At 41.2% G+C, this 115,343-nt stretch carries 97 protein-coding genes, 3 rRNA genes and 3 pseudogenes (2 of these 103 running past the window's edge); 42 read left to right on the top strand and 61 right to left on the bottom strand.

The window, feature by feature from the left end:
* A protein-coding gene (metB, locus tag CIK86_RS15070; RefSeq protein ID WP_011329367.1) for a cystathionine gamma-synthase crosses the window boundary here: on the bottom strand, positions 1-166 show its start. 1,073 nt of this gene lie to the left of the window's left edge; 166 of the gene's 1,239 nt are visible here — the first part of the coding sequence; it begins with the start codon at positions 164-166; the stop codon falls past the left edge of the window.
* 199 nt (positions 167-365) lie between these two features.
* On the opposite strand from metB, the gene metJ reads away from it, so the two are divergent.
* On the top strand, positions 366-686 hold the full coding sequence (gene metJ / locus CIK86_RS15065) for a met regulon transcriptional regulator MetJ (RefSeq protein WP_006793094.1): 321 nt from the start codon (positions 366-368) through the stop codon (positions 684-686).
* A gap of 98 nt (positions 687-784) precedes the next feature.
* Here the strand turns inward: metJ and CIK86_RS15060 are convergent, their stop codons facing one another.
* Positions 785-2,026, bottom strand: coding sequence for a malic enzyme-like NAD(P)-binding protein (locus tag CIK86_RS15060; protein ID WP_011329368.1), 1,242 nt, complete (start codon positions 2,024-2,026; stop codon positions 785-787).
* A gap of 544 nt (positions 2,027-2,570) precedes the next feature.
* Positions 2,571-2,786, bottom strand: a complete 216-nt coding sequence (rpmE, locus tag CIK86_RS15055) for a 50S ribosomal protein L31 (protein WP_011329369.1) — start codon at positions 2,784-2,786, stop codon at positions 2,571-2,573.
* 256 nt (positions 2,787-3,042) lie between these two features.
* Here rpmE and priA point away from each other — a divergent pair, with 256 nt between their 5' ends.
* The 5 genes from priA (at position 3,043) to CIK86_RS15030 (ending at position 8,157) form a co-directional block, all read left to right on the top strand.
* Positions 3,043-5,229, top strand: coding sequence for a primosomal protein N' (priA, locus tag CIK86_RS15050; RefSeq protein ID WP_086997285.1), 2,187 nt, complete (start codon positions 3,043-3,045; stop codon positions 5,227-5,229).
* Between the two features lie 20 nt (positions 5,230-5,249).
* Positions 5,250-5,777 carry an SPOR domain-containing protein gene (locus tag CIK86_RS15045; protein WP_011329372.1) on the top strand — a complete coding sequence of 176 codons (528 nt, stop codon included), beginning with the start codon at positions 5,250-5,252 and terminating at the stop codon, positions 5,775-5,777.
* Positions 5,778-5,856: 79 nt separating this feature from the next.
* Complete coding sequence (hslV, locus tag CIK86_RS15040) at positions 5,857-6,375, top strand: ATP-dependent protease subunit HslV (protein ID WP_011329373.1); 519 nt, start codon at positions 5,857-5,859, stop codon at positions 6,373-6,375.
* An 11-nt stretch (positions 6,376-6,386) separates the two neighbouring features.
* Positions 6,387-7,715, top strand: a complete 1,329-nt coding sequence (gene hslU, locus CIK86_RS15035; RefSeq protein ID WP_011329374.1) for an HslU--HslV peptidase ATPase subunit — start codon at positions 6,387-6,389, stop codon at positions 7,713-7,715.
* A gap of 67 nt (positions 7,716-7,782) precedes the next feature.
* A complete protein-coding gene (locus CIK86_RS15030; protein WP_011329375.1) occupies positions 7,783-8,157 on the top strand; it encodes a gamma-butyrobetaine hydroxylase-like domain-containing protein in 375 nt (124 codons plus the stop codon).
* A 27-nt stretch (positions 8,158-8,184) separates the two neighbouring features.
* On the opposite strand, the gene CIK86_RS15025 is transcribed toward CIK86_RS15030, so the two are convergent.
* A complete protein-coding gene (locus tag CIK86_RS15025) occupies positions 8,185-10,065 on the bottom strand; it encodes a methyl-accepting chemotaxis protein (protein ID WP_086997282.1) in 1,881 nt (626 codons plus the stop codon).
* 334 nt (positions 10,066-10,399) lie between these two features.
* Between CIK86_RS15025 and rraA the strand changes: the two genes are divergently transcribed.
* Both rraA and CIK86_RS15015 read left to right on the top strand, forming a co-directional pair.
* Complete coding sequence (gene rraA / locus CIK86_RS15020) at positions 10,400-10,897, top strand: ribonuclease E activity regulator RraA (RefSeq protein WP_086997279.1); 498 nt, start codon at positions 10,400-10,402, stop codon at positions 10,895-10,897.
* A gap of 1 nt (position 10,898) precedes the next feature.
* A complete protein-coding gene (locus CIK86_RS15015; RefSeq protein ID WP_086997276.1) occupies positions 10,899-11,948 on the top strand; it encodes a formimidoylglutamase in 1,050 nt (349 codons plus the stop codon).
* Here CIK86_RS15015 and CIK86_RS15010 read toward each other — a convergent pair.
* On the bottom strand, positions 11,945-13,618 hold the full coding sequence (locus CIK86_RS15010; protein ID WP_086997327.1) for a GGDEF domain-containing phosphodiesterase: 1,674 nt from the start codon (positions 13,616-13,618) through the stop codon (positions 11,945-11,947). The two genes, CIK86_RS15015 and CIK86_RS15010, sit on opposite strands and share 4 nt — an antisense overlap.
* A gap of 137 nt (positions 13,619-13,755) precedes the next feature.
* Positions 13,756-15,003 carry an imidazolonepropionase gene (gene hutI, locus CIK86_RS15005; RefSeq protein WP_086997273.1) on the bottom strand — a complete coding sequence of 416 codons (1,248 nt, stop codon included), beginning with the start codon at positions 15,001-15,003 and terminating at the stop codon, positions 13,756-13,758.
* Between the two features lie 120 nt (positions 15,004-15,123).
* Here hutI and hutC point away from each other — a divergent pair, with 120 nt between their 5' ends.
* Genes hutC through hutH form a run of 3 tightly spaced genes read left to right on the top strand, consistent with a single transcriptional unit; the run spans position 15,124 to position 19,066 of the window.
* The gene (gene hutC / locus CIK86_RS15000) at positions 15,124-15,837 is read left to right on the top strand and encodes a histidine utilization repressor (RefSeq protein WP_086997269.1); all 714 of its coding nucleotides are present in this window, start codon (positions 15,124-15,126) and stop codon (positions 15,835-15,837) included.
* Positions 15,838-15,857: 20 nt separating this feature from the next.
* Positions 15,858-17,531, top strand: a complete 1,674-nt coding sequence (gene hutU / locus CIK86_RS14995) for a urocanate hydratase (RefSeq protein ID WP_086997266.1) — start codon at positions 15,858-15,860, stop codon at positions 17,529-17,531.
* 2 nt (positions 17,532-17,533) lie between these two features.
* Positions 17,534-19,066 carry a histidine ammonia-lyase gene (gene hutH, locus CIK86_RS14990; RefSeq protein WP_086997263.1) on the top strand — a complete coding sequence of 511 codons (1,533 nt, stop codon included), beginning with the start codon at positions 17,534-17,536 and terminating at the stop codon, positions 19,064-19,066.
* On the opposite strand, the gene CIK86_RS14985 is transcribed toward hutH, so the two are convergent.
* Positions 19,063-19,833: an NAD-dependent epimerase/dehydratase family protein gene (locus CIK86_RS14985; RefSeq protein WP_086997261.1), complete on the bottom strand. Its 771-nt coding sequence runs from the start codon at positions 19,831-19,833 to the stop codon at positions 19,063-19,065. The genes hutH and CIK86_RS14985 overlap by 4 nt on opposite strands.
* A gap of 110 nt (positions 19,834-19,943) precedes the next feature.
* Between CIK86_RS14985 and CIK86_RS14980 the strand changes: the two are divergent.
* The 3 genes and pseudogenes from CIK86_RS14980 to mutT all read left to right on the top strand — a co-directional run bounded on the left by CIK86_RS14980 (position 19,944) and on the right by mutT (position 25,272).
* A pseudogene (locus CIK86_RS14980) lies at positions 19,944-21,673 on the top strand (methyl-accepting chemotaxis protein).
* 419 nt (positions 21,674-22,092) lie between these two features.
* Positions 22,093-24,801, top strand: coding sequence for a preprotein translocase subunit SecA (secA, locus tag CIK86_RS14975; RefSeq protein WP_086997259.1), 2,709 nt, complete (start codon positions 22,093-22,095; stop codon positions 24,799-24,801).
* 72 nt (positions 24,802-24,873) lie between these two features.
* Positions 24,874-25,272 (top strand): 8-oxo-dGTP diphosphatase MutT, encoded by a 399-nt coding sequence (gene mutT, locus CIK86_RS14970; RefSeq protein ID WP_011329387.1) that lies wholly within the window; start codon positions 24,874-24,876, stop codon positions 25,270-25,272.
* A gap of 151 nt (positions 25,273-25,423) precedes the next feature.
* Here mutT and CIK86_RS14965 read toward each other — a convergent pair whose 3' ends face one another.
* The 3 genes from CIK86_RS14965 to pmbA all read right to left on the bottom strand — a co-directional run bounded on the left by CIK86_RS14965 (position 25,424) and on the right by pmbA (position 29,673).
* Positions 25,424-27,496: a M13 family metallopeptidase gene (locus CIK86_RS14965; RefSeq protein WP_011329388.1), complete on the bottom strand. Its 2,073-nt coding sequence runs from the start codon at positions 27,494-27,496 to the stop codon at positions 25,424-25,426.
* Between the two features lie 267 nt (positions 27,497-27,763).
* A complete protein-coding gene (locus tag CIK86_RS14960; RefSeq protein ID WP_011329389.1) occupies positions 27,764-28,243 on the bottom strand; it encodes a DUF721 domain-containing protein in 480 nt (159 codons plus the stop codon).
* Positions 28,244-28,323: 80 nt separating this feature from the next.
* Positions 28,324-29,673: a metalloprotease PmbA gene (pmbA, locus tag CIK86_RS14955; protein WP_086997256.1), complete on the bottom strand. Its 1,350-nt coding sequence runs from the start codon at positions 29,671-29,673 to the stop codon at positions 28,324-28,326.
* 145 nt (positions 29,674-29,818) lie between these two features.
* Here pmbA and yjgA point away from each other — a divergent pair, with 145 nt between their 5' ends.
* Both yjgA and hemN read left to right on the top strand, forming a co-directional pair.
* Complete coding sequence (gene yjgA / locus CIK86_RS14950) at positions 29,819-30,352, top strand: ribosome biogenesis factor YjgA (protein ID WP_011329391.1); 534 nt, start codon at positions 29,819-29,821, stop codon at positions 30,350-30,352.
* Between the two features lie 118 nt (positions 30,353-30,470).
* The gene (gene hemN / locus CIK86_RS14945; RefSeq protein WP_086997253.1) at positions 30,471-31,844 is read left to right on the top strand and encodes an oxygen-independent coproporphyrinogen III oxidase; all 1,374 of its coding nucleotides are present in this window, start codon (positions 30,471-30,473) and stop codon (positions 31,842-31,844) included.
* 87 nt (positions 31,845-31,931) lie between these two features.
* On the opposite strand, the gene CIK86_RS14940 is transcribed toward hemN, so the two are convergent.
* From CIK86_RS14940 to CIK86_RS14930, 3 genes are all read right to left on the bottom strand, one after another.
* On the bottom strand, positions 31,932-32,447 hold the full coding sequence (locus tag CIK86_RS14940) for a DUF2489 domain-containing protein (RefSeq protein ID WP_011329393.1): 516 nt from the start codon (positions 32,445-32,447) through the stop codon (positions 31,932-31,934).
* A gap of 13 nt (positions 32,448-32,460) precedes the next feature.
* The gene (gene yihI, locus CIK86_RS14935) at positions 32,461-33,045 is read right to left on the bottom strand and encodes a Der GTPase-activating protein YihI (protein WP_011329394.1); all 585 of its coding nucleotides are present in this window, start codon (positions 33,043-33,045) and stop codon (positions 32,461-32,463) included.
* A gap of 750 nt (positions 33,046-33,795) precedes the next feature.
* A complete protein-coding gene (locus CIK86_RS14930) occupies positions 33,796-34,428 on the bottom strand; it encodes a c-type cytochrome (RefSeq protein WP_011329395.1) in 633 nt (210 codons plus the stop codon).
* A 267-nt stretch (positions 34,429-34,695) separates the two neighbouring features.
* On the opposite strand from CIK86_RS14930, the gene yihA reads away from it, so the two are divergent.
* Positions 34,696-35,364, top strand: coding sequence for a ribosome biogenesis GTP-binding protein YihA/YsxC (gene yihA / locus CIK86_RS14925; RefSeq protein ID WP_086997251.1), 669 nt, complete (start codon positions 34,696-34,698; stop codon positions 35,362-35,364).
* Positions 35,365-35,663: 299 nt separating this feature from the next.
* Here the strand turns inward: yihA and CIK86_RS19500 are convergent.
* From CIK86_RS19500 to polA, 4 genes and pseudogenes are all read right to left on the bottom strand, one after another.
* A pseudogene (locus CIK86_RS19500) lies at positions 35,664-35,770 on the bottom strand (DUF1285 domain-containing protein); the annotation flags it as partial.
* A 194-nt stretch (positions 35,771-35,964) separates the two neighbouring features.
* A complete protein-coding gene (locus tag CIK86_RS14920; protein WP_041454598.1) occupies positions 35,965-36,483 on the bottom strand; it encodes a DUF1285 domain-containing protein in 519 nt (172 codons plus the stop codon).
* Positions 36,480-37,067 (bottom strand): YceI family protein, encoded by a 588-nt coding sequence (locus CIK86_RS14915; RefSeq protein ID WP_011329398.1) that lies wholly within the window; start codon positions 37,065-37,067, stop codon positions 36,480-36,482. Before CIK86_RS14915 ends, CIK86_RS14920 begins: the two co-directional genes overlap by 4 nt.
* 468 nt (positions 37,068-37,535) lie before the next feature.
* A complete protein-coding gene (polA, locus tag CIK86_RS14910) occupies positions 37,536-40,271 on the bottom strand; it encodes a DNA polymerase I (RefSeq protein ID WP_086994718.1) in 2,736 nt (911 codons plus the stop codon).
* An 871-nt stretch (positions 40,272-41,142) separates the two neighbouring features.
* On the opposite strand from polA, the gene elbB reads away from it, so the two are divergent.
* The 3 genes from elbB to CIK86_RS14895 all read left to right on the top strand — a co-directional run bounded on the left by elbB (position 41,143) and on the right by CIK86_RS14895 (position 45,165).
* A complete protein-coding gene (gene elbB, locus CIK86_RS14905; protein ID WP_086994721.1) occupies positions 41,143-41,790 on the top strand; it encodes an isoprenoid biosynthesis glyoxalase ElbB in 648 nt (215 codons plus the stop codon).
* Between the two features lie 230 nt (positions 41,791-42,020).
* Positions 42,021-42,416 (top strand): cytochrome c5 family protein, encoded by a 396-nt coding sequence (locus tag CIK86_RS14900; RefSeq protein ID WP_041454600.1) that lies wholly within the window; start codon positions 42,021-42,023, stop codon positions 42,414-42,416.
* 169 nt (positions 42,417-42,585) lie between these two features.
* Positions 42,586-45,165 (top strand): diguanylate cyclase, encoded by a 2,580-nt coding sequence (locus CIK86_RS14895; RefSeq protein WP_086994724.1) that lies wholly within the window; start codon positions 42,586-42,588, stop codon positions 45,163-45,165.
* Between the two features lie 5 nt (positions 45,166-45,170).
* Here CIK86_RS14895 and rep read toward each other — a convergent pair whose 3' ends face one another.
* Positions 45,171-47,189, bottom strand: a complete 2,019-nt coding sequence (gene rep / locus CIK86_RS14890) for a DNA helicase Rep (protein ID WP_086994727.1) — start codon at positions 47,187-47,189, stop codon at positions 45,171-45,173.
* A 163-nt stretch (positions 47,190-47,352) separates the two neighbouring features.
* On the opposite strand from rep, the gene CIK86_RS14885 reads away from it, so the two are divergent.
* Entirely contained in the window at positions 47,353-47,616 is a 264-nt protein-coding gene (locus tag CIK86_RS14885) for an accessory factor UbiK family protein (RefSeq protein ID WP_086994730.1), read from the top strand.
* A gap of 241 nt (positions 47,617-47,857) precedes the next feature.
* On the opposite strand, the gene CIK86_RS14880 is transcribed toward CIK86_RS14885, so the two are convergent.
* From CIK86_RS14880 to ilvG, 8 genes and pseudogenes are all read right to left on the bottom strand, one after another.
* Positions 47,858-48,514, bottom strand: a complete 657-nt coding sequence (locus CIK86_RS14880) for an NAD(P)H-binding protein (RefSeq protein WP_086994733.1) — start codon at positions 48,512-48,514, stop codon at positions 47,858-47,860.
* Positions 48,515-48,522: 8 nt separating this feature from the next.
* Positions 48,523-49,182 carry a carbonate dehydratase gene (gene can / locus CIK86_RS14875; RefSeq protein ID WP_086994736.1) on the bottom strand — a complete coding sequence of 220 codons (660 nt, stop codon included), beginning with the start codon at positions 49,180-49,182 and terminating at the stop codon, positions 48,523-48,525.
* Between the two features lie 11 nt (positions 49,183-49,193).
* On the bottom strand, positions 49,194-50,378 hold the full coding sequence (locus CIK86_RS14870; protein ID WP_086994739.1) for a methyltransferase: 1,185 nt from the start codon (positions 50,376-50,378) through the stop codon (positions 49,194-49,196).
* A 61-nt stretch (positions 50,379-50,439) separates the two neighbouring features.
* Positions 50,440-51,467, bottom strand: a pseudogene (locus tag CIK86_RS14865) (ABC transporter substrate-binding protein).
* A gap of 97 nt (positions 51,468-51,564) precedes the next feature.
* Positions 51,565-53,118: a threonine ammonia-lyase, biosynthetic gene (gene ilvA, locus CIK86_RS14860; protein WP_086994742.1), complete on the bottom strand. Its 1,554-nt coding sequence runs from the start codon at positions 53,116-53,118 to the stop codon at positions 51,565-51,567.
* Between the two features lie 2 nt (positions 53,119-53,120).
* On the bottom strand, positions 53,121-54,977 hold the full coding sequence (gene ilvD / locus CIK86_RS14855) for a dihydroxy-acid dehydratase (protein ID WP_086994745.1): 1,857 nt from the start codon (positions 54,975-54,977) through the stop codon (positions 53,121-53,123).
* A gap of 99 nt (positions 54,978-55,076) precedes the next feature.
* A complete protein-coding gene (gene ilvM / locus CIK86_RS14850; protein WP_058374304.1) occupies positions 55,077-55,319 on the bottom strand; it encodes an acetolactate synthase 2 small subunit in 243 nt (80 codons plus the stop codon).
* Positions 55,316-56,965 carry an acetolactate synthase 2 catalytic subunit gene (ilvG, locus tag CIK86_RS14845; protein WP_086994748.1) on the bottom strand — a complete coding sequence of 550 codons (1,650 nt, stop codon included), beginning with the start codon at positions 56,963-56,965 and terminating at the stop codon, positions 55,316-55,318. Before ilvG ends, ilvM begins: the two co-directional genes overlap by 4 nt.
* Positions 56,966-57,505: 540 nt before the next feature.
* Between ilvG and CIK86_RS14840 the strand changes: the two genes are divergently transcribed.
* The 6 genes from CIK86_RS14840 to CIK86_RS14815 all read left to right on the top strand — a co-directional run bounded on the left by CIK86_RS14840 (position 57,506) and on the right by CIK86_RS14815 (position 64,595).
* Entirely contained in the window at positions 57,506-59,176 is a 1,671-nt protein-coding gene (locus CIK86_RS14840) for a phosphoethanolamine--lipid A transferase (RefSeq protein ID WP_086994751.1), read from the top strand.
* Entirely contained in the window at positions 59,173-59,544 is a 372-nt protein-coding gene (locus CIK86_RS14835) for a diacylglycerol kinase (RefSeq protein WP_086994754.1), read from the top strand. Before CIK86_RS14840 ends, CIK86_RS14835 begins: the two co-directional genes overlap by 4 nt.
* Positions 59,535-61,514: an LTA synthase family protein gene (locus CIK86_RS14830; RefSeq protein WP_086994757.1), complete on the top strand. Its 1,980-nt coding sequence runs from the start codon at positions 59,535-59,537 to the stop codon at positions 61,512-61,514. Before CIK86_RS14835 ends, CIK86_RS14830 begins: the two co-directional genes overlap by 10 nt.
* Before the next feature lie 63 nt (positions 61,515-61,577).
* On the top strand, positions 61,578-62,252 hold the full coding sequence (locus CIK86_RS14825; protein ID WP_011329418.1) for a response regulator transcription factor: 675 nt from the start codon (positions 61,578-61,580) through the stop codon (positions 62,250-62,252).
* Positions 62,233-63,666, top strand: a complete 1,434-nt coding sequence (locus CIK86_RS14820) for a HAMP domain-containing sensor histidine kinase (protein ID WP_011329419.1) — start codon at positions 62,233-62,235, stop codon at positions 63,664-63,666. The genes CIK86_RS14825 and CIK86_RS14820 overlap by 20 nt, the downstream gene beginning before the upstream one ends.
* Positions 63,667-63,716: 50 nt before the next feature.
* Positions 63,717-64,595, top strand: coding sequence for a TraB/GumN family protein (locus CIK86_RS14815; RefSeq protein WP_086994760.1), 879 nt, complete (start codon positions 63,717-63,719; stop codon positions 64,593-64,595).
* Between the two features lie 47 nt (positions 64,596-64,642).
* On the opposite strand, the gene CIK86_RS14810 is transcribed toward CIK86_RS14815, so the two are convergent.
* The 25 genes from CIK86_RS14810 to CIK86_RS14690 form a co-directional block, all read right to left on the bottom strand.
* Entirely contained in the window at positions 64,643-66,052 is a 1,410-nt protein-coding gene (locus CIK86_RS14810; RefSeq protein ID WP_086994763.1) for an ATP-binding cassette domain-containing protein, read from the bottom strand.
* 160 nt (positions 66,053-66,212) lie between these two features.
* Positions 66,213-68,549: a fatty acid cis/trans isomerase gene (locus CIK86_RS14805; protein ID WP_086994766.1), complete on the bottom strand. Its 2,337-nt coding sequence runs from the start codon at positions 68,547-68,549 to the stop codon at positions 66,213-66,215.
* Positions 68,549-68,911, bottom strand: a complete 363-nt coding sequence (locus tag CIK86_RS14800) for a hypothetical protein (protein ID WP_011329423.1) — start codon at positions 68,909-68,911, stop codon at positions 68,549-68,551. Before CIK86_RS14800 ends, CIK86_RS14805 begins: the two co-directional genes overlap by 1 nt.
* 340 nt (positions 68,912-69,251) lie before the next feature.
* Positions 69,252-69,366, bottom strand: a 5S ribosomal RNA gene (gene rrf, locus CIK86_RS14795).
* A 205-nt stretch (positions 69,367-69,571) separates the two neighbouring features.
* Positions 69,572-72,460, bottom strand: a 23S ribosomal RNA gene (locus CIK86_RS14790).
* 300 nt (positions 72,461-72,760) lie between these two features.
* Positions 72,761-74,296 (bottom strand): 16S ribosomal RNA (locus CIK86_RS14785).
* The 16S, 23S and 5S rRNA genes sit together here, the layout of an rRNA operon.
* Positions 74,297-75,320: 1,024 nt before the next feature.
* On the bottom strand, positions 75,321-76,424 hold the full coding sequence (locus CIK86_RS14780) for an RNA-guided endonuclease TnpB family protein (RefSeq protein ID WP_096317104.1): 1,104 nt from the start codon (positions 76,422-76,424) through the stop codon (positions 75,321-75,323).
* A 428-nt stretch (positions 76,425-76,852) separates the two neighbouring features.
* Positions 76,853-77,254 carry a 50S ribosomal protein L17 gene (rplQ, locus tag CIK86_RS14775; protein WP_002959450.1) on the bottom strand — a complete coding sequence of 134 codons (402 nt, stop codon included), beginning with the start codon at positions 77,252-77,254 and terminating at the stop codon, positions 76,853-76,855.
* A gap of 39 nt (positions 77,255-77,293) precedes the next feature.
* Positions 77,294-78,280, bottom strand: coding sequence for a DNA-directed RNA polymerase subunit alpha (gene rpoA / locus CIK86_RS14770; protein ID WP_011329437.1), 987 nt, complete (start codon positions 78,278-78,280; stop codon positions 77,294-77,296).
* Between the two features lie 24 nt (positions 78,281-78,304).
* Positions 78,305-78,925, bottom strand: a complete 621-nt coding sequence (gene rpsD, locus CIK86_RS14765) for a 30S ribosomal protein S4 (RefSeq protein WP_011329438.1) — start codon at positions 78,923-78,925, stop codon at positions 78,305-78,307.
* Positions 78,926-78,946: 21 nt separating this feature from the next.
* Entirely contained in the window at positions 78,947-79,333 is a 387-nt protein-coding gene (gene rpsK / locus CIK86_RS14760; protein WP_002959471.1) for a 30S ribosomal protein S11, read from the bottom strand.
* Between the two features lie 12 nt (positions 79,334-79,345).
* Complete coding sequence (gene rpsM, locus CIK86_RS14755; protein ID WP_006794252.1) at positions 79,346-79,702, bottom strand: 30S ribosomal protein S13; 357 nt, start codon at positions 79,700-79,702, stop codon at positions 79,346-79,348.
* Between the two features lie 124 nt (positions 79,703-79,826).
* Positions 79,827-79,940, bottom strand: coding sequence for a 50S ribosomal protein L36 (gene rpmJ, locus CIK86_RS14750; protein ID WP_002959476.1), 114 nt, complete (start codon positions 79,938-79,940; stop codon positions 79,827-79,829).
* A gap of 22 nt (positions 79,941-79,962) precedes the next feature.
* Complete coding sequence (secY, locus tag CIK86_RS14745) at positions 79,963-81,291, bottom strand: preprotein translocase subunit SecY (protein WP_011329439.1); 1,329 nt, start codon at positions 81,289-81,291, stop codon at positions 79,963-79,965.
* Between the two features lie 10 nt (positions 81,292-81,301).
* Positions 81,302-81,736, bottom strand: a complete 435-nt coding sequence (gene rplO / locus CIK86_RS14740; RefSeq protein WP_011329440.1) for a 50S ribosomal protein L15 — start codon at positions 81,734-81,736, stop codon at positions 81,302-81,304.
* Between the two features lie 4 nt (positions 81,737-81,740).
* Positions 81,741-81,923 carry a 50S ribosomal protein L30 gene (gene rpmD / locus CIK86_RS14735; protein ID WP_011329441.1) on the bottom strand — a complete coding sequence of 61 codons (183 nt, stop codon included), beginning with the start codon at positions 81,921-81,923 and terminating at the stop codon, positions 81,741-81,743.
* Positions 81,924-81,925: 2 nt separating this feature from the next.
* Positions 81,926-82,432 (bottom strand): 30S ribosomal protein S5, encoded by a 507-nt coding sequence (gene rpsE / locus CIK86_RS14730; protein WP_011329442.1) that lies wholly within the window; start codon positions 82,430-82,432, stop codon positions 81,926-81,928.
* Between the two features lie 9 nt (positions 82,433-82,441).
* On the bottom strand, positions 82,442-82,792 hold the full coding sequence (rplR, locus tag CIK86_RS14725) for a 50S ribosomal protein L18 (protein ID WP_011329443.1): 351 nt from the start codon (positions 82,790-82,792) through the stop codon (positions 82,442-82,444).
* 9 nt (positions 82,793-82,801) lie between these two features.
* A complete protein-coding gene (gene rplF, locus CIK86_RS14720; protein WP_011329444.1) occupies positions 82,802-83,335 on the bottom strand; it encodes a 50S ribosomal protein L6 in 534 nt (177 codons plus the stop codon).
* Between the two features lie 13 nt (positions 83,336-83,348).
* Positions 83,349-83,741 (bottom strand): 30S ribosomal protein S8, encoded by a 393-nt coding sequence (gene rpsH, locus CIK86_RS14715; protein WP_011329445.1) that lies wholly within the window; start codon positions 83,739-83,741, stop codon positions 83,349-83,351.
* 21 nt (positions 83,742-83,762) lie between these two features.
* Positions 83,763-84,068, bottom strand: coding sequence for a 30S ribosomal protein S14 (rpsN, locus tag CIK86_RS14710; RefSeq protein WP_011329446.1), 306 nt, complete (start codon positions 84,066-84,068; stop codon positions 83,763-83,765).
* A 10-nt stretch (positions 84,069-84,078) separates the two neighbouring features.
* Positions 84,079-84,618, bottom strand: a complete 540-nt coding sequence (rplE, locus tag CIK86_RS14705; protein ID WP_011329447.1) for a 50S ribosomal protein L5 — start codon at positions 84,616-84,618, stop codon at positions 84,079-84,081.
* A 16-nt stretch (positions 84,619-84,634) separates the two neighbouring features.
* The gene (gene rplX / locus CIK86_RS14700; protein ID WP_011329448.1) at positions 84,635-84,949 is read right to left on the bottom strand and encodes a 50S ribosomal protein L24; all 315 of its coding nucleotides are present in this window, start codon (positions 84,947-84,949) and stop codon (positions 84,635-84,637) included.
* Positions 84,950-84,959: 10 nt separating this feature from the next.
* Positions 84,960-85,328, bottom strand: coding sequence for a 50S ribosomal protein L14 (gene rplN / locus CIK86_RS14695; RefSeq protein ID WP_011329449.1), 369 nt, complete (start codon positions 85,326-85,328; stop codon positions 84,960-84,962).
* A gap of 272 nt (positions 85,329-85,600) precedes the next feature.
* Positions 85,601-87,550, bottom strand: a complete 1,950-nt coding sequence (locus tag CIK86_RS14690) for an AsmA family protein (RefSeq protein ID WP_086998966.1) — start codon at positions 87,548-87,550, stop codon at positions 85,601-85,603.
* A gap of 424 nt (positions 87,551-87,974) precedes the next feature.
* Between CIK86_RS14690 and CIK86_RS14685 the strand changes: the two genes are divergently transcribed.
* The 8 genes from CIK86_RS14685 (at position 87,975) to CIK86_RS14650 (ending at position 95,583) form a co-directional block, all read left to right on the top strand.
* Positions 87,975-89,138 (top strand): hypothetical protein, encoded by a 1,164-nt coding sequence (locus tag CIK86_RS14685; RefSeq protein ID WP_086998963.1) that lies wholly within the window; start codon positions 87,975-87,977, stop codon positions 89,136-89,138.
* A 265-nt stretch (positions 89,139-89,403) separates the two neighbouring features.
* Entirely contained in the window at positions 89,404-90,081 is a 678-nt protein-coding gene (locus CIK86_RS14680; RefSeq protein ID WP_086998960.1) for a TorF family putative porin, read from the top strand.
* A 186-nt stretch (positions 90,082-90,267) separates the two neighbouring features.
* Positions 90,268-90,981 (top strand): YIP1 family protein, encoded by a 714-nt coding sequence (locus CIK86_RS14675; RefSeq protein WP_011329454.1) that lies wholly within the window; start codon positions 90,268-90,270, stop codon positions 90,979-90,981.
* 54 nt (positions 90,982-91,035) lie between these two features.
* Complete coding sequence (locus tag CIK86_RS14670; protein ID WP_086998957.1) at positions 91,036-92,199, top strand: efflux RND transporter periplasmic adaptor subunit; 1,164 nt, start codon at positions 91,036-91,038, stop codon at positions 92,197-92,199.
* Positions 92,199-92,906 carry an ABC transporter ATP-binding protein gene (locus CIK86_RS14665; RefSeq protein ID WP_086998955.1) on the top strand — a complete coding sequence of 236 codons (708 nt, stop codon included), beginning with the start codon at positions 92,199-92,201 and terminating at the stop codon, positions 92,904-92,906. The genes CIK86_RS14670 and CIK86_RS14665 overlap by 1 nt, the downstream gene beginning before the upstream one ends.
* Positions 92,899-94,137, top strand: a complete 1,239-nt coding sequence (locus tag CIK86_RS14660) for an ABC transporter permease (RefSeq protein ID WP_086998952.1) — start codon at positions 92,899-92,901, stop codon at positions 94,135-94,137. Before CIK86_RS14665 ends, CIK86_RS14660 begins: the two co-directional genes overlap by 8 nt.
* A 194-nt stretch (positions 94,138-94,331) precedes the next feature.
* Entirely contained in the window at positions 94,332-95,186 is an 855-nt protein-coding gene (locus CIK86_RS14655) for an endonuclease/exonuclease/phosphatase family protein (RefSeq protein WP_086998950.1), read from the top strand.
* A gap of 1 nt (position 95,187) precedes the next feature.
* Positions 95,188-95,583, top strand: coding sequence for a YfeK family protein (locus CIK86_RS14650; RefSeq protein ID WP_254910770.1), 396 nt, complete (start codon positions 95,188-95,190; stop codon positions 95,581-95,583).
* 43 nt (positions 95,584-95,626) lie between these two features.
* Here CIK86_RS14650 and CIK86_RS14645 read toward each other — a convergent pair whose 3' ends face one another.
* The 3 genes from CIK86_RS14645 to CIK86_RS14635 are packed head-to-tail and all read right to left on the bottom strand — an operon-like array spanning position 95,627 to position 100,293.
* Positions 95,627-96,712, bottom strand: coding sequence for a sporulation protein YqfD (locus CIK86_RS14645; protein ID WP_086998947.1), 1,086 nt, complete (start codon positions 96,710-96,712; stop codon positions 95,627-95,629).
* Entirely contained in the window at positions 96,702-99,986 is a 3,285-nt protein-coding gene (locus CIK86_RS14640) for an efflux RND transporter permease subunit (RefSeq protein ID WP_086998944.1), read from the bottom strand. The genes CIK86_RS14645 and CIK86_RS14640 overlap by 11 nt, the downstream gene beginning before the upstream one ends.
* Positions 99,987-99,990: 4 nt before the next feature.
* On the bottom strand, positions 99,991-100,293 hold the full coding sequence (locus CIK86_RS14635) for a metalloregulator ArsR/SmtB family transcription factor (RefSeq protein WP_011329463.1): 303 nt from the start codon (positions 100,291-100,293) through the stop codon (positions 99,991-99,993).
* A gap of 129 nt (positions 100,294-100,422) precedes the next feature.
* Here CIK86_RS14635 and CIK86_RS14630 point away from each other — a divergent pair, with 129 nt between their 5' ends.
* The 3 genes from CIK86_RS14630 to CIK86_RS14620 all read left to right on the top strand — a co-directional run bounded on the left by CIK86_RS14630 (position 100,423) and on the right by CIK86_RS14620 (position 102,081).
* A complete protein-coding gene (locus tag CIK86_RS14630) occupies positions 100,423-100,611 on the top strand; it encodes a DUF2892 domain-containing protein (RefSeq protein WP_086998941.1) in 189 nt (62 codons plus the stop codon).
* Between the two features lie 3 nt (positions 100,612-100,614).
* Positions 100,615-100,959, top strand: coding sequence for a rhodanese-like domain-containing protein (locus tag CIK86_RS14625; protein ID WP_011329465.1), 345 nt, complete (start codon positions 100,615-100,617; stop codon positions 100,957-100,959).
* Between the two features lie 384 nt (positions 100,960-101,343).
* Complete coding sequence (locus tag CIK86_RS14620) at positions 101,344-102,081, top strand: MipA/OmpV family protein (RefSeq protein ID WP_086998938.1); 738 nt, start codon at positions 101,344-101,346, stop codon at positions 102,079-102,081.
* Between the two features lie 107 nt (positions 102,082-102,188).
* On the opposite strand, the gene CIK86_RS14615 is transcribed toward CIK86_RS14620, so the two are convergent.
* On the bottom strand, positions 102,189-102,806 hold the full coding sequence (locus CIK86_RS14615) for a LysE family translocator (RefSeq protein WP_011329468.1): 618 nt from the start codon (positions 102,804-102,806) through the stop codon (positions 102,189-102,191).
* Positions 102,807-102,816: 10 nt separating this feature from the next.
* Positions 102,817-103,002 carry a hypothetical protein gene (locus tag CIK86_RS14610; RefSeq protein WP_041454610.1) on the bottom strand — a complete coding sequence of 62 codons (186 nt, stop codon included), beginning with the start codon at positions 103,000-103,002 and terminating at the stop codon, positions 102,817-102,819.
* 114 nt (positions 103,003-103,116) lie between these two features.
* On the opposite strand from CIK86_RS14610, the gene CIK86_RS14605 reads away from it, so the two are divergent.
* Positions 103,117-104,892 carry an ABC transporter transmembrane domain-containing protein gene (locus tag CIK86_RS14605; RefSeq protein ID WP_011329469.1) on the top strand — a complete coding sequence of 592 codons (1,776 nt, stop codon included), beginning with the start codon at positions 103,117-103,119 and terminating at the stop codon, positions 104,890-104,892.
* A gap of 12 nt (positions 104,893-104,904) precedes the next feature.
* On the opposite strand, the gene CIK86_RS14600 is transcribed toward CIK86_RS14605, so the two are convergent.
* Complete coding sequence (locus CIK86_RS14600; RefSeq protein ID WP_086998935.1) at positions 104,905-105,534, bottom strand: OmpA family protein; 630 nt, start codon at positions 105,532-105,534, stop codon at positions 104,905-104,907.
* Positions 105,535-105,720: 186 nt separating this feature from the next.
* Here CIK86_RS14600 and chrA point away from each other — a divergent pair, with 186 nt between their 5' ends.
* A complete protein-coding gene (chrA, locus tag CIK86_RS14595; RefSeq protein ID WP_086998933.1) occupies positions 105,721-106,872 on the top strand; it encodes a chromate efflux transporter in 1,152 nt (383 codons plus the stop codon).
* Here chrA and CIK86_RS14590 read toward each other — a convergent pair.
* The 3 genes from CIK86_RS14590 to speA form a co-directional block, all read right to left on the bottom strand.
* Complete coding sequence (locus tag CIK86_RS14590; protein WP_011329472.1) at positions 106,838-108,091, bottom strand: mechanosensitive ion channel family protein; 1,254 nt, start codon at positions 108,089-108,091, stop codon at positions 106,838-106,840. The two genes, chrA and CIK86_RS14590, sit on opposite strands and share 35 nt — an antisense overlap.
* 227 nt (positions 108,092-108,318) lie before the next feature.
* Complete coding sequence (locus tag CIK86_RS14585) at positions 108,319-109,191, bottom strand: acyltransferase (RefSeq protein ID WP_011329473.1); 873 nt, start codon at positions 109,189-109,191, stop codon at positions 108,319-108,321.
* Between the two features lie 73 nt (positions 109,192-109,264).
* Positions 109,265-111,145, bottom strand: a complete 1,881-nt coding sequence (gene speA / locus CIK86_RS14580; protein ID WP_011329474.1) for a biosynthetic arginine decarboxylase — start codon at positions 111,143-111,145, stop codon at positions 109,265-109,267.
* A 200-nt stretch (positions 111,146-111,345) separates the two neighbouring features.
* Here speA and speE point away from each other — a divergent pair, with 200 nt between their 5' ends.
* Both speE and CIK86_RS14570 read left to right on the top strand, forming a co-directional pair.
* On the top strand, positions 111,346-112,209 hold the full coding sequence (speE, locus tag CIK86_RS14575; RefSeq protein WP_011329475.1) for a polyamine aminopropyltransferase: 864 nt from the start codon (positions 111,346-111,348) through the stop codon (positions 112,207-112,209).
* 179 nt (positions 112,210-112,388) lie between these two features.
* Positions 112,389-114,431: a glycoside hydrolase family 97 protein gene (locus CIK86_RS14570; RefSeq protein ID WP_086998930.1), complete on the top strand. Its 2,043-nt coding sequence runs from the start codon at positions 112,389-112,391 to the stop codon at positions 114,429-114,431.
* A gap of 72 nt (positions 114,432-114,503) precedes the next feature.
* On the opposite strand, the gene envZ is transcribed toward CIK86_RS14570, so the two are convergent.
* On the bottom strand, positions 114,504-115,343 hold the 3' portion of the coding sequence (envZ, locus tag CIK86_RS14565) for a two-component system sensor histidine kinase EnvZ (RefSeq protein WP_086998926.1). Its footprint extends 462 nt past the window's final position; 840 of the gene's 1,302 nt are visible here — the last part of the coding sequence; the start codon falls outside the window, past its right edge; its stop codon occupies positions 114,504-114,506.

Genomic DNA, 115,343 nt, shown 5'->3' with positions numbered 1-115,343 from the left:
CACGATTTGGATTACCACTGCGGCCATAGTCATATTGACGTTTTGTATCAAAGTCGGCAAACGAATAAGTGGTTGATAAATACAGCGGAGGCACAACCGCGCCATGGTGCTTATCAGCATCGACACCACTTCGAACTGCAATTGTCGCTTTATTTTTTTCACTCATATTTATTACCTGTTTTATTTAGATGTTTAGACGTCTAAAACAGTAATTCATTCAACTTAAGAAGTCAAAACATTTAAACACCTAGCCATCTGTGCAACAAGTATTTGACTAATTTGTTTAAATCGATAGAATTTCACGCATATTCGCGCTATTTTTTAGTAGGGTGAGCAATTAATAATCTGAGGCAACGATACATCTTATGGCAAAATGGAATGGCGAGTATATTCACCCATACGCAGAACACGGGAAAAAATCAGAGCAAGTTAAAAAGATCACCGTTTCGATCCCGCTAAATGTATTAAAAGTACTAACCGATGAACGCACCCGTAGGCAAATTAATAACTTACGCCATGCAACTAATAGCGAGCTATTATGTGAAGCATTTTTGCATGCGTTTACTGGGCAACCGTTACCTAACGATGATGATTTACGTAAAGATAACGCCGAAAAAGTGCCTGAAGAAGTGAAAAAAATAATGCAAGAAATGGGCTTAGAAGTTCCTGTTTTAAACGAAGACTAAACAGCGGCTTTTAAACAAAAAAACCTCAGCCATGCTGAGGTTTTTTTATGGCTATAAATTACACTGAAGTAACTTAATACCGAGCAACATAATGCTGCTTATTCCATATAGTTTGCTGGCAGCTCTATTTGCGCTACGCCTGAAGCAATGGCTGCTAATGCAACTGCTTTAGCAATACGCGGCAATAAACGCGGGTCCATAGGCTTAGGAATAATATACTCTGCACCAAACGCTAGCTTATCTACACCGGCAGCTTTTAGTACTTCTGGTGGAACCGGCTCTTTGGCAATACTACGAATAGCTTCAACTGCTGCAATTTTCATTTCATCGTTAATTTCACTGGCACGCACATCAAGTGCACCACGGAAAATAAACGGAAAACACAACACGTTATTAACTTGGTTAGGGTAATCTGAGCGCCCTGTTGCCATAATTAAATCGCTTCGTGCGCCGTGTGCCAGTGCCGGATCAATCTCAGGGTCTGGGTTCGAACAAGCAAATACGACTGGCTTTGCTGCCATTAATTTTAAATCATCGGCCGATAATAAGTTAGGGCCCGATACACCAACAAATACGTCAGCATCTTCAATTACATCTTGTAATGTACGCTTATCGGTATTGTTAGCAAATAACTGTTTGTACTCGTTTAAATCATCACGGCGAGTGTGAATAACACCTTTACGATCAAGCATATAAATATGTTCACGCAGTGCACCACACTTAATTAATAACTCCATACAAGCAATCGCTGCAGCGCCGGCACCTAAACATACAATAACTGCATCTTCAATATCTTTGCCTTGCACTTCCAGCGCATTTATCATGCCTGCAGCCGTTACAATAGCCGTGCCGTGCTGATCATCATGAAAAACAGGAATACTACAGCGTTCAATAAGCGCCTTTTCAATTTCAAAACACTCTGGTGCTTTAATATCTTCAAGGTTAATACCGCCAAAAGTATCAGCAATATTAGCCACAGTATTTATAAAGTCTTCGGTGGTGCGGTGTTTTACTTCAATATCAATTGAGTCAATGCCTGCAAAACGTTTAAACAACAACGCCTTGCCTTCCATTACCGGTTTTGACGCTAAAGGCCCTAAATTTCCTAAACCTAAAATAGCAGTACCATTGGTGATCACTGCAACCAAATTACCTTTACCTGTGTACTTATAGGCATTTACAGGGTCAGCAGCAATTTCACGCACCGGCTCAGCTACACCGGGGCTATAAGCTAAAGCGAGATCATGAGCCGTTTCTGCAGGCTTGGTTAGCTCAATGCTGATTTTACCTGGAACGGGGTGAGAGTGATAATGTAGTGCTTGTTCACGAAAGTCCGACATAACGCGATTATATCCTGCAATTTAAGTTAAAGTGAGAGGGAGTAAAGCGACACTTAACATGCCTTAAAGTACGATACCCTTATTATTTTTAAATTCCAAGCAATATCAGGTCTATCCTGTTATATGCTAGATCTGTTAATTTTAAGCGAATTTTCAGCAACTTCGATAAAAACATCGCTACTTTTCATAAATATAAATTGTGCTAAAAGGCACTTTTCAAGCTTATTTTAGTTAAAAGTATTATTCACAAAACAGCGTTTTTAAAATGTGAATAAAATCAGCTAAAAGCGATTATTTATTCTGCTTTAACAACACATAGCTTCATGTTGGCTACTTTTAGAAACCGAGTTTAAAATTAAGCTATTAAAAATATAGAGAATATTAGGTCATTTGTCTGCAAAGGTTTATGCATACCGAGAATAAGAACAGGAAATAGTTATGCAAAAGCAATAAACTTAAAACTAGCGAGGTTAGGGGGAAGTTAGAGGATTTTTAGGCATAAAAAAAGCATCCTAAGATGCTTTTTTTAACTAAATAGCAATAATTACTTTTTGCTACCAAGTGCACCGAAACGCTTGTTGAAACGATCAACACGTCCGCCAGTGTCTAAAATCTTTTGCTTACCAGTGTAAAACGGGTGACACGCAGAACAAACGTCTAGGTGAATATTTTTACACAGAGTAGAGCTAGTTTCGAATTCGTTTCCACATGAACAAGTTGCAGAAATTACTTCGTACTTAGGGTGAATACCTTCTTTCATAGAAACCTCTAGTTAAGGCCGCATCGCTCTCCAAACCCGGAGTCTGGCACCATACGTCGTTAAAACAAATTTATTGGTGGCGGATTTTATCCAACAACCATCAAGCACACAAGCATTAATTAGTATTTTTGCTAAAAAAACAACCATTTTGAGTAAACAAGGTTATTTGGTAGTAGGTTTTTAGCTGTATTTTTAGTACATTAGGGCCAAGTATTAGCACGCCCTCCCCCATTATTTTTTTAACAGTTGAGTTACTATGTATTTTGTTGAAGTTGCTATAAAAGTTCCACTACCGCGCACCTTTGATTATAAAGTAGATAGCCAGCTTGGTGAAGCTTCTGCGCCATTAAAACCCGGAATGCGGGTGTTAGTACCCTTTGGTAATCAACGTAAAGTAGCCGTGGTTTTAGCGCTTAAAACAACAACCGAAGTGCCTGAAAACAAAATAAAGGCAATTTTTGAAATTATCGACGATACGCCAATTTTATCTGCAGAGCACATAGAGTTACTGCGCTTTACTGCCCGTTATTATTGCTACCCGCTGGGTGAAACCATTCATATTGCATTGCCAAGCGCACTACGCCAAGGCGAATCGCCTGATAAAACCAGCATTAATATGGTAGCCCTAACGGAAAAAGGCGCGCTGCTGCCGTCATTAAAAGCTAAAACTCAACTTAATTTACTAAAGCAGCTATCGCAATCAGGCAAGTCGTCATTAACCGAGTTAAAAGCTTTGGGCTTTAGTAAAAAAACCATTGATAGCTTAATAGATAAAGCACTCATAACACAGTCAATTGAGCATGATAACCACTGGCAAAGTGTAGCCCCAACAGTGGGTAGCAAACCAACACTTAACAAAGAGCAAGCGGTTGCCTGCACCACAATTAATCAAAGCAGCGGTTTTAGCAGCTTTTTATTAGAAGGTGTAACCGGTAGCGGCAAAACAGAAGTGTACTTACAATGTTTAGAAGAAGTACTAAAGCGCGGCGAACAAGCACTAGTATTAGTGCCCGAAATAGGCTTAACCCCGCAAACCGTTAACCGCTTTCGCCGCCGCTTTCCCGACACCCCCATTATGCTTTGGCATTCAGCTTTAACCGATAATGAACGTTTACAAACCTGGCGTTTTTGCGAAAAAGCCAGCTGCGCCATAGTAATAGGCACACGTTCGAGTATTTTTCTGCCATTTTTAAAGCTCGGCATGATAGTGGTTGATGAAGAACATGACTCGTCTTTTAAACAGCAAGACACGCTGCGCTACCATGCCCGTGATTTAGCTGCGTATCGTGCATATCAGTATAAAATTCCGCTTATATTAGGCAGTGCAACACCGGCACTCGAAACCCTGCACAAAGCAATTAATAATAAATACCAACTGCTGAGCCTTACTGAGCGTGCGCAAACCGCTACCGATAACCAATTTAAATTACTCGATATGAAAGGTCAGCCCGACCAGGCAGGCATTGCCCATGCCAGCCTTGCGAGCATGCGCCAACATTTAAAGCGTGGCAAACAAGTGATGGTGTTTTTAAATCGTCGTGGATTTTCGCCCACGTTAATTTGCCATGAATGTGGCTGGTTAAGCGAATGCAAGCGTTGCAGCACCAGTGCCACTTTTCATAAAGCTATTGGGCAAATGATTTGCCATCACTGTGGCGATCAATATCATGTTCCACACCAATGCCCCGACTGCGGTAGCACGCAAATTTTTCCTAATGGTAAAGGCACTGAGCAAATAGAAGAGTTTTTATCGAGTGAATTTCCACAAACCCCTGTTACACGTATCGACCGCGACTCTACTCGTCGTAAAGGCAGCCTTGAAAAAGCACTAGATGAAATAAACCTAGGCGGCGCGCGCATTTTAGTGGGCACGCAAATGTTGGCTAAAGGGCATCACTTTGCCGATGTAAGTTTAGTGGTTATTTTAGACGTAGACAGCGGCTTATACTCCTGTGATTTTAGAGCAACTGAGCATTTAGCCCAACTTGTTACGCAAGTGGCCGGGCGTGCTGGGCGCTCAGGTGAGGCAGGCCAAGTGTTATTGCAAACACATTTTCCTGAGCATCCACTATTACAAGATTTGGTTAATAATGGTTATCAGGATTTTGCTCGCTTTGCACTGCGTGAACGTGAAGATGCAGACCTACCACCAATCACAAATATGGCCATTGTTCGCGCCCAAGGACACAATATAAAACAAGTCGTCGATTTTTTGACAGATTTGGTTCCAGTAAGCGGGGTAACTGGTATACAATTGCTCGGTCCAATACCTGCTCCTCTTGAAAAAGTAGCAGGTATGTATCGTTTTCAATTACACATTCAAGCGCAAGATCGCCGCGTATTGCACCAATATCTTGCGCAAATGGTTGATTATCTAAGCACTAGCAAACTTGCACAAAAAGTACGCTGGAGCCTAGACGTAGACCCTATAGACATGATTTAGGTTAAGGCCAAAATAAAGCTATGGCACAGCACGATTACATTAACAAAAAACCAGCAAACCGCAAAAAAGCGAAATCAGCGCCCGCTAAAAAACCCTTTCCAATACTGTTAGTTTTAATTGTTACTTTATTGGTGGCAGGTTTTGCTTATGGCTTATGGTTTATTAAAAATAACGCCGATCCTGAGCTAGTTGAAAAACAAGCTAACCCTGTACCTACAACTCCTGTAGAAGTTGTTGTACCACGTACGCCTGCGTTTATTAAAGAAATTAGAAACCACGAAATTCAGGTTGAAGTAAAAGAACTTGAACAAAAAGGCCCTTACGTTATGCAATGCGGTTCGTTTAGAACCTACCCGCAGGCTGAATCGCTAAAAGCTAAAATAGCCTTTGCAGGGCTTATTTCTGAAATAAAAGAGACCACAGGCAGCAGTGGCATTTGGTATAAAGTACGCTTAGGTCCCTATAAAACCAAGCGCCAAGCTGAGAGCGATAAAAATAAACTTAAACGTGTAAAAATAGTCGGCTGCGGAATTTGGGGCTGGACTTGAAAATAAACCATTCACCCATATAACCTCTTCATAATCGTTTTTTACGAGTTGCCCCTGCAGCTCGATGATGAGGAATAATATGACTACTATCGTAAGTGTACGCCGCGGCAACAATGTTGTAATTGGCGGCGACGGCCAAGTTTCGCTTGGTAACACAGTAATGAAGGGCAATGCCCGTAAAGTTCGACGCCTCTATAATGGCAAAGTAATTGCTGGCTTTGCCGGCGGTACTGCTGATGCCTTCACCCTTTTCGAACGCTTTGAAAGCAAACTAGAAATGCACCAAGGTAACCTCACTAAAGCCGCGGTTGAAATGGCCAAAGACTGGCGCAGCGATCGCGCTTTGCGCAAGCTCGAAGCACTGCTTGCTGTAGCCGACGAAACAGCCTCTTTAATCATTACCGGTAATGGTGATGTAGTACAGCCAGAAAATGACTTAATTGCCATTGGCAGTGGCGGTAACTTTGCCCAATCGGCAGCAACTGCCTTACTGGAAAACACCGATTTAAGTGCTCGCGAAATAGTAGAAAAAAGCCTAACCATTGCAGGCAATATCTGCGTATTCACTAACGACTTTCAAACTATCGAAGAATTGTAACAGGAACCGCTATGTCTGCTATGACCCCAAGAGAAATTGTTCACGAGCTAGATCAGCACATTATTGGTCAAGCAAAAGCTAAAAAAGCCGTTGCTATTGCACTGCGTAACCGCTGGCGCCGGATGCAGCTAAGTGATGATTTACGTAATGAAGTAACACCTAAAAATATTTTAATGATTGGCCCAACGGGTGTTGGTAAAACCGAAATTGCGCGCCGTTTAGCTAAGCTTGCTAACGCGCCATTTATTAAAGTAGAAGCAACTAAATTCACCGAAATTGGCTATGTTGGTAAGGAAGTTGAAACCATCATCCGCGATTTAGTCGATGTTGCGATTAAAATGACGCGTGAGCAACAAACTAAAAAGTTTAAGCATCGCGCTGAAGAAGCAGCCGAAGAGCGTATTTTAGATGCGCTTTTACCACCAGCTAAAGATCAATATGGCGAAAGCCAACGCGATGACAGCTCTTCAACTCGTCAAACGTTTCGTAAAAAGCTACGTGAAGGCCAATTAGATGACAAAGAAATCGAAATTGATTTAGCTCAAGCACAACCAAACGTAGAAATTATGGCCCCCCCTGGTATGGAAGATATGACCAACCAGTTGCAAAGCATGTTTCAAAACATGGGTGGCGATAAGCGCACTAAGCGGAAGTTAAAAATTAAAGAAGCCTTTAAATTATTAAGTGAAGAAGAAGCCGCTAAGCTAGTTAATCCTGAAGAGCTAAAAGAGCAGGCTATTTTTGCAGTTGAACAAAATGGTATTGTATTTATTGATGAAATAGACAAAATTTGTAAACGCGGTGACTCATCAGGTCCAGACGTTAGTCGTGAAGGCGTACAGCGCGACTTACTACCATTAATTGAAGGTTGTACGGTTAGCACTAAGCACGGCATGGTTAAAACTGACCATATGCTATTTATTGCTTCGGGCGCATTTCAAATGGCTAAGCCATCAGACATGATCCCTGAGCTGCAAGGTCGCCTTCCTATTCGTGTAGAGCTTGAAGCACTTACTGCTGATGACTTTAAACGTATTTTAACAGAGCCGCATGCATCGCTTACCGAGCAGCAGCGTGAACTGCTTAAAACTGAGCAAGTTACTATTGAATTTAGTGATGATGCAATTGAGCGCATTGCTAAAGCCGCTTGGCAAGTTAACGAAAAAACCGAAAACATCGGTGCTCGTCGCTTACATACGGTAATGGAAAAGCTAATGGAAGAAATTTCATATGACGCTTCAGAGCAAGCCGGAACATCACTGGTAGTTGACGCCGCTTATGTTGAAAAACACTTAGGTGCGCTGGTTGAAGATGAAGATTTAAGCCGCTACATTCTTTAATTAAAATTAGCTGCATAAACAGTTATACTAAAAGCCTCCGCACTGGGGGCTTTTTAATGAGATAAAAATGAAACACGTAACAAAAGTACATTACCACAGCGTTAGCAAAAATTTAGATGTTTACTTTGATGATGACAGCCAAGCCGTATTTAGTTGTGAATTTTTACGTGTGCACTCTCCTTCTGCAGAAGTGCAAGGACATGGCTCAGGGCCAATGAAATTAGTATTCAATAAACAATCCGTTGGTATTAAAAACATTGCTCATGTTGGTCATTACGCACTGCGTTTAGATTTTGACGATGGCCACAATAGCGGGTTATTTAGCTGGCAATATTTTGCAAAACTACAGGCGCAGCAAGCGACTCTATGGGATGAGTATTTAAAGCGGGTTAGTGAACACAATAACTCTAAAGACAGCGTACCCATAAAGTTTATTCCTTAAACTATACGGGTACTTTATTGCTAAGTTTTAAACCTTAAATTTGTCAATTGCAGCAAAAAGCACTCGTGCTTGCGCTGATACTTCTTCGCTTGTTTGCGCATTGTTAGCAGCGTGCCCTGAGGTGTTTCTGGCAATATCACGAATACTCACCACATTTTTATTTACTTCAGATGCTACTTGGCTTTGTTGATCAATTGCCACAGCAATTTGTGTGCTCATTTCCATAATCGTTTGCACATCTTCGGTTATTGCTCCGAGTAACTCACCAGCTCTATTTGCTTGCGATGCACTTTCATCACCTTGTGAGCGGCACTGATGCATAATACTCACCACTTCTTGAGTGCGCTGTTGTAGAGTATTTATTATACCTTCTATTTCACTTGTAGATTCTTGTGTTCGTTGAGCCAATGAGCGCACTTCATCTGCAACCACAGCAAACCCTCTGCCTTGCTCACCCGCTCTAGCGGCTTCAATAGCAGCGTTTAACGCTAACAAGTTAGTTTGATCGGCAATCGCACGAATAACATCAAGCACAGAGCCTATTGTTTCACCGTCTTTTTCTAATAAAGAAACGACACTTGACGCATGCTCTAAAGAGTCAGACAACCCTCTAATATGCGCGACGGTTGACTCAACCTCACTACGACCTTGTTGCGCACTTAAATTAGTTGATTCTGCTTTTTTAGCAGCAGCTTCGGTATTATGTGAAATATCTTGAATGGTCGCCTGCATTTCGGTCGCCGCAGTGGCCACCATATCGGCTTCATGTAATTGATCTTGCATACCCGAGCTGGTTGCGGCGGTACTTTCTGATAAATTTTCAGTCGCGATATTTAACGCATTTAAAGCCCCATTCACCTCATTTATAAGGTTATTAAAGTCACCAATTAAACTATTAAAATCTTTCGACATAATCGTAATTTCGTCATTGCCAATTTGCTCAATGGTTACTGTTAAATCATTATTGCGTCGAATCTTGTTTATAGATTGGTAAATACGCTCTACAGGTACAATGATAGAGCGACTGGTTAAGTAAACCAGGGTTAAAACTATAATACCCGATATAATAAACACCATAATAGCGACCGACTGTGCTTTAGCTATACTGGCTTCAACTTGCAATTTAGTATCTGCTACTAGCTGCATTACCAACTGATCACTTTGCTCTACACTTTGTTGCATGCGCCCAAGTGCGCCAGAGTCTAGATCAACACCTAATTCAAGCTGCGCTTTTACCAAAGTTTGAAAAGCACTTTGATAATTAGACAGTAGGTTTTTTAAATTACTTTTAATGTTTTGACTTAGTGATGAGCTCGTTATTTTTTGCTGTAACGTATCAACATGATCTTGAAAGTTTGCTAAATATTTTTCATCCAAACGTAACATAAAGTCTTTTTCGGCACGTCTTAACTGTAGCATTAGGGTCAATAGCTGGTATTCATCTTGTTGATTGAGCAAACTTTCTACTTCGTGCACAGCACTTCGCAGTTGCCCATAAAGCCCATCGTCTTGATGTAAGCCAATACTTTTTTGCAGTCGCACAACCTCATTAAAATCACTATAAAAGCTTTTTATTAAACGCGTATAGAGGGTTATCTGTTGTGTATCAATCTCTGAATCTTGCATTTGCGATTGTAATTGAATTATTTGTTTATTTAATTGTGCGTATTCTTGTTCAAATAATGAGAGTGCTTGTGGCTGTTTATAAAACAAAAAGTTTTTTTCATGTGCACTTAACTGCAACTGATGAATGTTTAACTGCTCGGCCTGTTGCGTGATGTTCGTTAACTTTAACGTGGTTTGTGAGCCTGTGATTATTACATATAAAAAAGCCAGCATGGCCAAAGCAACAGTTAAAGCATTTAGCTGTAAACGCCGCTTAATGGTCAAGTTTTGCAAAACAATCATTGTTACACCTTTAAAAATTTAATGAGCAACTTTGTTACTTACACTTATATAACTTAAGCTTTTAACAAAGAAAGAAATACCGAAAAACACTAAAACACCTGCACTGCTGAGCACTTTTTAAAGTGACGTTATTTAGCTTAATTAACCGCGCAATTATTTAGTCGCGGATTATATGCCAGCATTAACTTAAGGCCTATACATTGTTTAGACCAATGATTAGTAAATACTTATTTACTGCCTATTTTGCCTAAATTTACTGCGATTAAGTCGTTGTTATTGCATATAAGGAGGGTATACTGAAGCATAAACTAATGTATCTTTTGAGGATAAAATAATGGATTACAGCACTTCTGATTTATGTGACCACTTTGCCGATGTGGTTGACGTGCTTGAACCTATGTTCATCAACTTTGGTGGCCGACACAGCTTTGGTGGCCGCATTAAGACGGTTAAATGTTTTGAAAATAATGAACTTATCCGTGAATTACTTTCTCAAGATGGTACAGACCTAGTGCTACTTATTGACGGTGGCGGCTCTACTCGTCGTGCACTTATCGATATTGAACTGGCCGAACTTGCACTTGAAAATAACTGGCAAGGTATTATTGTTTACGGAGCTGTACGCCACGTAGACGAAATTGAAGATCTTGATTTAGGCATTCAAGCTATTGCCTCTATTCCGGTTGCAGCAGATAGCCAAGGTGCAGGCGAAGACGGCATTGGGGTTAACTTTGCTGGTGTATCATTTTTTGATGATGACTTTATTTATGCCGACAGCACCGGCATTGTATTATCGGCAGAAGAGCTAGAACTGGAAATCGTAGAAATATAACGTGGCGCACTATTTAAACGTTTACGATGAAAGCGCGGTTAAGTCGTTTTGCACTAGTCGCGCTAACGAAACCAAAGTATGGCAGTCAATGTCATTACTCGATACCGACGTAAATATACAACAAGCGCTTAGCGATGCCGCACAATTTGGCATGCGCTACGTGTTACTGGGTATTTGTGAAGATATTGGCCCAAAAGCAAACTTAGGAGCCGGGGGTGCAGAGCAAGCATGGCCGGCTTTTTTACAACGTTTTTTAAACCAACCTTATAATCAATTTATTGCCACGCAAAAAGTACTGTTACTTGGCGAAGTGCACACCGCTGATTTAATGGCGCAAAGCGCTCTACTCGACAACCAAAACCCTGCCCATTTAACACAGTTGCGTGAGTTATGTGAGCAACTTGATCAACGCGTAGAAGCTATATTAAGTTTTATATTTAAAGCAGGCCTTGAACCCATTGTTATTGGTGGTGGCCATAATAATTGCTTAGGTATTATAAAAGCGTTAGCTAAGTATAAAAACACCGCTATTAACGCTATAAATTTTGATCCCCACGCCGACTTTCGAGAATGCGAAGGCCGCCACAGTGGGAATGGCTTTAGCTATGCGTACAGCGCGCAGTGTTTAAAAAGTTACCATGTTATTGGCTTGCACGAGCTAAAAAACAATCAAGCTATTATAGATGCGTTAGCCGCTGCTAATTTTACTTTTAATAGCTATCAGTCAATCGCCGTTAAACGTGAAATTAATCTAACTCAAGCAGTGAGCAATGCGCTGAAGAGTTTTGATGCAGCGCCTCTAGGTGTTGAGGTTGATTTAGATAGCATTGCATTTATGCCTGTAAGTGCTTATACCTGTAGTGGTTTTAGCGTAAGTGACGCTGAGCACTTTGTGCATTTAGCTGCAAGCAACCGCCACTCTCACTACTTACACTTATGCGAAGCAGCTCCTATTCAACATCCCAGCGGGATTGAAGCCGGTAAAGTGCATTGCGGACAAGTTATTAGCGCACTAGTGAATAGTTACCTGCAAGCCAAAGAGTGTGCTTAATTACTTTGCTGCTGCGCTAATTGCCACTGCTTTAACCAGCTCATTAAACCAACACTGCTTAATGGGTGGCCAAAATAATAGCCTTGTGCAGCATAGCCTTTTAGGCTTTTTACAAATTTAAGCTGATCTAGGGTTTCAACCCCTTCAAAAATAACCTTAGTACTTTGTTGATTATGCATTTGTACCATACCAACAACTAGGCTGCGAATATTGTTTTGATTACTAAAATCAGCAGTTAATGCTGGCGCGACTTTAATGTATTCTACCGCTAAACTAGGTAACTTAGAGAGCGAAACGGGGTTATCGCCCAAACCATCAACACACACTTTTAAGCCTATATTATTAAGCCGCGCAATCATGGCTCGCCCTTTGTCATCTAGGTTAGTAAAAATATGTAGCGGGCACTCAACAATTAAATCACCAGGCCTTAAGTTATGCTCTTGCATAGCACTCGTTACAAATTCTACAAACTCTTCATTGAGCATTTCAGGGCCAAATACATTAATGCTCAATGGCATTGCAAAGCCCTCCATACGCAATGCCATTGCAAGTTCAGCAGCGCGCTCTATAACAAATATAGCCAGTGGGTAAGCAAGCCCTGCAATTCTAATATCATCAATAAAACGACTCGCTGAAAGTATGCCTTGCTTAGGATGCTGCCAACGCAGTAATAGTTCTAAAAACTCAATTTGGCCATTATCATTTACAATAACCGGCTGAAAATACAGCTCGAACTCATTGGTGAAATCAATTTCTGCAAGCTCTTTTAATCGTGCTTGCTGCTCTAACTGCTCGATCATCATTTGTTGATGATAAGCAACCACCTGTTGTTTTGGCTGGCTATCAAGTGCTAAATAAGCCGATTTAATTAAATTATCAAAGTCTTCATCTTGCTCATTACAATGCACATAGCTTGCTCTTGCGGTCACTTCTATAGTGCAGTTAGCCACATTAAAAGGTTTAAGTGTAGCGCCAAATATTTCGGTAATTATTTTTTCATGCAAGTGTTTATGGCTGGCTAAGTTACAAATAAAAGCAAAATTAAGCCCTCCTAAATGGGCTAGTTTTTCATCGTCCTCTAACGATACAATGCCATCATTATTGAGTAATTCTTTTATTCTATTCGCCGACTGAGCAAGCAGTAAATCACCAAAATCACGCCCAATATGCTGATTAACTTGCTCAAAACCTTCTAAACGAAGAATTACCAACGCCCCTAGTGACGGTGCTTTATTACGCCACGTATTATAACCTTGACGTAATTTTTGTTTATCGGCAAAAGAGGCCAGCGGAGAGCTTTCGATGTAATGTTCAGGTGCTGCTTGCTGCTGCTTCAAGGGCGCTTGATTAAGTGTCTCATTATTAGTAATAAACCCAGTTAATGATAATAACAACACCGCACTAACAATCCAAAACAGTGCAATGCCAAACGCTGCAATGGCTATAAGTAATGCTATAAACAACACCGCAGCAAGTGCACTTAATATAATTAACAGCTTGTTTTTATGTACAATTGCATGCCACAAATTAAAGCCAAAACCTAATGCGAGTAAAGCGCTAAGCCATGCAGCACCACTGCTTAAAATAGCCAACCCTATTAACCCTGTGCATAAGTAGCTTAATCTAGATGCTGTATTTTTTACGCTCAGCAAGGTAGCGATCATCGCCATAAGTAAGGCGCCACTAAAAAAAACCGGCAAGCCACTGTCGCTAAGCAAGCTCAAATTAGCACTACTGGTACTGGCTAAAAAATTAAATAAAAGCATAAATATTAAGGCCTACTTATCGGTCTGGGGTAAAGGTGTGACTAAATAAGTTTACCCATAATCCATAAGTTTAACCGTTTATTTACCCCAAACTGGTAACTTAATTGTGCTGGATGGCTTATTTGCCAATGTGCAATGTCGGCCCTCGCACCTACTTTTAAAACTCCGCGGTCTTTTAATCCTAAAGCTTTAGCAGCATTACGAGTTACTCCAGCAAGTGACTGCTCGGGGGTTAATCTAAATAATGTGCATGCCATATTCATCATTAATTGTAGCGAACACAGCGGTGAGGTGCCCGGATTAAAGTCGCTAGCAATCGCTATAGGCACTTTATATTGATTAAGCAAAGCTATTGGCGGAAGTTGTGTTTCTCTTAAAAAGTAAAATGCGCCAGGCAACAATACTGCTACTGTGCCGGCCTGTGCCATCGCTTTTACCCCATCTTCATCTAGGTATTCAATATGATCAGCCGATAGCCCGTTAAATTGCGCCACCAGCTCAGCACCGTGTTGATTAGAGAGTTGCTCGGCATGGCATTTTACTGGCAAGTTATGTTTTTTTGCCGCCTCGAACACCCGCTTGGTTTGGGTATAGCTAAAGCCTACATTCTCACAAAAAACATCAACCGCATCAGCAAGGTTATTAGCCACTACCTGATCAAGCATATCGTTACATACTAAATCAATATAGTCATCGCTACGCCCTTTGTACTCTGGTGGTAGCGCATGCGCCCCTAAAAAGGTGGTTTTAATATTAATAGGGTGATGCTCATCAAGTAAGCGCGCCACTTCTAATATTTTTACTTCGTTGGCAGTATCGAGTCCATAACCCGACTTTATTTCAACAGTTGTCACGCCCTCTGCCAGTAACGTATTTAACCTATCTTTGGCGGCTACAAATAACTGCTCATGATCGGCAGCGCGGGTGGCTTTAACTGTACTAGTTATACCGCCACCTTGGGCAGCAATTTGCTCATAACTCACCCCTTGTAAGCGCTGCTCAAACTCCTCTGCTCTAGAGCCTGCAAATACTAAATGCGTGTGGCAATCTATTAACCCTGGGGTTAACCATTGCCCTTTTATACTCAAGGTAGGCGTTGCAAACACATCAAAACTAGGTAAGTTTTTTTGCTCACCTAGCCACATAATTTTTCCATTTTTGATTGCTAAGGCTGCATTTTCTATCGCGCCATAAGGCGCCTCTACAGCACTATCCATAGTGGCAATGTTGGCATCGGTAAGCAGTAAATCAATATCTTCTAATTCATAACCTGGTGTTGCACTTTGCATATTGCGCGCCCTTGTGTTTTTTGTAATGACTAAAATATAGTCTAACAACCCATCTTGTATATACAAGGTAATTATGCCATCTTAATCTTATAGTTTATTTTTAATACAATTAAATACACCATGACAACACCTAAGTTTGCACAAATAAAACAGTTTATAGTTGATAAAATTAGCAGTGCTACATGGCAAGAAAACCAGCGTGTACCTTCTGAAAACGAGCTAAGCAATCAATTTGCTGTAAGCCGTATGACCGCTCGGCGCGCATTAAGCGAGCTAACTGAGGCGGGAATTTTAACTCGCAGCCAAGGGTTAGGCACCTTTGTTGCTAGCTTTAAATCGCAGTCGTCATTACTTGAAATTAAAAATATTGCCGATGAAGTAAAAGAACGTAATGGTAATTATAGCTGTACGGTATTGGCGCTTGAGTCGTTACCCGCAATTACTAGCATTGCCATTGCACTGGGTATTAAAGTTAACAGCACTGTGTATCGCAGTGTATTGCTGCATAACGAAAATACTAAACCACTGCAAATAGAGGAGCGCTTTGTAAATCCCACTTTTGCCACGCAGTACTTACAACAAAATTTTACGCTACTTACTCCACATGAGTACTTATCGAATGTAGCCCCGCTTACCCAAGCAACGCATACAGTGGAAGCCATTATGCCCAATAAACAAATGTGCCAGTGGCTTAACTTATCGAGTCAAGAACCTTGCCTGCAACTCATTCGCCGTACTTGGTCAAGTAACGGCATTGTGAGTTATGCCCGACTTGTTTCACCAGGAAGTAAGTATCGTTTAGGTGGTCACTTAACTTTTAAAAATAATAATTAAAAACTACAACGGGAGTAAATATGAACAATCGACTCGACAACAACCGCACAATACGCGCCCCTCACGGCGATAAAATTAGCGCTAAAAGTTGGCAAACCGAAGCCGCTAAACGCATGTTAATGAATAACTTAGACCCTGACGTTGCAGAGCATCCCCATGCATTAGTTGTTTATGGCGGCATTGGTCGCGCTGCACGTGACTGGCCAAGTTACGACAAAATTATAGCAACTCTCGATAGACTCGAAGATGACGAAACGCTACTCGTACAATCGGGTAAACCTGTAGGGGTATTTAAAACCCACAGTAATGCGCCGCGAGTACTCATAGCTAATTCTAACTTAGTACCGCACTGGGCTAATTGGGAGCACTTTAACGAGCTCGATAAAAAGGGCTTGATGATGTACGGGCAAATGACCGCGGGATCTTGGATTTACATTGGCTCACAAGGCATAGTGCAAGGCACTTACGAAACTTTTGTGGCCATGGCTAAACAACATTTTGCTGGCAGTGCTAAAGGTAAATGGGTATTAACTGGCGGGCTTGGTGGCATGGGCGGCGCACAACCTCTTGCTGCAACTATGGCAGGCTTTTGTGCATTAGTGGTGGAATGCGATGAAACCCGTATCGATTTTAGAATAAAAACCGGTTACGTAGATATTAAAGCCAACAACCTTGAACACGCGCTACAACTTATAACTAATGCGTGCGTAAAAGGTGACGCTCTTTCGGTCGGGTTACTTGGTAATGCTGCCGATGTGTTTAGCACTTTAGTTAAAAGTGGCGTTACTCCCGATGTGGTCACCGATCAAACCTCAGCACACGATCCGCTAAATGGCTATTTACCGCAAGGCTGGAGCATGGCACATACAGCTAAAATGCGCGAACAAGACCCAAAAGCGGTTGTAACAGCGGCTAAGCAATCAATGGCTGTGCAAGTAAGCGCTATGCTCGCGCTGCAACAAGCAGGCGCTGCTACCACTGATTATGGCAACAATATTCGGCAAATGGCATTTGATGAAGGCGTTACCAACGCGTTTGATTTCCCAGGGTTTGTACCTGCGTATATTCGCCCTTTATTTTGCGAAGGTATTGGCCCATTTAGATGGGTGGCACTGTCGGGCGACCCCGAAGATATTTATAAAACCGATGCCAAAGTTAAAGAGTTAATCCCCGATGACGCACACTTACATAACTGGCTTGATATGGCGCGTGAACGCATTCAGTTTCAAGGCTTACCGGCGCGTATTTGCTGGGTAGGATTAAAAGACAGAGCCCGTCTTGCGCTCGCTTTTAACAACATGGTTAAAAATGGCGAGCTTAAAGCCCCAGTTGTTATTGGTCGCGACCACCTCGACTCAGGCTCGGTTGCTAGCCCTAACCGCGAAACCGAAGCTATGAAAGATGGCTCTGATGCGGTATCTGATTGGCCATTACTCAATGCACTCCTTAACACTGCCAGTGGTGCTACTTGGGTATCGCTACACCACGGCGGCGGTGTAGGTATGGGCTTTAGCCAACATGCAGGCGTAGTTATTGTGGCTGATGGCAGCGACGAAGCAAAACAGCGTATTGCCCGCGTACTGTGGAACGACCCTGCAACTGGAGTTATGCGCCACGCAGATGCAGGCTACGATATAGCAAAAAATTGTGCAAAAGAGCAAAACCTAGACTTACCAATGTTAAACGAGGAATGATCATGCTTGAACTTACTCTCACCCCCGGATCGCTTGATTTAAACACGCTAAGAAAAATTAATAATTCACCGGTAAAATTGAGCCTTATAAAGCATGCCGAGTCACAAATAGCTGCCAGCGCACAAACAGTACAAAACGTAATTAACGAGCACCGTACTGTATATGGTATTAATACCGGTTTTGGCTTATTAGCTAACACCAAAATTGCCGATAACGAACTAGAGCTATTACAACGCTCTATTGTGCTTTCGCATGCGGCAGGTATTGGCGAGTATATGGATGACAGTACCGTACGCTTAATGATCATCTTAAAAATTAATTCACTGTCGCGTGGCTATTCTGGTATTCGTTTGCAGGTCATTGAATTTTTTATCCAGTTGCTTAATAGCCAAGTATACCCTTGCGTGCCTAAAAAAGGCTCGGTGGGTGCATCGGGCGATTTAGCACCGCTTGCTCATATGTGCTTGCCGTTACTAGCCGAAGGCCACATGCGCCACCAAGGGCAAATAATCAGTGCCGAGCAAGGGCTTAAAATTGCGGGGCTAAAACCACTTACCTTAGCCGCTAAAGAAGGCTTAGCCCTTTTAAACGGCACCCAAGCCTCGACTGCTTTTGCATTACAAGGGCTATTTAGAGCAGAAGATTTATACGCACAAAGCTGCGTAATTGGCGCTATGAGTATTGAAGCGGCCATGGGCAGCCGAGCACCATTTGATGCGCGTATTCATGAAATTCGAGGCCAACAAGGGCAAATAGATACTGCAGCTATATTTAGAGCCTTGTTAGGTCCACAATCACAAATTAGTGAATCACACGTAAATTGCGAAAAAGTACAAGACCCCTACTCTTTACGCTGTCAGCCACAAGTGCTTGGTGCTTGCTTAACCCAAATTCGCCAGGCGGCAGAAGTTTTATTATGTGAGTCTAACGGCGTAACCGACAACCCGCTGGTATTTGCTGATGTGGGTGATATTATTTCTGGCGGTAATTTTCATGCAGAGCCGGTGGCAATGGCCGCCGATAACTTAGCAATTGCCATTGCTGAAATTGGCGCACTTGCCGAGCGCCGAATTGCTTTACTAATTGACTCTAGCCTATCTAAATTGCCGCCTTTTTTAGTTGAAAATGGCGGCGTAAACTCAGGCTTTATGATCGCCCAAGTAACTGCCGCAGCCCTGGCATCTGAAAACAAATCACTTGCCCACCCAGCTTCTGTAGATAGTTTGCCAACCTCGGCGAATCAAGAAGATCATGTGTCTATGGCCACTTTTGCGGCAAGGCGCTTGAAGGAAATGGCCGATAACACCCAGGGCGTACTTGCTGTTGAATGGTTAGCGGCCGCGCAGGGGTTAGAGTTTAGAAAGCCGCTTACAGCTGCTGCTAAAGTAGAGCGTGCTAAAAGCTTACTGCGCGAGCATGTAAGCTACTACGATAAAGACCGTTACTTTGCCCCCGATATTGAAGCTGCAAATGCGTTATTAAACGCAGGCAAGTTATGCAACTTTATTGAGGGTGACTGCTTAGTATCTTATTAAATTGCGTATTGGTAACTAAACCCTAACGCCTCAATGGCTGAGCCAAGCACTTTGCGCTCAGCCGTATCTGTTCCCGTAAAGCGTGGCATTTCGCCGCCATGTTGTTGGCACTTTTGCGCATAGTAATCGCGCTTACAAGGATGCGACGGATTAACCACATTATAAATACTCTGCCCTTGATGCCAATGCTCAAGCACCGCAAAAATAGCGTTAATCACATCTTGCTGATGCACCATATTAACGACTTGCTCGGCAGAGGTATTTAGCTCTTTACCTGCAATAAAACGCCCCGGCTCTCTGTTGGGTCCAACTAAACCGGCTAAGCGCAGCACTTTACCGTTTTGCTCTAGTACTTGCTCTTCAGCTTCATATAGCTTTATTTGTCGCTCGTTTGTACACGAAATATCGCTGCTTTCGCTATATACTCCTGGTTCTTGATCGTACACTCCCGTTGATGAGCAAAGTAAAAAGCCTTTAGCATTCAATTTTTTTGCCAGCGTAAGTGCTGCCGTTAATGTTTGCGCATAATTACTTTCACTGTGGCGACTACGCGGAGGAATAGCGCACACCCAGTAGGCATTTTGTAAATCAATTTGATGCGTTAACTGGCCATTTTCTAGCAAAAACTGACGTTCAAAATCATGCTCATGCACTGCTGAGCGGTGTGTACCCTGCACTTGCCAACCTGCTTGCTGCGCATTAACGCATAAAGCACTGCCTAGCCAGCCCGCGCCTAGTACCACTAAGTTGTTACTCTGATGATTCAATTTATATGACCCCGTTTATTTAAATGTATAATTCTTAACTCGTTTCATAGAGTTCTAAAATTAAATATGCTTAGATATCTGTTACAAAAACAATAACAACATGTGCACTTATGCTAAATAACTTATCATTAAGAAAAAAAATATTATTATTGATTGGCGGAACAATTACTATTTTACTGCTCATTGCCTCTACTTTTTTTGTTAACCATATTGCCAAACTATCCAGAGTTAATATAGAGCGTGAGGCTCAAAGCTACTTACAAAGCGAGCAATTATCAATGCAAAGTTACTTTGCTACATACGGTAAAGTAGTTGCCACCTTTATTAATAATCCGCATTTGGTGAATTTTTTTACCGCGTGGGATAAGCGCGATCAAGCCCTAGAAAATGCCAACGGCTACTTGGCTATAAAATTAACGACATGGTCGAAAACATTCGCTTTAACGGCCAAGGCTATGGCTTTTTATTAGATGATCAACAAAAAGTTGTGCACTTTTCAAAAGCATCTGGGCATAAACTCTCTGTCACCGACGAAGGCCCTAACGGTAAAGACGGACTCGATGCGCTTGAACAACAATTTAATAATACCTCAGGGTTTAAAACACTTAACAGTGCAATGCAAAATAACCTCGCGGGTAGCCAAACTGTTATGCTTAAAGGCGAGCAATTTTATGTGGTTTATAACCGCCTACAATTAGAGCAGCCTCATTTAGATTGGTATGTGGGTTTATTAATTCCAACCAGTATGATTGAAGCCCCGGTAAATGCTGCGGTTACAACCACTACAACCGCTGTTATCATTATTTTAGTGATTATTTTAGCAATGATTTTATGGGCCACCCATATGATTTCAAAACCAATCACTACACTCACGCATATTATGCGCGACATTGCTTCTGGCGAGGGTGATTTAACCCAAAAAATTAATATTGATAGCCAAGACGAAGTAGGCCAACTGGCTAATCATATGAATACCTTTATTGATAAGTTGCGAGCGATGATGCTAGACACCGCAGCACAAGCTGAGCAATTAAGTGCCGCTGCCGATCAGCTTAAAACGGTATCGCAACAAACGAATTCAGAAATTCAGCAAGAAAAACAACAAGTAGATAGTGTTAGTGCCGCAGTGACAGAAATGGCCACTACCGTGCAAGAAATATCACGTAACGCACAGCAAACAAATACCGCAGCAGAAGAAGTACAAGCAATTACTGCCGATGGTGCAAGCCGCTCAAGCCAAGCACAAAGTGTAATGAGTGCGCTGGCTGAACATATTGGCGAAGCCTCTAAGGTGGTTGCCGGGCTTGAGCAAGAAAGTAATAACATAGGCGCATTGGTTGATGTAATTAACTCAATTGCCGATCAAACCAACTTACTCGCGCTTAATGCAGCCATAGAAGCGGCCCGCGCCGGAGAACATGGCCGCGGCTTTGCCGTTGTTGCCGATGAAGTTCGCTCGTTGGCGAGTCGTACACAAGAGTCAACTGACGATATTCGCAATATGATTACCCGTTTACAGCAAATTGCTCAGCAAGCCTCTAGTATGATGCTACAAGGGCAAAAACAAACCGAGGACTCTGTGTTGCAAACAAAAGAAGTACTTAGCTCACTACAAAGCATTGCCCTGTCGGTAACTAAAGTACAAGCTCAAAGTCATCAAATTGCCACCTCTACCGAGCAACAAACGGTAGTAGCAGAAGATATTAATACCAGCCTTAGTGCTATTAATAGTTTAGTTAATAGTACCGCAGAGCATGCACACACACTTGCCAATGAAGCACATGATTTAAGTGACCTTGCAGGGGCATTAAATAAAACGGTAAACCAGTTTAAACTATAAACGCCGGCTACTTATATTTAAGCGCTTGAGGATAAACTTTAAGCGCTTATTCCCCCCCTTGTTTTTAATTTATTCAGCACCATATCTTTGAGTGACTGTTGATATTTCAAAGTGGAAACTTACTTAATATCACTAGCTTTGCTAGCAGTTTTCACCTCGTATAAAAATATATAGCAATTTTATGTACTAGATTAAGTTTTTCTGTTTTTAATCCATATCTTTTTAGTGAGATGGTTTGTTGTTTAGCAGAGTCTGGTATAGTAGCACACGTAATAAACAGTGCTTTTTGAACGGTTTAATACAAAATTGCTAATTAATGTGTCCTCGGTGTTACTTTAAAGAACACATTAATTATCAATTGTTAAAAATGGGTTAGCCGATGTACGGCTGGCAAAAAAATACATTGTAACGGTTTTATCATGATATCTAATTTATTTACCAAGATTTTTGGTAGTCGCAATGACCGCACTATTAAAAACCTAAGAAAGACGGTCGCACTGATCAATGCACTTGAAACGCAATTAGAAGCGCTTTCTGATGACGACTTAAAAGCGAAAACAGCAGAGTTTAGAGAACGTTACGATAACGGACAAAGCCTTGACGACTTACTGCCTGAAGCATTTGCTGTGGTACGTGAAGCATCTAAACGTGTAAATGGCATGCGTCACTTTGACGTACAGCTACTCGGTGGCATGGTACTGCACCAAGGCCGTATTGCAGAAATGCGTACCGGTGAAGGTAAAACACTCACAGCTACATTACCTGCTTACTTAAATGGTTTAACTGGTAAGGGCGTACACGTAATTACCGTGAACGACTACCTAGCTAAACGCGATGCGGAAACTAACCGTCCGTTATTTGAGTTTTTAGGTTTAACAGTAGGCTGTAACGTACCGGGTATGATGCCACAGCAGAAAAAACAAGCTTATGTTGCCGATATTACGTACGGTACTAATAATGAGTTTGGTTTTGACTACCTGCGTGACAACATGGCATTTAGCATAGATGAGCGTGTACAACGTCCATTATTTTATGCTGTTGTCGATGAAGTGGATTCTATCTTAATTGATGAAGCCCGTACGCCCCTTATTATTTCAGGCCCTGCTGAGGACAGCTCAGAGCTATACACTGAAATTAATACCATGGTGCCTTTACTTGAACTACAAGAAAAAGAAGACGAAGAAGGTATTGAAGGCGATGGCGATTTCACTATTGATGAAAAGTCTAAGCAAGTTCATTTAACTGAACGTGGCCAAATTAAAGTTGAAGAGCTACTTACTGAGCGCGGCTTAATTGCAGAAGGCGATTCGCTTTATTCTGCAGCCAGCATTACGCTACTAAGCCATGTTTATGCAGCGCTTCGTGCTCATAAGCTTTATCAAAGAGATGTTGATTACGTTGTAAAAGAAAACGAAGTTATCATTATTGATGAGCACACTGGTCGTTCAATGGAAGGTCGTCGTTGGTCAGAAGGTTTACACCAAGCTGTTGAAGCTAAAGAAAGCGTAAATATTCAAAACGAAAACCAAACGCTTGCATCTATTACCTTTCAAAACTATTTCCGTTTATACGAAACACTTGCGGGCATGACAGGTACAGCCGATACGGAAGCATTTGAGTTCCAGTCTATTTACGGCCTAGACACTGTTGTTATGCCAACTAATAAGCCGATGATTCGTGATGATCGCGCCGACTTAGTGTACCTAACGCAAGAAGAAAAATACGAAGCTATTTTAGTTGATATTAAAGACTGCCAAGAACGCGGACAACCTGTACTTGTAGGTACTATTTCAATTGAAAGCTCTGAGTATTTATCGCAATTTTTACGCAAAGAAAAAATTAAGCACAACGTACTTAATGCTAAATTTCATGCGCAAGAAGCTGATATCGTATCAGACGCTGGCCTACCAGGCACAGTAACGATTGCCACTAACATGGCTGGCCGTGGTACCGATATTGTACTTGGTGGTAACTGGCACAGCGAAGTTGAAATGCTTGAAAACCCAACTGATGAACAAATTGCTGAAATTAAAGCTGCATGGAAAATACGCCATGACGCAGTAATCGATGCAGGTGGTTTACATATTATTGGTACTGAACGCCATGAATCTCGTCGTATAGATAACCAATTACGTGGTCGCTCTGGTCGTCAAGGTGATGCCGGTTCAAGCCGTTTTTACTTATCGATGGACGATGCGTTAATGCGTATTTTTGCTGGCGAGCGCATGACCAACATGATGCGTAAACTAGGCATGCAACGCGGTGAAGCGATAGAACATCCATGGGTTAACCGTGCGATTGAAAATGCACAGCGTAAAGTAGAAGCACGTAACTTTGATGTGCGTAAGCAATTACTTGAGTACGATGACGTAGCAAACGATCAACGCCGTGTGGTTTACTCACAGCGTAACGAACTACTTGAAGAAGGCGATATTTCAGAAACTATCACGGTTATTCGTGGTGATGTGCTGAGTAATATTATTGATCAGTATATTGCACCGCAAAGCTTGGCTGAAATGTGGGATGTACCTGGCCTTGAAGAGCGCTTAAAACAAGACTTCTTAATTGAATTGCCAATTACTCAGTGGCTAGCTGATGACAATAAACTCTATGAAGAAAAACTTCGTGAGCGCATTGAAGAGTCGGTTGGGCAAGCATATAAGCAAAAAGAAGAGATGGTAGGCGATTCAGTACTACGTCAATTCGAAAAAGCGATTATGTTACAAAGCCTAGATCAGCATTGGAAAGATCACCTGGCAGCAATGGATCATTTACGCCAAGGTATTCATTTACGTGGTTATGCGCAAAAAAATCCAAAGCAAGAGTACAAGCGTGAATCGTTTGAGCTATTCGCTGAAATGCTAGAAAACTTAAAAATAGATGTAGTAAGTATTTTAAGCAAAGTACAAGTACGCGCCGAAGAAGATGTTGAAAAAGTAGAAGAGCAACACCGTAAAAGTGAAAACGCTCCTCGCGAATATCAGCATGAAGAAGTTGAGCATGTAGGCGGCGAAGCACCACAAAGCGCAACTGTAATGGCACGTAGCGAGCCAAAAGTAGGCCGTAACGATCCTTGTCCTTGTGGCTCAGGTCAAAAATTTAAGCAATGTTGTGGTAAATTAAAATAATCCAATAGTGTAATAAATTTCGTAAAAAGCGGCGCTTGCGTCGCTTTTTTTATGGTGTTTAAGGGAGATAAAATGACTAGTATAATTGTAAATGTGGCTGTTGGCGTAATTAAAAAAAATAACGCTCTGTTTATTTGCAAGCGGGCAAATGATCAACATCAAGGAGGTTTGTGGGAGTTTCCTGGTGGTAAAATTGAAGCCGGTGAAAGTGTATTTAGAGCACTTAAGCGTGAACTTCAAGAAGAGATTGGCATCACTATTTTTAGTTCCAGTGAGTTGCTAACAATAAAACACGATTACGATGATAAAACGGTAAAGCTGAACGTACATGTGGTGAGTAACTTTAGTGGTGAAGCACATGGCGCAGAAGGGCAAGATAATGCTTGGGTAAGTATTGACGAGCTAGATAACTACGAGTTTCCAGCAGCTAACGTCGATATTATTAGCGCTATAAAAGCGAAATATATTTAACGCTTAATATTTGGCTATACTCTTTTAGTAAAATAATAATAACAATAAACCGCCATTATTAGGCAGCTACAAAAAGGCCAGCAAGTTAACACTTGCTGGCCTTTTTAGTTAGATACTTTCTAGTTAGGTACTTTCTAGTTAGGTAATTAAATTACCAAATTTTTACGCGGTCCTCTGGTTTAATATACATTTTGTCGCCTTCCTTAACGTCAAATGCTTTATAAAACTCAGGCATATTCGATAAAATACCAATTACGCGGTAATGACTAGGCGAATGCGGGTCGGTCATTAAGCGGTTACGCAGCGCTTCATCACGATACTTACGACGCCAAATTTGTGACCAGCCCATAAAGAAGCGCTGATCGCCAGTGTAGCCATCAATCACTGGAGCCTTAGAGTTACCTAAAGATAGCATATACGCTTTATGCGCAACCGTAAGGCCGCCTAAATCACCAATATTTTCACCTAACGTCAATTCACCATTTACGCCAGCATCAGTAAAAGGTTTATATTCATTATACTGAGCAACTAAAGCCGCAGTACGCTGTTCAAACTGTTTAAGGTCTGACTCGCTCCACCAGTTACGTAAATTACCGTCGCCGTCGTATTTAGCACCTTGGTCGTCAAAACCATGGCCTAACTCATGACCAATTACCGCGCCAATAGCACCGTAATTTACTGCATCATCTGCTTCTAAGTTAAAAAATGGCGGCTGTAAAATAGCTGCTGGAAACACAATTTCGTTATTTACTGGGTTGTAGTATGCATTCACAGTTTGTGGTGTCATGTGCCACTCTGAGCGGTCTACTGGTTTACCCAATTTGGCAATCATATCGCTGTAAGCCCATTCGCTATAACGAATGTAGTTACCGACTAATTCATCAGGGTTAATCTCTAGTGCTGAGTAGTCTTTCCACTTATCTGGGTAGCCAATTTTAGGTGTAAACTTGTCTAGCTTTTGTTGAGCGGCAATTTTAGTTTCCGGGCTCATCCACTCTAAATTTTCAATCGCAACACCGTAGCCTTTAATTACGTTATCAACCAACTCTTCCATACGCGCTTTCGCTTCTGGTGGAAAGTTCTCTTTAACGTACACTTTACCTAAAATCTCACCTAGCACACTGTTTGAAGCATCAACCGCTTGCTTCCAAAGTGGTGCTTGTTCTTCTACACCACGTAAAGTTGTACTGTAAAAATTAAACTTAAGGTCCACTAACTCTTTATCGAGTAACTGAGCGTAATTACTTACAAAGTGAAACTTAAGGTAATTTTGCCATGTTGCTAAATCGGTGTTTTTATAAATAGTCGCAAATTTTTCAAAGTAGCTCGGCTGGCTAATAATTAACTCTTCGGTGTTTATGCCTATCGCTTTAAAGTAACTAGCAAGATCAAAGTCACCCATTAGTTTATTTGCTTGTGCAAGGCTCATTTTATTATAAGACTTGGTTGCATCACGGCTCTCTACTCGACTCCACTGCGCCTCAGCAAGGTTTTTTTCCAGCGCTAATACATTTTTAGCCACAGCCTCTGTATTTTCAACCCCTGACTTGGCTAATATTTTAGCAATGTAAGCTTGATAAGAAGCACGAATTTTAGTGAACTTTTCATCATCTTTTAAATAATAATCACGATCGGGTAAACCTAACCCAGCTTGATACGCATACAATGCATTTTCGCTGGAGTTTTTAGCGTCATTATTTACATACCAACCAAATGGCAAGTCGCCGCCTTTAATCTGTAATTGCGCCATTAAAGTAACTAAATCTTTTTTACCTTTAACGGCGTCAATGCTTGCCAATGATGGCTCAAGTGGCTGGATGCCAAGTTCTTCGCGCGCTTCTTCTGCCATGTAGCTATTATAAAATGCCGCCAACTTTGCTTCATCACTGCCTTTTTCAACATTGCTATTTGCTGCCGCACTTTCAAGTACTGTTTTCATCGCCTTTTGCGACTCGTCATATAATTGCGAAAACGAACCATAGTTAGATTTATCGCCAGGAATTTCGGTTTTAGCTAGCCATTGACCATTTACATGGTAATAAAAGTCATCTTGAGCACGTACCGATTTATCCATATTTTCCAGCTCAATACCTAAGGCAAAAGGAGCTGGAACTGGAGCGCTAACCGCGGGAGTCTCGTTTACTTTAATTTCTTGTTGTTCACCACAACCAACCAACCCAAGTGCCAGCGCAATACCTGCGGCGGTCATTGTTATTTTAATCATAAGGATTCCGTTTGTTAGTTAAAATAAATACCTATTTCATTAATATTCAAATACCAGCAGCATAAAGCTGCGTAATGACATTTTATGTACTTTTACTTAATGAAATAAGCATTAACTGCAACCTAGTTAATAGGCGTATTAAGTAGCTATCATAAACCCCATTGGGGTAACAATAAAATTGAATATGTAACAAAGTATTTTAATGCGATGAGTGACCCACATAGTGCTATCAATAACTATGTGAGCTTATAAACGAGTTATTAGCAGCTAGGTTTTACGCTTTGCGTGCAGTGCTAAACGCTCTAACTTTTCTTTTAGCGAAGGGGGGGCTGAGGCGGCTATGGCATTTAAATAATCGGCTGTTTGTTCGCTCATTTTACGAGAATTAGTTATTGGGGTATTAATGGTTTTACTTACTGCGCCCAAGCGTTGTGTTGCTTGTGGATTAGCGGTAATTTTTATTTGCCCAAGCTCTGCCATGCCCGCGGCTCTAAAATGCGAGAGCATATCCATTTTTAAGTAATTTAGTCTAAGCGCAATAGGCGCAGATACCGCTTCGATCATTAAAGTACCATCGCGGTAGTTACTCACGCGGCATTTATCACCCAGTTTGGGGCCTAAAAAGTCTTTAAGTAAGGTTTGCTGGGTATCGAGTGCTTGGCTTTTACCTGCATAAGCCGACAAGCGGTTATTCAGTCCAGCCATAATGTCAGTTAATGGTTTTGGCGCATACCTGTCTTTAGCCATTTAACACCTCGTAAAAACTCAATAATGCGGTTACTCAAATCGAAATAACCCTCGACTTGAGTATACACTGAGCGCAGTGACTAAGCGCCCGCTATTTGCATTTGTTCAATTAACACAGAGCCAGTTTGAATGCCACCACGGCGCTCTATGTCGCCACCAATAGCTGATATTCCTTTAAACATATCTTTTAAGTTACCGGCAATGGTAATTTCGCTTACTGGATATTGAATTTCGCCATTTTCTACCCAAAAACCAGCCGCACCACGCGAGTAATCACCAGTTACTGTATTTACGCCCTGCCCCATTAACTCAGTTACTAATAAGCCTATGCCCATAGTTTTAAGTAGCGCGGTTAAATCGTTATGTGTTTGCTCCACTAACCAGTTATGTATACCGCCAGCGTGCCCTGTTGGTGTCATATTCATTTTACGCGCAGCATAGCTTGCAAGTAGGTAAGTTTGTAACTCGCCACCTTGAATGATTTCTCTATCAAAGGTTTTAACACCTTCGCTGTCAAACGGTGACGATGCGAGCCCTTTGAGTATATGCGGACGCTCGGCAATATTTACACAATTGCTAAATACTTGCGTACCTAGGCTATCGAGTAAAAAACTCGATTTACGATACAGCGCACCACCGCCAATGGCCGACACTAAATGACCAAACAATGAATTAGCAATGTCAGCTCTAAATATTACCGGTACTTTCATGGTGCCTAATTTTTGGCTATTTAGTTTAGCTAAAGTTTCGGCTGCGGCTTCAAGCCCCACTGTTGCGGCATCATTTAAACCAGCTTGATCGCGTGCTACGGTGTAAGCAGAGTCGCGTTGCATTTGCTCGCCATCTTTACCAATTACCATAGTACTTATGCTGTGGCGAGTACGCGGAAAACCAGCAATTAAACCATGGCTATTGCCATAAACACGCAAACCTTGGTGCGATGAAAAACTTGCGCCGTCTGAGTTAACAATGCGCTCATCCGCATTTAACGCTGCTTGCTCTGCAGCATGACAAAACTCAATACCTTGCTCTGGGCTTACATCCCATGGATGGTATAAATCGAGATCTTTGGGTGCAAACTCAAGTAGCTCTTTATCTGCAACACCGTTAAAAGGGTCGTCTGAGGTGAATTTTGCAATATCAATGGCTTTTTCAACCACAGTGCGTAGCGTTTTAGGGCTTAAATCTGCGGTAGACGCAGAGCCTTTATTATTACCTACATACACACTAATGCCTAAACCGCCATCTTGGTTAAACTCAATGGTTTCTACTTCGCCCATGCGAGTGCTAACCGATAATCCTGAAGTGCTAGACATAGCCGCTTCTGCCGCTGTGGCACCGAGTTTTTTCGCATGCTCGAGCACTTCTGCTACCGCATCTTTTACTTGAGATATTTGAGAATAAATTGGATCGTGTTGTTGGCTTTTCATAAATTAAGTCCTGAGCCTTGAAGGCAATGTTGCACACATTTTTTATATTTAAATGCTAACACACTCAATGCATCACATCAGCTAATATTCCTCTGTATGATAATCATGTATAATGGCAGAAGTTATTTTTATTTAAGAGCACCCCATGGCGAAGAAAAAAAGCAAGCCTGCTGATATTGAAGAAGAAATTGAATATGTCTCAAAAACCGAACTGAAGCGTGAAGCACAAGAATTTCATCAGTTAGGGACTGAAATTGCCAAAATGGGTAAAAAGCAGCGTGAGCGCTTGCCATTAAATGATGATTTAAAAGCCGCAATGGTTGTTGCCGATAAAATTAGCAATAAAAGCGATGCTTATCGTCGTCATTTAAACTACATAGCTAAAACACTGCGCACCGTAGAGAACATCGATGCTATAAGATCAATTATCGATGTTATGCTTAATAAAAATAACCAAGCTGAAGTGTTGGTCAAAAAAATTGAGCAATTACGTGCAGACCTAATTGAACAAGGTGATGACCTAATCAATGAGACTATAGAGCAGTTCCCATCGCTTGATCGTCAACAAATGCGCCAGCTAGTTCGTAATGCAGCTAAAGAAGCGAAAGATGAAAAACCTGGTAGAGGTTACAAAGAGCTATTTCAATATTTGAAAGATGCCCATCAAGTTACTTACTAACAGATTAAAAAATATACTTTAAAAAGGTGCTACGGCACCTTTTTTTGTTGTAGATCAACCCGCCCTGCTAAACATTTTTTTATAATCAGCACCTAAATAATATACCAAGGTGCGCGTGATGATTAAACTTCCAAAATGGGATCAAACCCTAATAAATAAATATAATGTGTCTGGCCCACGTTATACATCGTACCCCACGGCACTGTCGCTAACTGAGGGCTATCAACAGCAAGACTTACTCAGTGCGATTGAGTCATCAAACAGCCGTGCATTGTCTTTATATATACATATTCCGTTTTGTAGTCAGCTTTGTTATTACTGTGGCTGCAATAAAATTATTACTCGCCATCAGTCAAAAGCCGACACCTACCTTGATTTTTTAGCCATAGAAATTGCAGCCCAAGCGCCTCTATTTAAAGACTACACCCTAGAGCAACTACATTTAGGCGGTGGTACACCTACCTTTTTAACTACGCAGCAAATGAGCCGTTTAGTTAAACTTTTGGAGCTGCACTTTAATTTTACCGACGCCACTGAGCGTGGTATTGAAATTGACCCTCGATCGCTTGCCGATAACATGTTGGTTGATTTAAGTAACTTAGGTTTTAACCGCGTATCATTTGGTATTCAAGACTTTAATGATGAAGTGCAGCTAGCAGTAAACCGTCCGCAAAATGCCGATACAGTAAAGCAGTTAATCACCCAAGCCCGTGAATTAGGGTTTAAATCGATTAATGCCGACATGATTTACGGCCTCCCATTGCAAACGCCACAAAGCTTTAAACAAACCATAGAGCAGTTGCTTGAGCTTAGCCCTGATCGTGTTTCGGTATTTAATTATGCTCACCTTCCAGAGCGTTTTGCAGCACAACGTAAAATTAAAGATGCCGACTTACCCAGTGCACACAATAAGCTAACTATGTTTAAAAACACCTTAGAGCAAATGACTCAAGCCGGTTATCAATTTATTGGTATGGACCATTTTGCTAAAGTTAATAACGAACTCGCTGTGGCACAAAATGCGGGGCAATTACACCGTAACTTTCAAGGGTATACTACCCACGGAAACTGCGATTTATTAGGTTTAGGGGTTTCATCTATATCGCAAATTGGCACTGCCATTTTACAAAATCAAAAAGAGTTAAAGCATTATTATCATAGTGTAGAAACGCAAAGCGGCTGTGCCATCACCAAAGGCATGCACTTAAGTGCCGATGATGTAATACGCGCTGATGCAATTAAACAGCTTATATGCCAGTTTGAGTTAGATATAGAGGCATTTAGTGCCAAACATGCACTTAACTTTAACCACTACTTTGCTGATGCACTAACGGCAATTGAGCCTTTAATTGCTGATGGGATGGTCACTATTGAAAATAATATGATTAGTGTCACTGCTAGAGGTAATTTATTTATTCGTATTATTTGTATGTGCTTTGACGCTCACTTACAAAAACAGCTAAATGCAACGCGTTTTTCTCGGGTTATTTAACCCTCAGCCCGAGTAGTAAATTTAAAACGAAAAAGCAGACCTGAGGTCTGCTTTTGTATTTTGTGCTTTAAATTATTTAAACGCTGATTAATTAAATACCACGTTTTCGCTGCCAGGGGCGGCTTTAAACTCAATAATAATTTTAGCGCAGTCAGCTATAATCTCATCTTTATGTGTCTCTTCGGCACGCCAGCGAGCTGTATCTAACTTAAATATTTCTTTTTTGGTATATTTTTTACGCGCATCATGAGTCGGCATTTCTTTAACTACTTGGTACATTTTATAAATGCCCGAGTATTTTGTCGTTAAATCTTGCTCGTCTTCAAAACCATATTGCGACATAAGTACCCAAATACGTAAACAGCCTTCTGAAAACTCACACTGCTGTTCATGCATTGCACGCGCGATTAAATGAATGCTGTCGGCTAATTTGGCGTTACGCTTTAAACGTGACTGCTTAAGCTTTTGCTGTTGCTCAGCCTGCTTTTTAACAATCAGTTTTTTTTGCGCGCTTAACTTATAAAGCAACTGACCCGCATAAAATGCTAAGCCCACTATAATAGCAGCACCTACAAATAAGGCTAAGATCACCGCTGTACTCATTTAATAACCCTTATTACTTGTCTTCTTCGTCTAACCATTCGTTAGCAAGATCGTTCGATAAATACTGATCGAAGTCTGAATTACTTTCTTCGCTAAAGTCATCTTCAAACTCTTCTTCATCTTCATCCTCGATACCAAGCAATTTACACAATGCTTGATGACGAGCAATACGACTATTAAAGTACTTAGCATCTTTACCCGTTAGCATTTCGCCATTTTCATGACGCTCTACTAATTTAAGTAAGCGCTCATCATTTTCAAGTGCTTCTAGCTCTTGCTCAGGCGTAAACTCTGGCTCTGCTGACTTTTTAAGCTCAACAGTTGGCTTTAAGTTACGTTTTATTTCTACTTTAGGTGCAGCTGCAACAGCTATTAATGGCACAGGTTTTTTACTGCCAATGCGTTTATCTTTAGTTCCCGTGTTACTTTTTTGGCTATCATCATTTAATAGCTCAGGGGTATTACGAGATCCAGGCTTAGCACCTTTGGTTTTTTTAACACGTTGCTCTTTTAATGCACGCATTTCTTTAAGCTTATCTTGGCTTAAACGTACTGGTCCATTTGCTGGGCTTTTGCGTGACTTTTTAGTTCTACTCATATCTTGATCATCTCACTTAAGAGGTTTTGGGCGAGGCGCAAATCAATGGGCATCGCAATGCTGGCCTAGCCAGAAGAATTCAGTTTGCGCTTTAGAGGCTGGGTTTCTCTATTTAGCGCTTAAAACAGCTTACTGCTCGTTTTTAAACGGTGGCTATTGTAACAGGACAAATAAAAAGGCGGTAGAGAAAACATCTCTACCGCCTACTAATCTGAGCGCCATTATCTGGACACTTCTCCCTTCGACTTTTTAGTCTTTATTATTGTTATTATTTTTACCTATCCCTATTATTATTATTTTTACCTTCCGTGTAGCATTCCATTTTGTTTTTATTATTAAACTTCCATGAGTTTTTATTATTTTCGGTCTTCCTAACGCTTTTTTGTTATTTCCTTTGCTAGCACCAATTTGTGCTATGTAGTCGTGTCGCGCTACTGTCCTTATAGCTTATTCCATTTTGTTATTGTTTTTTGCGACAGGGGTTAATGTACCTGTTAATAATTTTGTTACAACTAATTTATATATCTTTTATTAAAAGGATTATAACAAAAAACACAAAAACCATTACATTACATCAAGTTAACAATTTAATGGTTTTTAAAATAAGACTTATCTCACAGCTATGCATGGTCAATGTCTTACATGAATAAAGACTATAAAAGTAATTTTAAGCACAAAAAAAGCAGCCTAAGCTGCTTTTTTGTACATATTGTAGTTTATTACATTAATAATAATTAAATAAATACAACTTTAGTGTAAGCCACCTAAGTACTGCGAAAGTACTTCAATGTCTTTATCTGTTAATTTCTTTGCAATATCTTGCATCACACCATTTAAATCATTTTGGCGTGTGCCATCACGAAATTTTTCAAGTTGCGCTTTAACGTAACCTGGATGCTGAAAAGAAACTTTTGGAAATTTTGCAAGTGACGAGCCATTACCACGAGGGCCATGACATGCAGCACATCCTGGAATACCACGATCTGCATCACCTGCTTTGTAAAGTATTTTACCGGTTTCAACTACGTCTTTAGGCGTAGCTTCTTCGCTCATGTTTAGTGATGCAAAATAAGCCGACAAATCTTTCATATCCTGTTCGCTTAATGGCATAGCCATTGCGCTCATAACCGGATCCATACGACCTTTTTTGCCACCTGAGGTCATACCTAGTTTTAAGTCTTGAAGTTGCTTATAAATATAATCGGCATGTTGACCCGCAAGCTTAGGATAGATATTAATCGGTGCATTACCGTCTGGGCCGTGACAAGCCGCACACGTTACTGATTTTTCTTTACCTGCGTTTACATCGCCTTCAAATGCTGTTGCGTTGCTTGCTGACAACGCACCAAGCAATATAGTTAAAGATAGTGCTATTTTTTTCATGGTGAATTCTCTGTTTCCGACCCTGTATCATCTACAATATGGATGTTGTGATTTTTATATTCTACACGATAATAAATTCTCTGGCACGTTTTCTACTCATATTAAACTTATAATTTATAGGGTTTTGCCTTAGGTTAAGCTTTAACTTGGTTTAAATGTGCTGTATATGGTGGTTTAACAGCTTTTTAATAACTCCTTTATAGTATAAAATACGCCCCATGAGCGAATTTAGCTCAATGTGATCATTTTTAAGTTTTAGGAGAGCCCGTGCTCAAATCTCGTATCAAATATAATACCGCGTCTTTCGTTACAAGCGCTCCAGACATTACTAAATTACCTGCTGATACGGGAATTGAAGTTGCGTTTGCCGGTCGCTCCAATGCAGGTAAATCAAGTGCTCTTAATGCACTTACCGACCAAAAATTAGCGCGTACCAGTAAAACTCCTGGACGTACTCAGCTAATAAATACCTTTGAACTTGCTGATGTTGATGACATGCGCCTTATCGATTTACCAGGCTATGGCTTTGCTAAAGTGCCAATTGAAATGAAAAAGAAATGGCAGAAGTCGCTAGGCGAATATTTACAAAAGCGTCAGAGTTTAAAAGGTATTGTAATTTTAATGGATATTCGTCATCCATTAAAAGATTTAGACCGTGATTTAATTAATTGGGCTATTAGCAGTGAAATTCCTGTTTTAGCGCTATTAACTAAAGCAGACAAATTTAAACAAGGTCCGCGTCAATCACAAGTACTTAAAGTTCGCCGTGAATTAAGCGCCCTTGATGGTGATATTACGGTACATGCATTTTCATCACTAAAAGGTACTGGCTTGCCAGACGTTGCCAAAAAACTTGATGAATGGTTTTTAGGCCCAGTTGTAGCGGTACCACCTGCTGAAAAAATACTTAACGATGGCACTAACCCAGCAAGCTAATTTATTCTGCAAGGCTTAAAAGCTTACACATTCGATAAATAGCCGAGCTTATCTGTCTCGGCTATTTCAGCCCATTGCATTAATAGCATACACTTCTTGCCACGCACGCATTACAAACCTAAGCCATTATTATCCGCTATTACTCGAGTTTAGGATAAATAAAACGGCTCCCCGGCAGATGTTATAAAATAACCCTGTTTATCAGTATTGGCTATTTTAGCCCATTGCATTAATAGCATACACTTCTTGCCACGCACGCATTACAAACCTAAGCCATTATTATCCGCTATTACTCGAGTTTAGGATAAATAAAACGGCTCCCCGGCAGATGTTATAAAATAACCCTGTTTGTCTGTCTGGGCTATTTCTGCCCATTGCATTAATAGCATACACTTCTTGCCACGCGCACATTGCAAACCCTAAGCCATTATTATCCGCTATTACTCGAGTTTAGGATAAATAAAACGGCTCCCCGGCAGATGTTATAAAATAACCCTGTTTATCAGTATTGGCTATTTTAGCCCATTGCATTAATAGCATACACTTCTTGCCACGCACGCATTACAAACCTAAGCCATTATTATCCGCTATTACTCGAGTTTAGGATAAATAAAACGGCTCCCCGGCAGATGTTATAAAATAACCCTGTTTGTCTGTCTGGGCTATTTCTGCCCATTGATAAAATACACTTCTTGCCACGCGTGCACAGCACCCATAAGGGAGTTGTATATAAGGCACGGCTGCATCTTTGTAGTCTTGTATATATATAGGTTGCTCAGCACTGATGAGCCATTGTCTGTCTAGGTTATCTATACAACAAAGCACTTGTCCTTGCTCGGTATTTTCAAATCGCCAGGCAACAATAATAAAGGGGGCGTCTTCAACCGTGATGGCTATTTTTTCGACCGGCGTTTTTAAATAAAACTGCTCACCCTCTTTACACAATACCGAGGCAAACAGCTTTACCATAGCCGGGCGTGTTATTTCACTGCCAGCATAAAACCATTGCCCTTGGTCGTTAATAACCATTGGCAATGATCCACAGTGAGTTGGTTGCCAACTATCAAAGGGTTTGCTTGGCTCGCTTAATTGCTTGCTTAGTTGGCTAAGGGAAATCACTGCTTTTTAAATGTCAGTGCAAAAGTAACAGGTACGGCAGTCGCAATTGACGGTAAACCCGCTAATTTTTGTAATTCCATAATGCCCTCTGTAATTGCAAAATCATTACTATTAATAATAATAGGACTGAAAGAAGACACACTTAAATCACCATTTTCTGCACTGCTAACCAGCACATCTATAGTAAGCGGCTTTTTATTACCATGAAAATCAAGTTCCGCATTAATCCCTTTAAGCACATACTGGCCAGGTTTTTTAATACTGCTGAGCTGCGATGCTAGATCTGCGGTTAATATGGCATTTGCAAATGTATCGGCTTCAAATAATAATTTTGTTAAACGCTCATTACGAATGGGGATCAGTGTTTCTGCCGAGGTTAAGTCTACATTTACACTAAACTCACCTTTATCTGATAACTTGCCTTCAATATTAGTAAAGTGATTTGCTTCAGCAATACTATTTTTTTTGATAGAAACAAAGCTTAATTGGCTTTTATCGTTTACTAACTGCCAATCGGCCTGAGCGATATTAGAAATAACTAAACTTGATAACGACAAACCTGCAATAGCTAATGCTTTAAACATGACGAATTCCTTCTATAAATGAACAATACCCCATTCATTAGAACCACAAATGAATAGAAAGTACTTTTTATGAGCTTATATGGTATCACCTAAAGGATTAAGTGTAATTATAGAATAATAAATGGGGAATAATTAAGGTTAGGAATAAAAAACGGCCCATCAAATATATGATAGGCCGGTATAGCAAACTGGGGAGAAGCTATGAATAATTGCATCTTCGCAGATGCATCATCAACAGGATGTCCTACAGGATGAGGACGGCGCGACTTTAACAAAAGCCAGCGCACTAGTACAATAAAATTCTAGATAATTTGTGTATATTTGCCAACACCTTATGATTTAACATGGGTCTTTTCTTTAGTTAACTTTTATGTAACTAATGCGGCTATTTATTTAAGTAATTTATATTTTTATACTGACATAAAAAAAGTGCCCTTAGGCACTTTTTTGTCATTTTATTATATAAACTTAGTGAGCCTGTTCCCAGTTGTCGCCTTCATCAGCTTCAACTATAAGTGGTACATCAAGAGTAGCCGCTTGCGACATTAGTTCGCAAATATGCTTTGTGTAAGCATCAACACAGTCTGTTTTAATTTCAAATACCAACTCATCGTGTACTTGCATTAATAGCTTAACGGTATTGGGAGCTTGCTCGTATACCCAACTGTGTACACTTAACATTGCCTTTTTAATGATATCGGCAGCAGTGCCTTGCATTGGCGCATTGATTGCTGCGCGCTCAGCTCCTTTTCTTCGTGCACCATTTTGGGCTTTTATTTCTGGTAAATATAAACGGCGTCCAAAAATAGTCTCTACATAACCGCTTTCAGCGGCCTTTTCACGCGTTGTTTCCATATACTCTAAAACACCTGGGAAACGCTCAAAATATTTATCAATATAATGCTGCGCTTCATGGCGTGGCACATCCAGCTGACGTGCTAAACCAAATGCCGACATGCCATAAATTAAGCCAAAGTTAACCGCTTTAGCTTTACGACGCATATCGCTGGTCACTTCTTCTAAACTTACACCAAATACTTCTGCTGCAGTGGCACTGTGCACGTCTAAACCATTAGCGAACGCACTTAATAAACCTTTATCTTGTGAAAGATGCGCCATTATACGTAGCTCAATTTGGCTATAATCGGCAGCGACAATTTTATAGCCATCGGCCGCTATAAACGCTTCACGAATACGACGCCCTTCTTCTGAGCGAATTGGAATATTTTGTAAATTAGGATCGGTTGAACTTAAACGCCCAGTTGCCGTTACGGCTTGATGATACGAGGTATGCACACGCTGCGTTTTCTCGTTAACCATTAACGGTAATTTGTCGGTATAGGTTGATTTAAGCTTTGATAAACCACGGTGCTCAATAATTACTTTAGGCAGTGGATAGTCGTGCGCTAATTCTTGTAATACTTCTTCTGCGGTAGAAGGCGCGCCTTTAGGCGTTTTTTTAATTATTGGCAGTTCCAGTTTTTCAAACAACAATACTTGTAGTTGTTTTGGAGAACTTAAATTAAATGGTTCACCCGCTATTTCATACGCTTCTTTTTCCAGCTCCAATAAACGCTCGCCTAAGCGTTGGCTGTGCGCAGCAAGCATTTTGCTGTCTATTGCTACACCAGTGCGTTCAATATCAGAAATAACATTAACCAGTGGCATTTCTATATCTTCGAATACTGATTTTAGTTTTTCGTCAGCGGCTAATTTTGGCCATAAAACTTGGTGTAAACGCAGCGTAATATCTGCATCTTCAGCGGCATAGGGGCCGGCTTTATCTAGCTCTACTTGATTAAAAGTAAGTTGCTTTTTACCTTTACCAGCAATATCTTCAAAGCTGATATTTTTATGGCCTAAAAATTTAAGTGCCAGTGAATCCATATCATGGCGCGTACCCACACTGTTAAGCACATACGATTCAAGCATGGTATCAAACTTAATACCGTTTAATTCATAACCCGCATTTGCTAATACGCTTTTATCGTATTTAAGGTTTTGCCCTACTTTAGCTTTTTTGGCATCGGCTAGAATAGGTCCTAATTTTTGCATTACAAACTCAAGGCTTAGTTGCTCAGGTGCACCCGGATAGTCGTGAGCAACGGGTAAATAAGCAGCTTCACCGGCTTTTACCGCAAAGCTCATACCTACTAACTGTGCTTGCATGTAATCAAGGCTGGTTGTTTCTGTATCAAAGGCAAATAGCTCAGCATCATTTAGCTGCTCTATTAATGCATCAAACTGGCTCTCGGTTAAAATAGTTTCGTATTGTGCCTCTGCTACTTTTGGTACTTCGTTAGCCTCAGTGGGAACAGCTAAGTGTGTTTCGGTATCTTTAGGGTTATCGAGTAACTCAGCTAACCAACGACGAAATTCACATTCACCATAAAGCGCAATTAGCTCATCTTTATTGGGCTCTTGTAACTTAAAGGTATCAAGATCCGACTCAACCTCAACATCACACTTAATAGTAGCAAGTTGATAGCTTAAAGGCAGATGATCTAGCGCAGCTGCTAACTTTTCTCCTATTTTACCTTTGATCTCGCTGGCATTATCCATAACGCCCTGTAGCGATCCGTATTTTTCTAACCACTTAACCGCAGTTTTAGGACCACACCCTTCTACCCCTGGAATATTATCTACTTTATCGCCCATTAAAGCTAAATAATCGATAATAAGCTCTGGGCCCACACCAAACTTTTCAACTACAGTAACAGGATCCGAGATACTGTCGGTCATGGTGTTTATAAGCGTTACATGTTCATTTACCAACTGCGCCATATCTTTATCGCCGGTAGAAACCAGTACGTGGCGCTTTTGCTCTGAAGCTATGCGCGCAAACGTACCAATTACATCGTCGGCTTCAACACCTTCAATGCTAATAAGCGGAAAACCCATTGCCTTAATAATACGGTGGATTGGCGCTATTTGCGTGCGTAAGTCATCTGGCATTGGCGGACGGTTCGCTTTATATTCGCTATACATGTCATTTCTAAAGGTTTTGCCTTTAGCGTCAAATATAACCACCATATGCGAGGGATCATATTGTCTGATCAAACTTTTTAGCATGTTGATCACACCATATATCGCTCCGGTCGCTTCACCTTTTGAGTTAGTTAAATGTGGCGGTGAATGATAAGCACGAAATAAATATGAAGAGCCATCAACTAAAATAAGTGGGTTTTCGGGGATCTGAGCCATGGTGAATTTGGATCCTAAATACAAAAAGTAAGATAATTATAAGCATGCCATAAGGCAGTGAATAAAACGACTGCGAATTAATACTACTGATGTTGATTAATTCAGAACAAACTGTGGATAACTTTGTAGATAACAGCCACAGACCATTCTTCCAAAGCATTAAAAAACGCTTAGAAATAAAGTTAACTGGTTGTTTTTACTAAAAAAGATAATACGAGGTTCTTTTTTTATTATTTTTTTACCAATGTGGAAAAAAGTTTTAAGCGTTACATCCGCTGTTAGTCATTGCCATTATTTGCATCCATTTAAATAACTGGACGAGCATTCTAGCATAATGGATCAAAGATCATAGCGATCCTTTATAATTTTTTTCACTGTGGTTGATCACCAAATGGCATATACCCTATGATCACTCGCTTAGCGAACAGTAACTATACAAATAATTTTTCAAACAGATTATTTTTGCCATGTTAAACTTGAAGGTCTGTTGATCTTTCAAGATTGAGTTTGCAGCAGTGTGTTTGGTATTTAGGCAAGGCAGAGCCTATGTGGTGTGGTTATTCCCCATAAATAGGCGATAACGCAGCATTAATGCCAAACATGCGCTGCCCGAAGGGTCTGTCTAGGGGCGGTTAACTCTTTGTTAGGGGCATGAGCAGGATGCAAAAGCTTTGCTCTGTTTTTACTTATTTACACATAGATGTAAGCCAGTAGAATAACGCAGGAGCAGTTATCGAGCCTACTAGGTTACAAACCGCGCGCCGCGATCAAATCGCTCCTAGTTTGAACAAATTTTAATCCGCAAAGGTTAACAGACCCTAATCTATCGAACTAAATTTTAGTTTGCCGACTTAAACGGAGCAGATAAAAAATGAAAAAAGTTGCAGTAATTTTAGCCGGTTGTGGCGTTTATGATGGTAGTGAAATTAATGAAGCCGTTTTGACTTTATTACACATAGCAAAAAATGGTGCAAGTTATCAATGCTTTGCACCCGATATAGCGCAGCATCACACCATTAATCACCTCACTGGTGAAGAAACCACCGATAATCGTAATGTACTTGTAGAAGCAGCGCGTATTGCTCGCGGCGAAGTAAAAGCGATTACTGAGCTGGACGTTACACAGTTTGACGCTTTAATTGTACCGGGTGGTTTTGGTGCTGCAAAAAATCTATCTGACTTTGCTATAAAAGGGCCACTGGCAAGTATTAATGCTGACGTGTTACATGCCTGTAAAGCGTTTGCCAATACCAATAAAGCAGCGGGCTATATGTGTATTGCTCCTAATTTAATTCCTTTTATTTATCAGCAAGCACACCTAACTATAGGTAATGATAGTGACACAGCTAATGCACTTAACACCCTAGGTGCTCAGCATGTCACCTGCGCAGTAGATGATATTGTTGTAGATCAGCAGTACAAGCTAGTAACAACACCAGCCTATATGCTGGCACAATCTATACTCGATGCCGATGCTGGAATAGCTAAACTGGTGAGTGAAGTGCTCGCACTAAGCTGATTTTTGAGCAATATGATCTATTTAGATTTTTGTAACTTAGAATAACAGTTACTCTGTTTAACCATTTAGTAAACTGCTGTTTTTATTGAGTTAACGCAATCTTTAGTCGATTTAATCAATAAAATCTACTCTTAGCATTTTATAAATTGCTTAGGGGAGTTATAATTGTTTTAAATTCCGTCATTTACAATCGTGATTGATCACGTTCAAATTGAAGTGGGCAAGGCAAAATGAAAAAACTATCAGCTGCAGCATTACTAATGCTAGCAACCACCGCATACGCACAGCCATATGATAACTCTATGACTGCCGATGCAATCAAAAAACGTCTCGCACCGATTGGTGCTGTATACCTTGAGGGTGACAAAGTGGCCGCTCCTGCAGCCCCTACTGGCCCACGTTCTGGCGAGCAAGTATATCAAGCTTCATGTTTTGCGTGTCACGGTACTGGTGCGTTAGGCGCACCTAAATCGGCTGATGATTGGTCACCTCGCCTTGCTAAAGGTAATGATGTATTACTCGATCACGCACTGAATGGTTTTAATGCAATGCCGCCAAAAGGTACTTGTATGGATTGTTCTGAAGACGAAATTAGTGCCGCAATTAACTTTATGACAACTAAGTAAAAGCCTACTAAAATCAATAAATAAAAAGGTTTACTTAAGGTAAGCCTTTTTTAATGCTTTTTATCTACTTTTAACCGCTATTTTAACGAATATATGCTTGACGCTAATAGTTAAAAATGAAATTATAAGCGCAATTATTATACAATAAAAACACAGCTGGTTAACATCATTGGAAGATAAATTAGATAAATTAACAGTACCTAGTAACTTAGCGCATCAAAATAAACGTCTTAAAGCGCTACTGAAAAAGTACAAGCATGCACATCATCTACAAAATGCCCTGATCCTATTATCAGAGCAAGCCAGCACGGTTGCAGAACTTACCTTGCTCTATCCCGCTATACACGATATTTTGCAAAAGTACGTACCAAGCAAAAGTTTTTATCTTGTACTTTCCAACAGACACACAAACTTATTAGAACTTTCTTATTTTTCAGACGAAAAAGATGGTCTTGCTATTGCCCTTAATCAGCATAATAGTTTTAACGAAGGTGCAACTGGTTATGTATTTAAACAAGGTAAAACAACCTACTTTACTAAGCAACAAATGCAAGATGCTGCTAATAGTGGTTTATTTAAAGCATTAGGTACGCCTGCTGAGCACTGGATTGGCGTGCCTGTATTTCAAGAAAAAAGCATTATAGGCGTACTTGCAGCACAAAGTTACGACACAGAGCAAGGATACAGCCCACAACAAATACAATTACTAGAGGTTATGTCGCTGTACTTAGCTACCGCAATAGAGCGAGTAAAAAAGCGCGAGCAACTCGAAGCCGAAGTTAAAATTCGCACCCAAGCACTTACGCAAAGTAACGCAGCGCTTAACCTTGAAGTCGAACAACGTAAACGAGCCCTACAACGCCAGCAAATTTTATTTAAAATATCGGAGCTGGCAACACAAGCTAAAAATATTGATGATGTATATTTACAACTGCATGAAATTATAAAGTCGATAACCTATGCTGATAACCTTTACATTGCACTTTATAACAAAGATTCTGGCTGGCTAAGCTTTCCTTATTACGTAGATGAATTTAAAAAGAACCCTCAATCAAGGCGTTTTTCTAAAGGCTATAGTGAGCTAGTAATTAGCACCGAAGAAACTCAGCTTATACATCCCGATAGAGCAAAAGCGCTTATACAAGATGGCACAGTACAACGTACTTTGCCTGTGCCTGAAAAGCAAATGGCTACCAGCTGGCTTGGCGCACCATTAAAAACATCACAAGGTGTTATTGGTTTAATTGTTTGCCAAGCGTATAACAATAAACATATTTTTAGCCAAGATGATTGCGAACTCATCACCTTTTTATCCCATCAAATTGCTACAGTATTACAAACAAAATTAGCTAATATCGCACTTAAAAAGAGTCATCAGGAGCTTGAGTTTCGGGTTGACGAAAAAACTAAAGAGTTACGCCAAGCTAACCTACATTTACAAATGCAAATTGATGAGCGAAAAAAAATAGAGCAGCAGCTTTATCACGACGCGCATCACGACTCGCTGACCGGTTTAGCTAACCGAAGCTTATTTTTAACTCAACTTGAAAAAACCCTGCAAGAATATCATCGCTTTGTAGAGCAACACTTTGCCGTATTATTTATTGATTTAGATAAGTTTAAAAGTATTAACGACCAACTTGGCCATCATGCCGGGGATCAGTTTTTAATTAGCGTGAGTAAGCTATTTTCGCAGTGTATTCGCGAGCACGACTTATTAGCGCGCTTAGGGGGGGATGAGTTTGTAATTTTATTGACTCATTTAACCGAGCCTCAACAAGCTGAAGATGTTGCAAATAGAATAATTAACTTAATGGCAGAACCATTTTGTTTTAAAGGCTCGTCACTGCAAAGTGGTGCAAGTATTGGTATAACTTACTCTAACCAAAGCTATAAAAATACGGATGAAATAATTCGTGATGCCGATGCCGCTATGTACTACGCTAAAAACTCAGGTAGAAACCGCTATGAGCTATTCCACCCGCTATTAACGCAAGCAATACCAGAGCAGCAATCACCAGTACTGCATTACCTTGAACAGCTACCGATGAACTTTAGAAGTTCTGAGATCATTACTCTTGATGAAAATTGCCAGTCTGAGTCATTGCTAGAGGCATTTGGCGAGCACCCTATATTGGGCTATACCAGTTTTGATATTCTAAAAAAGTTTGCCTGCGATAAAGAGCAACATCTTAATGTTGAACTACAGCTACTGCAACAAGCATACACACAAACAAGTAACGCTAACTTAAACGTCGGCTTACTACCTTGCTCTAGTTTGTTATTGGCCCATCCTGAGTTTATTTTATTTACTGATGCTTTGAGCCAATGCGAAAACAAAACACAGCTTTGCTTACTCTTTGACGAGCAAGAAATTCGTTATGCTAGTGCAACACAAATTGAAAATTTAAAGCAATTATCTTTAAACGGCTACTCTATTGGGTTAAATAATTTTGCTAAAGATAAATGCGAGCTTAACTTACTTAGCGAAATTGATTTTGACTACCTACTACTAAGCTCGACATTTAGTAAACGTATTTTGCAGCAAGCTAGCTACGACCTACAACTGCAGGGAGTACTTGCCATTACTAAAATTAAAAACACTAAAGTAATAGCAAAAGGCCCTGCTATATTAAATTTTAGAGCTCTATTAGATAAACACGGTCTAGGATTTTTTATCGGTAAACAGTCTACACTTAACAGTAGTTTGCAGCCCTCTATTAGTCACTCTGAATCACTGCAACGTTAACCAATTTATTCAGGTTTTTTAAGCATAGCGCGTAAATTAGCCACACGCGCCTGACCTTTTTCCATTCGCTCGGCTTGGCTATTAGGTGCTTTTTTATTCTCGAATGCTAAATCGTCTTGTGGTAGTTCTTGTACAAAACGACTGAGCTCTGTTTGTGATGTTTCGCCAAATTGACGACGTATTTTAGCATAAGTTAAGGTGAGCTCTTGTTGAGCTCGGGTGATCCCAACATACGCAAGGCGACGCTCTTCATCTACGTTGTCCTCATCAATACTTACCTGATGCGGTAGCAAGCCCTCTTCCATACCCACCATAAACACGTACGGATACTCTAGTCCCTTTGATGCATGCAAGGTTGATAACTGCACCGCGTCGGCTTCATCTTCTTCTTCGTTACGCTCTAACATATCGCGTAATGTAAGTTTGCTCACTACTTCGGCCAAGGTCATGGGCTCGTTATCGGCGTCGCCGGTTAGCATGTCGGTGATCCACCGATATAACTCCGATACGTTTTTCATCCGCATTTCAGCCGCTTTGGCACTAGGTGATGACTCGTATAAATACGCTTCGTAGTTAATGTTACGCACTAAATCTTTAACCGCTTCTAGGGTATCACCGCGCACCGCGTTGTCTGATAGCTCCACAACCCAACGTGCAAACCCAGTAAGTGCGTTCAAACCACGCCCTTTTAGCCTATAACCTAGGTCATTATCAAAACAGGTAGCAAATAAACTCATGTGCTTTTCATTTGCGAGCGTACCCAGCTTTTCAAGTGTCACCGTGCCTATTTCGCGCCGTGGCGTATTTACTATACGTAAAAATGCATTGTCATCATCTTGATTAACCAGCAGCCGTAAGTAGGCCATAATATCTTTAATTTCTGAGCGCGAAAAAAACGACATACCACCGCTAATTTTGTATGGAATACGGTTACTCATTAACGATTTTTCAAAGCCTCGCGCTTGGTGATTACCGCGATATAAAATAGCGTAATCTTTGTAGCTAGTGCGTTTCATAAACTTATGCGAAATAATTTCAGCCACTACGCGCTCAGACTCATGCTCTTCATCACGACAACCAATTACTTTAATTGGCTCACCATAACCGAGCTCACTAAACAGCTTTTTTTCAATGTCGTGCGGGTTGTTGGCAATTAATATATTAGCCGCTTTTAGTATTCGCCCTGCACTACGGTAGTTTTGCTCCAGCTTAATAAGTCTAAGCCCGGGGAAGTCTTTACTTAATAACACTAAGTTTTGCGGACGCGCACCGCGCCATGAATATATCGATTGATCGTCATCGCCTACCACAGTAAAGCGGGCGCGCTCACCTACTAACAGCTTAACAAGTTGGTATTGGCTGGTATTGGTATCTTGGTACTCATCCACCAGCAAGTATTTAAAGCGTTGCTGCCAGCGCATCCGTGAGGTGGCATTATTAGTAAGGAGCAAAGTAGGGATCATTATTAAGTCATCAAAATCTAGTGCATTGTAAGCACGTAACTGGTTTTGATAGCGACCATAAAGCTGTGCAAATAATGCTTTTTGTGGCTCTTGCGCCTCGCGGATTGCTTGTTCTGGTAAAATTAATTCGTTTTTCCAGCTACCAATTGCCATTTTTAATAGCTTGAGTAGGTCTTTATCATTTTTAAGTTCGTCTTCGGTTAAATCATTTAATAACTGGTTGGTATCTTGATCGTCAAATAGCGAAAAACCCGGCTTAAAGCCCAGTGTACTAAGTTCTTTTTTGATAATTTCTAAACCCAGCGTATGAAATGTAGATACCCAAAGCCCTTTGGCATCTTGCTTGCCAAGTGTTTGCAAAACACGCTCACGCATCTCTTTAGCAGCTTTATTGGTAAAAGTAACCGCGGCAATATTACGCGCTTTATACTCACACTGTTTCACTAAATATGCGATTTTATTAGTAATAACACGCGTTTTACCAGAGCCAGCTCCAGCAAGCACTAAGCATGGCCCACTAATATATTTTACCGCTTCATCTTGTTTAGGATTGAGTTTCATAACGACCAAAGAGATTTAAAAAGACGGGCAATTTTAACGTAACCATTACAGCGAGCATAGCAATTGCACTAATTAATTCGATAAAGATCAACCTGTGTTAAATACACTGGCTATAAGGTAATATTAGTTATTATAAATTCTGGGCAACAGCCAAGGGACGAACATGATTAATCCAGCAAAACTTGAAGAAATTGCAAAGCAAATCACTAGTAATATGCCACAAGGCGTAAAAAACTTAGCCGATACACTCGAAGGTAAAACCAAACAAGTTTTACAAAACAAGCTTGCTGAGATGGACTTTGTAAGTCGTGAAGAGTTTGATGTACAAAGCCAAGTACTGATCCGTACACGCGAAAAGCTAACTGAGCTTGAAGCTAAAGTTGCACTGTTAGAGCAACAACTTAGCACTCAGCCAAATGCTGAATAATATATACGCTTAAAGTAAAAAAGCAGCCAAGGCTGCTTTTTTGTTTTGTAATAGTGCTAATTAATTAAATAACTTAAACTCTAGTTAAGGAATTTACTAACATATTGAATTATAATTATATTTGTTTTCTCTAGCCAGAAGTTTTCAGTGAAAACAAGGCGAATTTACGCGTCAATAGCTGGCCTATTGCAAGTAAATTCAACGCAGTTAGCGCTGAAAATAGCTGCTTGAGATAGATTTATTATCCGGAGCTCAGGTTAAATAGCTCATCAAGTACATAGTAAGCTAAATTGCTCTGCTGCGCGCAACTCACAACCAGCATTTTTTGCGCTACTTGCTCCCCAGTTATTGGTTTATAGCGTTTTAAAAGTGGCAGACGAGTTATAATGGGTAAAATAACACTGCCAATTTTCTCAGCCACTCTAAACTGCTTACGGTTACCTAATAATAACGACGGCTGAAAAATACTGATACGTGCAAAAGGCAGTTGCTTAACCTGCTGCTCTAGTTGCCCCTTCATTTTTAAATAAGGGCTAGTACTGTGCGCATTTGCACCACTTGATGACACCAAGCAGTAATGTTGCACACCATTACTTGCGGCTAATTGCGCGGCAATAAATTGATAATCAAAATCAACTCTTCGCTGCGCCGCAATTGAGCCGGCTTGCTTTTTAGTAGTACCTAAACAAGAAAAAAACACATCGCCTTTAAATAATGCAGCATATTGAGTTAACTCATCAAACTCAATTATATGATTAACGAGTTTTGGATGACGTATGCTTAGCGCACGACGGCTTAAGGCAATTACATTAGAAAAATACGCGCTTTGTAGTAACTTTTTTAATAACTCATTTCCTACTAACCCTGTTGCACCTATAATTACCGCCGTTTTTGTCATCGCTTTAATTATCCATGGTCAAGTTTTGAAAACACGTGTTGCACGGCTTTTTTATAAGTGTCGGCTTCTTCTGATGCACAAGTTACTACTGACTCTAGGTCATGTAGGTGGCCATTTTCTAGGCCGTAAACCCAACCATGAATCGATAAACTTTGTCCACGTGCCCATGCGTCTTGTACTATATTAGTACGCGCTACATTACGTACCTGCTCAATTACATTAAGCTCTATTAAACGGCTTAAACGCTCTTTTTCAGGCACTGCATTTAATTGCTCTAGGTGCTTCTCTTTTACATCACCAACATGGCGCAGCCAATTATCAATAAAGCCAAAGCGGGCTTCATCTAGTACTGCTTGTACACCACCACAACCATAATGCCCCACCACCATAATATGTTTAACTTTTAATACTTCAACAGCATATTGCATTACCGATAAACAGTTATGATCTGTATGTACAACTACGTTTGCTACGTTACGATGTACAAATAGCTCACCTGGGAGTAAATCTACAATTTGATTGGCTGGCACGCGGGAGTCGGAACAACCAATCCATAAGTACTCTGGATTTTGCTGCATTGATAGTATTTTAAAAAAGTCAGGATCCGCTTTACTAGTGCGATCTGCCCAACGTTTATTATTGTCGAATAAATTTTTTAGCTTTCTCATTGCATCTCTTTTCAGTTCGAAGACGGGTAATTTGCCAAGATCAAAATATTGCGCGGTGTTAACTGTTTTGCGCAAAACGTTTTAATACTGACTTGATAGCCTTGCTGCTGTAAATATAAAGCACGATCGAGCACAAGCCAAACTTCTATTGCTCTTCTGAACACATGTCGAACCAGTTCAATACGATCAGTTACTTTTATTTTGTCCTGCCCAATAAATAAAAACTTATTATAATCAATTTCTTGCGGCAACTTTAACGACTTTTTGTCTGCAGCCCATGCACAAAACGATTTAAATGAATCTGAAAACACCGCCTTGTTAACCGACGGCACACTGACGTAATGTTGCTCATTAGTAATCGATTTTCGCAGGGCATCAAACCCGAGTCGCCATGCAACTTCAGTGTTACGCACTTTAACTATGCGTGAAGGCGCGGTGACCATTTCTTGAAGTGCGAGCTTTAAGTCGCGATGAGTTAAGTTAAGGAGACTTTGTTGTGCAAGCGTACTCATTGCTAGGTAATTATCTGGGGTAAATAAATGATAACAACAAGGAGAAAAACTAATGTTAGAGACTTTAGCTACACTGGCCTGCTGCATAAAAGCTTGATGTAAACCGCCGCAAGCATGTAAAGCTACTGCGTGCATATCGGCTTTAAAAAAAGCAGTAATGTCATCCTTCAATACATCTGCTTGGCTAAAGTGCATAGCTAAGCCTTGCTGCTTTGCACTGTGCTGCCCTTGCTCACATAATTGCGGTTGCAGCTCTATACTGTGCACGCTTTTAGCACCATTAAACGCTAGCATACGCCCGAGGTGTCCTTTACCCGCGCACCATTCTAAAACAGGCTTGGTACTACTGGGTAAAGCCGCTACAAAATCTTGCAGCTGCTGAAACTTCCGCCCTTTTATACCGTTACTAAGCCAAAACGGATAGTCACTGCGCGTTAAGTTCGCTGTTGGTAACTCACACAAATTTACCAGCTGTTCAAGTTGCTCAATATGCGGCTCAAAAAATTGATATAACTGTTCTTCATTGCCATCTAATTGGGCAACTTCTTCATCCGTTAAATTATTTAAAGGCTCTTGTAGCTCAGGCCAAGGTAGTGCATCAAAATCAAATGCCGTACATTGCCAATATTGGCGATTACGCATAAGGAGAGAATCAAGTGCAGAAAACTGCTCAGCTAAGGTCATATCAACTTAAAATAAATAAACACAATTAATTATAGCAGCTCAGTCCACTGTCATTAAGTGGTTATTTTTTGAAGATTAAACGTAAATACAGCGGGATAGAAATAATGCTGATAATAATTGCTGCCTGTAACATCCATGAAAGCTGTAATCTTTCGGGCTCCTGATACTTATATATAAAACTAGTTTTTACTTTGTCAAAATCACTTTGTTCAACACCATATAAATCAGCTATTAAGCGCCACTTTGCCATCGACATATTACCTAGGTGAGTACTGGGTACTGTAACATAGCCTTTTAATACCTCGGCTTCATAAGCTAGCTGATGGGGGCTTTTATGCGGTACATATTGCTGAGTTACTGCTATCGCTTCATCCATATTCATCATTGCATAACGCCAGCCTTTAAGACTTGCCTGATAAAAGCTTTCTACTGTTTGCGGGTGGTTTTAAGCATACTTTGGCTAGTAAACAAAATATCGGCATACAGATCCATACCGTACCTTTGCGGACAAATAAGTCTGTGGGCAATTCCTTGTTGCGCCATGTAATAAGGTAGGTCGGTTACATACACTTGCATTGCATCTACTTTATTGTCAATCCATGCGCGGGTCGGATTATCACCTTCATAATGGGCTAAGCGGTCGGTATTAATGCCACTGCGCTGGAGCATAATTAATAACTCAGTATTCTCTCTTTTACCGCTGGTAGTGACTCGTTTAGTAATAAAGTCTCGTGCATGAAAAATATCAGAGCTGTCTTTAACCATCCAGCAATAAGGGGAAAACTGCAATATAGCAGCCATTGCCACTAAAGGTTTACCGGCAATGCGTTGCTGTAAAACACCAGAATGACCAATGCCAAACTGCACCTCACCTTGTGCTACTGCATCAAAACTGTCGGGCATACTTAACTTGGCAGGGAGTATATTTACATCCAGCCCGACCTCTTTATAAAAGCCTTTATGCTTGGCCATATAATAGCCGGCAAATTGAAATTGATGAGTCCATTTTAATTGCAATGTAACCGGTTCTTGCGCCTGTAGCTGGCAACAAAAAAGCCCTAAAACAATGATTAGTCCTTTAATTAGCAACGAGTTCCCCTCAAAGCATATTATTATTTATTGATAATAATATGTAAAAAACATGATAAAGCAAGCACCTCAACGAGGTGCTTGTTAATAAAGAGGGTTATGCCGAAGCGAGTTTATCGACGTTTTTGCCCTGAGGCTGCGAGGTTAAAAACTGGGTAAAACACGGGTTATTTGTTTCATCTTGTACGTTATAGCCTAAGCGATTTAAGTGCTCATTAAACACATCAAATTGGCTTGGTTCAATTGCAAAACCTGCTAATACATTCCCCGTAGAGCCACCATGATTACGATAGTGAAATAAAGTAATATTCCAATTACTGCCTAAGGTATCTAAAAAGCGTGCTAATGCGCCCGGGTATTCAGGAAACTCAAACTGTAATAAACGTTCATGTAATTGCTCAGGTGCTTTACCTCCAACCATATAACGCACATGTAACTTAGCGAGTTCGTTATCCGATAGGTCGCAAAATTGATAATTGTTATTGGTTAGATCTCGCTTTAACTCTTCTAGCTCTTGTAACCCTTGACGTAGCGCAATACCTACAAATATTTGCGCATCGCCGGGCCCTGCATAACGATAATTAAACTCGGTAATAGCGCGCCCACCTAACGAGGCACAAAATTGTTTAAAACTGCCTTTTTCTTCATTAATGGTAACGGCTAATAGCGCTTCGTTTTTTTCGCCAAGTGCGGTGCGCTCTGCTACATAACGTAAGCGATCAAAATTTAAATTAGCTCCTGAAAGCACGGCAGCTAAATGCAGCCCTTTTAACCCCGATTGCTGACTCCACTTTTTCAGCCCGGCAGTGGCAAGTGCGCCTGAGGGCTCGGCAATGGCACGCGTAGATACAAAAATATCTTGCATGGCGGCGCATATCTCATCGCTGCTTACGGTAACTACGTCGTCGCAAAACTTTTGCGCTAATCTAAACGTTTCAGTGCCAATAATTTTAACCGCCACACCATCGGCAAAACTACCAACTCTATCAAGCTCTACTGGTTTACCCGCTTTTAGTGCGGCTTGTAAGCAGGCACTTTCGTCGGCTTCTACCCCTATTACTTTAATATCAGGGCGCAGTGATTTTATATATACCGCCATACCAGCAAGCAAACCGCCGCCGCCAACGGGAATAAATACCGCATCAAGCTCGTTTAACTGCTGCATTAGCTCACGGGCTACTGTGCCTTGGCCTACAATTACGTCTGGGTCGTCAAATGGCGGTACAAATATACCGTTGCGTTGCTCTGTAAGTTCTAGTGCATGGGCTTTAGCTGCATCAAAATGATGACCATGTAATACTACTTCACCACCAAGTGCACGCACTGCACTTACTTTTATTTCTGGGGTAGTTACTGGCATAACTATAGTTGCCTGATGCCCTAAATGTGAGGCACTCAGCGCCACACCTTGAGCATGATTTCCCGCAGATGCAGTAATCACTACTGAGCCTTTAGGCAGCTTGTTAAGTTTATTAAATGCACCACGTAATTTAAATGAGTACACCGGCTGCTGGTCTTCGCGTTTTAGCCACACATGGTTGCCCAGCTTAGTACTGAGTTCGGCCATTTTGCTAACCTCAGTTACTTTAGCCAGCGGCTCCATGTTTGCTTGAATAATTGCACGAAAATAATCGAGTTCTTGAGAAACCATAATTAACTAAGCTCCTCTAGTTTGGCTAAATCGCGCACTGCACCTTTATCGGCACTGGTAGCAAGTAGCGCATATGCTTTAAGCGCAGATGATACATAACGCTGACGATCAAGCGGTTTATAAGCCTGCTTGCCACGCGCTAGCTGTTTTTGTTTACGAGCTTCGAGCTCTGCATCGCTAAGCGCTAAAGTAATTTCGCGAGTAGCAATATCAATAATTATTTTATCGCCGTTTTCAACGTAGGCAATCGCACCACCACTAGCCGCTTCTGGTGATACATGGCCAATTGATAAGCCTGATGTGCCGCCAGAAAAACGACCATCAGTGATCAAGGCACATTTTTCTGCTAAGCCTTTTGACTTTAAGTAACTGGTTGGATAAAGCATTTCTTGCATTCCAGGCCCGCCTTTTGGCCCTTCATAACGAATAACCACTACATCGCCGGCTTTTACTTCGTCGTTTAAAATACCTTCTACCGAATCATCTTGCGACTCATACACCACGGCAGTACCTTCAAAATGTAGCATGTCATCAACTACACCCGCGCTCTTTACAACACAGCCATCAACCGCTAAATTGCCCGACAGTACGGCTAGACCACCATCTTGACGAAAAGCGTGTTCAACACTACGAATACAACCATGTTCGCGGTCGTTATCGCCCTCATCCCAACGGCATTCTTGGCTCATTGCTTTAGTAGTGCGAATACCCGCAGGGCCTGCACGATAAAATTTGCGAGCAGCTTCGTTAGTTGGGTCTGTTGCATCCCACTTTTTAACTAGCTCAGCCATTGTTGACCCAGCGACATGATTTACCGACATATCAACTAAGCCTGCTTTACCCAACTCACGTACAATTGCCATCATGCCACCAGCGCGGTGTACATCTTCAATATGATATTCTGGCGTAGCGGGTGCTACTTTACATAAAAAGGGCGTTTTACGAGATAGTGCATCAATGTGCGACATATCAAAATCAACACCTGCCTCTTGCGCCGCAGCAAGTAAATGTAATACCGTATTTGACGAGCCGCCCATGGCTATATCTACTACCATGGCGTTCATAAAGGCTGTTTTGTTAGCAATCGCGCGTGGCAATACTTCTTGGTTATCTTTTTGGTAATACTCGCGGCACAAATCAACAATGCGTGCGCCCGCTTCAACATATAATTGTTTACGGTCTTTATGCGTTGCTAGCGTAGTACCGTTACCCGGTAGTGCTAAACCAATGGCTTCAAGTAAACAGTTCATAGAATTGGCAGTAAACATGCCTGAACACGAACCACATGTAGGACATGCTGAGCGCTCCACTTGCTCTGAATCTGCATCACTTACCGACTCATCTGCACCTTTAACCATGGCGTCTACCAAATCGAGTTTAATATCGATATTAGCAAGTTTAGTTTTACCGGCTTCCATCGGACCACCCGATACAAATATAACCGGAATATTTAAACGCAACGCTGCAAGCATCATTCCTGGGGTAATTTTGTCGCAGTTTGAAATACAAATCATCGCATCGGCGCAGTGGCCATTAACCATGTACTCAACCGAGTCGGCAATTAGGTCGCGTGATGGCAGTGAATACAACATGCCACCATGACCCATAGCAATACCATCATCTATAGCTATGGTGTTAAATTCTTTTGGCACGCCACCCGCTTGGGTAATGGTTTCAGCCATCAGTTCGCTCAGCTGATTAAGGTGCACATGCCCAGGTACAAATTGTGTAAATGAGTTTACAACCGCAATAATCGGCTTTCCGAAATCGCTATCTGTCATTCCTGTTGCACGCCATAATGCACGAGCACCTGCACGTTTTCGACCTTCGGTTGTTGTTGCACTTCTTAATTTTGCCATGGTTACCTCTGTTTTGCTGCTTTATAAGCAAGCATTCCTCATTCTTAGTTATTGAGTAAGTTTATTAACCCACTCTGCAATTGTTTACTGCGCGCACACTTAAACCGCTTGTTGCTGTAAATTTTGTAAAGTAACGGCTTTTACGTCCACCAGCTTATTTAGCTGGCTGGTTAATAAGTGAATTGGCTTATCGCTGTCTACCGTCATGGTTACATGGTATTGGCCATCGTCTATATTGAGTTGAAAATGGGTTAAGTCAAAACCACGATGACGTACTACGCGTAAAAAACGCTCTACAGCAATACTTTGATTTTTTAAGGCGATTGTTAAACTATGTTTCATTGTGCTTTCCCCGTCATCATTTCATCGTTAGCTGCACCTGGTGGTACTAGCGGCCATACATTTTCTTTATTATCAATGCAGGCATGTACTATGTATGGACCTTTACTATTAACCAGTGCAGTTATTGCATCGTCAACTTGATTAGCATGGGTTATGGTTTGCCCTGGTATACCAAATACCGCTGCTAGCTGCACAAAGTCTGGATTATCTGAAAGGTCTGTTTCTGAGTAGCGCTCTTCAAAAAACAGCTCCTGCCATTGACGTACCATACCTAAGCGTTGGTTATCTAAAATAAGTATTTTTACTGGTAAATTATTACGACGAATTGTTGCCAACTCTTGAATGTTCATCATGATAGAGCCATCACCAGATACCGTAATAACAAAGTCATCGGGGCGCGCTACTTGTGCACCAATTGCCGCAGGTAAACCAAAGCCCATAGTGCCTGCACCACCACTACTTAAGTGATTACTGGGATGATTAAATTTCATATGCTGGGCCACCCACATTTGGTGCTGACCTACATCGCAGCACACGACACCCGTTTTAGGCATACGTTGGCTAAGTTGATTAAGTAAATAGGGTGCAAATACCTTGTCGCCCGGATAGTCGTAACGCCATGCATATTTAACCATCATTGCTTTGTTATAATCGCACCATGCTTGCGGAGTTACAAAGCACTCTAATGCAGGTAAGGACGTTTTTAAGTCAGCAATTAAAGAAGCTTTTGCTGGTTTACGCTTACCGACTTCTGCGGCGTCTATGTCTAAATGAATTACTTTAGCGTTTGCAGCAAACTTTGCTAAGTTGCCGGTAACACGGTCATCAAACCGCGCCCCAATACACACTAGTACATCGCATTCTTGCACCGCTAAGTTAGCAGCTTGGCCGCCGTGCATACCTAGCATACCTAAGTAATACTCGTAATCGGGTAACACACTGCCCAGCGCTTTAAGTGTGGCAACCGCTGGCATGTGGGTTTTATTTAAAAACTGCATCAACTGGGCTTGTGCATCCGCTGATTGCACTCCACCACCTACATAAGCAACCGGCTGTTTAGCTTCACTAAGCAGTTGATTAGCAATAGCGACTTGCTTTAAATCAAGTTCTGGTAAGTACTCGTCTGCTGCTAGCCAAGGCTGAAATGGCACTTGCGCCATTTGAATGTCTTTTGGGATATCTACGAGTACAGGCCCTGGGCGACCGCTTTGCGCTAAGTGCATGGCCTCTTGCAGTATTTCGGCTAAATCTTCGGCTCGCTCTACCATGTAACTGTGCTTAGTACACGACAGCGACATACCTAACACATCTATCTCCTGAAAGGCATCTGAACCAATCGCTGCGGTAGGCACTTGCCCGGTAATTGCTAATAATGGCACTGAGTCCATCATCGCATCGGCAAGAGCAGTAATTAAGTTAGTGGCACCAGGGCCTGACGTTGCAAAACACACTCCTAATTTACCCGTACTACGAGCAAAACCTACTGCCGCAAAGCCTGCACCTTGCTCATGCCGAGTAAGGTAGTGCTTGACTGGCGCGCCATACAAAGCATCGTAAATTGGCATAATAGCTCCGCCTGGGTAGCCAAATACTTCTTTTACGCCGTGTTTGGCTAATAAATCTATTGTTAATTCTGCGCCTGTCATTAATAAAACCCTCATTCCTCAGTGACAATTCAATCACATATTTTGCCGCTAAAACCAAAAAGCCCCCCGAACGGTTAAGTGCGGAGGGCTTTTAAATGCTTAAGTTTTTTAAAGCACTACGAAGCCCTCGCGGGAATAATCACCACGATAATAATCAGGACTAGGTTTAGTGCGTTTGCAAGCATGTAATTAATACCAAATGTTGTTAAATTATCGCAAAGGTTATTCCTTTGCTCTCTTTTTATATTAATACCGTGCTGAGCCCCTTAAGTCAACATCAAATTCAATTCAAATAAAAGACAAATAAGCAATTTAAGTGGTTTTAATATTCACTATAATTACCTGCTATGGTTTTTTTATGTGAATAGTTAAGCGCTATAAATTCCCTATTCTAATATGCCCTTTTTATGGTTTGATTAATTTTTAATAATACTCTGGGAATAAATTTATTTTACCCCCTCAGGAAATGCGTAGCTTCTCTTAAGCAGTTCTTAAGTGTTGTTGCATAACATGGCGTTGTTGTTTTAAACGAGCCTAAATATGCATTCACTTAGTCCTATATCTACACAGCAAAAACTTAATCGTGGTAAACGGTTTTACATTCACTGTAGCGCCAACGCTTTTGTAGTAATGATTGCCTGCTACTATTGCTTGGTTATAAATATTCCATTCATTCATGGCTCTTTTAGCGCCATTACTTCTTTAGCTTCTTTTTCGTGGCTATTTTTATTTTCAGTACCGCTATTACTACTCTGCCTGCTAATTATATTTTTTTCGATAGTGTCGGTTCGGTGGTTATTAAAGCCACTTAATTACTTTTTATTGGTTATTTCCAGTGCAGTACTTTACGGCACCTTAAATTATGGCGTGGTGTTTGATTATTCTATGATCCAAAACACCTTCGAAACTGATTCAAGCGAAGCATTAAGCTATTTAAATCCGCAGCTTATTGGCTTTTTACTGCTGTTTTGTGCCCTGCCTGTTTTTGTTTTAAGCAAAATAAAAATACACTTTACCCGCCCTCACCAAGAAGTACTTAGCCGTGTAAAGCTAGTTGTAGCGTGTTTGGCGCTTATAGTATTGGTGGTTACAAACTTTTATGCCGACTATGCTGCAACGGGCCGCAATAACCGCATTTTGAAAAAAGAAATTATTCCATTTCAGTATCTCTCTAGCGGCTATAAATATATGCGCGATCAGCTGCTGTATACCAATATGGAATTTAAAAATATAGATGCTGCACCTACCCTAATTGCGCCTAATACCAGTAGCGTAACCGTAATAGTGGTTGGTGAAACTGCACGAGCAGAAAACTTTGCTTATCAAGGTTATAAACGTAACACCAATTTTTATACCCAAAAACACGGCGTTACTTACTTTAATAATGTGGCGTCTTGCGGCACGGCTACAGCGGTATCTGTACCTTGTATGTTTTCGTTGCAAACACAAACAAACTTTGATCGACTCGAAGCCGACAGCCAGCAAAACTTGATTGATTTGGCCCAGCACGCAGGCAGTGATGTACTCTGGGTTGATAACAACAGCGGTTGTAAAGATGTATGTACGCGAGTAGTTACTATCGACATACCTACAACAAAAACTACTTTATGTGATGGTAAGTACTGTTTTGATGAAGCGCTATTAGCTCCACTTAAACACAAACTGGCTAATTTAACCCAAGCTAACACCGTTATCGTGCTGCATATGATGGGCTCGCACGGGCCAACTTACTTTAAACGCTACCCTGAACAATTTAAACAATTTACCCCAACCTGCGACAGAAGCGATATTCAAAATTGCTCACTTGATGAATTAGTTAATACCTACGACAACACCATTGCGTACAGCGACTTTGTTAACGCCCAAGTAATTGAGCAATTAAAAACGCTGCCAAACAAAATAGATAAGCAATTTTTATATGTGTCAGATCATGGTGAATCTCTTGGCGAGGGCGGTGCTTATTTACATGGCTTTCCGTATAGCTTTGCGCCTAGCACACAAACCCACGTACCACTTTATATGTGGGCTGATGAGCATAATCAGCGCATTACCAATACCTGCTTAGCTAATTTAGACACCAATGCTGCACGCTCACACAACAATATTTTCCACACCCTTTTAAATTTAATTGGCATTAACAGCAAAACGTATCAGGCATCGCTTGATCTACTTGCGAGCTTCCAAACAACACCAAGCGAAATACAACTATGAGCAATAAAACCGTTATAAAACGCCAAGGCTTAATGCGCCTTATTTTTACCTTAAACCATTCTTTTAACGGCTTAAAATGGATGAGTCGATTTGAAGCGGCGTTTCAACAAGAGTTAGCACTGTTTTCGTTACTTGGTGTGTTTGTGTATCTGCAAGAAATTGCACTAAGCGATAAATTACTACTTATAGCCAGCCTGCTTTTTGTATTGTTTGCTGAACTAGTAAATACGGCAGTTGAGGTTGTAGTTGATAGGATTGGCAGCGAACACCATGAGCTTTCGGGTCTCGCTAAAGATATAGCCTCTGCCAGTGTGTTTATAGCCATGTTAATTGCCGCACTTATTTGGTGGGCTGTATTATGGGCTTAAAGCTAAATTTTATACCTAAAATAACGGGGCTAATAGTTAAAGTAATACCTCAGGTGAAAAATGCACTTGGCCCGGTATGGATTTTTGTTGTATTTGCTGTTTTAGCCCTTGGCTTTTTAACACTTGCTCGCTTTGGTTTAAGTGTATGGCAAGGGGAGCGTGTATTTGGATCGCATGCGTGGTTTTCTATATTTGTAGGTGGTTTAAGAGTTGATATAGCCACTTTAAGCTACATTATTATGCCCGTATTGCTACTTACTTTACTGATGCAGAGCGTAGGTTGGCAAAATAAAATACGCAGCCTAATTAAAATTTACTTAGTGGGTATGTCTGCTTTACTCGTTTTTTTTGAAGTGATTACCCCTACATTTATAAACGAGTATGATTTACGCCCAAACCGCTTATTTATAGAGTATTTAATTTACCCTAAAGAAGTCTCTAAAATGATTTTTTCGGGCTATAAATTAGAAATACTTATTGCTGTTATAGCACTTATTTTAAGCTGCAAATTTGCAGGTAAAGTATTTAGCCATCAATGGCAAAGTAAGTCGTCACTAACAAGGTTAAATCAATCAATTTTAGCGTTAGTTTTAGTGTGCTTAACTATTTTAGGCGCGCGTAATTCATTAGGGCACAGACCACTTAACCCAGCCATGGTATCGTTTTCGACCGATCACTTACTTAACGACTTAACCCTTAACTCACTTTATAGCGTAGCATTTGCGGTAAAGCAGCTCTCTAATGAGCAATCTAGCCAAGATTATTACGGAAAAATGCCAGCAGATGAACTGCTCAGTATAGTGCGCAATAATATGCAAGATAGCCAAGCCACATTTACTGATAAAAGTGCGCCAACAAACACCTTTCATACCGCAACGAATAACACTAAACCAAAAAACCTAGTCATTATTTTACAAGAAAGCTTAGGGGCACGCTATGTAGGCACACTTGGCGGTTTACCGCTAACGCCTAATATTGACGCCCTTTATCAACAAGGTTGGGGGTTTGATAATTTATATGCCACTGGCACGCGCTCGGTGCGTGGTATTGAAGCGATAATTACAGGCTTTACGCCTACACCTTCACGTGCAGTTGTTAAGCTTGATAAATCACAACGTGACTTTTTTACTATCGCTGACTTTTTAGCGAAGCTAAATTATAACACCCAATTTATTTATGGCGGCGAAAGCCACTTTGATAACATGCGAAGCTTCTTTTTAGGTAATGGCTTTAAAGATATTGTAGATACAAATAACTTTAATAAAATAGACTTTAATGGCTCGTGGGGCGCATCAGACGAAGACTTATACGACCAAGCTGATATCGAACTCACTAAACTTAAAAAACAAAATAAACCATTTTTAAGTCTTATATTTTCCAGCTCCAACCATAGCCCGTATGAATTTCCTGACGATAAAATAACCCTGTACGACAAACAAAAACAAACCCGCAATAATGCGGCAAAATACGCTGACTACGCGCTAGGTACATTTATTGAAAAAGCTAAAAAGTCGAGCTACTGGGACGATACGGTATTTATTGTAATAGCCGATCACGACTCGCGTGTATCAGGCGCTAGCTTGGTGCCAATTGATCACTTTAGAATTCCAGCGGTTATTTTTGGTAAAGACATTGCCCATAAACGCGATAATCAACTAGCCAGCCAACTCGATATTCCCGTTACTTTACTATCTTTAATTGGCGTAAGTGGCAAACACCCTATGATAGGCCATGATTTATCAAAACCTATTAGCGACAACAAACAACGCGCAATGATGCAATACGACAAAAACTTTGCCTATATGCACGACAATAAAGTGGTGGTGCTACAACCGCAAAAACCAGCAACCACCTATACGTATAGTAATAATCAGCTTGTGCCATGTAAAAACGATGAGCAACTGATTAAAAAAGCCCTAGCCCATGCCAACCTAGGTAACTTAGCTTATACAAATGGTTGGTATCATTAACAAAGTGACTTGATAATAAAGCCTTGTTAAAGTAACAAGGCTATTTTTACAAATCGAGCAAAGATGAACATCCTCGTTATTGAAGACTCAGAAGCACTAAGGCGCAGCCTGCAAGTAGGCCTTGGCAACCTTGGTTTTACCGTAGATGAAACCGGTGACGGCTCAGAAGGATTAAGCATGGCACTTAGTGGAAACTACGACCTAATATTACTTGATTTAATGCTACCCAGTGTAGATGGCATGAGTATTTTGCAAGCATTGCGCAGCAGTAATAACCAAAGCCGTGTACTTATTTTATCTGCTCGTAGTGAGCCGCAAGATAAAATAAATGGCCTTATGAAAGGGGCTGACGATTATTTAACTAAGCCGTTTTCGTTTGAAGAACTTCACGCTCGCGTGCTTGCGCTACTTCGCCGTGGTTCACTGCAAAACCAACAAAATACGCTTACCGTAGGTGACTGTGTATTAGATCTTTCGCTAAAAACACTTCATTACCAGCAACATGCCATTGAACTCACTCGTAATGAATACAAAATAATAGAGTGCTTATTTAATGCCCCCGAGCGAGTATTAGGGCTGGAGCTTATAAGTGAAGCGGTGGTCGGTCAGTTCGATATGCTCTCTAAAAATGCGCTTGAAGCACATATATCAACCATACGTAAAAAAGTAAGACAGTTTGATGGCGAACTCCCTATAAAAAATAAACGTGGGTTTGGTTATGTCGCAACAACAAAGTAAAAGTCACTCAATAAAACGTAAACTCGTTAATAATATTAGCGCGGTGATCTCCGTTATATTATTCACTATATTTTTAACTGTTGATTTAAGTGTAGATTCTTGGGTAGAGGAGCAGTTTAATCAATCCCTCACTAATAAAGCTAACTACTTAAAAACCTTAGTAGAGGATGACAACGGTAAAGTTGAGTTTGAATTTTCGGGTAAATTCATGTCGGAATACGAACAAGCCGACGCCAGTGAGTTTTACCAATTATGGCATGGCAGCGAGGTGTTTGAGCGCTCTCAATCGTTACAACTGTATAAAAACACTCAACTGCCTTTTTTAGAACTACCTATAAACGAATCTAAAATAATTGATTACGACTTACCTAACGGACAAAGCGGCCGAGTACTTATAAGCCACTTTGTTGCTAAAAAAGATATTAGAAACACCAACGCATCAGCTACTATTAACAGTATGACCCTGGCAATAGCAGCCCCAACGGCCGAACTTAATAAAGTACTGATCATTATTGATGTGGTGTTTATTCTCACCTGTGTGATTGGTGTATTTGGCGTGCGCTACTTGGTTACACGCATTGTAAATAAAGGGCTATTTCCGCTACACAACCTGAACGAGCAAATAAAACTTCTCGATATTACAACCGTGGCACAAACTATAGAAAGCGACTTTAAAGTAGAAGAAATAGAGCCTATACGCAATGAACTCAATAAATTCATTACTACTAATCAGCAGCTTTATAGTAATGAAAAACGCCTTACCAGCGATATAGCGCACGAGCTTAAAACTCCCATTGCAGAGCTAATAAGCTTATCCGAGGTCGCACTTAAATACCCAGATGACAAGCGTATTAGCGATACCTATACCAGTGACGTACTCAGTATTTCTGAGCGTATGAAAACCATTGTAAACAACCTGCTCTTATTGCAGCGCTCAACTAGCAGCATAGAATTAAACGCGCAAACTATCGTTTTAAATAATTTGCTCAAACAAACAATTAATGAGCTAACCTTTAAACACCCTAATATTGCCACCCGTATAAATAATACTATTGCAAATAATGTAACCATTATTGCTGACGAGTTTAGCCTTAATACTATTTTATGTAATTTAATAGATAACGCGTTATTTTATGGTTTAACGCAGCACAACATCGAATTAAGTGCCGTAAGTAACCCAAAATCCACTATCATTTCATTAAGTAATAAAGTGGCTACAGTATTGAGCGAACAACAATTACAAGCTATTTTCGACCCGCTTTATCAGCTAGATTCATCTAGAACTAATAACCACCGTCACGGTTTAGGGTTATCTATTGTGCAGAGCTTATGTAACTTAAATGGCTTTACTATTACGGCTAGTAATACCGAAAACAATACGCTAACGTTTATATTAACGCTGCCCTCCGGGTAAATTTAGGTTAGTATTTACACTACTAATTTTTGAGATTTTAAGGACAAACCATGAATGCTCTTACTCGTATTAGCCACTTTTTTATTGTGGCGTTACTTATAACATTTAGCCTTAACAGCTATGCTGCTCCTGCGTTATACAAAATAGAAAAAAACGGAGTTAATTCCTATTTATTTGGCACTGTGCACGTAGGCGACGCCAGCATGCAAGGCTTGCCTAAAAATGTAACTGATGCAATTGATGCAAGCTCTCAAGTTATTGTAGAGGTAGATATAAACAAACTAACGCCACTGCAAATGCAGCAGCGCTCTATGCCACTCATGCTACTAAAAAACGGTAAAACATTGCAAACTGAGCTCTCTGCAGAAAATTACAATAAACTTAAAGATTATTTTGCCAAAAAGTCGATTGATGTGGCTATGTTTAATGGCTTAAAGCCATGGGCGGTAATGGTAACTATGATGCAAATTGAGTTTCAAAATGCCGGTTATTCAGATAAAACAGGTATTGATAAGCAAGTACTCGCTTACGCCAAAAATAAAGATATTAAAGTAGGGGAGCTGGAGACTCTTGAACAACAACTACAAATGTTTGATGGTATGGAATTATTAAGTAATGAAATGATTGCAGAAACCTTTGAGCAGCTTGCCGACATTAATACCTACTTTATTAAGCTAGTTGATGCCTGGAAAAATGGCGATATGCAAACTCTAACCAATTATTACAATACTAGTTTTGATGATAGTAATTACGGTGAAATTAGTGAGCAAGTAATGCTCATTAACCGCAACAACAACTGGATTAAACAACTAACACCACGTTTAGTAAACGAGCAACTATTTATTGCCGTCGGCGCACTGCACTTACCTGAACAACACGGCTTACTTAAACAATTAAAAGATAAAGGTTTTAACGTTACTCGTCTTTAAAATAAAAAATAGGTTGAGTGATTTTTCATTCAACCTTTCTCTCAGTTTTAATTAAAATCTTCCATTTTTAAGTAATTCTCTATACCGTTAATTTTATCTGCCGCATGATGATTTACATAAATTACCGTGCTGCTGCCTGCGGCGCATATTTTTTCAATCAATAATAGCACTCGCTGTCGGTTTGCCTCATCTAACCCTAAACAGGGCTCGTCTAAAATAAGCAAAGTTGGGTGCTTAACCATAGCGCGGGCAATAAGTAACAATCGCTGATCGCCATACGATAACTGAGTAAACGAGGTATTATATTGCTCCTCCAAACCTATTAACGCGAGCCATTGTTTGGCAATATTAATTTGTGCATCACTTGGGGTTTGATACAAACCTATACTGTCGTAAAAGCCAGAAACAATAGTATTTAATGCCGAAATACTCACCCTATAATCCATGTGTAGCGCATTCGATATAAAGCCAATATGTTGCTTTATATCCCAAATACTCTCCCCTGTGCCACGCTTAAAGCCAAACACTTCAATATTGTTGTTATAACACTGCGGATTATCGCCAGTAATTAAATTTAATAAGCAGGTTTTACCTGAGCCATTTTTACCACTTAACTGCCAATGCTGATGTTTATTAATAGTCCAATCAAGCCCTGTAAAAATACTCAAACCACTATAACTTACACTTGCTTGGCTTAGCTTTACCAAGGTATTGCCCGTAAACACTCCTTGAACTTGCGCGCTATCTCGCTCTGGAATATTCAGTTGGCTGTGCTCTAAGTGCAGTAACTTGAGTAAATCGGCTACTTGCTCTGCATTTGGATGCGCTAAAATAGACTGTAAACACCCTTGATTTACATAACCATAATGAGTAATAAAAGCAGGGATTTCGTCTACACGATTCACTACAAACACAAAACTAATATATTCACTTAATTGCGCCAAAATGACATTAAGCGCAGTACTCGACTCTACATCAAGCCCGTCAAAGGGCTCATCAAGCACCACTAAATTAGGCCGCGAACTCAGCGCTTTAATTAATAATAACTTTCGAGTTTCACCGGTTGAAAGCTCCCTAAAATGACGAGCTAGTAATTTATCAAAGTCTAATATGTTAATTAAACGCTGCGCCAAATCGACATCATAATTGGCTGTACCCAATAACAGCTCTTTCACTGAGCTTTGTTTGTCATTTTTTAGTTCTTTATTAATAAGCTGTTTTTGCGCATCAGATGAAACCAATTGCACAGCATCTATACTGCAACTGCGCTTACCACTACTGTGCTTAGCTTCGCCAGCTAACGCAGCAGTAATAGCTGACTTGCCGGCACCATTAGCGCCAAGCAACAACCAATGCTCGCCTTGGTTAACCTGCCAACTTAGGTCATTGATATGGTAACGACTTTGCCCTTGGCCTTGTAAATAGCCACTAAATGCTTGAAGCTGAATTGACTGCACTGTTTACTCTTATTATTTATTCTACTTAATTTAAATTACCGCAAAGTTAAACTTCGAAGCAACCGCTATTTCCTGCACTGTAAATTATTTCAAGTAATAAACAGCAAGCAATAAAAAAGCCCAGCAACTTAGTGCTGGGCTTGCGTTTAGTTCATTAAAACTAGCGGTTTTCTAAGCGATTATAGTCAAACATACCGTATTCAACACCACGATACTGCTTAGCAGCCCGATGTAAAATGTCGCTATACTGCCAAAATTGTGGATGAGTACGGCGAATGCCAAACTTAGATTTTAACGCACGATAATCAGCTTCAATTTGCATCAGTGGTAACTGCTCTGCAAATGCTGCAACTTGCTGTTGATTATTTAAATACCAAATAGCACTTGGATAATCCCCAATAAAACCAGGAACTAGAGTGACAGTATCTTCTTCAAAAGCTCGCTGACCTTCTTCGTTAAGTAAGCTAGAGATATTGTAATGTGCGTTATGATGAATAATGGTATACGCTTTATGGCTATTGTCTGTTTGCTTAACCAATACATAAGATACAGGTGGCAATAAGTTAATTGCCTTAACAGGCATAGTATTAATACTTGCTAACGGCCCAGAAACGCTAGTGTAATCGTAATGCTCACTAAGTACGGGCGATAATGCCGTTTTAATTAAGCCATAAAGCTCATGTTGCGGATCATCGGTTTTATAAACTATTCCGCTAGGTTGGCTAAACTCTTGGTTACTTTTAAAGAACTTAGATAAGCTAGGCGGTGACTTACGATACCAACTACTTTTAATTTGCTCTCGTTTATCTTCAGGTAATAGGCCAAGAAAGTTACCCTCTCCCTCTAAACGTAAAAAATCCATATATAAACGTGTAACGAGTTGGTGCCCTACATTGCCATATACATCAAATCCAGCAACCAATAAATAGTGAATGCGCTCAAATAAAGCATAATCAAGCACCCACATAGTTTTAGGCTCTTGTCCAATTAAGCCTTTCACAACCGTGGCACTGTCTGAGTGACGAAATACAGTTAACGCAGCATTTTTATTAACACCATCACCTTTCCACAATAAATTAGTGGTTAAGTGATCGCCATTTTTAAACAGCTCATTAGCCAGCTCAACTTTAGCTTTTAAGTAACGTTTTTCGCGCACCGAATATTTAATCCAGCTTTTAATCGCTAATGCGTTACTTTCTTCAGCGGCAGGTAGCTCAAGCGCATCTTCGTGCTGAATCAGCATTTCACCTACAGCAGGAGTAGCCACTTTTTTAGGATCAGCAAATGCAACCCAAAAATGATCATTTATGACGTTAAGTGCAATTTGCCCACGACAAACCGGCCCTTTAATAAAGCCCATAATTATTAACTCAGCTTCATCAAGCATAAACTGATATTTTGAGTCGATTGGAATCACTTCATAGGTTTTAAAAGGATTAGAGGCAGCCTTTGGCTCATAGCTTGGCATGCTCGCTACCGTATATTCAGGCTCTATAAACTGCTGATATAAACGCGTTAGCTTTGCATCATTTAATTTAAGTGGCAAATGTGTTTTTGACAAAATAGTTGAGCGTTCATGCATCATTCGATAGTAAACACGTTCAACATTAGGATCATCATAAGGACGACGTGTGCTAATGAGTTTAATATCTTCACCGGGTGGTGTACTTGAGCGCACTAATTTAAAAAAGGTTTGCGTGTTTTCTGGAGTGAAATAGATATTTGCTAAAAACCAATGCTCGTAAATATAACGCGCAGAAAGCTGATACTTTAAACTATCTTGATTTAAAAATGCTTCCCAACGCTTAATTTGTTGTAGCTCAAACGCTGTTGGCGGTGCAATATTGGCCATTTTACCACCGTTTTTCAGCCAATTTTGTAAGTGCTTAAATTCCTCACGCGATACGCCTGGCAAACCATAAGGCATACCACCATGTGGTTGATCATCCGCCAACCTATCAAACTCTCCCATAGTGGCACAGGTTTGAGAGCGACTTAACGAAAAATCAAAATCATCATCATCAAGTACTTCATTGTTAGCAATATCAGAGCTTTGCTTTAGCACTAAGCTATTAAATAACACACTGCCTGCTAAGTTTGCTTCTATGCTTTGCTCGCGCTCATTTAGCACCGGCGAAAAACCTTTATCACGCCATTGCTGGGTATTATCTGCATCAAACAACAAACGGCTCGGTGTAGTGGCTAATAAACGCGTACCATCATAGACCAGCTCTTTACTTAAACCTCTATCAATGCCTTCGGGAGATGAGAGCTTAAGCTGACATGGCGCATCGTAGCAACCGTGGCAAACTACACAGCGTGTATCAAGCACTGGCTTTACATTTTGTAAAAAATCAGCCCCCTCAATTGTACTATGTAAAACCATACGATCTTGTGTTTGCTCAGGGCCAAATAAATCATTGTAATGAGCATTACCTAAATACGCACAGCCACTTAAAATAATCAGTATTAGCGTACTTATTACGACTTTTCTCATCATTCGTCCTCATCGCCTAAATCAAACGTAGGCATCATATCCATTTGTGGAGAAACAAATGTTTGTTGATCTGCTGTAATCAGTACTGCACTTAATAATGGCCCGCGGGTTAAAGTTAATTGTGCATCATGCTGTTGCTCTGCAATATCTGCCAGTTCAGGGTTAACTATTGTTAACTGATAGCTCTCAACACTAATTGCTATACTACTGTCTTCACTAGGGTTTTGACATAGTTGAGTCAGCAATTCGTCATCTAGTGGCAATGAAATTTCAAAGTCAGGTTGCTCTAAATCTCTGTCACTTAAAGTGTCATCAAAAAGAAATAAAGGAAGGGTTAAAGTGCTATCTTGTTCAAATTCCATTGTGCTGATTCTCTCAATACGGCTATACAGGCTATTTATAAAACAATTATAGCAAATAATAAGATCAAAAATTAGCGAAAGTTATCAACAGTAACTACGCCTATGTGCTGTATTTAGTGATAAAAAACGAATAACAACATTATCAATTCAATCATACTCACAAGTTAAGTTTAACCTTATTCGCCGGTGGTGATTTTTTTATGATTTTATCATCGGGTATCGCGTTGCTCGCCCGACCTACGTGTTAGGGGATGTGAGTGTGCATTAATTGTACGAACTTCACTTTTCTGCAGACGTAAAAAAGCCCGACTATTTCTAGTCGGGCTTTCTACAATTTGGAGCCTGGCAATGTCCTACTTTCACATAGCAAATGCTACACTATCATCGGCGCTGTTTCGTTTCACTACTGAGTTCGGCATGGGGTCAGGTGGGTCCAAAACGCTATGGTTACCAAGCAAATATGGTGCAAAGAATAAATGACAAGCACGTAGTGCTACCATTTTCTTTGCGCAAGGTGCCTCAATGTTAACGCTACGCGCTAAGAGTCACCTCTAAATTTGGAAAATATCTGATAATATTTTTTAAGTCTTTACGTAAATATCTACTTTAGCAATATTAACTTCTTGCTTGAACTGTCACATAAAACGCGTTTGGCGTTGTATGGTTAAGCCTCACGGGTAATTAGTACAAGTTAGCTTAATGCCTCACAGCACTTCCACATCTTGCCTATCAACGTTGTAGTCTCCAACGGCCCTTCAGAGAGCTTATAGCTCTAGTGAGAAATCATCTCGAGGCCTGCTTCGCGCTTAGATGCTTTCAGCGCTTATCAGTTCCGAACGTAGCTACCGGGCAATGCCATTGGCATGACAACCCGAACACCAGCGGTTCGTTCACTCCGGTCCTCTCGTACTAGGAGCAACCCCTCTCAATTCTCAAACGCCCACGGCAGATAGGGACCGAACTGTCTCACGACGTTCTAAACCCAGCTCGCGTACCACTTTAAATGGCGAACAGCCATACCCTTGGGACCGACTTCAGCCCCAGGATGTGATGAGCCGACATCGAGGTGCCAAACACCGCCGTCGATATGAACTCTTGGGCGGTATCAGCCTGTTATCCCCGGAGTACCTTTTATCCGTTGAGCGATGGCCCTTCCATTCAGAACCACCGGATCACTATGACCTACTTTCGTACCTGCTCGACGTGTCTGTCTCGCAGTTAAGCTGGCTTCTACCATTACACTAACCGTACGATGTCCGACCGTACTTAGCCAACCTTCGTGCTCCTCCGTTACTCTTTAGGAGGAGACCGCCCCAGTCAAACTACCCACCAGGCACTGTCCGTAACCCCGATTCAGGGGCCAACGTTAGAACATCAAAACTACAAGGGTGGTATTTCAAGGTTGACTCCAACAAAACTAGCGTCTCATCTTCAAAGTCTCCCACCTATCCTACACATGTAGGTTCAATGTTCAGTGCCAAGCTGTAGTAAAGGTTCACGGGGTCTTTCCGTCTAGCCGCGGGTACACAGCATCTTCACTGCGATTTCAATTTCACTGAGTCTCGGGTGGAGACAGCGTGGCCATGGTTACACCATTCGTGCAGGTCGGAACTTACCCGACAAGGAATTTCGCTACCTTAGGACCGTTATAGTTACGGCCGCCGTTTACCGGGGCTTCGATCAAGAGCTTCTCCCTAAGGATAACCCCATCAATTAACCTTCCGGCACCGGGCAGGTGTCACACCGTATACGTCATCTTGCGATTTTGCACAGTGCTGTGTTTTTAATAAACAGTCCCAGCCACCTGGTCACTGCGGCTCCCGTCCGCTTAGAGAGCAAGTCTCATCACAGATAGGAGCGTACCTTCTCCCGAAGTTACGGTACGATTTTGCCTAGTTCCTTCACCCGAGTTCTCTCAAGCGCCTTAGTATTCTCTACCTGACCACCTGTGTCGGTTTGGGGTACGATTCCATATAATCTGAAGCTTAGAGGCTTTTCCTGGAAGTATGGCATCAGCAACTTCATCACCGTGGTGACTCGTCTCGTGTCTCAGGTTTAGTGTTCGTCCGGATTTACCTAAACAAACGCCCTACTCACTTTCACATGGACTACCAACGCCATGCTTGCTTAGCCTGCTCCGTCCCCCCATCGCAATTATATCGAGTACAGAAATATTAATCTGTTTCCCATCGACTACGCCTTTCGGCCTCGCCTTAGGGGTCGACTTACCCTACCCTGATTAACATGGGATAGGAACCCTTGGTCTTCCGGCGTGGGAGTTTTTCACTCCCATTATCGTTACTCATGTCAGCATTCGCACTTCTGATACCTCCAGCAACCCTCCCGGGTCACCTTCAACGGCTTACAGAACGCTCCCCTACCACTCATCCTAAGATGAATCCGCAGCTTCGGTGCATAGTTTAGCCCCGTTACATCTTCCGCGCAGACCGACTCGACCAGTGAGCTATTACGCTTTCTTTAAAGGATGGCTGCTTCTAAGCCAACCTCCTGGCTGTCTGGGCCTTTCCACATCGTTTCCCACTTAACTATGACTTTGGGACCTTAGCTGGCGGTCTGGGTTGTTTCCCTCTTCACGACGGACGTTAGCACCCGCCGTGTGTCTCCCGGATATTACTTTACGGTATTCGGAGTTTGCAAAGGGTTGGTAAGTCGGGATGACCCCCTAGCCTTAACAGTGCTCTACCCCCGTAAGTATTCGTCCGAGGCTCTACCTAAATAGATTTCGGGGAGAACCAGCTATCTCCCGGTTTGATTAGCCTTTCACTCCTAACCACAAGTCATCCCCTAACTTTTCAACGTTAGTGGGTTCGGTCCTCCAGTTGATGTTACTCAACCTTCAACCTGCTCATGGCTAGATCACCGGGTTTCGGGTCTATACCTTGCAACTATTCGCCCAGTTAAGACTCGGTTTCCCTACGGCTACCCTAATCGGTTAACCTCGCTACAAAATATAAGTCGCTGACCCATTATACAAAAGGTACGCAGTCACCCAACAAGTGGGCTCCTACTGCTTGTACGTACACGGTTTCAGGTTCTATTTCACTCCCCTCACAGGGGTTCTTTTCGCCTTTCCCTCACGGTACTGGTTCACTATCGGTCAGTTGGGAGTATTTAGCCTTAGATGATGGTCCACCTATATTCAGTCAAAGTTTCACGTGCTCCGACCTACTCGATTTCACTTAAAATGTCTTTTCATGTACGGGACTATCACCCTGTATCGTGGCGCTTTCCAGCAGCCTTCCATTAACACATAATAAGCTTAAGGGCTGTTCCGATTTCGCTCGCCGCTACTTTCGGAATCTCGGTTGATTTCTTTTCCTACGGGTACTTAGATGTTTCAGTTCTCCGCGTTCGCCTCGTTAACCTATGTATTCAGTTAACGATACCTGCAAGCAGGTGGGTTTCCCCATTCGGAAATCCTAGTCTCAAGTGCTTTTTACTAGCTTGACTAGGCTTATCGCAAGTTAATACGTCCTTCATCGCCTCCAACTGCCAAGGCATCCACCGTGTACGCTTAGTCACTTAACCATACAACCCAAACGGGTCTTTGTTGTGTGACAGTTTAACTTCGCCAGAAGTCAATATTGAATACTAAAGTAGATACCAATCAATCAACTCGTAAGAGTTAATTAAATGGCACTGAATGGTACTGCTACCATTCTTTTTTTACTTTTGAAAACTCTTGATAAATAACAATGTTATTCATCAGAATTTTATTATCAGCTTTTCCAAATTTTTAAAGAGCATATTAATTAGTTATCCCGAAGGACAAGCACTAATTAACAATCATCTGTGTGGACACTACGAACAAATAAGTTCTAAATCGTATAAGGAGGTGATCCAGCCCCAGGTTCCCCTAGGGCTACCTTGTTACGACTTCACCCCAGTCATGAATCACTCCGTGGTAAACGTCCTCCCGAGGGTTAGACTATCTACTTCTGGAGCAACCCACTCCCATGGTGTGACGGGCGGTGTGTACAAGGCCCGGGAACGTATTCACCGCGTCATTCTGATACGCGATTACTAGCGATTCCGACTTCATGGAGTCGAGTTGCAGACTCCAATCCGGACTACGACGCACTTTAAGTGATTCGCTTACTCTCGCGAGTTCGCAGCACTCTGTATGCGCCATTGTAGCACGTGTGTAGCCCTACACGTAAGGGCCATGATGACTTGACGTCGTCCCCACCTTCCTCCGGTTTATCACCGGCAGTCTCCTTAGAGTTCTCAGCATTACCTGCTAGCAACTAAGGATAGGGGTTGCGCTCGTTGCGGGACTTAACCCAACATCTCACAACACGAGCTGACGACAGCCATGCAGCACCTGTATCAGAGTTCCCGAAGGCACCAAACCATCTCTGGTAAGTTCTCTGTATGTCAAGTGTAGGTAAGGTTCTTCGCGTTGCATCGAATTAAACCACATGCTCCACCGCTTGTGCGGGCCCCCGTCAATTCATTTGAGTTTTAACCTTGCGGCCGTACTCCCCAGGCGGTCTACTTAATGCGTTAGCTTTGAAAAACAGAACCGAGGCTCCGAGCTTCTAGTAGACATCGTTTACGGCGTGGACTACCGGGGTATCTAATCCCGTTTGCTCCCCACGCTTTCGTACATGAGCGTCAGTGTTGACCCAGGTGGCTGCCTTCGCCATCGGTATTCCTTCAGATCTCTACGCATTTCACCGCTACACCTGAAATTCTACCACCCTCTATCACACTCTAGTTTGCCAGTTCGAAATGCAGTTCCCAGGTTGAGCCCGGGGCTTTCACATCTCGCTTAACAAACCGCCTGCGTACGCTTTACGCCCAGTAATTCCGATTAACGCTCGCACCCTCCGTATTACCGCGGCTGCTGGCACGGAGTTAGCCGGTGCTTCTTCTGTCAGTAACGTCACAGCTAGCAGGTATTAACTACTAACCTTTCCTCCTGACTGAAAGTGCTTTACAACCCGAAGGCCTTCTTCACACACGCGGCATGGCTGCATCAGGCTTGCGCCCATTGTGCAATATTCCCCACTGCTGCCTCCCGTAGGAGTCTGGGCCGTGTCTCAGTCCCAGTGTGGCTGATCATCCTCTCAAACCAGCTAGGGATCGTCGCCTTGGTGAGCCATTACCTCACCAACTAGCTAATCCCACTTGGGCCAATCTAAAGGCGAGAGCCGAAGCCCCCTTTGGTCCGTAGACATTATGCGGTATTAGCAGTCGTTTCCAACTGTTGTCCCCCACCTCAAGGCATGTTCCCAAGCATTACTCACCCGTCCGCCGCTCGTCAGCAAAGTAGCAAGCTACTTTCTGTTACCGCTCGACTTGCATGTGTTAGGCCTGCCGCCAGCGTTCAATCTGAGCCATGATCAAACTCTTCAATTAAAAAGTTTTATGTCTTTCGACAGCTCAATGAATTCTGAATTTATTTTAATATCTTTCGATATTGAATTGACTGTGCCGAATAATTACCGAAATAACTATTCTGTTGGTCACTCAGCTTTCAATTGAGACTCTAATTTGTTTGCCTCGCTAATTACCCATAAAGAGTAAGTAGATTGGCTGTTAGAACTCAATCTGTACGAGTGCCCACACAGATGATTGCTTTATATTGTTAAAGAACGTTTTGAGTCGCTTTAGCGTCTCAAGGGATGCGTATAATACATCCTTTATTTTTCGAGTCAACACTTTGTTTTAAACTTTCTTTTTGGAAGATTTAAAACCGAAGTTTTATTTAACTCTCTGAGTAGTTGCTGCCTTGCTATGCTTCGGCGTTTCCCTTCTCAGTGGGGTCGCATTATAGGGAGATCCGAAAACAGTTCAACTGTTTTTTAAAGAAAACTTGAAATAAACTGCTGTTCGCTGAGTATTTGAGCTAAACGCTTAAAAACACAACTAAACTACTATCGTTAAGAAATTTATAGCGCTATTTGAAATTAAAGTTATGACAACTACTAATGAATAAAGACATATTTGGATCATCTATGCTAAATAACTAACCAATATGAGAAGACTCGTATTACTTAAAATCATTTAAAGTAATCAAAAGGCGAAAATTGAATTGATCGAGCTATGTTTAATCATAATTTAATAATATTAAGAAGTAAGTTTACTTAGGCCGTAATACTCAACCTTGATATGAGATTCTTAATATAGGTATATAGGTAAATAGGTAAATAGGTAAATAGGTAAATAGGTAAATAGGTAAATAGGTAAATAGGTAAATAGGTAAATAGGTAAATAGGTAAATAGGTAAATAGGTAAATAGGTAAATGAGTACACGTTATGTCTTATAATCAGATTTTTGACATCCTCCCCCACCTCGCTTCGCGCCCGACATGTCGGGAAAGGAGGGGAATTCCTGTTTCATAGCGTATCGCTTTAAATTCAAAAGAATCTAAAGTCTTACTTACGCTCCACAGGCTAACACTGTCTGCCCGACAGCTTTAATATTCAGTGCCGCATTTATGTCGCGGTCTAGCTCGCTAGAGCATTGAGGACACGACCATTTGCGGATATGTAACGGCAAGGGATCGACAACGTAACCGCAGCAATTACAGCGTTTAGAGCTTGGATACCACTTATCAATCTTAACTACAGTTCGACCGTACCACTCAGCTTTGTAGGTAAGTTGGCGCACGAACTCGCCCCAGTTGGCATCGCTAATTGCTTTAGCAAGTTTTCGATTCTTGACCATGTTTTTTACGCTCAGACTTTCACAGCTAATCACTTGATTATCGTTTATCAATTGGGAAGTCAGTTTGTGGGTGAAGTCGTGACGACAATCAGCAATCTTTGCTTGAACGCGAGCGACTTTCTTTCTGGCTTTGTGGAAGTTAGAAGAACCTTTCTTCTTCTTCGATAGCACACGTTGAGTCTTAGCTAGTTTACTAGCGTAACGCTTGGTGTGACGGGGATTTCCAGACTTGAAACCGTTGGAGGCAATAACAAGGTCAGTCAAACCTAAATCAATACCGACTGTATTTTTACTAATCGATAGTGGTTTTGGCTCGAAGCGACACAGACAAGATACAAAGTAGCGACCCGCACTGTCTTTGCTAATTGTAATGGTGGTTGGTTCGCTAGGCAGCTCTCGCGACCAACGAACATTTATAGGTTGCTTAGATTTAGCCATGAACAACTGACCATCAGTATATCTGAATGCTGCTTTGGTTAGTTGTGCGCTTTGTTTCGAGCGCTTCTTTTTGAAAGTTGGGTATTTAGCTCGACCCTCAAAGAAGTTCTTAAAAGCAGTTTGTTGGTTTCTGATTGCTTGCTGCAAAGGAACGCTAGAAACATCATTAAGCCAAGGGAACTCAGGGTTTTTCTTGAGTTCAGTTAGATAGCTTGATGCTTTGCTGTAGTTAATCTTGATTTGCTCATTGTAGTAAGCATCAGTACGCCAACGAAGAATAGAGTTGTAAACAAAACGCGTACAGCCAAACGTCTGTTCAAGTAAGGTTACTTGCTCAGGTGTTGGGTAGAACCGTTGTTTAACCGCTATCTCTTTCATGCCTTACAAGATACACAGTGTTTTTGTAAGATTCAAGCTCTATTGTTAGCGCGTTGCGCTAAAACCTTACATCCCCGACCTAAAGGACGGAGTTTTTCGGCTCAAATGATAAATATAAACTTCGTAGTGGGCCGCTCTACTGGATAATCTAAATTTTGGAGTTGTATTATATAATAGCTCTAAACGAACAATATATAATGAAGATAATCCTTAACCATGATCTGATAGGCTATTTTGAATGAGTAATAAGTAAAGAGTAACTAGGTAGGGGTATTAAAGCAGGTCTTAAAACAACTTATCAATTTAGAATCTATGAGTCAGTACTCGTAAACGATCATAATAGAAGGTAATCACTGATTCATATAGATTAACAAATTTTAGGCAAGAAAAAGCCGAGCATAGGCTCGGCTTTTAGGTTTCTTTAAGACTTACTCTGCAGACTGTGCGTCTTCTTGAACTGCTTCGCTAGTCGCTGGGCGACCAACTAGTTCAATATAAGCCATTGGTGCATTATCACCAGTACGGAAGCCACACTTAAGAATACGAGTGTAACCACCTGGACGATCCGCGTTACGTGGACCGATTTCACTGAATAACTTACCAACAACTTCATTATCACGCGTGCGAGCAAACGCTAAACGGCGATTTGCTACACTGTCAGTCTTAGCCAGTGTGATTAAAGGTTCAATTACACGACGTAACTCTTTCGCTTTAGGCAAAGTAGTTTTGATGATTTCATGTTTCACCAAAGAACCTGCCATATTGCTAAACATCGCTTTACGATGGCTACTGTTACGGTTTAATTGACGACCACTCTTACGATGGCGCATGACCCTATCCTTCTAACTAAACTAATATAGTGATTTAGATTATTCAGCTAAACTTGCAGGTGGCCAATTTTCTAGGCGCATGCCTAGAGAAAGTCCACGTGAAGCTAGCACGTCTTTAATTTCAGTTAGAGACTTCTTACCTAAATTAGGCGTTTTAAGAAGCTCAACTTCAGTGCGCTGAACTAAATCACCGATATATTGAATTTGCTCGGCTTTCAAACAATTTGCTGAGCGTACTGTTAGTTCAAGATCATCAACTGGACGAAGTAGAATAGGATCGAATTCTGGCTTCTCTTCTTTCTCTTCTGGCTCAGTTACATCACGTAAATCTACGAATGCATCTAATTGCTCAGCTAAGATAGTAGACGCACGGCGGATCGCTTCTTCTGGATCTAAAGTGCCGTTTGTTTCCATATCAATGATTAACTTGTCTAAATCTGTACGTTGCTCAACTCGAGCTGATTCAACCGAGTACGCAATACGTTCAACTGGGCTAAATGATGCATCAAGCAACAATCTACCAATTGGACGCTCATCGTCATCAGAGGATAAACGACTAGATGCCGGCACATAACCACGACCACGTTCAACACGAATACGCATGCTGATCTCGCTGTTATTTGTTGTTAAATTACAAATAACATGATCTGGGTTAGCAATTGTTACATCGCCATCGTGCTGAATATCTGACGCAGTCACAGGGCCTACACCAGATTTAGCCAGGGTCAGAAAAACTTCATCTTTGCCTTCTAACGTTACTGCTAAACCTTTTAGGTTTAATAGTATTTCAATGATGTCTTCTTGAACGCCTTCTTTCGCGCTGTACTCATGCAATACACCGTCGATTTCAACTTCAGTTACTGCACATCCAGGCATAGATGAAAGCAGTATACGGCGTAAGGCATTACCCAAAGTGTGACCGAAGCCACGCTCAAGTGGTTCTAAAACTATTTTAGAACGTGTTGGGTTGATAGCGTCGATATCGACTAACCTTGGTTTTAGAAATTCTGTAACAGAACCCTGCATTTTATCCTCTCTTAACTCTTAACTTTACTTAGAGTAAAGTTCGACGATTAGTTGTTCATTAATGTCCGCAGACAGATCTGAACGCTCAGGTAGACGCTTAAAGCTGCCTTCCAATTTCTTACCGTCAACTTCAACCCAAGTCGGCTTTTCACGTTGCTCAGCCAACTCTAGAGCAGCGATGATACGTGCTTGTGTTTTAGACTTCTCACGGATTACAACAGTATCTTCTGGAGCAATTACGTACGAAGGAACATTCACAACACGACCATTAACTAAAATCGCTTTATGGCTTACTAACTGACGTGCTTCTGCACGTGTGCTAGCAAAACCCATGCGATATACAACATTGTCTAAACGTTGCTCTAATAGCTGTAACAAGTTTTCACCTGTATTACCTTTAAGGCGAGCAGCTTCTTTGTAGTAGTTACGGAATTGCTTTTCTAATACACCGTAGATACGACGTACTTTTTGCTTTTCACGTAATTGTAAACCGTAATCAGATAAGCGACCTTTACGAGCGCCATGCTGACCAGGTGCAGTCTCAAGTTTACACTTAGAGTCGATAGCTCTTACGCCGCTCTTAAGGAACAGGTCAGTGCCTTCACGACGACTCAGCTTGAGCTTAGGGCCCAAATATCTTGCCATGTTATTTCTCCTAACCTATTGTTAAACGCGACGTTTCTTCGGTGGACGACAACCATTATGTGGTATTGGCGTCACGTCAGTAATGTTGGTAATACGGTAGCCAGCAGCATTCAAAGCACGTACAGCAGATTCACGACCTGGACCTGGACCTTTGATGAAAACTTCTAGATTTTTTAAACCGTATTCTTGAGCAGCAGTACCTGCACGCTCTGCAGCAACCTGAGCAGCAAATGGAGTAGATTTACGTGAACCACGGAAACCTGAACCACCGGCAGTAGCCCATGATAGTGCATTACCTTGACGATCGGTAATCGTTACAATAGTGTTGTTGAAAGAAGCATGAACATGAGCCATACCATCAGCAACTTGTTTTTTAACCTTTTTACGACGAATTGGTGTCTTAGCCATAATACTATCCCCTTATCGCTTAATAGGCTTACGAGGACCCTTACGGGTACGCGCGTTAGTCTTAGTTCTTTGACCACGTAGTGGTAAAGAGCGACGGTGACGTAGGCCACGATAACAACCAAGGTCCATTAGGCGCTTGATATTTAAAGTAACTTCACGACGAAGATCACCTTCAACGGTGTACTTGCCAACTGCATCACGCAATACGTCAAGAGTTTCGTCTGAAAGTTCACCGATTTTTGTGGTCTCGGCGATACCAGTCGCTGCTAAGATAGCCTTAGAGCGAGTCTTACCTATGCCATAAATAGCTGTTAAACCAATAACTGCATGTTTATGATCAGGGACGTTAATGCCAGCAATACGGGCCACTAACACATCTCCTATATTCGAATTTGGTAATCATCTGTTTGAAGAGCCCGTAAGGATACTCAAACGAAGACCAAATCACTACTAAAAACACAGGCCGAGAAAACTCAGCCTGCACGCTGTTTACTTAACCTTGCCTTTGCTTATGCTTAGGCTCACTGCAAATTACGCGTACTACACCAGCACGTTTAATAACTTTACAGTTACGGCATATTTTCTTAACGGAAGCACGTACTTTCATTGCTCAACTCCGTAAACTGACCTTATCGACCATAGCCTTTAAGGTTCGCTTTTTTCAGCACAGAATCATACTGATGAGACATCAGGTGAGTCTGTACTTGTGCCATAAAGTCCATGATAACAACTACGATAATCAAAATTGATGTACCGCCGAAGTAGAATGGCGTTTGCCATGCCATTGTCATGAATTCAGGCACCAGACAGATAAAGGTTATATACAAAGCACCTGCCAATGTCAGGCGTGTCATCACTTTATCAATGTATTTAGATGTCTGCTCACCTGGACGAATACCTGGGATAAATGCGCCAGATTTCTTCAGGTTATCTGCTGTTTCACGTGGGTTAAACACCAACGCTGTGTAGAAAAAGCAGAAGAAGATGATAGCTGCTGCTAAAACCATTGCATACAATGGCTGACCTGGGGTCAACGTTGTAGCTATAGCTTGTAACACATCAGCGACCGGACCTTCACCCTGGCCGAACCAGCTGGCAATTGTACCAGGGAACAGAATTATACTGCTAGCGAAAATTGGTGGAATAACACCCGCCATATTTACTTTTAGTGGTAAATGCGTGCTTTGGGCAGCAAATACTTGACGACCTTGTTGGCGTTTAGCGTAGTTAACAACAATACGTCGTTGGCCACGTTCAAAAAACACTACAAGATAAGTAACAGCGAATACGATTACCGCAACCATCAACAGTACAAAAACATTCAAATCACCTTGGCGCGCCATTTCAGCTGTCGAACCAATAGCAGACGGCAGGTTAGCTACAATACCAACAAATATTAAAACAGAGATACCGTTACCAATACCACGTTCTGTTATTTGTTCGCCCAACCACATAAGGAACATAGTACCAGTCACTAAACTCACCACTGCGGTGAAATAGAAACCCATACCAGGGTTAACAACTAACCCTTCCATCATGCCCGGTAAGCTTGTGGCAATACCGATTGATTGGATAGTAGCAAGCACAAGCGTGCCATAGCGTGTGTACTGGCTAATTTTTTTACGCCCTTGCTCACCTTCTTTCTTAAGCTCTATAAACGGAGGATACATATGCGTTAATAGTTGCGTAATAATCGAAGCCGAGATATACGGCATAATACCCAGTGCTAACACTGAAGCTCGCTCAAGCGCACCACCGCTAAACATGTTGAACATCTCAACAATGGTGCCCTTTTGTTGCTCGAAGAAATCGGCAAGTACAGCGGCGTCAATCCCAGGGATCGGCACAAATGAACCTAGACGGTATATAATGATAGCACCTAATACGAAGAGTAATCGGCGCTTCAATTCCGAAAGTCCACCTTGTGCACTTTGCATATCTTGACCTGGTTTAGCCATTAGTACTTCCTTAGTCTTCTACCTTGCCTCCGGCAGCTTCGATAGCTTCGCGTGCACCTTTAGTGGCTCTAAGGCCCTTAACGGTAACAGCGCGTGAAACTTCGCCAGATTTAACAACTTTAACGAACAAAACGTTCTTTTTAACTAGACCAGCTGCTTGTAACGCGCTTAGGTCTACCACATCGCCTTCTACTTTAGCGATTTCGTATAGGTTTATTTCTGCAGATACTAATGATTTGCGAGAAGTGAAACCGAACTTAGGTAGACGACGTTGCATAGGCATTTGACCGCCTTCGAAACCAACGCGTACTTTACCGCCAGAACGTGATTTTTGACCTTTGTGACCACGGCCACCAGTCTTACCAAGACCAGAACCGATACCACGACCAACACGTTTTGGAGCAGTTTTTGAACCTGCAGCAGGTGAAAGTGTATTCAAATGCATGAAATTAACCCTCTACCTTAACCATGTAAGAAACCTGGTTTATCATACCACGTACACATGCTGTGTCTTCTAACTCAACAGTGTGGTTGATACGACGTAAACCAAGACCGCGTAATGTAGCTTTATGTTTCGGTAAACGACCGATAGAGCTTTTTACTTGTGTTACTTTTACAGTTTGATTTGCCATGGTTACCCCAGTATCTCGTCTATGCGAAGACCACGTTTAGCAGCAATCGACTGAGGAGAATTCATATTCTCAAGAGCAGAGATTGTTGCACGCACTACGTTGATTGGGTTAGTAGAACCGTAACATTTAGAAAGTACGTTCTGCACACCAGTCACTTCTAGTACCGCACGCATTGCACCACCAGCGATGATACCAGTACCTTCAGAGGCTGGTTTCATAAACACTTGTGAGCCAGCATGACGTCCTTTAACAGGATGCTGTAATGTGTTGCCATTTAGGTCTACATTGATCATATTGCGACGTGCTTTTTCCATTGCTTTTTGAATAGCAGCTGGAACTTCACGTGCTTTACCATAACCAAAACCTACTTTACCTGCGCCATCACCAACTACTGTTAGTGCTGTAAAGCTAAAGATACGACCACCTTTAACTACTTTAGACACACGGTTCACCGCGATTAGCTTTTCAGCTAGATCAGGCTGTTGTTGCTTTGCTTCTACGTTAGCCATTGTCTACTCCTAGAATTGCAAACCGGCTTCACGCGCAGCATCAGCTAGCGCCTTCACACGGCCGTGATATTTAAAGCCACTACGATCAAAAGCAATCTTTTCGATGCCTTTGTCAGCCGCACGTTCAGCAACCGCTTTACCAACTGCTTGCGCAGCTGCAACGTTGCCGGTGCCTTTAACTGTTTCGCAAATAGCTTTTTCAACAGTAGAAGCAGCAGCCAGTACAGTACCCTCAGCAGTAACTACTTGAGCGTATATGTGACGTGGCGTGCGGTGGATAACAAGACGCGTTGTGCCTTGTTCAATATAATTTCTACGAGTGCGTTTAGCACGACGTAGACGAGCTGTTTTTTTATCCATCGTCTTACCTTACTTCTTCTTAGCCTCTTTACGGCGCACATTCTCATCTGAATAACGAACACCCTTGCCTTTATATGGCTCAGGTTTACGGTATGCACGAATGTTAGCAGCTGTTTGACCAACTAACTGCTTATCTACGCCCTTAACTAGAACTTCTGTTTGGCTTGGAGTTTCAATCGTAATTCCTTCAGGAACTGCGAAATGAACTGGGTGCGAGAAACCAAGAGTTAAATCTAATGTTTTACCCTTAGCTGCTGCACGGTAACCAACGCCTACTAACTGAAGTTTCTTCTCGTAACCTTCATGCGTACCAACAATCATATTGTTGATTAGAGCGCGAGCAGTACCTGCTTGAGCCCATGCATCTGTTACGCCTTCACGAGGTAAAGTTGTAATAACGTTTTCTTCAACTTTTACTTCAACAGCGTTGTTGATAGTACGAGTTAATTCACCGTTTTTGCCTTTAACTGTGATTTCCTGGCCTTTTAATGTAACTTCTACACCGGCAGGAACACTAATTGGTGCCTTTGCTATGCGAGACATAGTTCCCCTCCGATTAAGCTACAAAACCAATGATTTCACCACCAACGCCTGCACTACGTGCTGCGCGGTCTGTCATTAGGCCTTTAGAAGTTGATACGATAGCGATACCTAGACCACCCATTACCTTTGGTAATTCGTCACGTCTCTTATAGATACGTAAACCAGGGCGGCTAACACGCTGGATATTTTCAATAACAGCTTTGCCTTCGAAGTACTTCAATTCGATAGAAAGCTCAGGTTTTACGTCGCCATTGATTGCGAAATCAGCGATGTAACCTTCATTTTTTAATACTTTAGCTACTGCTACTTTCAGTTTTGAATTAGGCATCGTTACAGATACTTTCTTCGCTGACTGACCGTTACGGATTCGTGTAAACAAATCCGCGATAGGATCTTGCAAGCTCATAGTCTTACTCCCGTGATTCTTTTACCAGCTAGCTTTTTTAAGGCCAGGAATTTCACCGCGCATAGCTGCTTCGCGAACTTTAATACGGCTCATGCCGAATTTGCGAAGGAAACCATGTGGGCGGCCCGTAATGTTACAACGATTACGCTGACGTACAGGGCTAGAATCACGTGGTAAAGCTTGTAGCTTAAGTACCGCGTCCCAACGATCATCTTCAGATGTATTAACATCACTGATGATAGCTTTTAGTGCTGTGCGCTTTTCAGCGAACTGAGCAACTAGTTTTGTGCGCTTTGCTTCGCGCGCTTTCATAGAATTCTTTGCCATAACCCTACCCTTATTTCTTGAATGGGAAGTTAAACGCTTCTAACAACGCACGGCCTTCCTCATCAGATTTCGCAGAAGTAGTGATAGTAATATCCATACCGCGTACACGGTCTACTTTATCGTAATCGATTTCTGGGAAGATGATTTGTTCACGTACGCCCATGCTGTAGTTGCCACGTCCATCAAAAGACTTAGCACTTACGCCACGGAAGTCGCGAATACGTGGGATAGCGATTGATACCAAACGCTCAAAAAAGTCCCACATACGTTCGCCACGTAGGGTTACTTTACAACCTATCGGGTAACCTTCACGCACTTTGAAGCCAGCAACAGATTTGCGTGCTTTAGTGATTAGAGGTTTCTGACCAGAGATTGCAGCTAGATCCGCAACAGCGTTATCTAGAATTTTCTTGTCAGCTAGGGCTTCGCCCACGCCCATATTCAATGTGATCTTTTCGATCAGAGGGACTTGCATGACAGAGCTGAAACCAAACTTCTCTTGAAGTTCAGCTACTACTTTGTCTTTATATACTTCATGCAGTTTCGCCATCATTCTACTCCAACTATTAAATAGTTTTACCAGTAGATTTAAAGATACGTAATTTCTTACCATCTTCAATCTTGAAACCTACACGATCTGCTTTACTCGTTTCCGAGTTGTAGATCGCAACGTTTGATACGTCGATAGACGCTTCTTTCTCAACAATACCGCCAGGCTGGTTCAATTGTGGAACCGGCTTTTGGTGCTTTTTGATCAAGTTTATGCCTTCGACAAATAATCTTCCAGATTCAGTAACAACTGAAAGCACTTTTCCGCGCTTACCTTTGTCTTTACCTGCTAGAACGATTACTTCGTCATCACGACGGATTTTTGCTGCCATGATAGACTCCTTACAGTACTTCTGGGGCTAGTGAAACGATTTTCATGAACTTATCATTACGAAGTTCACGAGTCACAGGGCCGAAGATACGAGTACCAATAGGCTGCAAGTTATCATTTAAGATAACAGCTGCATTGCTATCGAAACGGATCAAAGAACCGTCTGGACGACGAACGCCTTTTTTGGTGCGCACAACTACCGCGTTTTTAACATCACCTTTCTTCACTTTACCGCGAGGAATAGCTTCTTTTACAGAAACTTTAATGATGTCGCCAATCGCTGCATAGCGACGGTGAGAACCACCAAGGACTTTTATACACTGCACTTTGCGAGCGCCGCTGTTATCAGCAACTTCCAGCTGAGTTTGCATTTGGATCATGTTAATGACCTCCGGTGTAGTAATTACAACTTGTCTTAAATTCGTTTAAAATCAAGACATTTCGATTGAAATCCACTCAAAAAACAAGCTAGTTGTCTCTTAAGGGCGGGCAATTGTACCAGCATTACGGGGGGAGCGGTAGGTTATTTTTTAATTAATTATGAGGGAAAGCTAATTAATATTGAGTAATTACGGCTATCTAGCTATTTTACATATGGTTACAAAACAAACAAGGCACTATCTTAGTGCCTTGTAGATTATTTATCAGGGTTTTAGCCAAACAAACCTTTCAATTTATCTTTAAGTTTGTCTTTTGCTTTTTCTTTGAGCTTTTCTTTTGCTTCTTCTTTAAGCGCATTACCAAAATCAAGCTTAATGCCTACATCATGGAATGGCCCTTTAATACGCAGTGGTATTTTAAAGCCGGTACTATCATCGGTTGTACCCTGCCCCTCAATAGAACCGACTATACCGGTTACTAGTCGGTAATTAATAATAGTATTAGGTAAATCCACATCACCTTCGCCTGAAATACGGATCAGTGGGCTGATTAACGACAGGTCGTTATTATGGCCCACCCCATTAGTAAACTTAAAGCTACCCGTTAATGCAGAGAAGTCGGTTTGCTGTGACTTATCAAAGCCAGTATCTAGTCCTTCTGATACAGCCCCTACATTACCTTTAAGCAACTCTTTACCTTTGCGAATCATTTCAGCTATATTTGCGCCTTGTACTGCGCCATTAGCAAACTCAAACCCTAACTCACCATTAAGTGCGTTAACAAACTCTTTTTGGCTTTCCCCATTTGTGGTTAAGTTCCAATTTAATGAGCCATTACCCATTAATTTATCAAATCCTGCGGCATCGGTTAATAACGGTTGTGCATCAATACCTGCCAAATCAAAATTAGTGGTTATTTTATAAGGTATTTGCTGGGCATTAATATTAATTGCCCCTTTCCCTGTTCCCTCATAGGCTGCAAAGTTATCTAAGCTTAATTTAGCGACACTATTTTTTAACGCTACTGTAAATTGGTTTGCACCGAGTTTAATATCGTTAGCTTTTAAACCGCTTGAGCGTATTACTACATTAGCATCAAGCGTATTTAAGGCACTTAAGTCTATTTTAGTGTCGTCCCATACAATAGGCTCTGCTGGTTTAGTTTCGTCTGTAGTTGGCTGCTCTTTTTTAGCTACGGCTTCTGGTAAGTATGGGTTTAAGTCAAGCATACCTAAGTCAATGTTTGCCATTACAGCAAGTCGTTTACCTAAATTAAGCTCACTTTTACCTTTTATTTGCAGTGCATCTAATGTGGCAATAAGCTCTTCAAGCTTAAATTGCTCACCCGCTAAATGCATTTTGCCATTTACACTAAAAGCATTAAAGGCGTTATCTTTGGCGTTTAACTCTACACCTTGCCATTTGGCTATATTTTTTACCGAGTCTCCACTTAGCGCTAACTGACCTTTTATATCTTGGCCTTGTTTAGCAATAGTTCCCTCAAAGGTTAAATCAACTAAACGTGAATCTAAACTCTGCTGAATATTAAAAGTAGTGCCTTCGATCGCTTTTGCTGGCGTATCTAGTTTTACATCAAGCTCAAAGCGCTCTTGCATGTAAGTTATTGCGCCTTTTACTTCTAATGTTTTACGCAGTGATGGAAGTAAAATAGCCAGTTCTAAATCACTTATTTGCTGTTTAACCCCGGTTTTACCATCTAAATAAGTAAAGGTACCACCATAAATGGCAACTTCCCCTAGCTCAATGTCAAAGTTCTCAGGTAATTTTATAGCTTCCGCAGATCCTGTTTGCTCTTTAGGCTGCTCAGCTACCGCATCAAATAGCTGCCAGTTAGCTTTACCGTTTTTATCGGTCTCTAATAAAATATCAGGCTCGTTAATAACAAACTTATCGAGTTTAAATTCACCATCTAATAGCGATAGCCAAGGGATGTGTACTGCAAGCTGCTGCATACTTGCCATATCGGCGCGAGAGCCCGATTTCATGTTGGCAAAATGTACATCATTAAGTTCTAATTTTAATGCAGGAAATACACTCAGCGTTTTATCGCCTTTAATAGTTAATGTACGTCCTGTGGTTTGTTCTACCTGCTCAGAGACTTTATTAAAAATAGCATCAGTAGGAATTAAAAAGGGTGCTGCAACGATAAGTGCAATACATAACAGCAGTATTACACCTATAATTTTAAATAAGGTTTTCATGATCGTCCTTTCAAATGTGCAAATAATACTCATATCATAGCGAGAGTTATCACTAAAATCATTGTCAGTACTAAAAAAAATAACTTTCAACTAATTTATTTTTTAATGATGAATCTACGCGCTAATAATATCAACACTATTTAAATATTAACAAACAACACATGATCGCTTTATAAAAAACAACAAATCATTACTTTTCAACAAGTAAGACATGAAAAACACACTGTCGTATGATTTTCAAACAATCTAAACTAATTGAGTTTTCGTCACTTAAGTTAACTATTTTATTGTTTTAATAAATTAATAATTATGAGCACTTTAACTGTTGTATTCTTAAGGCTTGTATATGCCCCTGTTGTTATTGCAAGATTTGCGCTAAAATAGACCAGCTAAAAAATGCATCTAACTCGAGGTTCTACAAGGCATGAAAAAACTGCTAATTTCACCGTCACAAATGTCGCTAGGCGAGCAAGAAAACCAAATATACCAAAACATTCTGAAGCAATCCTCAGAACTCAGCCTAAATCTAATGGCCGTGAAAGTAGAAAACCACCCAGATGATTTTTTACTTTGGTGCTATGAACTGCTTAACGCAAGCAAAGATCGTATGAATTACGACTTGCTAGAGCCGCAACAGTTACCAGTACTAAAAAAACTGCACGACCAACTTATTTCTGCTATTAGCTTTTTACAAGTTAAAACGTTACGTGTAGCGCCTTGGCCTGTAGTAACTACATTTATTGAGCAGCACAAAGATCTTATTGCACTTGATGAGCAGCTTCGCTTAACAAGCTACATTGCAAGCATTCGCCCGCAATCACTTAAAGATATGATCCCAGAAGACTTACTTGCGTTTAGTGGTAAGCACATGGCATCGCTTGATCCAAGCACTTACAACTTTGATGTTGAATGGTTTGCATCAACTAAAAGCGCTAAAGCGTTTCATCAACTACTGGCTGATATGCCTGATGCGTTTGATGATGCACTTAGCAATATTCCGTTGGAAGGTAATATTACTCATTATGAGTACCAGCAATTTGTTGCTGCTTACTTAAAAGCTTTTAGCGATGGTAACGAAAAGCCAACGCTCGCTCCAGCAACTCGCTTATTAGCGATGCGTCGTCCTGACGTATTTACTCCTATTAGCAATAATAGATTAGATGCTTTATGTGGCGCACTGGGTGTTAGCAAGCTAAAAAACACTGACTTTGAGCGTTACTGGCAAGACATAGTACAGAAAATTCAAACTCTGTCTTGGTTTAAAATGGCTAAAGCAGACAACGAATTAGAAGAGCAGCTGGTAAGCATTAAAGCGCTTATTCCGTGCTTTTTTTACTATGCAGACACCACAACAGCCGATAGCTCTAATTACATCAAGCTGCTAAGCAAGCCAAAGCGCAGTACTTCAGGTACAGGTAAAACTAAGCGTAGAGGTAAAGAATCTGCAGAAATTTTAGTAGACCGTGCACTTGCAGCTGACGATATTCCTGAGCATATTCGTAGCAAACGTGATTCTATTATTAATGAAGTACAAAAAGGTCGTGGAGTTAACGAAACAATTAGCTTAATGCGTACTATTTTTGGTTAATTATTAATAACTAACCTAGCAGCGCCGATTTGGTGCAGCTAGGTTAATTTATGCACCACAAATGTAAAACCCCTTAAAATCTTATCTCTGCACCTCTCCCTCTACTAATTATAAGCTATTGTTTTAAAACACCTAAAATCATATTCACTGCAATAAAGTGAAGCTGGCATACCCCGTGCAATCTTCTTTTCTGTTAAATAATAAAATGCTGCCAAGCTATAAGCCTCAAAGCTTTGGCATGCAATCATATAACAGGAACTAAAACATGCTAAAACTACAAAAAGTCATAACAATAACAGCACTCTCTTTAGTTAGTGTCGCATCAACAGCAGCCTATGCTGAAGTAACCGCTAATGCGGCAGCAACATCAAACTATTTATGGCGCGGACAAGAACAAACCAGTGGTGATGCTGCCATTTCAGGCGGCATTGACTACACCAACGAGTCTGGTTTTTATGCCGGTGCTTGGGCATCAAATGCCTCTTGGGCCGATGAGATGACCTATGAATTAGACTTGTATGCAGGCTTTGGTGGCGCTATTAATGAAAGCGTGAGCTACGATGTTGGTTACATTTATTATGCATACCCAGATGCAGCTTCCACGGCTCATGCTGACTTTTCTGAGATTTACGGCAGTATAAGTGTAAAAGGCTTCACCTTTGGTGCTGCTGTATTAGCAACCTCTGCAGCAAGTGGTGACGGTACAGACTTTGCTGACTCACTTTACCTAACGGCAGATTATGCTTTTGCTGTTGGCAATAACGGCACCGAAATAGCATTTCATTTAGGCCACTACTCTGGTGATTTTATAGGTGATGACAATATTATTGATTATGGCATAGCAGTATCTAAAGATGGTTTCACTTTTGGTTTATCTGATACCGATATAGATGGCTCTGACGTAAAAGCCTATGTTGCTTATTCAGTAGACTTTACACTTTAAAAATTACACTGTAATTGCTGCAACCCAAGAGCCGAAAGGCTCTTTTTTAGTTTTAGCAGCATAAATAACCTGGCCACTAAACAAACTACGTTAACAAACCGTTACAATAAAATAATCACCTTATCCTCATTTTGCCTTATGCTATAGCCAGTAATTCCCCCCAAATTAGGTTATTAAGGAATAATAATGAAGTCACCTAACGCGCTAAGCGCACTAATCGATATTTATATCAGCCCAAGTAAAGCGTTTAATGGTATAGAGCAAGCAAAAGGCTGGTCATGGTTGGCCCTTATTTGTATAGCAGTTGCCACCGCCGCGAGTATGTTTGTTTTTTATAATAGTGTTGATATACAGTTTTTAATTAATGAGCAAGTAGCCGTTTCAAGTGTTGATGCCACTATTGGCGAGCAAAAAATGATTCGTCAAGCGATTGAACAAAATGCCCCAAACCAAATGTGGTTTGGCATGATCGGCGGTATTATTGGCATAGTAATAATGAATGCTTTAGTTGCACTTTATTATATGCTGATAGCTAAACTCGATCCTAACTCACAACATAGTTACGGTGCTTGGTATGGCTTTTCATTATGGACAATGATGCCTACGGTTATTTCAAGCCTTGGCACTATCGCCTTAGTATTAATGGCCAACACAGATCAAATTTCGCAACAAGCGGTGTTTAGTTACGCTTCTATCAATCAGCTCATTGTTGGGCTTGATGCCACACATACTTTTTATACCTTACTAGAATCAATTAACCTGTTCACTATTTGGAGCATTGCGCTGGGCATGGTTGGACTAAAATGCTGGACTAATTTCTCAACTAATAAAGCACTGCTGTTTGCAGCCTTACCAAGTATTATTATTTTTAGTGTTTGGGCGATTATAGCCGCACTTTAATTATTATGCAGAGGCAAGTTAGCCTCTGCACATTTTCACTCACGGACCGATAAAATGAAAAAAGCCATTATCATCACACTCGCTATTGCCGCTTTTATAGCGTTAATTGTATCAAAACAAATTTCTGGTGATAAAAAACAGCCCGAGGTAAATATCGCCCATATTGAACTAGGCAATATTGCCGACTCAATAATGGCGTCTGGTAACTTAGTATTTAATACTCAAGTTCAGCTGCGCTCTGAAGTTACCGGCCGAGTAGATAAAGTATTTGTCGAAGAAGGCCAAAGTGTAAAACAAGGCGATATTTTAATGCGCCTTGATACCACTGCATTTGAATCTGAAGTAACCCGCAATAAAGCGCTACTACGTGCCACCGAAATAGAAATTAAACATAGCCAAATTCGCTTAGTTAACTTTGAGCGCCAACTAAAAAGACAAAAAGAGCTTTACGATGTCGGTTTGGGCAACGAAGAGGCCTATGAAAATCTAGCAAGTGCCCGCGACTTAGCCAAAATAGATATTGAATCTCGTAAAGAGTCGTTTAACCAAGCTCATGCGTCGTTGCAAATTGCCCAAGATCGGTTAAATAAAAGTGTTTTTAAAGCGCCTATGAGTGGCCTATTGGCTTCGGTTAATATTAAAGAAGGCGAAACGGTTATTGCCGGAACGACCAATATAATAGGCTCTGATTTAATGCTGGTTGCTGACCCCAGTGCTATTTTAGCTGAGTTGCGGGTTGATGAAACCGACATAGCCAGTATTAAACTCCACCAAAAAGCAAATATTTATGCCGCTGCTTATCCTAATAATCCTTTTACTGGCACAGTAATAAACATTGGTACCTCGGCTAAAAATCAGCCTGGCTCACAAGGGTTATCATTTAAGGTAAAAGTATTACTCGATGCTACCGATCGTCAACTATATGCCGGAATGAGCTGTAGAGCAGAAATTGCCACCAGCGTTGCCGAAAATGGTTTAAAGTTACCAATAGAAGCAATTCAAAAACAAGACGACAGCACCTTTGTTTGGCGCCTAAATAACGACAACAGCGTTAGTAAAGTAACCGTAACTGTTGGTATATCATCAGATATTGAACAAGCAATTACCGAGGGGCTCAATGAAGGTGACAAAATAGTTATTGGCCCGGCTCGCCCTATTAGTACTTTAAAAGAAGGCGACACAGTAAAAGTAAAAGCCGCTGCGAAGGAAAACAACTAATGACTGCGGTGATCAAGCTTGAGTATATTAATAAACAATACAAAATGGGCGCTGAGATATTTAAAGCACTTGATGATGTAAACATTAGCATTATGCCCAATGAATATGTGGCCATTATTGGCCCCTCAGGATCTGGCAAGTCTACCCTAATGAATTTGTTAGGCTGCTTAGATACCCCCACCAGCGGCGAGTATTATTTAAAAGATAAGTTAGTAAAAAGTATGACCGAAACCGAGCTTGCGCACCAACGCAACGAAAGCGTCGGATTTATATTTCAAAGCTTTAACTTATTACCACGCGCATCGGCGCTAGAAAATGTAATGCAGCCTTTAGTTTACCGCTTTACCCCTAGCAAACAACGCAAACAGCAAGCCCTTGAGGCGCTAAAGCGCGTGGGCTTAGCCGACAAAGTAAATCACTTATCAAGCCAGCTGTCGGGCGGGCAACGTCAACGAGTTGCTATTGCTCGTGCTTTAGTCACTAAACCGCATATATTATTAGGTGATGAGCCAACCGGTAACTTAGACAGTAAAACCACCCGCGAAATTATGGCCTTATTTGATGAGCTGCATAACGAAGGGCATACCATTATTTTGGTTACACATGAGCAAGAAATTGCCGACCACTGTCAGCGGGTAATTCGCTTAGTGGATGGTAAAGTAGTGAGTGACGTAACTAAAAACCAAGGAGCAAGGCAGCATGTTTAAACTTGCACTGGCCACTATGGAAGGCACTAAAGCCGCATTTTCGGCAATTAAAGCAAATGCTATGCGCTCTGCCCTCACCTGTTTAGGTATTATTATTGGCGTGGCCGCAGTAGTAACTGTGGTTGCTGTAATGCAAGGCTTTACCAAGCAAATAAACGATCAGTTCGCTGATATGTCGCCCGATGTAACTACTATTAAGGCGTATACCAGTATTGAGCTAGAAATGGTTGGTAAAAATGCAAAACTTAGCTACGACGATTTTTTAACCTTAAAAGCACGAGTAAAAGAAGCAGAAACACTCACCGCACTAATGTTTACTTGGCGTTTTTCGGGCGGAGCTGAGTATGGTAATAAAAGTCATTCATCGCGGGTTATGGGTACTGAGCAAGACTATCAAAAAGCATACCGTACCTACCCCGATCTAGGCCGTTTTATTCGCGCTGAAGACGACGAAAAACGCCGCCGCGTAGCTTTTATTGGGCCGTCAATTATCGAAAAATTAAACTTACCCAGCAATCCGGTAGGCGAATACATAAAGCTAGGTGGCGAATGGTTTAGAATTATTGGTGTAGCCGAAAAACAAGGTAGCTTTTTGGGCTTTGATCAAGACGATTATATTAATATTCCCATTAGCACTATGAGTGCGTTAGAGGGAGGCAATACGCAAAGTAATGTACAAATTATGTTTAGGCTTGAAGACAACGCTAACGAAGAGCAGGTACTAGCAAAAATTACTCGTATACTGCGCCAGTTACATAAACTTAAAGACGGCGACGACAATGACTTTGAATTTGAAACTGCTGAAAAAGCCCGCGCCCAAGTAGATAAATTTACCGGTAGTGCCACTGCCATAACCGCAGGTATTGTTGGTATTAGCTTATTAGTTGGTGGCATAGGTGTAATGAATATTATGTTAGTGTCGGTAACTGAGCGCACCCGCGTGATTGGCACCCTTAAAGCGCTAGGCGCTACACCCGGCTTTATAATGTTGCAGTTTTTAGTTGAGGCTGTGGTGTTATCGCTATTTGGCGGGTTGATTGGACTTGCCATTGGTTATGGCGCAGCGGGGCTTATTTCGTTTATGGTTCCTAGCATGCCAGATGCGTATATTCCGGCATGGGCGGTAATGTTGTCGTTTGGTTTTACTTCATTAATTGGCATGGTGTTTGGTTTAGCCCCAGCCATTAAAGCCGCCAGGCTCAACCCTATAGATGCACTGCGTTACGAGTAACAACAGCATTGTAGTTGCTTACAAGGATGTAAGCCAAGTACATAATTAACACAGTGATTAAAACTCCCTTTAAACTTCAAGCACAAAGTATTACCCTACTTAAACATCACTTAAAAAATGAACTTTTAACGCTTAAACCACCCAAAGTACACACTATTGATATTGCTCACGGCTAATTTTAAATAAGGTATTAAATGCACAAAAAGCTAATACGTTGCATTATTGCTGCATGCTCTTTTTTAACTATAAACTCTAGCTTGGCGCTAGCACAACTAAACCCATCAGATGAAGCGCAAGGTATAACCGAAACCGCATATACTCCTCTGCGTTGTAATCAGCAACTACAGGCAAGTAGGCAAAAAACATACAGCCGTAAGTTTATTGTTCCTCAACAAGCTAGGTTACTCTCATGGAATATTTATAAGGCACAAAACCAAGGCCTATATAAAGATTTAACTCACCTTAATGAAACTGCTGATATTGTTTTATTACAAGAGGCTATTGTAGATACACGCCTTACTAGCCTTAAACCTTTTTGGCGTTTTTCGCCCGGTTATAAAAGTGGCAATGTACAATCTGGTGTAATGACGCTTAGCCGCTGGCCTGCAACTGTACATTGTACTTTTATTCATAAAGAGCCATGGTTACGAAGCCCAAAAGCAACTAACATTGTTGAATATGCAATGGCTAACCAACAACGCTTATTGAGCGTTAATTTGCACGGCATTAACTTTACGTTTGGTACTAAAGCCTACGCGCAACAGTTACAAGCCAGTATAAAAATAATGCAACAACACAAAGGGCCAATTCTTTTTGCGGGCGATTTAAACGCATGGAGCGATGCACGCCAAAAGCTAGTTAATGACGCGCTGACTAAACTGGGCCTTAAAGAAGCTATATACGTAGATGACAAGCGTACAAAAGCATTTGGTTTAGCCCTGGATCAAGTGTGGGCTCGTGGTGTTGTTATTTCTGATACTTTAGTAAGCGAATATACCAGTTCTGATCACAACCCTATTTTAGCCACTTTAAAAATTGATGATGTATAACATGAAAAAAACTCGTATTTATTCTGCTTGGCTACTGGCCATATTATTCACCTTTTTTAGCCAAACAAGCCTAGCTGCACCCCCAAAACAATTACCTAATCGAGAACCCGACCAAGAAGTGCAGTATTTAATTACCTTTATTAGCAACAGCAACGCCACTTTTATCCGCAATGGCGATGAGCATACTAGCAAAGAAGCCGCCGAGCATTTAGCCATGAAATACCGTAAAGCTAAACGTTATGCAAAAACAGCCGACGACTTTATTAATAATCTAGCTAGTAAAAGTTCATGGAGTGGTAAAGCCTACACGGTAATTTTAAGCAGTGGTGCTAAGTTAACCGCAAATAGCTGGCTAACCAATGAGCTAATACGATTTAGAAACACAAAAAAGCCGTAGTAAATACGGCTCTCTAAAGCTATCAATAATAACAAGCTAAGCGTTACCTAGCTGTATGCGCTAAGTTAGGTAAGTAATCTACCGCTAGAATATCGCCGGGGTTAAGCCCAGTAACTACATGCTGCTTTGCGCCAATTATTTCACCTAAGCGCACAAACCGGCGTTCTATTTGCTCATTGTCACTATTAATCACATACAGCATAGTTAATTGGCCAAACTCATGTATCCAGCTACTATCTAGCAATATTCCTTGTTCATCGGGTAATACTAACTCTAATTGCGCATACAAGCCGGGCATTACCCCTACAGAAGAGTCAAAGTCTAAGCGAATTAACAAACTACGTGAGCCGCTATCGGCAACCGGAACTATTTCGGCCACTGTGGCTGGCGAGGTTAAATTAAGCGCAGGCAGCTTTATGGTTAAACTTTGCCCTAACTGCAATTTAACCGCTTGCATTTCTCGCACACTAAACTCAACTTGTAGCTGCTGCGGGTTATATAATCCCAATAAAGCCTGCCCAGGCGTAGCTGTATCACCAGGTTCGACTAACCGCTCTACTACAACCCCCGAAATAGGCGCTGTAATACGAGTGTAACTCAGCGCAACTTTGGCTTGTGTTTGCTGCTGCTTAGCGGCAATTAAATTGGCCGATAAACTATCAAAATTTGCCTTCGCATTATCTAACTCACTTAACGATACTAAGCCTTGCGCATACACACTTTCAATTCGCTTAAGTTGCTTTGTAGCTTGGGTTAATGCGGCTTGAATAGCATTAATTTGCGCCTCACTTTGTGCTAATTGCGCTTTAAAGTCATCTTGTTGTAAGGTAATGAGTAAATCACCTTTGGTTACTTTATCGCCCGCGCGTACACTTAAACGCTCAACTTGCGCCATAACTCGCGATGAAATTTGGGTATTTTGTTTCGCAATAATACTGCCTGGCACCCATTCACTACGGGATATTTTTTGTAGTAAAACCGTTTCCCGCTTACCGTGGTAATTGTTAGCGTTGGTCGTTTTTAAACCAGCAACTTGCTTATTTGAAAAGCTGCCCGCCATATACAATACGGCGCCTACTACCACTAATAAAGCGAGTAACGAGCCAACTAGTTTTGATTTACCTTGCATGCGTTTCTCCCGCAGTGGTTTCTGTGTTTGCAAATACTAAGTAATAAACAAGCGGCACTACAAATAACGAAAACAACGTTGATGCCACAATGCCAAAAATAATCGCAATTGCTAAGCCACTAAATACCGGATCTAGTGTAATCACTAAGTTACCTAATAATGTAGTGCCTGCGGTTAGTAGTACGGGGCGCATGCGCACTGTTCCTGCTGCAATTAACGCTGCTTTTATTGCCATACCTTGGGCGCGTGCTTGATTAATAAACTCAACTAAAATAAGTGAATTACGCACCACAATACCCGCCAAGGCAATCATGCCTATCATCGCAGTAGCGGTAAATAAAACCGGCTCGGGAGCTGATGCAATACTGCGCTCACCAAACTGATTAAGTAACCAAAAACCAGGCATAATACCAATAACAGTGAGTGGTATTGCCGACATAATAATAAGCGACAAGCTTACTGAGCGTGTTTGTAGCCGTAAAATAATAAAAATGGCGCTAAGTGCAAATGCAAAGGCAATCCCCATATCTCTAAATACATCTATGGTAATACGCCACTCTCCTTCACCGCTAAATGTTACTTGCGTACCTGGCGGTAATTGCCAAGGTGCGGTGCCACCATTATTAAAAAAGTGCCGCGCTAACCAAGGCGTTTTTACAAAATCGTCTGTTGATATATTTAAATCAGCAGTTACATCGGCAATTATTGCTGCGGGAGTTCTACCATTTAGCTCTGCCATAACATAAATAACTTCGCGCTGATCTTTGCGCATAATAGTTTGCGCTACATTTAATTGAGTAAACTCTCCAAGCTCAGAAAGCGCAACTAAAGGCCGCGGCGCACTGCTTAAGCCAAATTTACTCGCATTTTTAGCTATGTCTCTGTCGCCCCTTAGTTGTAATGCTAGCAATTGTGCAAATTGATTGCGTTCGCTATAAGATAGCTGCAGTTTTATTGGCACAGGCTGAGTTTCGTTGCTGACATAAAGCTGCCCAACCGTTTGCCCTTGTGACGCTATGCTAAGTGTTTGCGTGATATTTTCGGTAGATATAGCACTATGCGCCGCTTTCGTTTTATCAGTAATAAAACGCTGCAAAGGGGCTGCTGCAACCATTGAAGTATCAACCTCTACCACATGAGGTTCTTGTTTTAAGCGCGTTGCAACTTGCTCTGCGGCTAAATAATGCGTTTGCCTATCAATAAATGTATCTCGATAAACCTCTGCCACTAAAGTACTTAACACCGGCGGCCCTGGCGGCACTTCAACTACTTTAATCACTATGCCGTTATTTACTAATGGTGCTAACTGTTTACGCAAACGCATTACCACCGCATGAGATTGATGCTCGCGCGCTGTTTTATCTAGTAGTAGCACTCTTAGTTCAGCTAAGTTCGGTGCTTCTCGTCGGTAATAACCGCGTACCATACCATTAAAGTCCATACTTGAAGGCTGGCCTACATAAGTGGCTATTTCACTTACCTCGGTTAATTGCCATGTGAGCGTTTGCACTTGTCGGGTAAAAGCAGCTGTTTGCTCTAAATTAGTGCCCTCTGGCATATCAATAAGTACTTGTAGTTCATTTTTATTATCAAACGGTAATAACTTCAGCGGTACTAATCGCATCACAGGTAACATGGCGCTAATAATAAATAACGCAAGCGTGATCCACAGTACCCATTTAGCACGTGGTTTTGAGGCCAGTAAGGGGGTTAGTAAGCGCTCGTAAAGGCTCGTTTTGTTATTTGCTTGATCGGGCTCTTCACTATTAGGTTTTAGTAATTTCATGGCAAGCCATGGGGTTACAAAAAACGCCACTAATGTTGATACCATAACACTCACAGGTACGTTAAATGCCATTGGCGCCATATAAGGCCCCATCATTCCAGTAATAAAAGCCAGTGGAATAAATGCCACCATAATAGTTAGGGTCGACATTAATAGTGCGGTGCGAATTTCGCTCATTGCATTCACAATTTGCTGTTTTTTATCACCCTTTTTATTTATAAAACGGCTGATGTTATCTATACCTGTGATCGGATCATCAACCAGTAACCCCAAAGATAAAATTAACGCAAATAAGGTCACTCGGTTAATTGTGTAACCAAAGGCAAAATCAAGCGAGAGCGTAATGCCATAACAAATGGGTACAGCAAGTCCAACTACTATTGCCGGGCGCCAACCTAAAAATACGCCCACAAATATAACCACAGTAAATACTGCAAACACTAAGCTTGAGGCTAAATTATTTACTTTTTCGTCGGCGGTTTGGCCGTAATCTCGCAGTACTGAGTACGTTATTTCTGCTGGTAGTAACCTTGTTTTTAGCTCTGCCATCATGGCATGTACATCGCTTGCCAACGCTACAGCATTAGTGCCTGCTTGTTTGGCAATACTCAGCGTTACCATAGGGTAATGCTGTTGCTCATTTGACTGCGCCAGCCATTGATAGCTTTGCGCCTCAGCGGGGCCATCACTAACCTGGGCTACATCGGTTAAATAAACACTTTTACCATTAACAACATTAACGACTAGTTGTTCTATCGCTGTTTTAGTTCTTAATACATCGCCCGCTTGCAAAATTATTTGCTGCTGGGCATTTACCACGCTACCTACCTCGGTGAGTTGATTAGATACACTAAGCGCATAATAAACATCACTTAATGTGGTTTGGTGTGCAGCCAAAGCGGTGGCATTTAAATTAACGGTAATGGCGCGGTTACGCCCCGCAATTACTTTTACTTCGCTCGTGTGTTCAATTCGTTGTAAATTATTGGCTATTTCGTTTGCAAAGCGGGTTAATTCATAATCACTATAAAGCTTAGGATCCTTGCTATATAACCCAAGCATAACAATAGGCACATCATTTACTTCTACTGGGCGTATTTGCCAGCTTTTAATAATAGGAGTCATAGTATGTTGATAGCTATAGAGCTTGGCGTAGGTATCGAGTATGGCTTGTTCGCGATCGTGCCCTACCTCAAAGCGCAAAGTAACCACAGCACGACTACTTTGCGTAGTTGAATATATATGTTTTACACCACTAAGTTGCGCCAATAACTTTTCTAATGGCTCGGTGACTAACCTAGCAACTTCAGGGGCTTCTACATTAGGTGCCGACACATAAATGTCGAGCATAGGTACCACTATTTGTGGCTCTTCCTCACGCGGCGTTTGCTGTAAAGCAAATAACCCACACAGTACCGACAACACAAAAATAATAATTGGTACGCGGCCACTTAAACTGCTTTTTACAGCGTTATCTATAGCGTTCATTGTGTTATTCCTTACAAAACAACCCATATAAAGTTGCCAGCAGTGTTACAGCATCTTTATCAATAACACGATAATAAATTGTTTGGCTTTCGCGTCGAGTAGCCACTATATTTGCTTTACGCAATGCAGCTAAATGCTGAGAGAGTGCCGATTGTGCAAGAGGTACAGCTTCATTTAACTGCGACACGTTCATTTCGGTGTCTTGTAAGGAGCATAAAATCATTAAGCGATTTTTATTGGCTAAGATTTTTAATAATTTCTCTGCTTTTTCTACGTTGGCAGCCATGGCAGTAAAGTCAATATTCATACTGTGCTCTTATACTTAATTTGTTAGTAAGTATAGGTTGCTAGAACAGCCATGTCTAACATTAGATCTTGCTAATGTATAAAAACCTAATATAGTAGCTATACATACTCATTAAAATGACCGACTATAATGAAGCTTAATAATGCACTGCGCTTAATTGCTGGCATCATGATTATTATCTCTGTTTTATTACAAAGCTTTCATGACCCACGCTGGATATGGTTTACTGTATTTATAGCACTAAATCTAATGCAATCAGCTTTTACCTGCTGGTGCCCAATGATCACACTATTACGCAAACTTGGCGTTAAGGAATAACAAATGCTTACATCTATTCCCGACTTATTAAAAACAATTATCCCTAATCAGCGCCGTATTGGTGCACAACAGGCAAAACAAGAGCTTGAGGGCAACAAAGGGTTACTTATCGATGTACGCGAACCAGCAGAGCATGCAAATAAAGCGGCTGTTGGCGCGATAAATATCCCTCGTGGTTTACTCGAAATGAAATTAATGGAAATCGAAAAAGACGCTACACGGCCAATTTATTTACACTGTGCCAGTGCAGCCCGCGCTACTCTTGGCGCCGAAGCACTCACTCGCGTTGGCTACGAAAATGTAACTGTGATCACTTGTAATGCCGAAGAGATTTGTAGCGTTTTTTAAATTTAGTGCTTTTTCACCCTAGCATTTGCTCAATGTTTTTACGCTGTAGGTGATACCCGAATTAGCTATAGCTTTATGCTTGATTGCTTTAAGCTATAGTTACTTGCTGCGCTGTGAGGTTATCTTTTTGAGTTAAGATTACTTTGCGTAATTCTCTAGCGTTCACCAAAGCAAGTAACGACACCAATTCCCCTTCTCCCGACGGCCCCGCAATTTAAAAGCTCAACCTATACAAAGGTTACCTAATCCTTTATTGCATTTACATCGATACAAACTTTCATACATTAACTTACAACCATTTTTGGGCTATTAGCTATACAATATTTACCTTAGATCATAAATCAATTTATAACTTAAATAGTTAAGGTAATTATGAATACGTACATGACAAACAGTTTACGAGTGTTAGTAACTGCATTAATTTTCACAGCATCTGCTGCTAATGCTGAGTCGCGTTGGTCGGTTGCAGGCGGGGTGATTTCTGTAGAGTCGCCATATGCAGATACCGATAATAAAACACTCGGGTTACCTATGATCAACTATACAGGCGAGCGATTAACCCTTAAAGGATACATGCTTGATTATAAATTGCTTGGTGATGAAGGTTTAAATTGGTCAGTTATTCTTGAGCCTGGACAATTTTTTGACTCTACAGATTCTGATAATATTGCTATTAAAGCATTAAATGAGCGTAAAATGTCACTATACGCTGGTACAAAGGTAAGTTACGCTGCCAGTTTTGGCCGCGTTAGCGCAAGTGTATCTCATGATATATTGGGCAACGGTGATGGCGCTAAGTTTAAAACCGACTACAGCTACCCAGTTAAGTTAACAAAAGAGCTAATGTTAGCGCCTTTCGTTGGGGTTGAAATTAATAGTAGCCAGTTATCAAACTATTATTACGGTGTGGCTGAGGGCGAATCTAGCACTTTTGATGCATACGAGCTTAGCTCTACGGTTAACTATAATATTGGCTTGTTAGCAACATACAAAATCAATAAAAACTTAAATATTAACGCCTTAGTTAAATATCATCAGCTAGATGCTGATATTGAAGACTCGCCTATTATAGACACCGACAATCTCACGACTGCAATGATGTCTATCACTTATCACTTTTAATTAATAACTTTACCGAGCACCTAGTTGTGCTCGTTTTTTAACGCTCACTCAACACCATTGTTAACTCTGTTTATAGGTATTTATATAGCCATAAATAGCAGCAATAGCTAAACACTCACTACTACTTTTATAGCTAAAGCAATAAATACCGCACCTAACACTTTATCTAGCCATGGGTTTTGTTTAGTAAAACCAAAGCGATTTTTAGAAACCTCAGTTAACAGTGCCACCAGTAAATACCAGCCGGTATCAATTACAAATACCGTTAAGCACATAATAATACCAATGCTGAGAGTAAGATTTTGCGGGTCAATAAATTGCGAAAATAAGGCTAAAAAGAAGATAGCGAGTTTGGGGTTTAAAAATGCAATTGCAAAGCCATCTTGTAGCGCCTTTAATGCACTTACTTCACTCTTTTGTACTTGTAGCTCATTATTACTAGGTTTAGCCAGCAGTATTTTAATTCCCAAGTAAGCTAAATATGCTGCTCCTAAATAGACTAATAATTGATAAACATTAGGAAACTGCACCATTAAGGCACCTAAACCGAGTAAAGATGCAGCTGCATACAATCCTACTCCTACGCCATGGCTCAATGCCGCAAGCATACCGTTTTTCATCCCACCGCTTAGCGTATGCTTTAATACCACAGCCAAGCTAGGACCAGGCGACATTGCGCCCATTATGCAAACTAACGCTAAACTTAGCCAAACAGATAAAACCATTAATCACCCTTTATAATTCATTATTTTCTATTAATAAGGCATAAGCCGTTATTTGCCCTTGAAAGCCCGTTGCTGTTGTTACGCTAATAACTCGCCATCCATCTTGATTTAATTGGTAAATACGCTCATTCAATGCATCTAAATCTATAGCGTGGCTAAAAAATCCACGCTTTTTAAATTCCACTATTTTTTGCATTGTTTATTATCCGTTTTATTTGTCATCACTTATCCTTGCTGATTATTTTTAGCACTATTGAATTTTAGTTTACAGACGCCATATATAAAGCTCAATCATTAAAAAGAACCCACTATGTCTCAAGCCCCTGCTGCAGAAAAAGCCGCGTTTAGTAGTTTATTACCTGTTTTTGCGTTTATTAAACCGTATAAACTGATGGTTATTGCCGCTCTTATTGCTCTTTTAGTGACGGCGGGGGTTAATTTATCATTAGGCCAAGGCGTTAAATTTGTTATTGACCATGGTTTTATAGCAGGATCTCAAGCACAGTTGCAACAAGCAGTACTGGTACTTATAGGCTTAATTAGTTTATTAGCGGTGGGCACCTTTAGTCGTTTTTATTTAATGTCGTGGATTGGTGAACGTGTCAGTAACGATATTCGTAAAGCGGTGTTTAACCGTATTGTTACTTTGCACCCAAGTTATTTTGAAGAAAACCGCAGTGGCGAATTAATGTCGCGGTTAACCACCGACACCACTTTGCTGCAATCTATTATTGGCTCTTCTTTTTCAATGGCGCTACGCAGTGCATTAATGCTAGTGGGTGGTTTAGCCATGCTGCTGTTTACCAATTTAAAACTGACCTTAGTGGTCGTTGCTTGTGTACCTTTAGTACTGGTGCCCATGATGGTATTTGGCCGCAAAGTGAGAAAGTTAGCCAGTAGCAGCCAAAGTGCTATTGCCGATATAAGTACTTACGCCGGTGAGATCATTCAAAATATTAAAGTAGTGCAAAGCTATAGCCACGAACAGCGAGAGCAGCAAGCTTTTGCTCTGGAGGTCGAAAAAGCCTTTAACGTCGCTAAAAGCCGTATAAAACAACGCTCGTTTTTAATTGCCGCCGTTATATTTTTAACCTTTAGTGCCATCAGCGCTATGTTATGGGTTGGCGGCAGCGATGTACTAGCCGGCACTATGACTGGAGGTGAGCTAGGTGCCTTTGTGTTTTACGCTATTATGGTGGCCATGTCGGTTGCAACTGTGGCAGAAGTTTATGGTGAGCTGCAGCGCGCAGCAGGTGCTGCTGCAAGGCTACTAGAATTACTCGCTGTAAAAAGCGAAATTGAAAACCCTATTTCCCCACAAGACGAAAAGCTCCTAAGTAGCACTAACCACTCTGCCATTACACTTGAAAGCATTAGCTTTAATTACCCATCTCGTCCCGATGTAAGCGCACTTAATAATGTGAGTTTAAACATACAGCAAGGGCAAACAGTGGCAATTGTGGGTCCTTCTGGTGCAGGGAAAACCACCTTATTTGAATTACTACAACGCTTTTACGATCCTGCTAGCGGTGCTATTAAGTTTCGTGATGTAAATATTAAAGATTTATCACTCAATACGCTGCGTAATAAAATGGGCATGGTGGCACAAAACCCTATTTTATTTAGCTCAGATGTAATGCATAACATTCGCTACGGCAATCCAGATGCTACCGACGAGCAGGTTTATGCGGCGGCTAAACATGCCCATGCTGATGAGTTTATTCAACAGCTACCACAAGGCTATAACAGCTTTTTAGGGGAACAAGGAGTGAGACTATCGGGCGGTCAAAAGCAACGCATTGTACTCGCGCGAGCAATTTTAAAAGACCCTGAAATACTATTACTCGATGAAGCCACCAGCGCACTCGATGCACAAAGCGAGCACCATGTACAAGCCGCACTTGAGCACTTAATGCAAAACCGAACAACGTTGATCATTGCGCATCGTCTGGCAACGGTAAAACATGCAGATATGATTGTGGTAATGGAACACGGAGAAATAATAGCAACAGGGAGCCATCAGCAATTACTGCAAAGCTCCCCGTTGTACCAGCGCTTATGTGAACTACAGTTCAATAAAGACTAGATTTTTATGTGCTTATTGCGTGTTAGGCACTATTTGAATTTCTACACGACGATTTTGTGCACGGCCATTTGCGCTATCGTTTGATGAAATTGGACGTGTTTCACCATAACCTGTAGTGCTAATTCGTTCAGCCATAATTTGCTGATTAACTAAATAGCTTTTAACACTTTGAGCGCGTTGCTGTGAAAGGCTCATATTATAGCTATCTTTACCTGTGCTATCGGTATGCCCTTCTACGCTTAAATAAGTTTTTTCGTATTTGTTCATCACTTTAGCAATCGCACTTAGCGTATTGTGAAAGCCCGACGAAATATACGACTGATCGGTTGCAAAGGTAATATTTGACGGCATAACTAAACGTAAGTTATCGCCTTCACGTACCACTTCAACACCAGAACCCGCTAACTCGTCACGAAAAGCGGTTTCTTGTTTGTCCATGTAATCGCCTACTGCAGCACCAGCTAATGCACCAATTGCAGCACCAATAAAGATACGTTTATCTTTATGATTACCAGTAGCCTTACCTAATACACCACCAGCTGCAGCACCAATTGCCGCTCCTTTACCTGTGTTATTCATTTCACAACCGCTAAGTAATACAGCAACTACCGTTACGCTTAAAAGTGATTTAGTTAAAGTCATGCTATGTCCTATCTATTTAGTATTTTGCGCTATTATGCAAATATATGAATGAACAAGCCATGAAGAATCTATTATAATTAGCGTTTTATGCTGTATAACAACTAAAATTCTATCGATAGCTGAGTTCATAAATATGTCATACTACTGGATGATAATTTTATAATTTATAACGAGGATTGGGGCGTAATGTTAATTGCTATTTTTAGACAGTTTTTTTTACTTGGCTGCATGAGTTTTGGTGGCCCTGCTGCTCACTTAGGCTATTTTAAGCGCCATTTTGTCGATACCCTAAATTGGCTCACTAACACCCGTTATGCACAGCTTATAAGCTTAAGCCAAGCCTTGCCTGGGCCTGGTTCTAGCCAAGTTAGTTTTGCCATTGGGGTAGAGCGCGCGGGTGTACTTGGTGGCATTGCTGCCTTTATTGGTTTTACCCTACCATCATTTTTAATTATGTTGCTATTGGCTATAAGTGCGCATCAGTTTGATGCTGTTTATTTTGCCATTATTGCTGGGTTAAAACTGTTTGCTGTGGTTATTGTCGCCGATGCCACATTAAGTATGGCAAAAAGCTTTTGCACTAGCGCAGCCCTAAAGCTATTAGCCGTACTAAGCACGTTAGCCTTAATACTTTTTCCTCTGCTGGGCACACAAATAGCTATTTTAATTACCGCGGCTGCTGTGGGTGCAATATGGCCATTATTAAAATTAAATCCTGAACCCGCACAGCAAAGTAAGTCAAAAAGTAATATAAATTGGCTCGCTTTAGGGTTATTTACACTGCTGCTAGCGCTCAGTTTCATTCCTTTGACTACTGAATTAGCTTTGTTTGCCCCCTTTTATCAAGCAGGTGCCATGGTGTTTGGTGGTGGCCATGTAGTATTACCTGTATTGCAAGCAAGCGTACCTGCACTAAGCAGCGATCAGTTTTTGAGCGCCTATGCAAGCGCGCAAGCTGTGCCTGGGCCTATGTTTACCATTGCTACTTACTTAGGTGCACAACTAAGTACCGAACAACCTTTATTAGGCGCTATCATAGCCACGGTACTTATATTTATGCCCGGATTTTTACTCATACTTGCGTTTCAAAAAAGTTGGTTAAACTTAGCCAACAAGCCTCGCTTTGCCAGTGTTATTGCCGCACTTAATGCCTCTGTAGTGGGGTTTTTAGCCGCGGCGCTGTATTCACCTATTTGGACATCGGCGGTGCACAATTTTTGGCACATTGCGCTAGTTATTGCAGCATTCGCTTGGCTAAGATTAAAAAAGCCACCTATTTGGTGGCTGTTAATACTCTTTATTGCTACGGGGTTGGCTCAGTATTATTGGGCACTTTAATTTTAGGTTTTTCGCTTGTAGGCACGGCTGTGGGTGGGCTAAATTGGCCACTCACACTTTGATACGGACGCAGGCCAAAAATAGGTAACACAGCCAATAAATGATCCATTATTTCGGCTTGTAAATGCTCATACGATATCCAACGTTTATCGCTACTAAAGCAATAAAACTCAATCGGTAAGCCGTGGTTTGTCGGCTGTAACTCACGCACTAGCAAGGTCAGTGAAGTATTGATTTTTTTATGTTGCTTTAGGTAACCTTCGGCATAACGGCGAAACAAACCTAAATTAGACACAGGATCAGGCAATGAAGACGTACGAATGTAGTCGGCCAAAGGTATAGCCGCTTCTATTTGCTGGCGAAAATCATCTTCAACTAAAAAAATACTATTCATATCAATATTAAGCGAGCGCTTCATGCGCCTCCCGGCAGACTCTTGCATACTACGCCAGTTTTTAAATGAACCTGCTACTAACATGTAAGTAGGAATAGTCGTTACAGTATTATCCCAGTTACGCACTCTTACTGTGTTTAACCCTAAATCAATTACTTCTCCGTCGGCCCCATAATTATCTACCTGGATCCAGTCGCCATACGTAACGAGTCTATTGGCTGCAATTTGAATGCTTGCGACAAACCCCAATATGGTGTCTTTAAATACTAATAAAGTGACGGCGGCAATAGCACCAAAACCCGAGAGAATATAAGTAGGTGATTTTTCTAGCACTATACTAACAATTAAAATAACACTGACAATAAAGGTAATTAATTTAACAACCTGAATTAATCCCTGAATGGGTACTTCGCGGGCAAAATCTAATTGATTATAAATAGCGCCCGCAATACTCACTATGCTACTAAAAATAAAGCCCGCATAAATAATGAGCAGCGCTTGGCCTAAGGTTTTTAAAATTTCCTCTGCAATCTCATTCACCGGGTACACACTATCAAATGTGGCTAGAAACAATGCACAGCAAAGTAAGCAAGCTATGCGCTTATTGAGCTTGTTTAGCATAGGTGCAAGTAAGCCAATGCGTTCAGGTGAGATTTTAGTAACAATTTTTTGGATCGCAGGAAACATTAAGCGACGAGTAAATAAGTACACAAATAATAATGAAAATATACCAATGGCGACGGCAGTAATAGTGCTTAGAAAAAAAGCGTCGGGCACTTTTTCAAACCAAGGCGCTATTAACTTCTGTAAGTGGGTATCGGTCATGGTATTTTTATTTCCTTGCGGGAGTTAGGTTTAAAATTACAGTGCTAGCTAGAGTAAAAAGCGCCATTGCAGCATAACCAATTATAGTAACTACAGCGGGTAATACCCGCTGTAAAATTAACAGAGCCAAGCAAAGTGACATTAAAAAACACTACCTAAGTTAATCTGTATTGATCGTGAATAGCTAAGTGTTTTTAGCGTAACTGTAGGCTCATATTTTTATGCATTTATTTTTGTTCAAGGTTTATTAATGTTTGGTTTTTTTCTTTCCATAACCGATTAAGCTCACTTTGAAAGCGCACTCTAAAGTCGGGATCGTTAGTGTAGTCACCAATTAGCTCGTCACTGACCGGTCTTACTTCAACATGTACGTTTATATTTTTTACTTTACCGCTGGCAAAATCCATAAAGGTCGGAATGCCCTCAGGATAATGAATAGTCACATTAACTACTTTAGTAATTTGCTCTCCCATAGCTTGCATTACAAAGGCAACGCCTCCTGCTTTGGGTTTTAACAAATGTGGAAAAGGGCTGTTTTGGCGAGCGTGCTTTTGCTTCGTATAGCGCGTACCTTCTACAAAATTAACCACACTTACTGGCATTTCTTTAAATTTTTCGCAGGCCTTACGCGTGGTTTCTAAATCTTTACCGCGTAATTTAGGGTTCTTTTTAAGCTGACTTTTACTCGTACGAGTCATGAACGGAAAATCAAGCGCCCACCAGCACAAACCTAATATAGGCACGTAAATAAGCTCTTTTTTCAAAAAGAAATTTAAAAAGGGTATTTTGCGATTTAATACGCGTTGCAATACTAAAATATCAACCCAGCTTTGATGATTAGCTATAACTAAATACCAATCTTTTAGCTTTATATCTTCAAGCCCAGTAACGTTAATTTTAGTTGGCGTAAATAATTTTTGATTTAAGCTGTTAAAGGTAACCCAAATAGTGGCAAATTGTTTGGCGGCCCAACTCATTAACTTTTGTAGCGGCTTAATTGGTATAAGCTTAATAACACCACAAATAAAAATTGGCACAAACCAAATAAGAGTATTTATAAAGTACAACAAAATACTAAATACACTGCGGATAACTGACATTGTTTCTATTCCTTTAAATAGCGCGCAGCAGCTAATTACTGCGCTTTTTATACTTAATTAATAATGGCTGAGGTTAGTCCTCAAAATAGGTATAGCCTTCTAGTCCCGCATTAAGCTCTGCTAAATAGCCTGCTTTACATGGCTCAGACACATCGAGCTTATTAATTTGCTCTGCAAAGTTGTCTGCTAAAATGGCGCTATCATAGTCAACACACTTTAATACATCCTTAACGCTGTCACCTTTAATGGCGTTAGTAAGTACATAACCATCATCGTTTAACTCCACATGCACTGAGTCGGTGTCGCCAAATAGGTTGTGTAAGTCACCTAAAATTTCTTGATAAGCGCCAACCATAAACATTGCAATATGATACTGCTGCCCTTGTGTATATTCAGGTATAGGTAAGCTTGTTTCTATACCTGCACCTTCTACATATTCGCGAATTTGCCCATCAGAATCACACGTTATATCTTGAATAATAGCGCGCTGGGTAAGCGGTTGAGTGAGGTTTTCAATAGGCATTACTGGGAACAATTGGCCAATTCCCCATATATCTGGCAACGATTGAAATAGTGAAAAATTAACAAATAATTTATCAGCTAATTTTTCGTTTAAATCATCGAGTACTTCGCGATGCGCACGCACATTATTGCTCAAAGATGAGCGCACCCGATGTAAAATAGTAAAGTAAAGTTGCTCTATTTTCGCCCACTCTAGCATGCTCACTAAACCGTGTACGTACTGATCGTGTGCTTCGCTAAATAAGTGCATTGCGTCGTGATAAATTTCCAGCGCCATACGCGGGCTTAAACGCTGTAAACATTGCCACATTTCATCTAATACCAGTGTACTGTTTTGCGCAGGCGCCTCTGGGTTTAAGTGATTAGGCGCTTTTTCAACGTCAATTACATCGGTAATTAATACCGCGTGGTGCGCGGTTAACGCACGCCCTGATTCAGTAATAATGGCCGGATGAGTTAATTGATGTTGGTCACACACCTCAGAAAACGCATTTACTACGTTACGGGCATATTCTGCAACGGTATAGTTCATTGAACACGCACTACGTGAACCCGAACCTTCGTAATCAACCCCTAACCCACCGCCTACATCAACGGTATTAAGTGGTACACCTAACTGAGTAAGTTCAGCAAAATGGCGTGCACATTCACGCAAAGCGCGGTGAATATCGCGAATATTGGCTATTTGAGAGCCAATATGAAAATGCACCATTTGCATTAAGTGCAATTTATTATGTTTTTTTAACACTTCAACAGCGCTAAGCACTTGCCCTGCCGTTAAACCAAATTTACCTTTTTCGCCACCGGTGTTTTGCCATTTACCTTTGCCCACTGAGTTTAGGCGAATACGAATACCAATAGCCGGTTCAATGCCTAAATTATCAATTTCTTCCAGTAAGGTGGTTAACTCCGAGAGCTTCTCTACCACTATTTTAACTTTGTGACCCATAGCCTGACCAATACAGGCTAAGCGTAAAAACTCACTGTCTTTATAGCCATTACACACAATAGTAATGGGCTCTTTTGCCACCCCTAAAATAGCCATTAGCTCTGGTTTAGAGCCAGCTTCAAGGCCAACCAGCCCGCTAGGGTGAGCTAAAAGTTTACTCACTACAGAACGCTGCTGATTTACTTTGATTGGATAAACGCAGGTATATTCGCCTTGATACTCACGATTTGCTCGTGCTTGAGTAAAGGCATTGGTAAGCGTATCTACCCGGTTTTGTAATATATCGGTAAAGCGCACCAATACTGGTAAGGTTAAACCCTGTTGTTTAAATTGTTCGGTTAATTGCGTTAAAGAAATTGCGGCCTTTGCTTGGTCGCCATCTGGGTAGGCCACCAACTCGCCTTGTGCGTTAATATCAAAATAGCCTTCACTCCAATGTGCAACATTATAAGTGGCACGTGCTGTTTCTAAACCCCAAGTCATGGCAACTCTTCTTTAATCAATTAAATACAATGACGCATTTTAATACGTCGCTATCCTCTAGGCTAACAAAAATTGAACTTTCCCTCATTCCTAACTAACTTTATTGGTTAAATCAGTTAAAATGTCATTGAGCAAAACGTCAAGCACTGGCAAAATTGCCCCCTTTTTCATCCTCAACTTAAAAAAGTGTAATAGTAACTATGGCAAATTTAGATCAAAGTAAGTGGTTTACTGAAATTAGCGACCGCGATGGCAGCGCATTTTCATTACGTATTAACAAAAAGTTAGATGAAAAACAGTCTCCTTTTCAAAAAGTAGAAATGTTCGAAACCACCGACTTTGGTAATTTAATGATCATCGACGGTTGCACTATGGTAAGTAGCCGCGAAAACTTTTTTTATCATGAGATGATCAGCCACCCTGCACTTTTAGCGCACCCAGCACCTAAAAATGTAGTTATTATTGGCGGCGGCGACTGCGGTACCTTACGCGAAGTGTTAAAGCACCCTGGTGTAGAGAGCGTTACGCAAATAGATATAGACGAAGTAGTAACGCAAATGTCGTTAAAATACTTCCCAGAGCTGTGTGAATCTAACAACGATCCTCGTGCAACAGTTATGTTTGACGACGGCATTAAATACATGCGCGAAGCCGCAAGCGAATCAATCGATGTTGTTATTGTTGATGGCACCGACCCAGTAGGCCCAGGTGAAGGTTTATTTAATCATGCATTTTACACTAGCTGCTTAAACGCACTTCGCCCAGGTGGCATTTTAGTACAACAAAGCGAATCACCGCTTATGCATATGCCGTTATTAGTTGAAATGCGCGAAGCTATGCTAACGGTAGGTTTTAACGACTTACAAACACTGCCATTCCCGCAACCTATATACCCAAGTGGTTTATGGTCAGTAACTTTAGCGCGTAAATCTGCAGCCTTTAATGGCTTTAGAGAAGATGCAGCAGCCGATATTGCAAAGAACAGCGAATACTACAACAACGGCATTCATCACGGTGCATTAGCTACGCCAAACTTTATGCAACGCGCTTTTGATAAAAAATAATCTCGCAATCTAAGCAATACTAAATTAAGGGCTCAACAGAGCCCTTTTTTATTACTTAGCGTACAAGCAACCTCACTGCTCACTTTTTATCACCCTGAATACGTATGCAACCTGTCGTATTCACCACCCTCTCGCTTTATGCTTGATAGCCAAACACGTCGCTAACCCAAGGAACTATTATGCGCACATTGGCACTGCTACTCATGGCTTTTTCAAGTATCACGGTTGCTCAAACAGCTACCGTACAATCGCCTGACGGTAATATAAAAATAATCATCTCAGACGAGCAGAGTACACCTAGTTATTCTATTAGTTTTAAAAATAAAACAGTCATTAATAATTCTGCTCTCGGGTTTGAATTTAAACAACATGCACCGTTTAGTAACAGCTTTAAAATAACCAAAGTTCAACAACAAAGTACCAACACTCAGTGGCAACAACCTTGGGGCGAGCGACAAACGGTTGTAGATCAGCATAACGAGGTAACTGTAACCTTTGCTAAGCCACAACCTCAAGGCGGTACTTATAGCGTGCGCTTTAAAGCGTTTGATAGTGGCGTGGGTTTTAGATACGAAGTACCAAAACAAGCAGGCCTTAACAATATTGAAATAACCAAAGAGCTTACCGAGTTTGCTGTTAATAACAGCCACACAGCTACAGCTTGGTGGATCCCTGCCCGCGGCTGGAATCGCTACGAATATGTATATAATACCACCCCATTAAACGATGCCGCATTGGTACATACGCCATTTACCTTTAAAAACCAAGATGGTGTGCATATTAGTATTCATGAAGCCGCCCTTGTTGATTACGCCGCCATGGTACTTAATCAACGCCGCCCTGGGGTTTTTCAAGCCGATTTAACGCCATGGTCGAGCGGTGTTGCCGTTAAAAAACAGGGCGCGTTTAATACCCCATGGCGCACTATTCAAATTGGCGAAAAAGCCGTTGATTTAGTTAACTCAGATATCATTTTAAATCTAAATGAGCCGAATAAACTCGGTGACGTGTCGTGGGTAAAACCAGGTAAATACATAGGTATTTGGTGGGGTATGCATATAAACACACACACTTGGGGCAGCGGCGACAAGCACGGCGCTACTACAAAAAACACCAAATACTACATGGACTTTGCCGCCAAATATGGTTTTGATGGCGTATTAGTTGAAGGCTGGAACACAGGCTGGGATGGCGACTGGTTTTTTAATGGTGATGTGTTTAGCTTTACTCAGCCCTACGATGATTTTGATATAGCAGCGCTAACAAAATATTCTAAGCAAACAGGCGTGCAACTCATTGGCCATCACGAAACATCCGGCAACGTCAGTAACTATCGCAAGCAAATGGCAGATGCCTTTGCATTGTATGAAAAATCTAACGTTAGCCAAGTTAAAACCGGTTACGTAGCCGATGGCGGAAACATTAAGCGCATTGACAAAAACGGCATAGCTCGCCATGAGTGGCACGACGGCCAATTTATGGTTAACGAGTACTTACATAACGTTAAGCTAGCTGCTAAACATAAAATAAGTATTAACACCCACGAGCCGATTAAAGATACCGGACTGCGCCGTACTTATCCAAACTGGATCACTCGAGAAGGCGCACGCGGACAAGAGTTTAACGCATGGGGTACTCCTCCTAATCCACCCGAGCACATTGCTATGCTGGCATTTACCCGCATGCTTGCTGGGCCTATGGATTTTACTCCTGGTATTTTCGATTTAAGTTTTAACGGTTTAGGCGCTAATACTAATCGCCCGCAAACTACGCTGGCTAAACAACTAGCATTGTATGTTGTATTGTATAGTCCGATTCAAATGGCGGCCGACCTACCTAAAAATTATTTAGCTAAACCCGATGCATTTCAATTTATTCAAGACGTACCGACCGACTGGCAACAAAGCATTGCCCTTGATGGTGCAGTAGGTGACTTTATTGTATTTGCGCGAAAAGAGCGAAAGCGCGACAAATATACCGGCAACGACTGGTATTTAGGCGCAGTGACTGACGAGCAAGCGCGTACTATTGAGATTAGTTTAGACTTTTTAGATAACGGCAAACAGTTTGAGGCACATATTTATAAAGATGGTAAGAATGCCGAATGGAAAAATAATCCGTACGATTTAACTATCGAAAAACGCCTTGTTACTGCAAGCGATAAATTAACGCTTAAGCTGGCCACCAGTGGCGGTACGGCTATTCGTTTTAAAGCACTTTAATCGCTTACTGCGTATTTATAATTTTGGCCAGCACAACTTAATACCAACCCGCTGCAGTAAAGTGGGTTGGTATTATACTTTAATTGGTAAGTAAATTTGTGCACTTAACCCGCCCTCAGGCCGGTTAGATAATTTAACTTTACCGTCATGCATATCTATAATGCGTTTAATAATAGCCAGCCCTAAACCGCTGCCCTCGCTACCACGTGCTGTATCGCCTTGCTTAAACGGCTCAAATACCGACTCCAGTTCACCCTCTGGTATACCCGGGCCACTATCGTTTACCGCAATAACAACATACTTTTTATTGCTATTAAAATAGCAGAGCACTTCAATATCACCTTCTGAGTAACGCAGCGCATTTTCAATCATATTGGTTATTACACGCTTAATTGCCACTGCACTAATAGGTATATTGCCAATACTAGGATTACCTTTAAAGGTAATTACTCGCTGGTGTTTAAGCTCAGTGTGCACTACCTCTGCCACTAACGCGTTAATGTCCTCACAGCTTAGCTCTTCACGTTTGTGATGGCGTAAATATTCAATGAACTGATCGATAATGCCGTTCATGTCTTCAATATCGTAAATAATGCCTTCACGCAAATAGTCATCTTCATCTGCCATCATTTCGGTGGCTAAACGAATGCGGGTTAGTGGAGTGCGTAAATCATGAGACACCCCTGCCATTAACAGCCGACGATCATTTTCAAGCGCAGCAATACCCCGCGACATTTGATTAAATGCCCGTGTTACAGCAATAACTTCACTCGATCCTTGTTCGGCTAACTTAGTACTAAAATCGCCTTTACCTACCTTAACCGCCGCTTGTTGCAATGCTTTTAGCGGCCTATTTAAGTGCCTAGCAAATAACCAACCACCTAATACACTTAAAAAACCAATACTTGATAA

The sequence above is a fragment of the Pseudoalteromonas sp. JB197 genome, from assembly GCF_002332205.1.
Taxonomy (GTDB): domain Bacteria; phylum Pseudomonadota; class Gammaproteobacteria; order Enterobacterales; family Alteromonadaceae; genus Pseudoalteromonas; species Pseudoalteromonas nigrifaciens.
The sequence above is the reverse complement of the archived record's forward strand: the minus strand, read 5'-3'. Positions and strand labels throughout refer to the sequence as shown.

Bases quoted from the DNA above. Each gene is read 5' to 3' on its own strand.
- hutU (WP_086997266.1), top strand. From the start codon at position 15,858: ATGAACAATCGACTCGACAACAACCGCACAATACGCGCCCCTCACGGC.
- CIK86_RS14630 (WP_086998941.1), top strand. From the start codon at position 100,423: ATGAAGCTTAATAATGCACTGCGCTTAATTGCTGGCATCATGATTATT.
- metJ (WP_006793094.1), top strand. From the start codon at position 366: ATGGCAAAATGGAATGGCGAGTATATTCACCCATACGCAGAACACGGG.
- CIK86_RS14680 (WP_086998960.1), top strand. From the start codon at position 89,404: ATGCTAAAACTACAAAAAGTCATAACAATAACAGCACTCTCTTTAGTT.
- speA (WP_011329474.1), bottom strand. From the start codon at position 111,145: ATGACTTGGGGTTTAGAAACAGCACGTGCCACTTATAATGTTGCACAT.
- CIK86_RS14830 (WP_086994757.1), top strand. From the start codon at position 59,535: ATGGGCTTAAAGCTAAATTTTATACCTAAAATAACGGGGCTAATAGTT.
- hslU (WP_011329374.1), top strand. From the start codon at position 6,387: ATGTCTGCTATGACCCCAAGAGAAATTGTTCACGAGCTAGATCAGCAC.
- CIK86_RS14585 (WP_011329473.1), bottom strand. From the start codon at position 109,191: ATGTCAGTTATCCGCAGTGTATTTAGTATTTTGTTGTACTTTATAAAT.
- CIK86_RS14800 (WP_011329423.1), bottom strand. From the start codon at position 68,911: ATGGAATTTGAACAAGATAGCACTTTAACCCTTCCTTTATTTCTTTTT.
- CIK86_RS14655 (WP_086998950.1), top strand. From the start codon at position 94,332: ATGCACAAAAAGCTAATACGTTGCATTATTGCTGCATGCTCTTTTTTA.
- CIK86_RS14665 (WP_086998955.1), top strand. From the start codon at position 92,199: ATGACTGCGGTGATCAAGCTTGAGTATATTAATAAACAATACAAAATG.
- CIK86_RS14960 (WP_011329389.1), bottom strand. From the start codon at position 28,243: ATGGCTAAAGACAGGTATGCGCCAAAACCATTAACTGACATTATGGCT.
- rpsN (WP_011329446.1), bottom strand. From the start codon at position 84,068: ATGGCAAAGAATTCTATGAAAGCGCGCGAAGCAAAGCGCACAAAACTA.
- CIK86_RS14625 (WP_011329465.1), top strand. From the start codon at position 100,615: ATGCTTACATCTATTCCCGACTTATTAAAAACAATTATCCCTAATCAG.
- CIK86_RS14805 (WP_086994766.1), bottom strand. From the start codon at position 68,549: ATGAGAAAAGTCGTAATAAGTACGCTAATACTGATTATTTTAAGTGGC.
- rpsE (WP_011329442.1), bottom strand. From the start codon at position 82,432: ATGGCTAACGTAGAAGCAAAGCAACAACAGCCTGATCTAGCTGAAAAG.
- ilvD (WP_086994745.1), bottom strand. From the start codon at position 54,977: ATGGCAAAATTAAGAAGTGCAACAACAACCGAAGGTCGAAAACGTGCA.
- rplN (WP_011329449.1), bottom strand. From the start codon at position 85,328: ATGATCCAAATGCAAACTCAGCTGGAAGTTGCTGATAACAGCGGCGCT.
- CIK86_RS14675 (WP_011329454.1), top strand. From the start codon at position 90,268: ATGAAGTCACCTAACGCGCTAAGCGCACTAATCGATATTTATATCAGC.
- CIK86_RS15045 (WP_011329372.1), top strand. From the start codon at position 5,250: ATGGCACAGCACGATTACATTAACAAAAAACCAGCAAACCGCAAAAAA.
- rplX (WP_011329448.1), bottom strand. From the start codon at position 84,949: ATGGCAGCAAAAATCCGTCGTGATGACGAAGTAATCGTTCTAGCAGGT.
- hutC (WP_086997269.1), top strand. From the start codon at position 15,124: ATGACAACACCTAAGTTTGCACAAATAAAACAGTTTATAGTTGATAAA.
- CIK86_RS15060 (WP_011329368.1), bottom strand. From the start codon at position 2,026: ATGTCGGACTTTCGTGAACAAGCACTACATTATCACTCTCACCCCGTT.
- CIK86_RS14825 (WP_011329418.1), top strand. From the start codon at position 61,578: ATGAACATCCTCGTTATTGAAGACTCAGAAGCACTAAGGCGCAGCCTG.
- CIK86_RS14660 (WP_086998952.1), top strand. From the start codon at position 92,899: ATGTTTAAACTTGCACTGGCCACTATGGAAGGCACTAAAGCCGCATTT.
- CIK86_RS15030 (WP_011329375.1), top strand. From the start codon at position 7,783: ATGAAACACGTAACAAAAGTACATTACCACAGCGTTAGCAAAAATTTA.
- hslV (WP_011329373.1), top strand. From the start codon at position 5,857: ATGACTACTATCGTAAGTGTACGCCGCGGCAACAATGTTGTAATTGGC.
- speE (WP_011329475.1), top strand. From the start codon at position 111,346: ATGGCAAATTTAGATCAAAGTAAGTGGTTTACTGAAATTAGCGACCGC.
- CIK86_RS14635 (WP_011329463.1), bottom strand. From the start codon at position 100,293: ATGAATATTGACTTTACTGCCATGGCTGCCAACGTAGAAAAAGCAGAG.
- CIK86_RS15010 (WP_086997327.1), bottom strand. From the start codon at position 13,618: ATGGCGATGATCGCTACCTTGCTGAGCGTAAAAAATACAGCATCTAGA.
- CIK86_RS14570 (WP_086998930.1), top strand. From the start codon at position 112,389: ATGCGCACATTGGCACTGCTACTCATGGCTTTTTCAAGTATCACGGTT.
- rplO (WP_011329440.1), bottom strand. From the start codon at position 81,736: ATGCATTTGAATACACTTTCACCTGCTGCAGGTTCAAAAACTGCTCCA.
- rep (WP_086994727.1), bottom strand. From the start codon at position 47,189: ATGAAACTCAATCCTAAACAAGATGAAGCGGTAAAATATATTAGTGGG.
- rplQ (WP_002959450.1), bottom strand. From the start codon at position 77,254: ATGCGCCATCGTAAGAGTGGTCGTCAATTAAACCGTAACAGTAGCCAT.
- CIK86_RS14600 (WP_086998935.1), bottom strand. From the start codon at position 105,534: ATGACTTTAACTAAATCACTTTTAAGCGTAACGGTAGTTGCTGTATTA.
- CIK86_RS14840 (WP_086994751.1), top strand. From the start codon at position 57,506: ATGCATTCACTTAGTCCTATATCTACACAGCAAAAACTTAATCGTGGT.
- CIK86_RS14615 (WP_011329468.1), bottom strand. From the start codon at position 102,806: ATGGTTTTATCTGTTTGGCTAAGTTTAGCGTTAGTTTGCATAATGGGC.
- CIK86_RS14820 (WP_011329419.1), top strand. From the start codon at position 62,233: ATGTCGCAACAACAAAGTAAAAGTCACTCAATAAAACGTAAACTCGTT.
- rplR (WP_011329443.1), bottom strand. From the start codon at position 82,792: ATGGATAAAAAAACAGCTCGTCTACGTCGTGCTAAACGCACTCGTAGA.
- pmbA (WP_086997256.1), bottom strand. From the start codon at position 29,673: ATGAAAAGCCAACAACACGATCCAATTTATTCTCAAATATCTCAAGTA.
- rpmD (WP_011329441.1), bottom strand. From the start codon at position 81,923: ATGGCAAATCAAACTGTAAAAGTAACACAAGTAAAAAGCTCTATCGGT.
- CIK86_RS15025 (WP_086997282.1), bottom strand. From the start codon at position 10,065: ATGATTGTTTTGCAAAACTTGACCATTAAGCGGCGTTTACAGCTAAAT.
- ilvM (WP_058374304.1), bottom strand. From the start codon at position 55,319: ATGAAACATAGTTTAACAATCGCCTTAAAAAATCAAAGTATTGCTGTA.
- secY (WP_011329439.1), bottom strand. From the start codon at position 81,291: ATGGCTAAACCAGGTCAAGATATGCAAAGTGCACAAGGTGGACTTTCG.
- rpsD (WP_011329438.1), bottom strand. From the start codon at position 78,925: ATGGCAAGATATTTGGGCCCTAAGCTCAAGCTGAGTCGTCGTGAAGGC.
- CIK86_RS14930 (WP_011329395.1), bottom strand. From the start codon at position 34,428: ATGAAAAAAATAGCACTATCTTTAACTATATTGCTTGGTGCGTTGTCA.
- CIK86_RS14885 (WP_086994730.1), top strand. From the start codon at position 47,353: ATGATTAATCCAGCAAAACTTGAAGAAATTGCAAAGCAAATCACTAGT.
- CIK86_RS14620 (WP_086998938.1), top strand. From the start codon at position 101,344: ATGACAAACAGTTTACGAGTGTTAGTAACTGCATTAATTTTCACAGCA.
- rpsH (WP_011329445.1), bottom strand. From the start codon at position 83,741: ATGAGCTTGCAAGATCCTATCGCGGATTTGTTTACACGAATCCGTAAC.
- rpmJ (WP_002959476.1), bottom strand. From the start codon at position 79,940: ATGAAAGTACGTGCTTCCGTTAAGAAAATATGCCGTAACTGTAAAGTT.
- CIK86_RS14900 (WP_041454600.1), top strand. From the start codon at position 42,021: ATGAAAAAACTATCAGCTGCAGCATTACTAATGCTAGCAACCACCGCA.
- can (WP_086994736.1), bottom strand. From the start codon at position 49,182: ATGAGAAAGCTAAAAAATTTATTCGACAATAATAAACGTTGGGCAGAT.
- CIK86_RS14610 (WP_041454610.1), bottom strand. From the start codon at position 103,002: ATGCAAAAAATAGTGGAATTTAAAAAGCGTGGATTTTTTAGCCACGCT.
- secA (WP_086997259.1), top strand. From the start codon at position 22,093: ATGATATCTAATTTATTTACCAAGATTTTTGGTAGTCGCAATGACCGC.
- priA (WP_086997285.1), top strand. From the start codon at position 3,043: ATGTATTTTGTTGAAGTTGCTATAAAAGTTCCACTACCGCGCACCTTT.
- rpsK (WP_002959471.1), bottom strand. From the start codon at position 79,333: ATGGCTAAGACACCAATTCGTCGTAAAAAGGTTAAAAAACAAGTTGCT.
- CIK86_RS14650 (WP_254910770.1), top strand. From the start codon at position 95,188: ATGAAAAAAACTCGTATTTATTCTGCTTGGCTACTGGCCATATTATTC.
- CIK86_RS14690 (WP_086998966.1), bottom strand. From the start codon at position 87,550: ATGAAAACCTTATTTAAAATTATAGGTGTAATACTGCTGTTATGTATT.
- rpmE (WP_011329369.1), bottom strand. From the start codon at position 2,786: ATGAAAGAAGGTATTCACCCTAAGTACGAAGTAATTTCTGCAACTTGT.
- CIK86_RS14880 (WP_086994733.1), bottom strand. From the start codon at position 48,514: ATGACAAAAACGGCGGTAATTATAGGTGCAACAGGGTTAGTAGGAAAT.
- mutT (WP_011329387.1), top strand. From the start codon at position 24,874: ATGACTAGTATAATTGTAAATGTGGCTGTTGGCGTAATTAAAAAAAAT.
- CIK86_RS14915 (WP_011329398.1), bottom strand. From the start codon at position 37,067: ATGTTTAAAGCATTAGCTATTGCAGGTTTGTCGTTATCAAGTTTAGTT.
- ilvA (WP_086994742.1), bottom strand. From the start codon at position 53,118: ATGGTTTCTCAAGAACTCGATTATTTTCGTGCAATTATTCAAGCAAAC.
- polA (WP_086994718.1), bottom strand. From the start codon at position 40,271: ATGGCTCAGATCCCCGAAAACCCACTTATTTTAGTTGATGGCTCTTCA.
- yihI (WP_011329394.1), bottom strand. From the start codon at position 33,045: ATGAGTAGAACTAAAAAGTCACGCAAAAGCCCAGCAAATGGACCAGTA.
- CIK86_RS14940 (WP_011329393.1), bottom strand. From the start codon at position 32,447: ATGAGTACAGCGGTGATCTTAGCCTTATTTGTAGGTGCTGCTATTATA.
- CIK86_RS14640 (WP_086998944.1), bottom strand. From the start codon at position 99,986: ATGAACGCTATAGATAACGCTGTAAAAAGCAGTTTAAGTGGCCGCGTA.
- elbB (WP_086994721.1), top strand. From the start codon at position 41,143: ATGAAAAAAGTTGCAGTAATTTTAGCCGGTTGTGGCGTTTATGATGGT.
- hemN (WP_086997253.1), top strand. From the start codon at position 30,471: ATGATTAAACTTCCAAAATGGGATCAAACCCTAATAAATAAATATAAT.
- CIK86_RS14815 (WP_086994760.1), top strand. From the start codon at position 63,717: ATGAATGCTCTTACTCGTATTAGCCACTTTTTTATTGTGGCGTTACTT.
- CIK86_RS14870 (WP_086994739.1), bottom strand. From the start codon at position 50,378: ATGACCTTAGCTGAGCAGTTTTCTGCACTTGATTCTCTCCTTATGCGT.
- chrA (WP_086998933.1), top strand. From the start codon at position 105,721: ATGTTAATTGCTATTTTTAGACAGTTTTTTTTACTTGGCTGCATGAGT.
- CIK86_RS14645 (WP_086998947.1), bottom strand. From the start codon at position 96,712: ATGCAAGGTAAATCAAAACTAGTTGGCTCGTTACTCGCTTTATTAGTG.
- rplF (WP_011329444.1), bottom strand. From the start codon at position 83,335: ATGTCTCGCATAGCAAAGGCACCAATTAGTGTTCCTGCCGGTGTAGAA.
- CIK86_RS14685 (WP_086998963.1), top strand. From the start codon at position 87,975: ATGAAAAAACTGCTAATTTCACCGTCACAAATGTCGCTAGGCGAGCAA.
- rplE (WP_011329447.1), bottom strand. From the start codon at position 84,618: ATGGCGAAACTGCATGAAGTATATAAAGACAAAGTAGTAGCTGAACTT.
- ilvG (WP_086994748.1), bottom strand. From the start codon at position 56,965: ATGACAGGCGCAGAATTAACAATAGATTTATTAGCCAAACACGGCGTA.
- CIK86_RS14835 (WP_086994754.1), top strand. From the start codon at position 59,173: ATGAGCAATAAAACCGTTATAAAACGCCAAGGCTTAATGCGCCTTATT.
- CIK86_RS14590 (WP_011329472.1), bottom strand. From the start codon at position 108,091: ATGACCGATACCCACTTACAGAAGTTAATAGCGCCTTGGTTTGAAAAA.
- yjgA (WP_011329391.1), top strand. From the start codon at position 29,819: ATGGCGAAGAAAAAAAGCAAGCCTGCTGATATTGAAGAAGAAATTGAA.
- CIK86_RS14965 (WP_011329388.1), bottom strand. From the start codon at position 27,496: ATGATTAAAATAACAATGACCGCCGCAGGTATTGCGCTGGCACTTGGG.
- hutI (WP_086997273.1), bottom strand. From the start codon at position 15,003: ATGCAAAGTGCAACACCAGGTTATGAATTAGAAGATATTGATTTACTG.
- CIK86_RS14780 (WP_096317104.1), bottom strand. From the start codon at position 76,424: ATGAAAGAGATAGCGGTTAAACAACGGTTCTACCCAACACCTGAGCAA.
- CIK86_RS14670 (WP_086998957.1), top strand. From the start codon at position 91,036: ATGAAAAAAGCCATTATCATCACACTCGCTATTGCCGCTTTTATAGCG.
- CIK86_RS14605 (WP_011329469.1), top strand. From the start codon at position 103,117: ATGTCTCAAGCCCCTGCTGCAGAAAAAGCCGCGTTTAGTAGTTTATTA.
- rpoA (WP_011329437.1), bottom strand. From the start codon at position 78,280: ATGCAGGGTTCTGTTACAGAATTTCTAAAACCAAGGTTAGTCGATATC.
- rraA (WP_086997279.1), top strand. From the start codon at position 10,400: ATGGATTACAGCACTTCTGATTTATGTGACCACTTTGCCGATGTGGTT.
- hutH (WP_086997263.1), top strand. From the start codon at position 17,534: ATGCTTGAACTTACTCTCACCCCCGGATCGCTTGATTTAAACACGCTA.